At 70.9% G+C, this 110977-nt stretch carries 107 protein-coding genes and 4 tRNA genes (1 of these 111 cut by a window edge); 73 read left to right on the top strand and 38 right to left on the bottom strand.

Translation table 11 applies throughout. The annotated features are described in order from the left end of the window. The 15 genes from EDC29_RS08120 to folD all read right to left on the bottom strand — a co-directional run. Positions 1 to 329 carry the 5' portion of a hypothetical protein gene (locus tag EDC29_RS08120; protein ID WP_123141740.1) on the bottom strand. 55 nt of this gene lie to the left of the window's left edge, so the window shows 329 of its 384 coding nt (coding positions 1–329); the start codon lies at positions 327 to 329; its stop codon lies off the left edge, out of view. A gap of 43 nt (positions 330 to 372) precedes the next feature. Continuing rightward, a complete protein-coding gene (gene modD / locus EDC29_RS08115) occupies positions 373 to 1224 on the bottom strand; it encodes a ModD protein (RefSeq protein ID WP_132229347.1) in 852 nt (283 codons plus the stop codon). 2 nt (positions 1225 to 1226) lie between these two features. Next, positions 1227 to 2285: a sulfate/molybdate ABC transporter ATP-binding protein gene (locus tag EDC29_RS08110; RefSeq protein WP_123143293.1), complete on the bottom strand. Its 1059-nt coding sequence runs from the start codon at positions 2283 to 2285 to the stop codon at positions 1227 to 1229. Then, positions 2285 to 2950: a molybdate ABC transporter permease subunit gene (locus EDC29_RS08105; RefSeq protein ID WP_123141743.1), complete on the bottom strand. Its 666-nt coding sequence runs from the start codon at positions 2948 to 2950 to the stop codon at positions 2285 to 2287. The genes EDC29_RS08110 and EDC29_RS08105 overlap by 1 nt, the downstream gene beginning before the upstream one ends. A 19-nt stretch (positions 2951 to 2969) precedes the next feature. Beyond that, positions 2970 to 4289, bottom strand: a complete 1320-nt coding sequence (locus EDC29_RS08100; RefSeq protein WP_132229345.1) for a porin — start codon at positions 4287 to 4289, stop codon at positions 2970 to 2972. Positions 4290 to 4336: 47 nt separating this feature from the next. After that, the gene (gene modA, locus EDC29_RS08095) at positions 4337 to 5050 is read right to left on the bottom strand and encodes a molybdate ABC transporter substrate-binding protein (protein ID WP_132229343.1); all 714 of its coding nucleotides are present in this window, start codon (positions 5048 to 5050) and stop codon (positions 4337 to 4339) included. 24 nt (positions 5051 to 5074) lie between these two features. Then, on the bottom strand, positions 5075 to 7273 hold the full coding sequence (locus EDC29_RS08090; protein WP_132229341.1) for a TonB-dependent receptor: 2199 nt from the start codon (positions 7271 to 7273) through the stop codon (positions 5075 to 5077). A gap of 30 nt (positions 7274 to 7303) precedes the next feature. Further along, a complete protein-coding gene (locus EDC29_RS08085; RefSeq protein WP_207906548.1) occupies positions 7304 to 8125 on the bottom strand; it encodes a substrate-binding domain-containing protein in 822 nt (273 codons plus the stop codon). A gap of 17 nt (positions 8126 to 8142) precedes the next feature. Then, the gene (locus EDC29_RS08080; protein ID WP_132229339.1) at positions 8143 to 8973 is read right to left on the bottom strand and encodes an energy transducer TonB; all 831 of its coding nucleotides are present in this window, start codon (positions 8971 to 8973) and stop codon (positions 8143 to 8145) included. Beyond that, positions 8970 to 9362: an ExbD/TolR family protein gene (locus tag EDC29_RS08075; RefSeq protein ID WP_132229337.1), complete on the bottom strand. Its 393-nt coding sequence runs from the start codon at positions 9360 to 9362 to the stop codon at positions 8970 to 8972. Before EDC29_RS08075 ends, EDC29_RS08080 begins: the two co-directional genes overlap by 4 nt. Then, entirely contained in the window at positions 9362 to 10009 is a 648-nt protein-coding gene (locus tag EDC29_RS08070) for a MotA/TolQ/ExbB proton channel family protein (protein WP_123143382.1), read from the bottom strand. The genes EDC29_RS08075 and EDC29_RS08070 overlap by 1 nt, the downstream gene beginning before the upstream one ends. Positions 10010 to 10026: 17 nt before the next feature. Continuing rightward, positions 10027 to 10548 (bottom strand): molybdopterin-dependent oxidoreductase, encoded by a 522-nt coding sequence (locus tag EDC29_RS08065; protein WP_123141489.1) that lies wholly within the window; start codon positions 10546 to 10548, stop codon positions 10027 to 10029. A gap of 26 nt (positions 10549 to 10574) precedes the next feature. Then, complete coding sequence (locus tag EDC29_RS08060; protein WP_132229335.1) at positions 10575 to 12557, bottom strand: TonB-dependent receptor plug domain-containing protein; 1983 nt, start codon at positions 12555 to 12557, stop codon at positions 10575 to 10577. Positions 12558 to 12924: 367 nt separating this feature from the next. Next, on the bottom strand, positions 12925 to 13371 hold the full coding sequence (locus EDC29_RS08055; RefSeq protein ID WP_123143380.1) for a PGPGW domain-containing protein: 447 nt from the start codon (positions 13369 to 13371) through the stop codon (positions 12925 to 12927). A gap of 58 nt (positions 13372 to 13429) precedes the next feature. Next, entirely contained in the window at positions 13430 to 14287 is an 858-nt protein-coding gene (gene folD, locus EDC29_RS08050) for a bifunctional methylenetetrahydrofolate dehydrogenase/methenyltetrahydrofolate cyclohydrolase FolD (protein ID WP_132229333.1), read from the bottom strand. A gap of 164 nt (positions 14288 to 14451) precedes the next feature. Between folD and EDC29_RS08045 the strand changes: the two genes are divergently transcribed. The 4 genes from EDC29_RS08045 (at position 14452) to EDC29_RS08030 (ending at position 15003) form a co-directional block, all read left to right on the top strand. Further along, positions 14452 to 14528 (top strand) — tRNA-Pro (locus EDC29_RS08045). 60 nt (positions 14529 to 14588) lie between these two features. Then, positions 14589 to 14665: transfer RNA gene (locus EDC29_RS08040), tRNA-Arg, on the top strand. Positions 14666 to 14786: 121 nt separating this feature from the next. Continuing rightward, positions 14787 to 14862: transfer RNA gene (locus tag EDC29_RS08035), tRNA-His, on the top strand. A 65-nt stretch (positions 14863 to 14927) separates the two neighbouring features. Next, positions 14928 to 15003, top strand: a tRNA-Lys gene (locus EDC29_RS08030). A gap of 462 nt (positions 15004 to 15465) precedes the next feature. On the opposite strand, the gene EDC29_RS08025 is transcribed toward EDC29_RS08030, so the two are convergent. Both EDC29_RS08025 and EDC29_RS08020 read right to left on the bottom strand, forming a co-directional pair. Beyond that, the gene (locus EDC29_RS08025; protein ID WP_132229331.1) at positions 15466 to 15879 is read right to left on the bottom strand and encodes an FmdB family zinc ribbon protein; all 414 of its coding nucleotides are present in this window, start codon (positions 15877 to 15879) and stop codon (positions 15466 to 15468) included. Between the two features lie 133 nt (positions 15880 to 16012). Then, complete coding sequence (locus tag EDC29_RS08020; RefSeq protein WP_062276268.1) at positions 16013 to 16747, bottom strand: XRE family transcriptional regulator; 735 nt, start codon at positions 16745 to 16747, stop codon at positions 16013 to 16015. A 71-nt stretch (positions 16748 to 16818) separates the two neighbouring features. Between EDC29_RS08020 and EDC29_RS08015 the strand changes: the two genes are divergently transcribed. The 21 genes from EDC29_RS08015 (at position 16819) to EDC29_RS07920 (ending at position 30714) form a co-directional block, all read left to right on the top strand. Continuing rightward, entirely contained in the window at positions 16819 to 17100 is a 282-nt protein-coding gene (locus EDC29_RS08015) for a Cro/CI family transcriptional regulator (RefSeq protein WP_132229329.1), read from the top strand. Then, the gene (locus EDC29_RS08010) at positions 17097 to 18059 is read left to right on the top strand and encodes a hypothetical protein (RefSeq protein ID WP_132229327.1); all 963 of its coding nucleotides are present in this window, start codon (positions 17097 to 17099) and stop codon (positions 18057 to 18059) included. Before EDC29_RS08015 ends, EDC29_RS08010 begins: the two co-directional genes overlap by 4 nt. Next, on the top strand, positions 18049 to 18882 hold the full coding sequence (locus tag EDC29_RS08005) for a hypothetical protein (protein ID WP_132229325.1): 834 nt from the start codon (positions 18049 to 18051) through the stop codon (positions 18880 to 18882). The genes EDC29_RS08010 and EDC29_RS08005 overlap by 11 nt, the downstream gene beginning before the upstream one ends. A 20-nt stretch (positions 18883 to 18902) precedes the next feature. Further along, positions 18903 to 19214 (top strand): Mor transcription activator family protein, encoded by a 312-nt coding sequence (locus tag EDC29_RS08000; RefSeq protein ID WP_062276259.1) that lies wholly within the window; start codon positions 18903 to 18905, stop codon positions 19212 to 19214. 426 nt (positions 19215 to 19640) lie between these two features. Continuing rightward, entirely contained in the window at positions 19641 to 19853 is a 213-nt protein-coding gene (locus EDC29_RS07995; protein ID WP_132229323.1) for a hypothetical protein, read from the top strand. After that, positions 19853 to 20242 (top strand): M15 family metallopeptidase, encoded by a 390-nt coding sequence (locus EDC29_RS07990; protein ID WP_132229321.1) that lies wholly within the window; start codon positions 19853 to 19855, stop codon positions 20240 to 20242. The genes EDC29_RS07995 and EDC29_RS07990 overlap by 1 nt, the downstream gene beginning before the upstream one ends. After that, positions 20239 to 20580 carry a hypothetical protein gene (locus EDC29_RS07985; protein WP_132229319.1) on the top strand — a complete coding sequence of 114 codons (342 nt, stop codon included), beginning with the start codon at positions 20239 to 20241 and terminating at the stop codon, positions 20578 to 20580. Before EDC29_RS07990 ends, EDC29_RS07985 begins: the two co-directional genes overlap by 4 nt. Further along, complete coding sequence (locus EDC29_RS07980) at positions 20567 to 21055, top strand: terminase small subunit (RefSeq protein WP_132229317.1); 489 nt, start codon at positions 20567 to 20569, stop codon at positions 21053 to 21055. Before EDC29_RS07985 ends, EDC29_RS07980 begins: the two co-directional genes overlap by 14 nt. Next, positions 21052 to 22392 carry a phage terminase large subunit gene (terL, locus tag EDC29_RS07975; RefSeq protein WP_132229315.1) on the top strand — a complete coding sequence of 447 codons (1341 nt, stop codon included), beginning with the start codon at positions 21052 to 21054 and terminating at the stop codon, positions 22390 to 22392. Before EDC29_RS07980 ends, terL begins: the two co-directional genes overlap by 4 nt. Continuing rightward, positions 22392 to 23729: a phage portal protein family protein gene (locus tag EDC29_RS07970; RefSeq protein WP_132229313.1), complete on the top strand. Its 1338-nt coding sequence runs from the start codon at positions 22392 to 22394 to the stop codon at positions 23727 to 23729. Before terL ends, EDC29_RS07970 begins: the two co-directional genes overlap by 1 nt. A 424-nt stretch (positions 23730 to 24153) precedes the next feature. Beyond that, positions 24154 to 25128: a phage protease gene (locus EDC29_RS07965; protein ID WP_132229311.1), complete on the top strand. Its 975-nt coding sequence runs from the start codon at positions 24154 to 24156 to the stop codon at positions 25126 to 25128. Continuing rightward, positions 25125 to 25526, top strand: a complete 402-nt coding sequence (locus EDC29_RS07960) for a hypothetical protein (protein WP_132229309.1) — start codon at positions 25125 to 25127, stop codon at positions 25524 to 25526. The genes EDC29_RS07965 and EDC29_RS07960 overlap by 4 nt, the downstream gene beginning before the upstream one ends. 5 nt (positions 25527 to 25531) lie before the next feature. Beyond that, positions 25532 to 26452, top strand: a complete 921-nt coding sequence (locus EDC29_RS07955) for a Mu-like prophage major head subunit gpT family protein (protein WP_132229307.1) — start codon at positions 25532 to 25534, stop codon at positions 26450 to 26452. Positions 26453 to 26457: 5 nt separating this feature from the next. Then, entirely contained in the window at positions 26458 to 26679 is a 222-nt protein-coding gene (locus EDC29_RS17275; RefSeq protein WP_165913460.1) for a hypothetical protein, read from the top strand. Next, the gene (locus EDC29_RS17270) at positions 26679 to 27107 is read left to right on the top strand and encodes a DUF1320 domain-containing protein (protein WP_165913459.1); all 429 of its coding nucleotides are present in this window, start codon (positions 26679 to 26681) and stop codon (positions 27105 to 27107) included. Before EDC29_RS17275 ends, EDC29_RS17270 begins: the two co-directional genes overlap by 1 nt. After that, positions 27107 to 27538, top strand: coding sequence for a phage tail terminator protein (locus EDC29_RS07945; protein WP_132229303.1), 432 nt, complete (start codon positions 27107 to 27109; stop codon positions 27536 to 27538). Before EDC29_RS17270 ends, EDC29_RS07945 begins: the two co-directional genes overlap by 1 nt. Then, positions 27535 to 28443 (top strand): phage tail tube protein, encoded by a 909-nt coding sequence (locus tag EDC29_RS07940; RefSeq protein ID WP_132229301.1) that lies wholly within the window; start codon positions 27535 to 27537, stop codon positions 28441 to 28443. Before EDC29_RS07945 ends, EDC29_RS07940 begins: the two co-directional genes overlap by 4 nt. After that, positions 28443 to 28835, top strand: coding sequence for a hypothetical protein (locus EDC29_RS07935; protein ID WP_132229299.1), 393 nt, complete (start codon positions 28443 to 28445; stop codon positions 28833 to 28835). The genes EDC29_RS07940 and EDC29_RS07935 overlap by 1 nt, the downstream gene beginning before the upstream one ends. A 94-nt stretch (positions 28836 to 28929) precedes the next feature. Continuing rightward, positions 28930 to 29307: a DUF4124 domain-containing protein gene (locus tag EDC29_RS07930; RefSeq protein ID WP_190287982.1), complete on the top strand. Its 378-nt coding sequence runs from the start codon at positions 28930 to 28932 to the stop codon at positions 29305 to 29307. A 375-nt stretch (positions 29308 to 29682) separates the two neighbouring features. Beyond that, on the top strand, positions 29683 to 30276 hold the full coding sequence (locus EDC29_RS17470; RefSeq protein WP_243695638.1) for a superinfection immunity protein: 594 nt from the start codon (positions 29683 to 29685) through the stop codon (positions 30274 to 30276). Positions 30277 to 30279: 3 nt separating this feature from the next. Continuing rightward, positions 30280 to 30714, top strand: a complete 435-nt coding sequence (locus tag EDC29_RS07920; protein WP_132229295.1) for a zinc ribbon domain-containing protein — start codon at positions 30280 to 30282, stop codon at positions 30712 to 30714. Between the two features lie 55 nt (positions 30715 to 30769). On the opposite strand, the gene EDC29_RS07915 is transcribed toward EDC29_RS07920, so the two are convergent. Next, the gene (locus EDC29_RS07915; protein WP_123141496.1) at positions 30770 to 31330 is read right to left on the bottom strand and encodes a tetratricopeptide repeat protein; all 561 of its coding nucleotides are present in this window, start codon (positions 31328 to 31330) and stop codon (positions 30770 to 30772) included. Positions 31331 to 32362: 1032 nt separating this feature from the next. Between EDC29_RS07915 and EDC29_RS07905 the strand changes: the two genes are divergently transcribed. The 9 genes from EDC29_RS07905 (at position 32363) to EDC29_RS07865 (ending at position 44427) form a co-directional block, all read left to right on the top strand. After that, entirely contained in the window at positions 32363 to 32863 is a 501-nt protein-coding gene (locus EDC29_RS07905; RefSeq protein ID WP_132229293.1) for a pilin, read from the top strand. A gap of 281 nt (positions 32864 to 33144) precedes the next feature. Further along, a complete protein-coding gene (locus EDC29_RS07900; RefSeq protein WP_132229291.1) occupies positions 33145 to 36684 on the top strand; it encodes a tape measure protein in 3540 nt (1179 codons plus the stop codon). Positions 36685 to 36694: 10 nt separating this feature from the next. Then, positions 36695 to 40039 carry a hypothetical protein gene (locus EDC29_RS07895; protein ID WP_243695637.1) on the top strand — a complete coding sequence of 1115 codons (3345 nt, stop codon included), beginning with the start codon at positions 36695 to 36697 and terminating at the stop codon, positions 40037 to 40039. 7 nt (positions 40040 to 40046) lie between these two features. After that, positions 40047 to 40484, top strand: a complete 438-nt coding sequence (locus EDC29_RS07890) for a hypothetical protein (protein WP_132229289.1) — start codon at positions 40047 to 40049, stop codon at positions 40482 to 40484. A 2-nt stretch (positions 40485 to 40486) separates the two neighbouring features. Continuing rightward, positions 40487 to 41395, top strand: a complete 909-nt coding sequence (locus EDC29_RS07885) for a LamG-like jellyroll fold domain-containing protein (RefSeq protein WP_005225105.1) — start codon at positions 40487 to 40489, stop codon at positions 41393 to 41395. Further along, positions 41392 to 43470 (top strand): hypothetical protein, encoded by a 2079-nt coding sequence (locus tag EDC29_RS07880; protein ID WP_132229285.1) that lies wholly within the window; start codon positions 41392 to 41394, stop codon positions 43468 to 43470. Before EDC29_RS07885 ends, EDC29_RS07880 begins: the two co-directional genes overlap by 4 nt. Continuing rightward, positions 43467 to 43694, top strand: coding sequence for a hypothetical protein (locus tag EDC29_RS07875; RefSeq protein ID WP_132229283.1), 228 nt, complete (start codon positions 43467 to 43469; stop codon positions 43692 to 43694). The genes EDC29_RS07880 and EDC29_RS07875 overlap by 4 nt, the downstream gene beginning before the upstream one ends. Positions 43695 to 43822: 128 nt before the next feature. Further along, on the top strand, positions 43823 to 44077 hold the full coding sequence (locus EDC29_RS07870) for a type II toxin-antitoxin system HicA family toxin (RefSeq protein WP_132229281.1): 255 nt from the start codon (positions 43823 to 43825) through the stop codon (positions 44075 to 44077). Next, positions 44074 to 44427: a type II toxin-antitoxin system HicB family antitoxin gene (locus tag EDC29_RS07865; RefSeq protein WP_062273848.1), complete on the top strand. Its 354-nt coding sequence runs from the start codon at positions 44074 to 44076 to the stop codon at positions 44425 to 44427. Before EDC29_RS07870 ends, EDC29_RS07865 begins: the two co-directional genes overlap by 4 nt. 242 nt (positions 44428 to 44669) lie before the next feature. Here the strand turns inward: EDC29_RS07865 and EDC29_RS07860 are convergent, their stop codons facing one another. Continuing rightward, positions 44670 to 46553, bottom strand: coding sequence for a tetratricopeptide repeat protein (locus EDC29_RS07860; protein ID WP_132229279.1), 1884 nt, complete (start codon positions 46551 to 46553; stop codon positions 44670 to 44672). 377 nt (positions 46554 to 46930) lie between these two features. Between EDC29_RS07860 and EDC29_RS07855 the strand changes: the two genes are divergently transcribed. Beyond that, complete coding sequence (locus EDC29_RS07855) at positions 46931 to 47197, top strand: hypothetical protein (RefSeq protein WP_062273843.1); 267 nt, start codon at positions 46931 to 46933, stop codon at positions 47195 to 47197. A gap of 8 nt (positions 47198 to 47205) precedes the next feature. Here EDC29_RS07855 and EDC29_RS07850 read toward each other — a convergent pair whose 3' ends face one another. The 3 genes from EDC29_RS07850 to EDC29_RS07840 all read right to left on the bottom strand — a co-directional run bounded on the left by EDC29_RS07850 (position 47206) and on the right by EDC29_RS07840 (position 49446). Then, positions 47206 to 48048, bottom strand: coding sequence for a DUF3037 domain-containing protein (locus tag EDC29_RS07850; RefSeq protein WP_123141499.1), 843 nt, complete (start codon positions 48046 to 48048; stop codon positions 47206 to 47208). Beyond that, positions 48038 to 48766 carry a hypothetical protein gene (locus tag EDC29_RS07845; RefSeq protein ID WP_123141500.1) on the bottom strand — a complete coding sequence of 243 codons (729 nt, stop codon included), beginning with the start codon at positions 48764 to 48766 and terminating at the stop codon, positions 48038 to 48040. The genes EDC29_RS07850 and EDC29_RS07845 overlap by 11 nt, the downstream gene beginning before the upstream one ends. 452 nt (positions 48767 to 49218) lie before the next feature. Continuing rightward, a complete protein-coding gene (locus EDC29_RS07840) occupies positions 49219 to 49446 on the bottom strand; it encodes a hypothetical protein (protein ID WP_123141501.1) in 228 nt (75 codons plus the stop codon). Between the two features lie 348 nt (positions 49447 to 49794). On the opposite strand from EDC29_RS07840, the gene EDC29_RS07835 reads away from it, so the two are divergent. From EDC29_RS07835 to EDC29_RS07810, 6 genes are all read left to right on the top strand, one after another. Next, complete coding sequence (locus EDC29_RS07835; protein ID WP_223806096.1) at positions 49795 to 51063, top strand: efflux RND transporter periplasmic adaptor subunit; 1269 nt, start codon at positions 49795 to 49797, stop codon at positions 51061 to 51063. Between the two features lie 30 nt (positions 51064 to 51093). Beyond that, positions 51094 to 54234 carry an efflux RND transporter permease subunit gene (locus EDC29_RS07830; RefSeq protein WP_123142631.1) on the top strand — a complete coding sequence of 1047 codons (3141 nt, stop codon included), beginning with the start codon at positions 51094 to 51096 and terminating at the stop codon, positions 54232 to 54234. Between the two features lie 10 nt (positions 54235 to 54244). Next, positions 54245 to 54514, top strand: coding sequence for a hypothetical protein (locus tag EDC29_RS07825; protein WP_223806097.1), 270 nt, complete (start codon positions 54245 to 54247; stop codon positions 54512 to 54514). A gap of 39 nt (positions 54515 to 54553) precedes the next feature. Next, positions 54554 to 57322, top strand: coding sequence for an AMP-binding protein (locus EDC29_RS07820; protein ID WP_132229277.1), 2769 nt, complete (start codon positions 54554 to 54556; stop codon positions 57320 to 57322). Positions 57323 to 57345: 23 nt separating this feature from the next. Further along, positions 57346 to 58002 (top strand): class I SAM-dependent methyltransferase, encoded by a 657-nt coding sequence (locus tag EDC29_RS07815; RefSeq protein ID WP_132229275.1) that lies wholly within the window; start codon positions 57346 to 57348, stop codon positions 58000 to 58002. Positions 58003 to 58125: 123 nt separating this feature from the next. Continuing rightward, on the top strand, positions 58126 to 58455 hold the full coding sequence (locus EDC29_RS07810; RefSeq protein WP_123141507.1) for an SMR family transporter: 330 nt from the start codon (positions 58126 to 58128) through the stop codon (positions 58453 to 58455). Positions 58456 to 58461: 6 nt separating this feature from the next. Here EDC29_RS07810 and amrA read toward each other — a convergent pair whose 3' ends face one another. Both amrA and amrB read right to left on the bottom strand, forming a co-directional pair. Continuing rightward, entirely contained in the window at positions 58462 to 59076 is a 615-nt protein-coding gene (gene amrA / locus EDC29_RS07805; protein WP_338086187.1) for an AmmeMemoRadiSam system protein A, read from the bottom strand. Next, the gene (gene amrB, locus EDC29_RS07800; protein ID WP_123141509.1) at positions 59063 to 59845 is read right to left on the bottom strand and encodes an AmmeMemoRadiSam system protein B; all 783 of its coding nucleotides are present in this window, start codon (positions 59843 to 59845) and stop codon (positions 59063 to 59065) included. The genes amrA and amrB overlap by 14 nt, the downstream gene beginning before the upstream one ends. A 234-nt stretch (positions 59846 to 60079) precedes the next feature. On the opposite strand from amrB, the gene EDC29_RS07795 reads away from it, so the two are divergent. Both EDC29_RS07795 and EDC29_RS07790 read left to right on the top strand, forming a co-directional pair. Then, positions 60080 to 62032, top strand: coding sequence for a transglycosylase SLT domain-containing protein (locus EDC29_RS07795; RefSeq protein WP_243695636.1), 1953 nt, complete (start codon positions 60080 to 60082; stop codon positions 62030 to 62032). A 228-nt stretch (positions 62033 to 62260) separates the two neighbouring features. Then, positions 62261 to 62803 carry a hypothetical protein gene (locus EDC29_RS07790; protein ID WP_132229271.1) on the top strand — a complete coding sequence of 181 codons (543 nt, stop codon included), beginning with the start codon at positions 62261 to 62263 and terminating at the stop codon, positions 62801 to 62803. 7 nt (positions 62804 to 62810) lie between these two features. Here the strand turns inward: EDC29_RS07790 and EDC29_RS07785 are convergent, their stop codons facing one another. After that, a complete protein-coding gene (locus EDC29_RS07785; RefSeq protein WP_123141512.1) occupies positions 62811 to 63611 on the bottom strand; it encodes a sulfite exporter TauE/SafE family protein in 801 nt (266 codons plus the stop codon). A 58-nt stretch (positions 63612 to 63669) separates the two neighbouring features. After that, positions 63670 to 64827 (bottom strand): class I SAM-dependent methyltransferase, encoded by a 1158-nt coding sequence (locus tag EDC29_RS07780; RefSeq protein ID WP_123141513.1) that lies wholly within the window; start codon positions 64825 to 64827, stop codon positions 63670 to 63672. Positions 64828 to 64979: 152 nt separating this feature from the next. On the opposite strand from EDC29_RS07780, the gene EDC29_RS07775 reads away from it, so the two are divergent. The 3 genes from EDC29_RS07775 (at position 64980) to EDC29_RS07765 (ending at position 68494) form a co-directional block, all read left to right on the top strand. Beyond that, on the top strand, positions 64980 to 65480 hold the full coding sequence (locus EDC29_RS07775; RefSeq protein WP_123141514.1) for a C1orf50 family protein: 501 nt from the start codon (positions 64980 to 64982) through the stop codon (positions 65478 to 65480). A 34-nt stretch (positions 65481 to 65514) separates the two neighbouring features. Continuing rightward, positions 65515 to 66162, top strand: a complete 648-nt coding sequence (locus tag EDC29_RS07770; RefSeq protein WP_132229269.1) for an SOUL family heme-binding protein — start codon at positions 65515 to 65517, stop codon at positions 66160 to 66162. Positions 66163 to 66514: 352 nt separating this feature from the next. After that, positions 66515 to 68494: a methyl-accepting chemotaxis protein gene (locus EDC29_RS07765; protein WP_132229267.1), complete on the top strand. Its 1980-nt coding sequence runs from the start codon at positions 66515 to 66517 to the stop codon at positions 68492 to 68494. On the opposite strand, the gene EDC29_RS07760 is transcribed toward EDC29_RS07765, so the two are convergent. From EDC29_RS07760 to EDC29_RS07745, 4 genes are all read right to left on the bottom strand, one after another. Beyond that, positions 68472 to 69704: an NnrS family protein gene (locus tag EDC29_RS07760; protein WP_132229265.1), complete on the bottom strand. Its 1233-nt coding sequence runs from the start codon at positions 69702 to 69704 to the stop codon at positions 68472 to 68474. The two genes, EDC29_RS07765 and EDC29_RS07760, sit on opposite strands and share 23 nt — an antisense overlap. 198 nt (positions 69705 to 69902) lie before the next feature. Then, a complete protein-coding gene (locus EDC29_RS07755) occupies positions 69903 to 70955 on the bottom strand; it encodes a cytochrome-c peroxidase (RefSeq protein ID WP_132229263.1) in 1053 nt (350 codons plus the stop codon). Between the two features lie 129 nt (positions 70956 to 71084). After that, positions 71085 to 71570 carry a GNAT family N-acetyltransferase gene (locus EDC29_RS07750; RefSeq protein ID WP_132229261.1) on the bottom strand — a complete coding sequence of 162 codons (486 nt, stop codon included), beginning with the start codon at positions 71568 to 71570 and terminating at the stop codon, positions 71085 to 71087. A 41-nt stretch (positions 71571 to 71611) separates the two neighbouring features. After that, positions 71612 to 72571, bottom strand: a complete 960-nt coding sequence (locus EDC29_RS07745) for a DMT family transporter (protein WP_132229259.1) — start codon at positions 72569 to 72571, stop codon at positions 71612 to 71614. A gap of 144 nt (positions 72572 to 72715) precedes the next feature. Between EDC29_RS07745 and EDC29_RS07740 the strand changes: the two genes are divergently transcribed. The 3 genes from EDC29_RS07740 to EDC29_RS07730 are packed head-to-tail and all read left to right on the top strand — an operon-like array spanning position 72716 to position 75439. After that, entirely contained in the window at positions 72716 to 74221 is a 1506-nt protein-coding gene (locus EDC29_RS07740) for a DNA-3-methyladenine glycosylase 2 family protein (protein WP_132229257.1), read from the top strand. 45 nt (positions 74222 to 74266) lie between these two features. Beyond that, positions 74267 to 74749: a methylated-DNA--[protein]-cysteine S-methyltransferase gene (locus tag EDC29_RS07735; protein WP_132229255.1), complete on the top strand. Its 483-nt coding sequence runs from the start codon at positions 74267 to 74269 to the stop codon at positions 74747 to 74749. Positions 74750 to 74770: 21 nt separating this feature from the next. Beyond that, positions 74771 to 75439, top strand: a complete 669-nt coding sequence (locus EDC29_RS07730) for a haloacid dehalogenase type II (RefSeq protein WP_132229253.1) — start codon at positions 74771 to 74773, stop codon at positions 75437 to 75439. Positions 75440 to 75503: 64 nt separating this feature from the next. Here EDC29_RS07730 and EDC29_RS07725 read toward each other — a convergent pair whose 3' ends face one another. The 3 genes from EDC29_RS07725 to EDC29_RS07715 all read right to left on the bottom strand — a co-directional run bounded on the left by EDC29_RS07725 (position 75504) and on the right by EDC29_RS07715 (position 78752). Beyond that, entirely contained in the window at positions 75504 to 76448 is a 945-nt protein-coding gene (locus EDC29_RS07725; RefSeq protein WP_132229250.1) for an L-lactate dehydrogenase, read from the bottom strand. A 20-nt stretch (positions 76449 to 76468) separates the two neighbouring features. Continuing rightward, positions 76469 to 77866 (bottom strand): MFS transporter, encoded by a 1398-nt coding sequence (locus EDC29_RS07720; protein WP_132229248.1) that lies wholly within the window; start codon positions 77864 to 77866, stop codon positions 76469 to 76471. Positions 77867 to 77951: 85 nt separating this feature from the next. Continuing rightward, positions 77952 to 78752 carry a TIGR01458 family HAD-type hydrolase gene (locus EDC29_RS07715; RefSeq protein WP_123142648.1) on the bottom strand — a complete coding sequence of 267 codons (801 nt, stop codon included), beginning with the start codon at positions 78750 to 78752 and terminating at the stop codon, positions 77952 to 77954. 264 nt (positions 78753 to 79016) lie between these two features. Here EDC29_RS07715 and wecB point away from each other — a divergent pair, with 264 nt between their 5' ends. From wecB to EDC29_RS07685, 5 genes are all read left to right on the top strand, one after another. Further along, positions 79017 to 80117, top strand: coding sequence for a non-hydrolyzing UDP-N-acetylglucosamine 2-epimerase (gene wecB / locus EDC29_RS07710; protein ID WP_132229246.1), 1101 nt, complete (start codon positions 79017 to 79019; stop codon positions 80115 to 80117). 450 nt (positions 80118 to 80567) lie between these two features. Further along, positions 80568 to 82013: a Fe-S cluster assembly protein SufB gene (sufB, locus tag EDC29_RS07705; protein WP_123141681.1), complete on the top strand. Its 1446-nt coding sequence runs from the start codon at positions 80568 to 80570 to the stop codon at positions 82011 to 82013. A 79-nt stretch (positions 82014 to 82092) separates the two neighbouring features. Beyond that, positions 82093 to 82848, top strand: a complete 756-nt coding sequence (gene sufC, locus EDC29_RS07700; protein WP_123141680.1) for a Fe-S cluster assembly ATPase SufC — start codon at positions 82093 to 82095, stop codon at positions 82846 to 82848. Next, positions 82845 to 84140 (top strand): Fe-S cluster assembly protein SufD, encoded by a 1296-nt coding sequence (sufD, locus tag EDC29_RS07695; protein ID WP_132229244.1) that lies wholly within the window; start codon positions 82845 to 82847, stop codon positions 84138 to 84140. The genes sufC and sufD overlap by 4 nt, the downstream gene beginning before the upstream one ends. 66 nt (positions 84141 to 84206) lie before the next feature. Continuing rightward, the gene (locus EDC29_RS07685) at positions 84207 to 84644 is read left to right on the top strand and encodes an SUF system Fe-S cluster assembly protein (RefSeq protein WP_123141678.1); all 438 of its coding nucleotides are present in this window, start codon (positions 84207 to 84209) and stop codon (positions 84642 to 84644) included. 19 nt (positions 84645 to 84663) lie between these two features. Here the strand turns inward: EDC29_RS07685 and EDC29_RS07680 are convergent, their stop codons facing one another. The 3 genes from EDC29_RS07680 to EDC29_RS07670 are packed head-to-tail and all read right to left on the bottom strand — an operon-like array spanning position 84664 to position 87495. After that, a complete protein-coding gene (locus EDC29_RS07680) occupies positions 84664 to 85887 on the bottom strand; it encodes an alkaline phosphatase family protein (RefSeq protein ID WP_132229242.1) in 1224 nt (407 codons plus the stop codon). 57 nt (positions 85888 to 85944) lie between these two features. Next, complete coding sequence (locus EDC29_RS07675; RefSeq protein WP_123141686.1) at positions 85945 to 86757, bottom strand: undecaprenyl-diphosphate phosphatase; 813 nt, start codon at positions 86755 to 86757, stop codon at positions 85945 to 85947. A 42-nt stretch (positions 86758 to 86799) separates the two neighbouring features. After that, positions 86800 to 87495, bottom strand: a complete 696-nt coding sequence (locus EDC29_RS07670) for a 4'-phosphopantetheinyl transferase family protein (protein WP_132229240.1) — start codon at positions 87493 to 87495, stop codon at positions 86800 to 86802. Between the two features lie 131 nt (positions 87496 to 87626). On the opposite strand from EDC29_RS07670, the gene EDC29_RS07665 reads away from it, so the two are divergent. The 5 genes from EDC29_RS07665 (at position 87627) to cysN (ending at position 95037) form a co-directional block, all read left to right on the top strand. Next, positions 87627 to 90023 carry a Tex family protein gene (locus EDC29_RS07665; protein ID WP_132229238.1) on the top strand — a complete coding sequence of 799 codons (2397 nt, stop codon included), beginning with the start codon at positions 87627 to 87629 and terminating at the stop codon, positions 90021 to 90023. Between the two features lie 169 nt (positions 90024 to 90192). Next, positions 90193 to 91740 carry a mechanosensitive ion channel family protein gene (locus EDC29_RS07660; protein WP_132229236.1) on the top strand — a complete coding sequence of 516 codons (1548 nt, stop codon included), beginning with the start codon at positions 90193 to 90195 and terminating at the stop codon, positions 91738 to 91740. 30 nt (positions 91741 to 91770) lie between these two features. After that, positions 91771 to 92109, top strand: a complete 339-nt coding sequence (locus tag EDC29_RS07655; protein WP_132229234.1) for a hypothetical protein — start codon at positions 91771 to 91773, stop codon at positions 92107 to 92109. A gap of 118 nt (positions 92110 to 92227) precedes the next feature. Then, positions 92228 to 93130 carry a sulfate adenylyltransferase subunit CysD gene (gene cysD / locus EDC29_RS07650; protein ID WP_062273774.1) on the top strand — a complete coding sequence of 301 codons (903 nt, stop codon included), beginning with the start codon at positions 92228 to 92230 and terminating at the stop codon, positions 93128 to 93130. Continuing rightward, the gene (cysN, locus tag EDC29_RS07645; protein WP_123142654.1) at positions 93130 to 95037 is read left to right on the top strand and encodes a sulfate adenylyltransferase subunit CysN; all 1908 of its coding nucleotides are present in this window, start codon (positions 93130 to 93132) and stop codon (positions 95035 to 95037) included. The genes cysD and cysN overlap by 1 nt, the downstream gene beginning before the upstream one ends. 23 nt (positions 95038 to 95060) lie before the next feature. Here the strand turns inward: cysN and EDC29_RS07640 are convergent, their stop codons facing one another. Next, the gene (locus tag EDC29_RS07640) at positions 95061 to 95534 is read right to left on the bottom strand and encodes an EVE domain-containing protein (RefSeq protein ID WP_132229232.1); all 474 of its coding nucleotides are present in this window, start codon (positions 95532 to 95534) and stop codon (positions 95061 to 95063) included. Next, on the bottom strand, positions 95531 to 96535 hold the full coding sequence (gene rsgA / locus EDC29_RS07635; RefSeq protein ID WP_123141670.1) for a ribosome small subunit-dependent GTPase A: 1005 nt from the start codon (positions 96533 to 96535) through the stop codon (positions 95531 to 95533). Before rsgA ends, EDC29_RS07640 begins: the two co-directional genes overlap by 4 nt. Positions 96536 to 96732: 197 nt before the next feature. Between rsgA and orn the strand changes: the two genes are divergently transcribed. From orn to EDC29_RS07565, 14 genes are all read left to right on the top strand, one after another. Then, the gene (gene orn / locus EDC29_RS07630) at positions 96733 to 97281 is read left to right on the top strand and encodes an oligoribonuclease (protein WP_005224831.1); all 549 of its coding nucleotides are present in this window, start codon (positions 96733 to 96735) and stop codon (positions 97279 to 97281) included. Between the two features lie 158 nt (positions 97282 to 97439). Continuing rightward, positions 97440 to 98210, top strand: coding sequence for a glucose-1-phosphate cytidylyltransferase (gene rfbF / locus EDC29_RS07625; RefSeq protein ID WP_123141669.1), 771 nt, complete (start codon positions 97440 to 97442; stop codon positions 98208 to 98210). A 5-nt stretch (positions 98211 to 98215) separates the two neighbouring features. Continuing rightward, positions 98216 to 99280 carry a CDP-glucose 4,6-dehydratase gene (gene rfbG / locus EDC29_RS07620; protein WP_165913458.1) on the top strand — a complete coding sequence of 355 codons (1065 nt, stop codon included), beginning with the start codon at positions 98216 to 98218 and terminating at the stop codon, positions 99278 to 99280. Continuing rightward, positions 99277 to 99840: a dTDP-4-dehydrorhamnose 3,5-epimerase family protein gene (locus EDC29_RS07615; protein ID WP_132229230.1), complete on the top strand. Its 564-nt coding sequence runs from the start codon at positions 99277 to 99279 to the stop codon at positions 99838 to 99840. Before rfbG ends, EDC29_RS07615 begins: the two co-directional genes overlap by 4 nt. Then, entirely contained in the window at positions 99837 to 101066 is a 1230-nt protein-coding gene (locus EDC29_RS07610; RefSeq protein WP_132229228.1) for a class I SAM-dependent methyltransferase, read from the top strand. Before EDC29_RS07615 ends, EDC29_RS07610 begins: the two co-directional genes overlap by 4 nt. A gap of 49 nt (positions 101067 to 101115) precedes the next feature. Continuing rightward, on the top strand, positions 101116 to 101967 hold the full coding sequence (locus tag EDC29_RS07605) for an NAD-dependent epimerase/dehydratase family protein (RefSeq protein WP_132229227.1): 852 nt from the start codon (positions 101116 to 101118) through the stop codon (positions 101965 to 101967). 12 nt (positions 101968 to 101979) lie between these two features. Next, the gene (locus tag EDC29_RS07600) at positions 101980 to 103011 is read left to right on the top strand and encodes a radical SAM/SPASM domain-containing protein (RefSeq protein WP_132229225.1); all 1032 of its coding nucleotides are present in this window, start codon (positions 101980 to 101982) and stop codon (positions 103009 to 103011) included. Beyond that, the gene (locus EDC29_RS07595) at positions 103008 to 104273 is read left to right on the top strand and encodes a glycosyltransferase (RefSeq protein WP_132229223.1); all 1266 of its coding nucleotides are present in this window, start codon (positions 103008 to 103010) and stop codon (positions 104271 to 104273) included. The genes EDC29_RS07600 and EDC29_RS07595 overlap by 4 nt, the downstream gene beginning before the upstream one ends. Continuing rightward, positions 104270 to 105448: an FkbM family methyltransferase gene (locus tag EDC29_RS07590; RefSeq protein WP_132229221.1), complete on the top strand. Its 1179-nt coding sequence runs from the start codon at positions 104270 to 104272 to the stop codon at positions 105446 to 105448. Before EDC29_RS07595 ends, EDC29_RS07590 begins: the two co-directional genes overlap by 4 nt. Then, positions 105445 to 106485 (top strand): radical SAM/SPASM domain-containing protein, encoded by a 1041-nt coding sequence (locus tag EDC29_RS07585; RefSeq protein ID WP_132229219.1) that lies wholly within the window; start codon positions 105445 to 105447, stop codon positions 106483 to 106485. Before EDC29_RS07590 ends, EDC29_RS07585 begins: the two co-directional genes overlap by 4 nt. Further along, positions 106482 to 107684, top strand: coding sequence for a class I SAM-dependent methyltransferase (locus EDC29_RS07580; RefSeq protein ID WP_132229217.1), 1203 nt, complete (start codon positions 106482 to 106484; stop codon positions 107682 to 107684). Before EDC29_RS07585 ends, EDC29_RS07580 begins: the two co-directional genes overlap by 4 nt. Positions 107685 to 107726: 42 nt before the next feature. After that, the gene (locus EDC29_RS07575; protein ID WP_132229215.1) at positions 107727 to 108833 is read left to right on the top strand and encodes an FkbM family methyltransferase; all 1107 of its coding nucleotides are present in this window, start codon (positions 107727 to 107729) and stop codon (positions 108831 to 108833) included. A 10-nt stretch (positions 108834 to 108843) separates the two neighbouring features. Next, positions 108844 to 109638, top strand: a complete 795-nt coding sequence (locus tag EDC29_RS07570) for a cephalosporin hydroxylase family protein (protein WP_132229213.1) — start codon at positions 108844 to 108846, stop codon at positions 109636 to 109638. A 215-nt stretch (positions 109639 to 109853) separates the two neighbouring features. Next, positions 109854 to 110977, top strand: a 1124-nt coding sequence (locus tag EDC29_RS07565) for a tetratricopeptide repeat protein (protein ID WP_165913457.1), incomplete at its 3' end; no start/stop codon positions are given.

The following is a 110977-nucleotide window of genomic DNA, read 5'->3' as shown; positions in this document are numbered from 1 at the left end:
CCCTGGGGCGCGATCCGCCGCAGCGACAGCCAGCGCCCGTCGTCGAGCCGCCAGGCCAGGTGCGACTCGGCGTGGACCAGCGCGGCGTAGAAGGTCTCGCCGTCGTCCGAGCGCGGCTCGAAGCGGCGGTAGTCGCAGACGCAGAGACAGGGCGCGCCGGCGGCATCGTTGCCGATGATGCGCCGCGCCGTCACCTCGTACTCGCGATAGATCCGCAACCGGCGCGGCGCGATCAGGCGCGCGCGCCAGTGGTGCCCGAGCAGCGCCCGCCAGGGCGCGAGACAGGGGTGATCGGGGTGGTCGAGCTCGATGGTGGATGATGCCCGCATGGCGAGTCCTCCCGCTGGTGTTGAGCGATGCGCGCCCCGGGGGTCAGACCCCGCGCGCGAAGCGGACCTGAACGTCGCGCGGCGGCGCCAGATGCGGCGCGCTGGTCACCAGCAGCCGCGCCCCGGCGCGCGCATAGTCCTCGGCGTTGGCGGCGTTGACCCCGCCGGCGGCGGCGACCAGTGCCGTCGAGCCCGCGGCGGCGAGCGCGGCGACCGTCTCGGCGACCGCCGCGGGGCTGAACTTCTCCAGCTGGATGACATCGGCCGCGGCCCAGACGAGCGCCTCGGCGCCGTCCTCGACCTCGACCACCACCCGCTTCTCCGGGCAGCGGCGGCGCAGTCGCGCGATCGCCGCGGCGGGCTCCTCGTCGAGGAACAGACGGTGCTCGGCGAACACCAGCAGGGTCTCGGAGAGCCCGGTGCGATGCATCGCCGCGCCGGCGGCGCGCGCCGCCTTGACCGCCAGGCGGCGGGTGCCGGGGACGTTCTTGCGGGTGAGTGCGACCAGCGCCTCGGGGTGGCCGCGGCGCGCCGCTTGCTGGATCTCGGCGGCGCGGCTGGCCACCCCCGAGCACCACTCGACCAGGGTCTGCGCGCTCTTCCACGCGCGGTGCAGGATGCCTGCCTCGGCGCTGGCCTCGAGCAGCAGGGTCTCGGGCGCGGCCTGTTGACCGGAGGCGGCGTGGAGGGTGGCGCGCGCGCCGCACAGCTCGAACATCCGCGCCGCCTCCTCGATCCCGCACACCACCATGGGGTCGCGGGCGAACAGGCGGATCTGGCCGGGGCGGGCGTCGATCTCCAGCGCCTCGGTGGTGAGGTCGCCGTAGGGCACGTCCTCGGCGAGCAGCTGCTGCAGGCGGTGGTCGTCGAGCGCCAGGGGTTGGGGTCGGATCATGGTCAATACCTCGTGGATTGGATGGTTTTAGCCGTCCCCGCCGGGAGCGCGATGGCGCAGCCCGGGGGGACGTCGAGCAGGGTGCGCTCGCCGCGCGCCGGACAGGGCAGGGCGCGCGGCAGGTGGATGCGCAGCGCCGTGCGGTCGGGCAGGCGACAGCTCAGCGCGCGATAGGGGCCCATGTCGATCACCCGTGCGATCTCGACGGCGAGCCCGGCGCGGGCGCCGGGGCGCGGGCCGTCGGGCAGCAGCGCGACCACGCTGTCCTCGCGGCGGGGTGCGCGCGCCAACTCGACCCGGCCCCAGGGGCCGCAGGCCGCGCGCCCCTCCCAGCGCGTCACCGCCAGGGTGTTGGGCCAGCCGAGCACCCGCGCGACCTCGGCATCGCCCGGTGCGGCGAACACCGCCTCGGCCTCGTCGAGCCGGCGCAGCCGCCCGCCGATCATCACCCCGACCCGGTCGGCGCACTGGCGCGCGTCCTCCAGGTCGTGGCTGACCAGCAGGGCGCAGGTGGCGGTCTCGGCGATCAGCTCCTGCAACAGCAGCCGCAGCGACTGGCGCAGACTGGCGTCGAGCGCCGAGAAGGGCTCGTCGAGCAGCAGCAGCGCCGGCGCCGGGGCGAGCGCGCGCGCGAGGGCGACGCGCTGGCGCTGACCGCCGGAGAGCTGCCCGGGGCGTCGCTGCGCCAGCCCGCCGAGTCCGACCCGCTCGATCCAGCGCGTCACCCGCGCGGCGCGATCGGGCGCGCGCGCGAGCCCGTAGCCGATGTTCTCGGCGACGCTGAGGTGGGGGAACAGGGCGTGGTCCTGGAACATGAAGCCGAGGTCGCGCCGGCGCGGCGCCAGGTCGATGCCGGCGGCGCGCGCGTACCACAGCCGCTGGCGGTGACGGATGTGCCCGGCGCGCGGGCGCTCGAGCCCGGCGAGCAGCCGCAGCAGGGTGCTCTTGCCGCCGCCCGAGGGGCCGAGCAGCGCGGTGATCCCGGCGCCGGGCAGCGCCAGACGCAGGCGCAGGTCGAAGCCGGGGCGACGGAAGGCGAGATGGGCGGAGAGTTCGGTCATCACAGTCGTCCGAGTCGGCGCAGGAGCAGGAACAACACCAGCGAGATCCCCCCGAGCAGCAGCGAGAGCCGGGTGGCGCAGGTGAAGTCGCCGTCGAGCACATGGTTGTAGATCGCCAGCGACAGCGTCTCGGTCGAGCCGATGAGGTTGCCGCCGAGCATCAGGGTGATGCCGACCTCGCCGAAGGCGCGCCCGGCGCCGAGCGTCAGCCCCGCCGCGAGGCTCGGGCGCACCGCCGGGATCACCACCCGCCACAGCGTCTCCAGGCGCCCCTTGCCGAGGGTGTAGGAGGCCTCGACCAGCACCCGCGCGCTGCCCTCGATCGCCGACTGCACCGGCTTGACCACCAGCGGCAGCCCGGCGATGAAGGCGGCGAGCACCAGCGCCGGGAAGGAGAACACCAGCTCCCAGCCGAGCTGCGCGTGGAGCGGTGCGCCGAGCACGCCGTGGCGCCCGAACAGCATCAGCAGGAAGAAGCCGATGGCGATCGGCGGGAACACCAGCGGCAGCGACACCAGCGCATCGAGCAGCCAGCGCAGCGGGAACGACAGGCTGAGCAGATAGCCCAGCCCGACCCCGGCGACGAGCAACAGCGCCAGGGTCACCGCCACCACCCGCAGGCTCAGCAGCAGGGCGTCGGGCGAGCAGGCGAGCAGCGCGGACATCGATGATCCCCCGATCCCGTCAGTAGACGAACTGGAGCTGCAGCGCGAGCCGGTCGTCGAGCGCGGCGAGCAGCCGGTTGGCGTCGGCCCGCGCATCGAGCCCCGGGGCCTCGGCCTCGCGCCACTGATAGTTGGCCATCACCTGCCAGTGACGGTCGATGCGGTAGCGCAATCCCAGCGTCCAGGTGGTGAAGCGACGATGGTCGGCGGCCGACTCGGTGCCGCGGTCGTAACGGTCGTAGCGCAGATCGAGCCAGGTGCGCGGGGCCAGCCGCCAGCCGCCCTCGAGATACCAACCCTCGGCCTCGCCCTCGGGCAACAGGTTGCGCCCGGCGATGCGGGTGGCGGCGTTGTTCCAACTGCCGGGCACCGCGCCGCCGTCGCTGCCGGCGAGGATCATGCCGCGCCCGACGAGGTACTCGCCGCTCAGCCGCCAGCGCGCCGCCTGGTGGATGACCCCGGCGCCGGCGCGGGTGCGCAGGTGGCTGCCGGGGTCGGCGCCGTCGAGCTCGCGCCGTCCCTGCTGCCACCAGCCGAACAGCTTGGTGCCCTGGCGCGCGGCGCCGCGCCCGCCCTCGACGTGCTCGCTCGACCAGTAGAGATAGAGATCCTTGTGGCTGTCGTCGTCGAGTCGCGCGACGCCGTTGCCGTTGCCGAGCATCAGCGCGTAGCTGTGCGCCCAGGGCCCGCCGCCGGGGAGCACGCCGAAGAGCTGCGCGCCGATGTCGTGATAGAGCGAGCGCGGGCCGCGCGGCGTGTTGGCATCGAGCGGGTCGCTGCCGTCGTGGTCGAGAAAGGTCTCGTTGAGCAACTGATCGACCGCGGTCGAGACGGCGAAATAGGGCTGGCGCGGGGCCGGGCGCAGCGCCTCCTCGCTGCCCGGCGGCTTGAACTGGCCGAGACGCAGACGCAGCGCCGGGTCGATGCGATAGCTGAGGCTGGCGTCGATCAGCTGCAGTTCGTCGCCCTCGCGGGTCGCGCCGTTGTCGCCGGCCTCCACCGCGACCAGATAATCGAGCGGCGCGCCGCCCGGCACCCGCCCGCGCACGCCGAGGCGCAGCCGGTGCAACTGCCAGCGTTCGGCGGCGCGCTTGTCCGGCCCCAGGCGGTTGGCCGCCATCCCCTGGCCGGTCCAGCCGCCGACCGGGATCGGGGTGTCCTCGCCCCGTTGATAGGCGAGCTGGGCGAAGCCCCAGGGACGCAGCGCGCGCGTCCCCTGCTCGGGTTCGCTGCCCTGGAGAAGCAGCCAGTTGGCCGCCTGGGCGAGTCCGGGGGCGAGTCCGGGGGCAAGCAGCGCGGCGCCCAGCGCGAGCGCGCGCATCCTGGTCGAGTCGGTCATGGCAAAGATCCTTGGGGCGAGGCGCGCGCCCCGGTGGTGACCGGGCCTCACAGCCCGTATCCGGCGAGCAGGTCGCGGGCGGCGGGGGTGGCGACGAAGTCGAGGAAGCGCTCTGCCGCTGCTCCGGGGGCGCGGTGCGTGGGCACGCCGATGACGATCTCGAGCGGCGCGTAGTGGCTCGGGTCGATGGTCTCGACCACCAGCCGCTCGGGGTCGAGCGCGCGCGCCTCGGTGGCATTGATGAAGCCGGCCTCGACGCTGCCGGCGCGCAGGTGCGCGGCGACCTGGGGGACGGTGGCGAGCACGGTCAGGCGCTCGGCGAGCGGCTTGCGCAGCCCGTCGTGTTCGAGTGACTGGAGCGCGGCGCGGCCATAGATCGCCCGCGCCGGATCGGGCAGGGCGATGCGGCGGAAGGCCGGGTCGGTGAGCGGTCGACCGGCCAGCGCGGCGGTGCGCACCAGCACCAGCCGGCCGCGACCGAAGGGCTGGGTGCGGGCGAACAGCCCGCTCTCGGCGAGGAAGCGCCGCTCGCCGACGACCAGCGCCACGCGCGCGCTGGCGCGGGTCTGGGCGAGCACCTGGCGCATGTTGCCGAAGGCGGCCTCGACGCCGATGCCGCTGTCGCGCTCGAAGGCCTGGTAGAGCGCGAGCAGCGGGCGCTTGTAGCCGGCCCCGGCGGCGATCAGCAGACCGTCGTCGTCGGTGGCCGCGTGCGCCGGCAGGGCGCAGCAGAGCATCAGCAGGGCGATGAGCAGGGGCATGATGGAGTCTCCTTGTCCACGGGGTCAGAGTTGCATCGTCAGGGTGAGCGAGAGGGTGCGCGGCGCACCCGGGTAGTAGCCGATGGTGCCGGGCTGGGCGTCGTCGCGCCCGGCGTCGATGACGGCGACATAGCGGGTGTCGAAGAGGTTGTCGACGGCCAGCGAGAGGCTCATGGCGCGGTGGCGGTAGCCGAGGCCGAGATCGAACAGGGTGTGGGCGTCGACCGGCTCGGTATTGGCCGCGTCGCCGTAGCGTCGTCCGACGTGACGCACCACCGGGGTCAGGGTCCAGGGACCGTGGCGGTACTCCAGGGCGAGGCTGGCGAGCCACTCGGGGGCGTCCGGGACCTGGTTGCCCCGGGTGGCGAGCAGGCTGTCGGCGGCGGTGCGGATGTCGGTGTCGAGACGGCTGCGGTTCCACGACAGGCTGGCCACCAGGTTCCAGTGCGCGTCGGCGCGCCAGTGCGCCTCGAGCTCGGCGCCCTGGGTGTGGGCGCGCACCCCGCCCTGGAGATAGCTGAGATCGAGCGCCGGGTCGTAGGCCATCACCTGCTTGTCGCGCAGCCGGCCCCAGTAGAGCGTCGGCGCCAGGGTGAGGTTGCCGTGGCGCCAGCGCAGCCCGGCCTCGATGGTCTCGGCGCGCTCGAAGCGCAGCCGCTGCCACAGCGACTGGAGGTCGATCCCGGCGGCCTCGAACCGCTCGCGCGCGTTCATGTAGCCGCTGTAGAGCGGGCCGAGCCAGGGGTTGCCGATGGTGCGTCCGAGGGCGAGCCGGGCCTCCAGCCCCGGGGTGAGTTCACGGCTCAGACTGAGGCTCGGCAGCCAGGCCGCGAGGGTGACGGGCGCGGTGCCGAGCGCCGGGTCGACCGGCGGGTCGAGGTCGAGCGCCGCGCCGTGGTCGAGATCGGGCAGGGCGCTGGCGTCGTAACCGGTGATCGCCGGCAGGCGCAGGCGCAGATAGCGCGTCCCCAGGGTGTAGCGCCAGCCGCGCCGCTCGCCCTCGATCATGGCAAAGGGGCTCTCGTAGGCGCGCTCGCCCTGCTCGGCGAGGATGCCCCAGCGCGAGAAGCGCAGCGCGCCCTCGGCATCGACGGTGTAGAGGCGCTGGCTCAGCGGCGGCGGCATCGAGCTGAGGCGCTGGCTCCAGTGACCGAGGGTCAGGGTGGCAGCGTCGAGTTCGAGCTGCAGCTCGGCGACGGCGCCATACTGGCGCTGGTCGACCTCGACGCGAGTGATGCCGGTGCGCTTGCCGGTGAGCCGCTCGCCCCGGGTCTCCAGCCAGTAGGGGCGCAGTTGCAGGCGGGCGCGTGGTCCGAGCTGCCAGCTCAGGGTGGCGAGCAGGTTGTCCTCGGTGTAGTGCTGGGTGTTGTAGGCGTAATAGTTGGCGTCCTCGCGCGCCGAGCCGGTGAGCGTGGCGTGGTAGCCGAGCGTGCCGTAGCGCTCGAGGTCCTGGCTCTCGGCATGGGTCAGCGGGCGATAGGCGTCGCTGTGGAAGCGGTTGTGGGCGCCGTAGAGGCTGAGCGACAGGTCGGCGCCGAGCGGTTGCGCCCAGCCGAGGTTGAGGGTGTCGCGGCTCTGCCCGCCGGGGCCGCGCCACTGCTCGCCGGCGGCGCTGGAGGCGGAGAGGAACAGCCGGCTCGCGGCGGCGCCGATGGTGCCGCTGTCGAGCCGCGCGAACAGTCGGTGGAAGTCGTGATCGGCGCGTGCCACCCGCGCCATCACCCCCGGCTGCTGGCGCGGCGCGCGCAGCCCCAGCGCCAGGCTGCCGGCGAGGTTGCCGACCCCGAGGCCGACCCCGGCCGGTTGCGGGCCGCGCCACAGGGTGAGTCGTTCGAGGTTCTCCAGGTCGTAGAGGTTGCCGACGCCGCCGCGCCCGGCGCTGGTCGAGGAGGGGGTGCCCTCGATCGTCACCGCCAGCCCGGTGGCGGTGGAGGCGGCGATGGCGCGCAGTCGCAGCGTTTGTTGCTCGGTGCTGAGCGCGTTGGGGTCGGCCTCGGCGCGGTTGACCGAGGGGGTGAGGTCGAGCGCGCGGTAGGGATTGACCTGGGCGGCGCCGCCGCGCGCCTCCAGGGTGGCGCCGTCGAGCTCGGTGGTGGCGTAGTCGCCCGCGTCCGATGCGATCCGGGTCGCGCTGATCTCGATCGCGGGTAGCGGTTGGGCGGGCTCGGCGCCGGCGGCGAGCGGCCAGCACAGCGGGGCGAGGCAGCATCCGAGGGTTCGCATTCTTGGGGTCTCGTCCATGGTGTGCGCGCCTCAGTGGGGCGATGTCGGGTTGGGGTGGATCCAGGGGCCGTCGCGGTTGGCCGCGCGCAGCGCCGCCTGGCCCTCGGCGCCGAGCAGGTAGTCGGCGAGCCGGCGGGCGCGCGCGCGCCGCGCGTCATCGGCGGGGTGGGCCGGGCCGGGGAGGGCGAGGACGAAGTGCCGGCGCATCTGCGGATCGTCGTCGAGCAGCACGGCGAGCCCGGGGTGGGGGAGACGGCCGAAGGCCACCGGGATCTCGCCGGCGATCACATAGGCGCCGCGCGCGCCGGCGTCGATCAGCGCGCCGTGGCGCGTCTCGGCGCCGCTCGGGAGTTGCTGGCGCACCCCGGGGCGCAGTCCGCCGGCGCGCCACAGCCGCGCGGCGACGAGATAGCTGCCGGGGTCGCGGTAGCCGATCATCGGCGCGTCGGCGCGGGCGATGCGGCGCAGCGCCTCGATGCCGTCGGGCGCCTCGCGCACCCCCGCCGGATCGGCCTCGGGGCCGAGGATGACGTAGCGGTTGTGCGCCCAGGTGGTGAGCGGCGCGGCCAGCCCGCGCGCGACCAGGTCGAAGGCCGCCTCGCCGCCGTGGATCAGCAGCAGGTCGGCCTCGCCGCTGGCAAAGCGCGGCACCACCTGGTCCTTGGGTGCGGCGGCGACGGTGGCGATCGCCAGCCCGGTGGCCCGCTCGGCCCGTTCGGCCAGCGCCGGCCACACCCCGCACATCACCAGCCCGCCGACCACGGCGACCGGCACCGTCGGTGCGGGCGCGGCGTGCGTCTGGGTGGTGATCAGGGCGACCAGCAACAGGGTGAAGCGTGGCATGTGGTGCATCGGGATCTCCTCGCCTCTCAGTGGTTCAGGGTGAAGCGGACCGGGATGCGCACCCAGCTCGCCCGCGCGGCGCCGTCGACCCGCGCCGGGCGGAAGCGCCAGTGCGCGACCGTCTCGCGGGCGGCGCGGTCGAGGCTCTCGACCCCGGAGGAGTGGGCGAGGCGGATCTCCTCGGCGCGACCGTCGCGCCCGACCAGGACCTCAAGCGTCACCTCGCCGTGCTGGCCGAGCCTTCGCGCGCGCGCCGGGTAGGCCGGTCTGGGGGTGTGCAGATAGGCCACCGGCTGATCCGGGGTGGTCTGTGTCGCCCGGCCACCCGCGGCGCGCCCGGCGCCCGTCTCGCGCGCCGGCGCGGCGTCGCGCGTCGCCGGGGGCGCGGCGTGGCGTGGCCGTGACGGCGCGGGGGTCTCGGCGGGCGCCGATCGGGCGCTCGGGGTCGGCTCGGGCTTGGGTGGCGACGTCGGTCTCGGCGGCGATTTCGGTTCCGGTTCCGGCTCCGGCTTCGGCGTCGGTGCCGGGCGCGGCGTGGGTTGGGTGTCGGGTTGTGGTTGCGGCGCGGCGCGCGGCGCGGGGGCGGTGTTCGGTTCCGGTTCCGGTTCCGGTTCCGGCTCGGGCTCGGATTGCGGCTGCGGCGCCGCGGCCTGGGGCGGCTCGGGCCGCGCGTCCGCCGTCGGCGCGGGCGCGGCGGCGAGGCGCAGGCGTAGCGGGGTGTCCGCGGCGCGTTCGCCGCCCTCGGCCATCGGTACCCGCCCGGCGGCGAGCGCGAGCAGCGCGCCCTGGAGGACCAGGGCGAGGGTGCCGGCGAGCCACCAGGGCATCTCGGGCAAGCGCGGCGCGGGGGGAGTCATGCCCCGACCTCGCGGGTGGCCAGGGCGATGGCGGTGATCCCGGCGGCGCGACAGGCGTCCATCACCGCCACCAGGTCGGCGAGCGCGGCGGCGCCGGCGCCGGTGATGGTCACCTGGGTCCGCGGGCCCTTGTCGCGGAGCAGCGCGGTGAGCCGCTGGTGGTCGAGCGGCGCGCCGGCGACGCTGATCGCGCCGTTGCGGGCGAGCACGATCACCACGTCGGCGGGGTCGAGGCGGGTGGCGCTGGCGCTCGCCGGGAGCTGGCCGTCGAGCCCGCGCGCGGGGAGGGTCTCGAGGGTGGCGAGGATGAAGAAGGCGAGCAGGAAGAAGATGATGTCGATCATCGCCACCACCTCGATGCGCGCGCGCCGGCGGGGAGGATAGGCCATCAGCCCGCCCCCGCGCCGCACGCGGCGCCGGCGAAGCGGTTGACCAGCATCACCTTGATGACCTCGAGCTGGTGCCCGGCGCGGCGCGCGCGCTCGCCGAGGGCGTTGAAGGCGACCAGTCCGAGCACCGCGATCAGCAGCCCGGCGGCGGTGGCGACCAGCGCCTCGGCGACCCCGCCGGTGACCGCCTGGGCGCGCCCGCTGGCCTCGCCGCCGAGCGCGGCGAAGGCGTGGAACATGCCGACGATGGTGCCGAGCAGACCGAGCAGGGGGGCCAGGGTGACGGCGGTGTCGAGCACCCACAGGCGCCGATCGAGCTGTGGCTGGATGGCGAGGATGTGCTCGTCGAGCCGGGCGGCGAGGGCGCCGGCTGGCGCCGCCGTCTCCGGCGGCGTCAGCGCGCAGCGCAGCAGCGCGGCGTGGACGGCGTGGGGGCGGGCCTCGAGCAGCCCGGCGAGCCCGCCGCGATCGGCCGCGTCGAGCCCGGCGAGGGCGCGGGCGAGGCGCTCGCCGCGCCGATCGAGGCTGCGCAACGCCCAGCCGCGCTCCAGGCTCACCGCCAGGGTGAGGGTGAGCAGCAGCGCCAGCGGGTAGAGCAGGCCGCCGGTGTGCGCGGCGAGGCGCGCGAGGGTATCGAGCGATGGCATGGTGGGTCTCCGTCGCCTCAGCGCGCCAACTGGCGCACCTCGATGTGGTCGAGCCAGCGCACGTGGCGTGCGCCGGTCTGCTGGTCGGCGCTGGAGATCAGCGCGATGCGCCCCTCGGTGTCGTCGAGCGGTTGGCCGTCGTGTCGGAAGTACACCAGCACCTGCTCGCCGATCGGGGTGTTGAACAGCTCGCCCCAGGAGAACACCACCTGATAGCCGTCGCTGGCCCCGGCGGTGACGGCGAGGGTGCGCAGCCCGCGCGGGGTGTCGACCTTGGGGTGGGCGCGCGCGACCAGGTCGCGCAGCAGCACCCCCTCGAGGTGGTGCTTGTCGGCGATGTGCGCGCCGGTGTGGCAGATCACCGGCACCCGCTCGATGCGGTGCAGCGGCAGCTTGGCGAGGTCGGCGACGGTGAGCTGCTGTGGCTGCTCGACCGCGCCGTCGATCGCCAGACGGTGCGAGACGAATGGGTTGACGGCCTGCGCCGGGGCGGCGGCGAGGGCGAGCAGCAGGGCGATGAGACGGGGTGATGGGCGCATGGGGGAGTCCTCCGTGGGCGTTGGGGTCAGAATCGGTAGTTGGCCTCGACGAACCAGGTGCGCCCGGCGGCGGGGTAGCCGGCGCTCGGCGCGTAGTTGCTGTCGGCGAGGTTGCGCACCCCGGCGGCGAGCGTCACCGCGCTGGCGGGGTGCATGGCGAGCTTGAGGTCGAGGCTGGTGAAGGCGTCGAGGCGCTCGCTGTCGGAGCTCCAGCGCGCGCCTTCGTGACGCAGATAGAGCAGCGTCTCCCAGCGCTCGGCGGGGATGAAGCGGGCGTGGGCGGTGAGCTTGTGCGAGGGCACCCCGGTGAGGCGCTGGTCGGGGTCGCTGCGGTTGTCGCGGTCGATCAGGGTGAGGTGGGCGCCGAGCTGCCAGCGCGCGCCGAGGTCGGCGTTGGCGCCGAACTCCATCCCGAACACCTGGACCTCGCCGACGTTCTGCATCTGGTAGCGGTCGGGCTCGACGTCGTCGACGCGCTGGATCAGGTCGGTGATGCTGCTGGCGAACAGCGCCGCCTCGAGTTCGAGCCCCGGGCGCGGGCTGCCGCGATAGCCGAGTTCGTAGTTGAGGGCGTGCTCGGTGCGCAGGTCGGGGTTGGGGATGGCGGTGTCGAGGCGCAGCGAATAGCGGTCCTTGAGCGTAGGGAAGCGGCTCTTGCGCGCCACGGTGGCATAGAGCAGGTCGTCGCCGTCGGCGTCGAGCGACCAGAACAGCCCGGCCTGGGCGTCGGTGGCCGATTGCGCGTCGGGCAGCGCGACCGGGTCGCTGATCTTGTCGACGCGCAGCGGGCGCATGCGGTGGTGGGCGAGGCCGAGGGCGAGACGCAGCCGTGGGCCGAGGGTGATGCTGTCCTCGAGGCTGATCGAGTTCAGCGCGTCCTCGAAGGCCTCGGTGCGCTCGATGGTGTCGTCGGCGTGGTGGCGCTGGTGCTTGTGGTGCAGCGCCAGTTGCAATTGGTGGTGGTCGAGACGGGTGCTCTCGAGGGTGATGCTGCCGCCGAACACCCGGTCGTCGTAGATGCTGCGCCCGCTCGGGCCGAGGCTGCCGCGCCCGGAGGTCTTGCGGGTGGTGTAGCTGGCGTCGGTGTAGGCGTCGACGGCGTTGTCGTAGTCGTCGAGATAGAAGCGCAGGCGCAGTCGCTCGTGCTCGCCGAGCGCGGTGCGCGAGAGGAAGTAGACCCCCTCCTTGTCCCAATAGGGCCAGCGCCAGTAGCGCGCCGAGCGCGCGTCGGTCGACGGCGGTTGTCCCTTGGTGGCGTGCTGGCGGTAGTAGCTGATGGCGTACTCGTCGTCGCCCCGGGGTGTCCAGCCGAGCTTGAGCGAGAGGTGCGCGTCGCGCTGATCCGAGTTGTCGCGTCGTCCGCCGTCCTCGGTGGCGGTCGGCTGGAAGTCGTCGGAGAGCGGGAAGCCGTCGCTGTCGCGCCAACTCGCGCCGAACTGCAGGTACCACTGGCCCTGGTTGGTGCCGAGGTTGAGCGTGCCGGTACGGGTGTGGTCGGCGGCGAGACCGACGGAGAGATCGCCCTCGAGCGCCCGCTCGGGGCGGCGCGAGACCAGGTTGATGGCGCCGCCGAGGGTGTTGGCGCCATAGGCCATGGCGCTGAAGCCCTTGGCGACCTGGATTGCCGAGAGATCGGTGGTGGTGAAACGGCCGAGATCGAGATAGCCGTCATAGGGGACGGAGACCGGGATGCCGTCGATGAAGATCGGCACCTGACGGGCGTCGAAGCCGCGCAGGTCGAGGGTCTGCTCGTTGCGGCTGTTGGTGGTGACGCTCACCCCCGAGAGCAGGTCGAGGGCCTCGCCGAGGGTGTCGCGGTCGAAGCGGCGCAGGGTCTCGCTGGTCAGCACCGAGGCGACCTGGCCGCTGTCGAGCGCGCCGAGCGCCGGGGTCGGTGCGCTCACCGTGATGGTGCCCAGGGTGTAGACCTGCTCGGCGGGGGTGGCCTGGACGCCGAGGCCGAGGCCCAGCAGTCCGCCCAGGGAGAGGCGTTGCGTCCACGCGTTCACTGTCGTTCCTCCGGTCGGGGCGCCGGGGCGCCCGGGGATCAGGGCCGGGGAGGGTCGCTATATTCGTTGTTATATAACGCTAGACGTGGCCACCCCTCGGCTGCGGTCGTCGTGCGAGGGGCTTGAAGCAGGATCGGTGCCAACCATCGGGCATCGGCGGTCGATGAGGTGCTATCGCATTGTCTGGTAGGAGTTTTTGGGTGAGCGACAGGCGGCGTCGCGGCGCTCGACGAGGGAGCGTTATGTCGTTTTGTATACAACGCGCCGTACGCTGAGGGGCGTCGCGCGTGCGGCATGCCCCGGAATGGGGCGCGGATCGGGGGTGCCCGGACGGGAACGGGGACCGTGCCGGGCGGGGCGGGGCGGCTCAGCGCCCGGCGTGTTCGTCCGGGGCCGGTGGCAGCACCGGCGCCAGACCCCGGCTGCGGCGCAGCCAGTTGATCGCGCCGAGCAGCTGGGGGTTGGCCGCGAGCCGGCGCTCGAGCCGATACTTGCCGGGGAAGTCGAGGAGGATCAGCCCCATCAGCATGGTCAGCAACCCCTGGCCCGGCAGCACCAGCATCAGCAGGCCGCAGAGCAGCAGCAACGCGCCGCTGAGGTTCTTGACCAGGCGCAGCACGGCGTGGACCAGCGGGTGATGACGGCGCAGCCGGTCGGGGCGGTGCGCCGGGGCGGCGAAGTAATCGACCGGGATCAGCGCCACCAGGAAGGGCAGCGAGAGCAGCGAGAGCAGGAACACGGCGACGGACAGGCCGGCGACCCAGGCGCTCAGCGCCTGGTGGACCTCCACCCAGTGCAGTGCGGTTTCGATCATGGTGACAGGGATCCTGAACGGGCGCCGGACGCCGGGCGCGACGGCCCGGCGCGCGGCCTCAGCCGGCGGCGTGCAGCTCGGCGGCCTGGAGGGTGTTCTCGAGCAGGCTGGCGATGGTCATCGGACCGACCCCGCCGGGCACCGGGGTGATCCAGGCGGCGCGCTCGGCGCAACCGGCGAAGTCGACGTCGCCGACCAGCTTGCCCTCATCGGTGCGGTTGATGCCGACATCGATCACCGTCGCCCCCGCCTTGATCCACTCCCCCGGCACGAAGCCCGGCCGACCGACGGCGGCGACCACGATATCGGCCCCGCGCACCTTCTCGGCGAGGTCCTTGGTGCGGCTGTGACAGATGGTCACGGTGCAGCGCGCGGCGAGCAGCTCCAGGGCCATCGGCCGACCGACGATGTTCGACTGGCCGATCACCACCGCGTCGAGCCCGGCGAGCGACTGGCCGGTGCGCGCGAGCATGGTCATCACCCCCTTGGGCGTGCACGGACGCAGCAGCGGCATGCGCAGCACCAGGCGACCGACGTTATAGGGATGGAAGCCGTCGACGTCCTTGGTCGGCAGGATGCGCTCGGTCACCAGCGCCTCGTCGATCTGCTCGGGCAGCGGCAGCTGTACCAGGATGCCGTCGATGGTCGCATCGGCGTTGAGCCGGTCGATCAGCGCCAGCAACTCGTCCTGGGTGGTCGAGGCCGGCAGCTCGTGCAGCTCGGAGCGGAAGCCGACCTCGGTGCAGGCCTTGCGCTTGTTGCGGACATAGACCTGGGAGGCGGGGTTCTCGCCGACCAGCACCACCGCCAGGCCGGGGGCGCGCTGGCCGGCGGCGAGCAGGGCGTCGACCCGGGTCTTGATCTGCTGGCGGATGTCTGCGGCGATCGACTTGCCGTCGAGGAGTTGTGCGGTCATGGTCTTCCTAATGATACGGGGTCAATGGCGCATGATATCGTGCGCGACGGTGGCGATGGAATCCGTCGTCGGCGAATCGGACGATCATTGGTGCTTGACAGCGGGGAGGCGGCTGCGTAAATTAAGCGCTCTTCGATTTCGGGTCGAACTGATTCGATCGAAACCGGGGTATAGCGCAGTCTGGTAGCGCGCCTGCTTTGGGAGCAGGATGTCGGGGGTTCGAATCCCTCTACCCCGACCAAGGTCAGCCGCCAGGTCGCGAGCACGGACAGATGTCCTGCCCGCCGCTGCGCCGCCACGAGCGCCCGTAGCTCAGTCGGATAGAGCAACGGCCTTCTAAGCCGTGGGTCGCAGGTTCGAATCCTGCCGGGCGTGCCAATCGCAAGCCACGGCAACGAAGATCGGGCTTGGCGAAAAAAAGAGCTTGCATCTCTCCAAGGATTGGGTATAATGCACAGCTCATCGCATCGGCGATATCGACGAATGCGAAGTAGCTATGGTGGACGTAGCTCAGTTGGTAGAGCGCAGGATTGTGATTCCTGTGGTCGTGGGTTCGATCCCCATCGTCCACCCCAAATTAAAGAGTACGTAAGTTGACAAGGCAGCAAAAGTCCTTTAAGCTTAACGGCTCTAGAAAAACGGGCCGTTAGCTCAGCTGGTAGAGCAGTGGACTCTTAATCCATTGGTCCTAGGTTCGAATCCTAGACGGCCCACCAAATACGAGAAAGGCCCTCCGTTCGCGGAGGGCCTTTTTTATTGCCTGCGATTTCCAGTCGCCAGTCGCCAGTGGGCGTGCGCCGTTGGCGGTGGCGCGGGACCGCTGGGAGGGCGTGGGTGGCGATGGGTGCGGGTCGTGAACCGCAATGGCGCGAAGGGCGCGAAGAACACCGCCAGGCGTAGGCTGGGCAAAGCGCAGCGTGCCCAGCGGCCAGCGGCCAGCGGCCAGCGGCCAGCGGCCAGCGGCCAGGGCGATTGAACCGCAAAGCCGCGAAGCGCGCAAAGACATGGATGCGTGACGTCGGCATGGGGGCCATCGACGGCGGGTTGGCGCCGCCGCCAACGGTGCACGCCCGCTGGCGGCTGGCTGCTGGCGGCTTATTCCCCTTCGCGTCCTTCGCGCCTTCGTGGTTCAGTCTTTCCGGCTGTCGGCTTATCGCTCCCCAATCCCCCGGCGCACGCTAACCGGGTCGTCGCGCGAGGGTGTCGTGGAGGGCATGGCGGGTGGTGTCGAGGCGGCGTCCGAGGCGCGCGAGGTCCTGGTCGGTGAGGGTGTCGAGCGCGGGGGCGAGGGTGGCGAGCTGGTCGAGCAGGGTGGCGAGCGCGCGCTCGGCCCGGGCGCGACAGCCCGGGCAGCGTGTCCCCTCGCGCTGCCAGGGGAGGTACTCGAAGACCCGGTCGCAGTCGGTGCAGACGGCGGCGAGTACACCCGCGCCGAGGGCGTAGACGCGCAGCGTCGCCTCGTGCGTGTGCTCGACCTCGGTGGCGCGGGGGAAGCGCGCGCGCAGCGCGGCCTCGGTGGTGACGGTCTCGAGCAGGTCGCGGCGGTACTCGGCCTCGAGCGCGACCGGCGGGGCGGTGTGGGTATCGAGCATCGTCGGAGACTCCCTGACGGGCCGCGCGGGGCGGCGGATGGGAGCAAGTAAAGTTCGCTTTACTTTTGCGGTCAACAAGACTTGACGAGCGGCACGCGTCGACGTTGTCCGCGACGCCGCGCGTGCGCCAACCCTAGACCCCGCCGCCGCGCCACACCACCCGACCGATGACATGCACCTGGCCGTTCTGGTGCTCGGGCGGGATGATCTCGTCGGGATAGCGCCCGGCGTTGTCCGAGCGCAGGATCAGCGCCCCGTCGTAGCGTCGGAACAGCCGCTTGACCCGCAGTTCCTGACCGTAGCGGAGGGCGTAGACCCGCCCCTCGCGCACCCGGTCGCACTCGATGTCGGTATCGACCAGCAGCACGTCGCCGTCGCGGATCCCCGGCTCCATGCTGTCGCCCTTGGCGTAGACCACCACGGCGTTGCCGGGGCGCACCCCGGTCTGGCGCGCCCAGTCGGAGGTGAACGCGAGCGGCGGCGCCTCCTCCTCCTCGAACACCAGGTTGCCGTTGCCCGCCGAGAGGGCGACGCGTCGGCGCGGGATCAGCACGTACTGGCCCTCGGGCAGGTCGGCCGGATCGTCCCACACCACGATCGGGTGGACCAGCCCGGCGCAGCCGCCCGCCGTCGCCGGCTCGGCGCCCTCGCCGAGCAGCATCGGCCCCTCGCCGTGGAGCAGCCAGCGCGGGTTGACGCCGCGGCTGGCCTGGAGCGCGAGCAGCGCCTCCCAGTGGGGCTCGGTGAGCGCGCGCTCCCACTGCGAGACGGCCTGTTTCGAGACCCCGGCGAGCTGGCCGAGGGCGTGTTGGGTCAGGTTCAGCCGGTGGCGCAGGGCCTTGACCCGGTCGGCGATGGTCTGGTGCATGGCGTCAAGCTTACTTGACGAAAGGTCAACCTTTGTTGACTTTTTGTGTAAAGCGCTCTTTACTTCGCCCCATGATCACCAAGACAGCCCTCATCGCGGCGCTCGGCTCGCCGGCGGCGGTGGCCGCCGAGGCCGGCTGCAGCAGACAGGCGGTGGCGCAGTGGGGCGAGGTGGTGCCGCTGCGCAGCGCGGTGCGCATCGCCGCGCGCGGGCGCTGGTCGCTGCACCAGCTACGCCCCGACCTGTTCCCCGCCGCCACCCCGCCAGCGATCGCCAGGGAGGCGTCGATGACCCCGCAACCGACCAGACCCCGCCCCCATCACCCGCCGGCGCCCGCCCGGGGGCGGCGATGAGGGACTACGGCCGCATCCACACCCGCTTCTGGGAGCAACCCGAGATCACCGCGCTGAGCGTCGAGGCACGGCTGCTCGCCGTCTACCTGCTCAGCAGCCCGCACTCCAATCTGCTCGGCTGCTACCGCCTGCCCAACGGCTATGTCGCCGACGATCTGCGTCTCGACGACGCAGCGCTCGAGCGCGCCTTTGCCGAACTCGAGGGGCTGGGGTTGGTGCACCGCTGCGCCGTCACCGGCTGGCTGCTGCTGCCGAACTATCTCAAGTACAACCCGATCGACAACGGCAACCAGGCCAAGGCCGCGCTCAAGCTCATCGCCAAGGTGCCGCCGACGGCCACGCTGCTCGCGGCGCTGCGCGCGGCCATCCGCGCCCACGCCGGGCGTTATGCCGACACCCTGCTCGGCGCCGCGCGGCTTGCCACCGAGACGGCCGACGGGACGGGGCTCGACAAGGGTTCGGCAAAGGGTTCGGCAAAGGGTTCGGCAAAGGGTTCGGCAAAGGGTTCGGCAAAGGGTTCGGCAAAGGGTTCGGCAAAGGGTTCGCCCGACCCCCGCGCCAACCAGGAACAGGAGCAGCAACAGGACCAGCAACCGGAGCCGGAGCGGTCGCGCGCGGCGCGCCCGAACGCGCGCGGCGCGCGCCTGACCCTCACCCGGCTGCCGGCGGCGTGGCGCGCCTTCGCCGAGCAGACCCGCCCGGACCTCGACCCCGAGCACACCTGGGCGCAGTTTCGCGACTACTGGGTGGCCAAGCCGGGGCGCGAGGGGGTCAAGGCCGACTGGCTGGCGACCTGGCGCAACTGGGTGCGGCGCGAGGCGCCGCCCGGGAGCGCCAGGCGCGGTGGCAACGGCGGCGCGGCGCTCGCCGCGCGCAACCGCGCGGCGGTGGAGACCTGGCTGGGCGCGGCCGAGCCCGGCGGCGCGGTGATCGATGGGGCCTGTCACCATGAGGGCTGAGGAGCGCGGCGCCTTCGGCGAGCTGCTGATGGGGCTGCTCGAACTCTATGGCCGCTCGCTCACCCCGGCGGCCGCCGCGCTGTGGTGGGCGGCCTTCGAGGATCACCCGCTCGGCGCGGTGCGCGCGGCCTTCTCGCGTTATACCCAGGACCCCGAGCAGGGGCGCTACCCGCCGAGCCCGGCGGCGGTGCTCGGCTGTCTCGCGCGCGCTCCAGAGACGGTGCGCCCCGATGCCGACGAGGCCTGGGCGGTGGCGCTCGAGGCGCTCGACGAGCGGCGCACGGTGTGCACCAACGACGAGATCGAAGAGGCGATGACGGCCGCCCGGGTGGTCGCCGCCGGTGGCGACCGGATCGGCGCGCGGTTGGCCTTCCGGGCCGCCTACGAGCGCGTGGTGCGCTCGCGCCGCCAGGCCGGGCGCGCGCCCTGTTGGCGGCTCTCGCTCGGCTGGGACCGCGACGAGCGCGCCCGCGTCGCCGAGCAGGCGGTGCAGCGCGGCCTGCTCGAGCGCGCGCGCGTCGCTGTCCACCTGCCGCCGCCCGCGCCGCGCGGCGCGGCCGCCGCCGTCGCCGGGCTGCTCAGCGGTCGCGCCGAGGCCGCCACCGCGTGCGCCGACGACGCCGAGACCCGACAACGCCTGGCGACGCTGCGCGCGGCGATCGTCGCGGCCGGGCGCGCACCACCCCAGCCCGCACCGCGCGCCGAGCAGATCGCCGCGCGCCGCCGTGCGGCGCTCGCCGGGCTGGACCGATTGATGACGGGCGCGGGGCGAGGCGAGGGCAACCACGCGCCCCGACCCGCGCCGGAGGAGACACGAGGATGACACGACAGGGGGTACATTGGATGGAACTGGCCGATACCTTGGAAGGGCTGGCGCTACAGACCCTGGCGCCGCTGCTCGAGCGCGAGCAGGCGCTGCTCGCCGCCGAGCAGATCGCCATCGGGTTGCTCGAGCGCTACCGGGGCGCGCAGCTCTACGTCCACTCCGAGGCGGCGATCGCGCGCCGTCGCCGCGACCGCATGATCGTCGAACAACACGACGGCACCGTCGCCAGCGCCCGCGCTCTGGCCGCCTGCTACGACATCCACGAGATGCACGTCTACCGCATCATCGCCCGCGCCCAGGGCCGCGAACGCGCCGATCGGCGGCGGTAGCCGGGGGGCAGCGGCCAGCCGTCAGCCGCCAGTGGGTGTGTGCTGTTGGCGGTGGCGCGGGACCGCTGGGTGGGCGCGGGCGACGATGGGGGTGGGGTCGTGAACCGCAATGGCGCGAAGGGCGCGAAGAACACCGCCAAGCGTAGGCTGGGCAAAGCGCAGCGTGCCCAGCGATCAGCCGCCAGTTGCCAGCGGTCAGCCGCCAGTGGGCGCGATCACCCGACGGCGGTGCGGACCTGCGCCGTCTGTGGCCTCACGCCGACATCGCACATCATGCACTTCGCGTCCTTCGCGGCTTTGCGGTTCAAGCCTGGCGACTGACGGCTGGCGACTGGAAGCTGGACGCCCGCTAACCCGTCTCCACTGACCCCGACGGGGTGGGGCGACGATGCTGGGGGCATGTGAACAGACGCGTGGAGCCCGAGGATGGATCAACCGACCCCCGCCAAGCCGTGGTGGCGCTCGCGCGCCGTGATCGGCGCCCTGGTGGTGGTGCTCGCCCAGGTGGCGAGCGCCGCCGGGATCACGCTCGACAGCGCGGCGCTCACCGACGCCCTGGTCGAACTCATCAGCCTGGTCGGTGCTGGCGTGGCGATCTGGGGGCGGGTGCGCGCACGCGTGCCGCTGCGGCTGCGCTGATGGCCAGCGGATTCCGCTTCTCCAAGCGCTCCGAGCGCGCCCTCGCCGGTGTCCATGACGAACTGGTGCGGGTGGCGCGCCGCGCGCTCGAGCTGACCGAGGTCGACTTCGTCGTCACCGAGGGGCGACGCACCGAGGCGCGGCAGCGCGCGTTGGTCGCCGCCGGGGCCTCGCGCACCCTGCGCTCGCGTCACCTCAGCGGGCACGCGCTCGATGTCGCCGCCTGGGTCGATGGCGGCGTGCGCTGGGACTGGCCGCTCTATCCGCGCATCGCCGCCGCCTTCAAGGCCGCTGCCGTCGAGTTGGGGGTGGCGATCCGCTGGGGCGGCGACTGGCCGCGATTTCGCGACGGCCCGCACTTCGAGCTGGATCGGGCGGTGTATCCGTGACCGCATCGCTGGCGCACCAACTCGGCGAGCTGCGGTTGCGCGTCGAGCGCCTCGAGGCCGAGGCGCGCGAGCTGCGTGACGCGCTGACCGCGCTCGCTCAGGAGCACGCCATCACCCGCGAGTCGGTACGGATCTTCACCGAGCTGGTCGACGACGTGCGCGCCGAGCTCGGCGCCGCACGGGGCGATGTCCATCAGGTCCAGCTCGCGCTGCAACGGCACATGACCGACGAGGCGCGCGACCGCCGTCGCCAGCTCGTCGGCTCGATGACGGCGACCATCAGTACCCTCGGCACCCTCGCCGTGCTGCTGTGGAGCGTGGGCCGTGGCGGCGGCTGAGGGCGGCGCGCCGGGCGGACGGCGCGGGCGCTTCGTGCGCGAGTACCTGCGCGATCTCGACCCCGAGGCCGCCGCGCGGCGCGCCGGATATGCGCCGGCGCGCGCCGCGGCCACCGCCCGGCGACTGTTGCGCGACCCCGCGCTCGGCGCGGCGCTCCGCGCCGCCTGGGGCGCGCGCGCCGGGGTGAGCGCCGAGGCGGTGGTGCGCGAGCTGGCGCTGATCGCCTTCGCCGATCTCGTCGAGTTCGTCGACTGGGACGCCGATGGGGTGCGGGTGCGCGACAGCCGCGCGCTCGACGCCGCGCGCCGGCGCGCCATCGTCGAGGTGCGCCAGGGGCCGCAGGGGGTGCAGCTCAAGCTCGCCTCCAAGCAGGCCGCGCTCGACGCCCTCGGGCGCCATCTCGGGCTCCACGACACCCCGCCGCCCGAGACCACCCTGGTGATCGCCAACCCCCGCGCCGAGCCCGACGCATGACCCGCCTCGTCCTCCCGCCCTTCACCCCGCACCCTCGACAGCGCGAGATCCTCGCCGCCCACCGGGGGCGTACCGTCGCCTGCATGGGGCGGCGCTTCGGCAAGACGCACCTGATGCAGGATGTCATCCTCAACCAACCCGGCGGCGCCCTGGCCGGGGCGCGCGGCGACGGGCGGCGCGGCCTGCCGACCGCCTGGTATGCGCCCAACGATGCCTATTTCAGCGAGGTCTTCCAGTCGATCGCCCGCACCTATGCGCCGGTCGTGCGCAAGGCGACCTCGCAGCCGCGCCCGGTGATCGAGTTCGTCAACGGTGGCCGGGTCGACTTCTGGACCCTGGAGACGCCGATGAAGTGCGGCCGGGGGCGTCACTATGCGCGGGTGGTGATCGACGAGGCGGCCCACGCCCGTCATCTCCAGGAGGCCTGGGAGAAGACCATCGAGTTCACCCTTGCCGATCTCGACGGTGACGCCTGGTTCATCTCCACACCGAACGGGCTGAACTACTTCCACACCCTGCATCAGCGCGGCGCCGACCCCGGCGATCCGGCCTGGGTCAGCCACAACGCGCCGAGCTTCGACAACCCCCACTTGCCGCCCGGTTGGATGGAGGCCAAGCGCGAGGAGATGCCCGCGCTGGTCTACGCCCAGGAGGTGCTCGCCGAGTTCGTCACCTTCGGCGCCGGGCTGGTCCGGCCCGAGCACCTGCGCGAGGGCGCGGCCCCAGTGGGCCTGCCGGTGGTGCTCGGGGTGGATCTCGCGATCAGCGAGCGCGAGGGCGCCGACTACACGGTGATCGTCGCGATGAGCCGCGACCCCGAGACCGGGCTGATCCATCTGCGCGAGGCCGAGCGCTTCCGCGCCGGATTCCATGCCGTGGTCGAGCGCATCCGCACCGCCGCGGCGCGTTGGCGGCCGGTGCTGATCGCCGTCGAGCAGGTGCAGTATCAGGCGGCGGTGGTACAGGAGCTGGCCCGCCACAGCGCGCTGCCGGTGCGCGGCGTGCGCCCGGATCGCGACAAGGTGACCCGCTTCCTGCCGCTGCTCAGCCGCTACGAGCAAGGGCTGGTGCGCCACGACCCGAGCGGCGTGCCGGCGTGGCTGCGCGAGGAGCTGCTCGCCTTCCCCGAGAGCGCGCACGACGACGGCGTCGATGCCGCCGCGCTGGCCTATCAGGCGCTGGCCGAGGGCATCACCGAATATCGCTATCTGCCGGTGCGCCCCGAGGCGCCGGGGGCTGGCGATCATCTGCGTTCGCGCCGAGAGGGCGACACCCTTGAGCGACGCGTCAACACCGGACGGCTCGGCCTCGGCGGCCGCCGTGGAGGGATCATCTGATGGCCGAACCGACCATCCTCGGCGCCGACGGCGCGCCGCTGCGCCGCACCCCGGCGCGCCGGGCGCTGTCGCGACCGCACGCCACCCCGACCACCACCGGCGTGCGCCGCCTGTGGGACGCCGCGAGCATCGCCTCCGGCCTCACCCCGGAGCGCCTCGCGCGGGTGCTGCGCCAGGTCGATGAGGGCGAGGCCGACGCCTACCTGCGTCTGGCGCTGGAGATGGAGCAGCGCGATGCCCACTACCGCTCGGTGCTCGGCACCCGTAAGCGCGCTGTCACCCGGTTGCCGGTCACCGTCGAGGCGGCCAGCGATGCCGCGACCGACGTCGCGCTCGCCGACGAGATCCGCGCCCTGGTGCGCGTCCCGGGCTTTCGCGCCATGCTCGCCCATCTGCTCGACGGGCTCGGCAAGGGCTTTGCCGCGGTCGAGCTGCGCTGGGACACCAGCCGCACCCCCTGGGTGCCGCGCGATCACCGCGATCCGGCCAGCGGCGATCTGGTGCGCGGGTATGAGTGGATCGACCCGCGCTGGTTTCGCTACGACCGCCACGACGGGCGCACCCTGCGGCTGCGCGACGACACCGCGCCGCTCGACGGTCTGCCGCTGCCGCCCTATCGCTATCTCATCCACGAGCCCGAGCTGATGAGCGGCCCGGCGCTCGGGCGCGGTCTGGCGCGGGTGGCGGCGGTGGCCTACATGGCGAAGGCCTACACCCTCAAGGACTGGCTGGCCTTCGCCGAGGTCTACGGCATGCCGATCCGGATCGGCAAGTGGGGGCCCTCGGCCACCGAGGAGGACATCGCCACCCTGGTCGGCGCGGTGGCCAACCTCGGCAGCGATGCCGCCGCGGCAATCCCCGACAGCATGCAGATCGAGCTGATCGGCGCTACGGCTGGCCTGTCTGGCGGCAACATCGTATTCGAGCGCCTCGCTGAGTGGGCGGACAAGCAGATCAGCAAGGCCGTGCTCGGCCAGACCGCGAGCGCCGACGGCACCCCCGGCGCGCTCGGCGGCCAGCAGGCACAGGACGAGGTCCGCGACGACATCCGCGACGCCGACGCCGAGGAGCTGGCCGACACCCTCAACCGCGATCTGGTCGGCGCCTATCTCGCGCTCAACCACGGCCCGATCGACCCCGAGGCCGCGCCCGCGATCGTCATCCGCGCCAAGGAGCCGGAGGACATCCGCGCCCTCTCCGAGGCCCTCGCCGCACTGGTCCCGCTCGGGCTGCGTGTCGAGGCGAGCGTGGTGCGCGATCGCCTGGGGCTGCCGGAGCCGGCGACGGGCGAGGGCGTCGAGCTGCTCGGGCGGGGTGGGGCGGCGACGCGAGACTGAACTGAGCCGCCAGCGATCACACCAGCCGCCAGCTACCAGCCGCCAGTGGGTGCGGGACCGTCAGGGTTGCGTGGGCGGCGGGCGGTGGCTGGTGGTGAACCGCAAAGCCGCGAAGCACGCGAACTGAATGATGCGTGATGTCGGCGTGAGACCACGGACGGCGCGGGTTCGCACCGCCGTCGGGTGATCGCGCCCACTGGCGACTGGAAGCTGACGTCTGGCGGCTTATCCCCCTTCGCGTCCTTCGCGCCTTCGTGGTTCAACCCCGTCCCCCGTCCCCCGTCCCCCGTCACCGCCCACGCCCTCCGATCGGTCCCGCGCACCCGCGCCCACTGGCGACTGGCGACTGGCGACTGGAAGCTGGCGCCTGGCCGACTCACCCGTCTCAACTGACCGCGGCCGCCGTCGCGGCGATCCTGACGGCATGGAATCGCACCCTTTCACGTCGTCCCCCGCATGCGCCCAGGCGCTGGCGCCGAGCGCCGGCGGCGCGCCGCCCGAGTGGCTGCTGCTGGTACCCGCCGGAGAGATCGCGGGGCGCGACGGGCGCGCCTATCGCAACGATCGCCCGGAGGCGGTGGTTGCCGCCTTCGAGCCCGAAGCTGAGATTCCGCTCGACTGGGAGCACGCCACCCATCTGCGCGCGCCGCGCGGCGAGCAGGCCCCGGCGGCGGGCTGGATCAGCGCGCTGGCGCTGTGCGACGGCGCGGTGTGGGGGCGTGTCGCCTGGACCGCCGCCGGCGCCGAGGCGGTGCGCGCGCGCGCCTACCGCTACTACAGCCCGGCCTATCGGCTCGACGCCGAGGGGCGCGTCACCCGGCTGCTCTCCGTCGGCCTGACCAACCAACCCAACCTCCGCCTACCCGCGCTCAACCAGCGCACCCGACCCGAGGACCCCGCCATGGATGAGACCATCCGTCAGGCCCTCGACCTGCCCGAGGGCGCCACGCCCGCGCAGGCCGTAACGGCCATCGAGGCACTCCGCACCCGCCTCGACCACGCCCGGACCGAGGCGGCGACGCCCGATCTGGCGCGCTTCGCCCCGCGCGCCGATCTCGACGCCGCGCTCAATCGCGCCCAGGCCGCCGAGCAGGCGCTGGCCGAGGGCCGTCGCGCCGAGCTGGCGCGCGAGATCGATGCGCTGATCGCCGAGGGGCTCAACCGCGCCCGCATCACCCCGGCCACCGTCGACTATCACCGCGCCCAGGCGGCCACCGCCGGGGGCCTCGAACGGCTGCGCGCCTATCTCGACACCGCTCCCGCGCTGGTCGGCACCGCTCCCGGCGCGGGCGGCGCGCCGCCCGCGACACCGCCTGGCCTGGACGCCGCGCAGCGGCGCATCGCCGCCGCCTTCGGGCTCGGCGCCGAGGACCTCGAGCGCTGGGGAGGTGCGGCATGAGCGCGCTGACCGCCGATCGCGACACCCCGCGCCGCGACGGCCGTGACTACGGCTTCCCGGTGGCCGCTGGGGTCGTCTGTCACGCCGGGGCCATCGCTTGTCTCGACGCCAGCGGTCACGCCACGCCGGGGGCGAGCGCCACCGGGCTGACCGCCGTCGGGCGCTTCGTCGAGCACGTCGCCGGCGGCGCCGAGCCCGGCGCGGTGAGCGTGCTGGTCGAGACCGGCGTCTTCCGCTACGTCGCCGCCGAGGCGATCGACCGCACCGCCATCGGCGCCGATGGCTACATCGTCGACGATCAGACGGTGGCGCTGAGCGATGGCGGCGGCACGCGCAGTCGCGCCGGGCGCATCGTCGACGTCGAGCCGCTCGGCGTCTGGATCAGGATCGGAGTCTGACCACCATGCTCATCAACCAGACCAATGTCGAGGAGGTCTTCCGCAACGTGCGGGCGACCTTCAACCGCGCGCTCGCCGCCGCCGAGACCCGTCACCAGCACTTCGCCACCGTGCTCGACACCGATCAGATCGTCGAGAAGATGGACTGGGTCGGGTCGCTGCCGAACTGGCGCAAGTGGGTCGGCGACAAGGTGCTCAACGCCATGGCCGCGCACACCTACAGCCTGACCTGCGAGGAGTACGAGTCGAGCATCGCGGTGAAGCGTCGCGACCTGGAGGCCGACCGGCTCGGCATCTATCGCATCCAGGCCACCAGCCAGGGGGAGCTTGCGGCCTACTTCCCCGACGAGCGCGTCGCCGACGCGATCAATGACGCGTTCACCGCGACCTGCTGGGACGGCAAGCCCTTCTTCGCCACCGACCACCCCACCGAGCACAAGGACGGCACCCCGGCGACTTACTCGAACATGGGCGCCACGCCGCTCAGCGCCGCCACCCAGGCCGCCGCCATCGCCTCGCTCGGCGCCGGGCTGCAGGCGCTGCGCGGGATGAAGAACGACCGCGGCCGCCCGGTGCGTATCCGCGACATTCGCCTGCTGGTGCCGACGGCGCTGGCCGATGTCGCCAACGTGCTCGCCACCAACGACCGCCTCGAGGACGGCAAGCCCAACCCCTACAAGGGCGTGGTGCAGGTCGAGGTGTGGGAGGAGCTGACGAGCGACACCGCCTGGTTCCTGATGGGCGAGGCCGGCGGGCTGCGCCCGATCGTGCTGGTGCAGCGCAAGCGCCCGACCACCGCCGAGGTCACCGACCCGAACGACTCGCACGTGGTGCGCAGCGGTGAGTTCATCTTCTCGATCGAGGCTGATGCGGTTGCCGGCTACACCCTGCCGCAGCTCGCCTGGGGCTCGACCGGGGAGGGCTGATCGGCATGACGACCGCCGCGACACCACGCCGCCGCGCCGCCGCGCCCGCCGCCTCGGGGACCGCCTGCCGCATCGAGTCGGCGCGCCCCGGGCTCTACTGCTGCGGGGTCAGTCACCCGGCGCGGGTCATGCGCTACCCGGACGGCTTCTTCAGCGCCGCGCAGTTGGCCACGCTCGCCGCTCACCCCGAACTGCGGGTCGAGCGGCTGGGCGGGGAGGGGCGCTGATGTACGCCGACCTCGACGCCCTGCGCGCGCGCCACGACCGCCCCGCGCACCCGGAGCTGACCGAGCTGACCGCCGGGGCGGGGGCCGACGCGCCGGACCTCGATCGACTGCGCCAAGCGCTCGCCGCCGCCAGTGGGCAAATGGATCTCTATCTCGGGGTGCGCCATCGCCTGCCGCTCGCCGGGCTGAGCGACACCGAGCGCGAGGAGCTGGCGCGCATCGCCTGCGACATCGCCCGTTATCGCCTGTGGTCGGACGACGCCCCGGAGACGGTGTGCGTGCGTTACGCCGAGGCGATCGGGGTGCTCGAACAGGCCGCCGCCGGGCGGCTGCGGCTCGGCCGGGGGGCACCCGTGCCGCGCCTCGGCGCGCGGCTCGACAGCGCCCCCCGGCGGCTGACCCGGCGCGCCCTCGACGGGCTGTGCTGATGGGCTTTCTCGCCGTCGGCCCGGAGATCCTCGACCGCCTGGAGCAGGTGCTCGGCGATACCGCGCGGGTGCGTGATCGCGCCTCGCCGCAAGACGTGCGCGACCTGCCGGGGGGCGGGGCCGGCGTGGTGGTCGTCTACGACGGCGGCCGGGTGTGCGAGTCACGCCCCGATGGTCGGGCGGTGCGACTGGAGCAGCGTTGGCGCGTCGTGGTCGGCGCGCGCAACGTCGCCCGCCCGCGCTCCGGCGCACCGGCACGGGCCGAGGCCGGGGCGCTGGTCGATCGCGTGCTCGCCGCCCTGCTCGGCTGGCGTCCGCCCTCGGCCGCCCGGCCACTCACCCTGGTCGAGTTGCCCGAACCCGCGCACCAGGCCGGGTTGCAGCGCATCCCCCTGACCTTCACCACCGACATCCTACGGAGTGCCCCATGAGCACCACCACCCAGAGCTATCGACCCACCCTCAACGCCGGCCAGGTCTATCTGCGCCCGGCCGGCAGCGACGCCCCGCTCAAGGCTATCGGCAACGTCTCGGCGCTCGATCTGGAGATCAGCGAGGAGGAGAAGACCCTCACCGACTACACCCAGCCCGGCGGCGGGCAGTGGGCCTCGGTCTCGCGCATCACCGCCGTCAGCGCCAAGATGACCCTCCACGACCTCGACCCCGACAACCTCGCCCGCGCCGTCTACGGCACCACCAACGCCGTCACCGGAGCGAGCGTCAGCGGCGAGGCCCACCGCGCCCACCCCGGCGGGCTGATCCGGCTCGCCCACCCGGGGCCGAGCGCGGTGGTGCTGCGCAGCGCCGCAGCGCCCTGGAGCGGCGAGACCGCGATCGCCCTCGGCGCCTACGTCGAGGCCGGCGGCGCGCTCTTCGCGGCCACCACCGCGGGCACCACCGGGGTCGGCGAGCCGAGCTGGCCGGGCGGGGAGGGCGAGACGGTGAGCGATGGCAGCGTCACCTGGACCCATCGCGGCGCCTTCGCCGCGGTGGCGGGCACCGACTACGAGGTCCGCCCCGAGGGGGTGCTGATCCTCGACGGTGCGATCCCCGCCGGTTGTCCGCTGCTGATCGACTACAGCCACGACGGCTACGACGCCGTCGAGGCGCTGACCGGCGGCGGCGCGGTCTACGAGCTGTCCTTCGGCGGTCTCAACGAGGCCAACTCCAACAGCCCGGTGGTGCTCGACATCTTCCGTCTCAAGATCGGCGCGGCGACCAACCTCTCGATGCTCGGTGCCGAGTTCGCCGCGCTCGAGGTCATCGGCAAGGTGCTGCTCGACCCGACCAAGACCGGCGCGGGCCGCTCCAGGTACTTCCGCGTGCAGATGGTCTGATGCGCCTCACCCGGCTCGACAGCGGTGCCTGGGTCGACCTCCCGGACGATCTCTACTGGGAGGACGAGCACGCCCGCACCGGCGTGCGCCAGAGCATCACCCCCAGCCTCGGCGGCGCGGCCCTGGTGCAGGTCGCCACCCTGCAGTATCGCGCCCTCACCCTCCGCCCCTGGGCCGAGGACGCCGCCTGGATCGACCGCGACCGGCTCGACACCCTCAGCGCCTGGGCCGCGCTCCCCGAGCTGGCGATGACCCTCGAACGCCACGGCCACAGCCACCAGGTCGGCTGGCGCTACGATAGTGACGGACGCGCCATCCTTGCCGAGCCTGTGCTCTATGCCGCGGATCAGACGCCCTATTGGCGGATGACCTTGATGCTGCTGGTGGTGTAGATCCACACGCCTCTCAGGTCAATCGCAAGGGAGGTGAATCATGCACGGGACAGCAATGACCTTGACCGTCGTCGCCACGCTCTGGTGAGCGGCGGTGTGGGCGGGCGTCTACACGTGCACGGACCCCGACACCGGGGCGGTGACGTTTTCGCAGGTGCCATGTGCTGGCGAGTCCGAGCGCGTCAAGGTCTGGGCCGCTTCGGCCCGCGACACGTCTCGCCCGAGCATGGAGGCGCTTGCCGAGCACTGCGTCAAAGAGGCCCGTTTCAAGGATCCTGCGAGCGCCGAAATCGTCGAGATCGGTGATATGGGCTCAAAGATCATCACCTATGCCAATCGCGAGATCGTTGCGCAACGGCTGCCGATCAAGGTGAACGCGCGCAACGGCTACGGTGGATACGGCGGTGCGACCTGGTACGACTGCTACCTCAGTCGCGCAAGCAATCAGGTGTTCATGGTCGTCGCGCGGTAGCGGCCGCTGCGGCACGATCGTCTGATCGTGCCGCGCAACGGCCTTGCCGTTTGTACGAAAGGCCAGTGTCTGCAGGGTTTGCCGCTGCAAGGCGCGCAACGACCGGGAACACCGCTCGGCGATCCACTACCAGGCGTCTGCTGGACACCCAATGCCGTCTCGGCATCCACCCTCTTTGCTGCTCGGCGCGGGCGTGCCGCGACACGCTCGGGCGTCGATCCGGCGGCGCTGCGGCGACGGACGCGCCCGCCCCGCATGGAACCGTGCGCTATATATTGCCGAGTGGAGGCCTGGCCTGGCCGATGACCGTGCTGTGCGCGTGGCCGGGCGGGTCTCTCGGGTGGCACAACCGATGATTTGCAAAGGAGCGCGGGCATGGGCGATACACTCGACGATAGCGAATGGCGGCGTTGCCGCGCGTGCCAGTGTCAGACGATGGTCGCGAGAGACGCGTCGACCTGGGTCTGTCGCAACTGTGGGGCGGAGAACGGCGGGCATCCGGGCCACCGCCCCCAGACGGCCCGTTCCGGGCAGAGCCCTCGTCGCGTGCGGCACAGCGCGGCACGCGTGCGGACGAGGCGCGACGGGGGGCGTCGCGCCAGGGGCGGCGGGGGCGGTACGCTGTCCGTCGGCAAGGTCTTTGGCATGGCCGTCCGAGGGGTGCTGATCCTCCTGGTCGGTCTGCTCGTCGTCACGCTGATCGGGCTGACGGCCGTGGAATCCGTCTCCTGGGCCGCGCTGCTCAACCTGGGCGTCATGGTGTTCGCGCTCGTCCTGTACTTCCTCCCCGCTCTGGTCGCGCAAGAGCGACGTCACACCAAGGCCGTGGCCATCTTCGTGCTCGATCTGTTCCTCGGCTGGACCTTCCTCGGTTGGGTCGGGGCGCTGGTCTGGGCCTTCACCGAGGACAATCGCGATCGGGCGACCGAAGCCGGGGTGAGCGATCCGGCCTCGACGGCGAGGGGCTGAACAATGGCACTGCTGATGCTGTGGGTCCTGTTCCCGGTCTTCAGCGGCGTGATCGCGAGTGCCCGCGGGCGGGACGTGTTGGGCTGGGGGTTGGTCGGGCTGCTGTTCGGGCCCTTCGGTCTGGTCGTCGGGTTGTTGCCGTCGCTCGCGCCCCGGCCCGGGCGGGGCGCGCTCGCGCCAAGGTCGATCGCCTGCAGCCAGTGCCGTGAGCCGATCGCCTTCGACGCCAGGCGCTGCAAGCACTGCGGCACGCGCTATCCCTACCTCCAGGAACCGGCCCGCTCACAGGTCGCGCTGATCGCCGATCGCTATGCGGCGTCGCGCGCGCCGGCGGCGATCGCCGAGGAGATGAACCGAAAGGGCATGCACCCCGCCGATCGGCGCGCGCGCTGGGCGCCGGCGGACATCGAGGCCATCATCGAGCATCACGTGCGCTGAGCCGCGACCCGGTGCGGCGTCAGCCGGCGGCCTGACTTCGGTCCGCGCGAGAGACCTACCCGGCGGTCGCCTGCAGCGCCTCGAGCAGCACCCGTCGCTCGGCGGCGTCGAGCAGCTGTTCGAGTGCGCCCAGGTCCTCGCGCGCACGCGCCTGCAGCCCGCTCGGGCTGCCCAACTCCGCAGTCAGCGCCTGCGCCAGCGCCGAGCCGCGCGCCGCCGCGCGCCCCAGCCAGGCGCTGCCCGCCGCCTCGTCGCGCGTGCCGCCCTCGCCGAGCACCAGATCGCGCCCCAGCCAACACATCGCATCGGCGTGTCCGGCGCGCGCGGCCTGCTGGAACCAGTCGCGCGCCTGGGGCGGGCGCGCGCGTTCGAGCAGCCACACGCCGAACTCGTACTGCGCGCCGGGGTCGCCCTGGTCGGCGGCGAGCGCCAGCGTCCGCTCCGGCTCGGTGAGCCTGGTGCCGGTCAGCGTCAGCAGCGCGCTCAACTCCACCCGGGTCTTGCCATCGTCACCGTCACGGATCGCCGTCAGCCGTCTCTCCTGGATGTAGCGCTGCAGCGTGCGTCGGCTCAGTCCGGTGACGGCGCTCGCGGTGTTCAGACAGATCGATGGCATCTCCAGTGTTCTCCCGGTTGCTCGACGCTGGCCCGTCCGTGGTCGTGGTCCTAAAGGTTGGGGTTGGCGCGACACCGCCCAACGCGTCGCCGACCATCGCGCCGGCGAGTGGTCACTGTTTGATTGGCAAGGTTGGGTTGTTTGCGTGTGGTGGTCGGCACTCCCTGCCCGAGCCATCGCTCGCTGCGACGCCTCCTCGTCCCCCCGACCGGATTGAACCGCAAAGCGTCAAGGCGCGCAAAGGCGCGAGGGCGAGGATGAGACCCCTTCGGCGATCAGTTGCCAGGGGGGAGAACCGCAACGCCGCGAAGGACGCGAAGAGACAAGGCGGAAAAGCCGCCCGTCGCCAGCTGTCAGCTGCCGGTCGCCGGTCGCCGGTCGCCGGTCGCCGGTCGCCGGTCGCCGGTCGCCGGTCGCCGGTCGCCGGTCGCCGGTCGCCAGGGGATTGGACCGCAAGGTCGCGCAGCATGCCAAGAGGCGAGGAGAGCAGCCGTCAGCGGTCAGCCTCCCCGCAGCGGACGGTTGCGACCAGCTGTGGCGCGGGAGCCAGTCAACCGGTCTCCTCACGGGTGGCTGGCGACTGATCGCCGGGCACGCCGCGCTTTGCCCGGCCGACGCTTGGCGGTGTGCTTCGCGTCCTTCGTGCCTTCGTGGTTCGACCCTGTCCCCCGTCACCGCCCACGCCCTCCGATCGGTCCCGCGCCACCGCCCCCGACCCGCGCCCACTGGCGGCTGATGGCTGGCGACTGGCGACTGGCGACTGGTGGCTGGTGACGCGACTGTCACCCCCTTGGCATGTCAGTCTGTGGACTGTCACCCCTGCTGGCCGGACGCGGGCCTGTGGATTGTCGCGGGTGTTCGGGTGACAGCCACTGCCGCGCTCATCCCCTGATCGCAAAAACAAAGGCTTGCACAGACCTCGCATGGTTGGCCCGAAACTTGATAACAGGGGCACCAGGACCGGCACCGCCATGTCGGCCCCGTCTCCCGACGAGACAGGCTCAGTTCATCCCAAAACCGGAGAACCACTCCATGAAGAAGCAACTACAGGCCGGCTTCACCCTGATCGAACTCATGATCGTGGTGGCCATCATCGGCATCCTGGCAGCGATCGCGCTGCCGGCGTATCAGGACTATATGGCCAAGGCCAAGATGTCCGAGGTCATTCTGGCGGCGAGTCAGTGTCGAACCACGGTTGCTGAAGTCTATCAATCAGGAACGGCAGCAACAGCACCTGCGGCAAATGCGTGGGGTTGTGAGTCATCTTCTGGCACCCAGTATGTCGCTTCAGTCGCGACAGATGCGAATGGTGTCATCACTGTAACAGTCGCCGATAACAGTATTGATGCGGCGTTGAATGGCACTACAATCGTCCTCACTCCAACTACTGCTGCCGGTGTTCCTGCGACAACCGCTGATATGCCGACGCAGCTTTATGGATTTGAGTGTGCTGGCGCTACCGGTAGTGGTACTGTTCCAGCGAAATACTTGCCTGGCTCTTGCCGTTCGACGATTGGCGCTGGTGGCGGTTGATGTCTGGTTTTTTGCGGGTAATTGGCTCAGATTAGCCCCTTTGTCCGCTGTTGTTTAAACCGCCCTGATGGGCGGTTTTTTCTTTCCGACGTCAGCGCTCATCAAGGGTAAAGCTCGCATTCTTGGAATGCTTCAAAATAAACTGCGTTCGGTGAAGATTGGATGAATGAGCCTGCTCGATGTAGACGCTACAGCCAGATAGCCTCACCGCTTGACATCACGTCCACGACCACTAACCCGTCTCGACTGACCCCCACCTCACCACCAGCCATCCTACCGGCATGGCTGATCTCTCCGATCTCGAACTGAAGGTCCGCATCGCTGTCGACGCCAGTGCCGTCGAGTCGGTGTTCGGTCAGCTCGGTGCGTCGCTCGATGGTTGGGCCATCAGCGCCCAGCAGGCCGGGCGGCGCGCGGGCGCGGGGTTCGGGGTCTATACCGATGCCATCGAGCGTGCCCGCGCGGCCTCCGCCCAGCTGGTCGAGGAGGGCGCCGACGCTGCCGGGGCGCTCGGCGCGACCGACAAGGGGGCCGGGGGCGCCTCGCTCGCGCTCGGCAAGCTGGGCACTGTGATGAAGGCGCTGCAGGTCGTCGAGCTGGCGCAGCAGTTCGTCGCCCTCAATGCCGAGTTCGAGACCACCCAGCGGGCCCTGGCCCAGGTGCTCGGCGGTCAACAGGCCGCCGCCGAGGCGATGGCCGCTACCGCGGTGTTGGCCGATCGACTCGGCCAATCGAGTGCGACCCTCTCCCAGCAATACGCGCGCTTCGCCTCGGCGACCCAGGACACCGCGCTCGCCGGTCAGGCCAGTGCTGATGTGTTCACCGCCGTGGTCAGTGCCATGGGGACGCTCGGCAAGTCCAGCGCCGAGACCGAGCAGGCCCTGACGGCGGTTGCGCGGATCGCCGACGCCGGTACGGTCAGCGCGGCGCAGATGCGTGATCAGCTCGGTGGCGCGCTGCCCGGTGCGATGCGCGCGCTGAGCGAGGCCAGCGGCCTCACCACCGATGAGCTGGAGGCCCTGCTGGAGAGCGGCGAGCTGCTCGCTGCCGACGTGTTGCCACTGCTCGCCAAGGGCCTCAACGAGACCTTCGACCTCGATCAGGCCGAGCAGGTCGACACCCTTGGTGCGAGCGTGGCGCGCCTGCAGAACGCGCTCTCTCGAACCTTCACCGAGGTCGGGCAGAACGGTCTGTCCGATGTGTTCACCGCCGTCATCGATCGTGCGGCCGATGGGGTCGAGGGGTTGACGGCGGGCACCGTCACGTTGGGGAAGAACATCGGTGCCACGGCGGCATGGATCACCGGCGTGCTGCCCTCGTGGGAGGAATACACCGCCGCCATCGCGGAGAACAACGCCGAGGGGCAGGCGTATCTCGATCGACAGGTCGCGCTCGAAGCCGCCAGTGCGGCCTCGACGACGACACTTCAGCAGCTCGCCACCGCTGCGCTCGAAGGCGCGTCCGCACACGCCGAGGCGGCGAAGCGTGCGGCAGAGAACAGCACAGTCGTCGCGTCCCAGGGCGAGGCCGCGCTGAATGCCGCCGCGGCCAACCTCCAGCTCGCGCGCTTGAGCGGCGATGCCGAGCAGGCGATGCGGGCGCAGGCCGAGGTCGCGCGCGTCAGCGCCGAGACGAGCGAGCGGCTCGCCGAGGCGCGCGCCGCAGAGACCGCGGTGACGACCGGTCACATCGCCAAGATCCGCTCGGCGATCGCCGAGCTCGAACGCCTCAAGACCGTCGAGGGTGCCGAGACCGAACAGATCGAGCAGCAGATCGCGGTACGACAGGGCCAGATCGCCGCGCTGCAGGAGACGGCGAAGAACCAGCAGGCAACAGCGCAAGAGGCGCAGCTGCTCGCCGTGCAGGAACGTGCCACGGCGGACGCCGCACGCCTTGCCGCCGACACCTATGGCGACCAGTCCGCGAAGCTCGCCGAGCTTGCCGCCGAGCATGAACGCCTGCGCGCCGCGCTCGAGGCCAGTGCCGAGGCGCAGCGGGCCGGGGCCGAGGCGCAGGCGCAACTTGCCGACGCCGAGGCGCGCGCCCGGGTCGCGGCCGAGGCCTACGCCCAGGCGCAGGCGCAAAGCGCGGACAACACCGGCGAGCTGTCGGCCGCAGCCAAGGCCGCTCAGGGCGATGTCCTCGATCTCAAGGACAAGATCGAGGCCGGCAATGTCGCCGCCGAGCAAGATGCCGAACTCAAGCAAGCGATCGCCGAGAATACCGCGCGGCTGGCCGACGCCACCTCGGATCTGGTCGCGGCCAAGGCGCGCGAACTCGAAGCCGCCGAGCGTGCGACCGAGGCGGCACGGGCCGAATCGGATGCGCGCGTCACCCACCTGAAGAATCTCGCCAAGGAGGCCGAGGCGCGCGGCGACACCGCCGAGGCTGCGCGCCTGAACGAAGAAGCGGCGCGTGCCGAGATCGACGGGATTCGGGCGCTCATCGCCGCGCGCGAGGCCGAGCTTGGCGCCCAGCAGGCGCTCCTTGCCGCCAAGCAGCAAGAGATCGCGGTGGACGGTGAAGTCACCGAGGAAGAGCAGCAACAGCTCGATGCCCAACGCGCGGCCATCGAGGCCACCGAGTCCGAGATCCAGACGCTGCAAGAAGCCGTGCGCCACAAGCGAGCACTGGCCGAGGCAAATCGCGCCGCCGCAAGCTCCGCCGAAGCGGCCGCCGAGGAGACCACCGATGCCGCCGAGGCGACGGAGGCGTTGGACGCATCAGCGCAGCAATCGGGCGCGAGCGTGCGCGATCTCGAACAGATTCTGCGCGCCGCCGGGGTCTCGGCCGAGGCGCTGGCAGACCATGCCAGTGGCGCCGCCGAGGCCTTCCAGGAGGCATGGAACGCCTTCGATATCACTGATGCGATCGGCACGAACCGCTATGTCGATCTGCTCAGTGCCCGCGAAGAGGCGGCCGTCCGCGCCGCCAAGGCCCAGATCGGCTACAACAAGGCGCTTGCCGAGCAGGGCGCCACCTTCGCCGCGCTCAATGACCAGCTCGATGCCGGTGAGATCGGCCTCGATGCGTTCGCCGATGGCCTCGAGCGCCTGATCAACACCAACCAGCGCCTCGGCGAGGAGGAGCTGGAGCCGTTGCGCGCGGCGCTCGACGATGCGCGGCGCAAGATGGCCGACTTCACCGAGTCAGCCCAAGCCGGGCTGCGCGACCTGCAGGCCGAGTGGGCCGAGCTCAACGGCCAGCAACTCCAGGCGCTGCTCCTCGAGCAGGAGGCGCAACGCCTGGAGATCGAGATGGCGCTCGCCGAGGCCAAGCGCGACGGCAACACCGAGGCGATCCGCGCGCTCGAGGACCAGCTCGAGGTGCTCGAGCAGATCCAGGCCGTCGAGCGCGAGCGCGCCGCCGAGGCCGAGGCCCAGGCCGCGATCGAGGCGGCGGAGGCCGAGGCCGAGGAGGCCGCGCGCCGCGCCGCGCTGAGCGATGCCGATCGCGCCTATGAGGACAGCATCGCCACGCTCGAGGCGCGGCTGCTCGAGGCGGTGCGCGCCCAGGACCAGGCGCTCGAGGACGCCCTGGCCGCGCAGATCGCCGCCGAGCGACAGCGCCACGAGGAGACCCTGGCCAACCTCGAGGCCGAGTCCGCGGCACGCACCAGCACCGATGCGGCGAGCACCGCTGGCACGACCTCGGGCGCCACGGGGAGCACGGGCACGGCGAGCGCGAGCCGCGCGATCGACGTGCGTCTGAGCGTCAACGGCGCATCCGGCGGCACCGTCAGCGTCGCCGACACGGCCAGCGCCGACACCCTCGAGTCCTTCCTCGCGTCACTCGAAACCGCCGCCGCCGTGGCGGCCTGAGACCCTACCGATGCCCATCCAAGAAGAGAACATCGTCTTCGTCGAGAGTCAGGTGATGGACGACGTCCCCGAGGGCGGCGGCGCCGCCACCGGGCGCGCCGTCGACGGCGTGCTCAACAACGTCTTCGAGGACATCTCCGATCTCGACCGCGCCTACGGCCGCTTCAACCTGAGGAAGCTCGCGCTGGCGGTGCGCAGCCTCGACACCAGCCTCTACGGCGGCGCCAAGCTCGCCCTCACCGCGCTGCCGCGCGACCCCGCCGTCGGCTACACCCTGTTTCGCACCGCCGACCCCTTCGACACCCGCGCCCAGGCCGCCGACCGCGTCCAGGCCTATCTCTACAAGGGGCCGATGTGGCCGGGCGTGCTCTACGACGACCACATCGCCGGGATGCGCGCCATCCGCATCATCCAGCGCGTCGACACCACGCTGCCGCCGATCGGCAAGACCCTGGTGCTGATCCATCACGAGGGCGCGGCCGATGCCGTCGAGCAATACGTGCGGGTGACCGATGTCGAGACCGTCGAGACCACCCTCACCGACGCCAACGGCGACTACACCCGCTGGGTCGTCACCCTGACCCTCAAGGACGCGCTGCGCCACGACTTCGCCGGCCACACCCCGCGCCGCGACGACCTCTACGACTACGACCAGGGCGCGCGGCTGCGCGACACCACGGTGGCCGACGCCGCGCGCTACAGCGGCGCCCAGCCGCTGGCCGAGCCCGCCCAATCGGGGGATCTGCGGGTGCGCGCGGCGAGCCTCTACAGCCAGCTCGTCCCGGCCAGCCAGACCGAGACGCCGCTGGTCAACCAGGTCATGGCTGACCAGCTCGTCACCGAGATCGATGCCGGGGGCGGACACCGGGTCGAGGTCTCCCAGGCCCCGCACACCCGAGCGCTCGCCGTCACCCCCGAGAACCGCCGCCTGAACTGGGTCGAGACCCTCTCCCCGGTACCACAACGGGGGGCGCTCAACATCGCCTATATGGCCCAGGGGCACTGGTACGAGTTGACCGATGACGGCACGGGCATCATTCGCGGATCGGACAGCACGTTCGGCTCCGGGACCATCGATGCCACCACCGGGGTGAGTGCGGTCACGCTCGGCGCACTGCCAGACGCGGGCTCGCAGATCCTGTACACCTGGGCGAGCCCTGTTCACTACAGGATTCGCGCCGGGGCGACGCAGGATACCGACGCGCGCGGCGCGCGGCTCGATTTCGCGCTGGAGCAGGTCCCCTATATCCCGGGTTCACTGGTCGTGACCTTCACGCGCGGCGGGAGCCCGCTCACCGCCACCGAGGACGGCCACGGGACGATCAGCGGCGCCGGGGTCAGCGGCGTGCTCAACCTGACCAGCGGGGCGGGCTCGCTGTGGTTCACCCAGCTCCCGGATCGGGAGACCAGCATCCGCTTCGACCATGCCTACGCCGACCCCGACGACCCGGAGCAGCCCGCGGAACGACGCGTCGAGGCCGCGCTGGGGGCAAACTACACGCTCGACTTTGGCGGCTCCGTCGCCCCCGAGGGCGTGAGTATCGCAGCCTATTACAGCTACCCTGTTAGCGCCGCAGTGACGATCAATGACGACGGGGAGGGGGGGCTCGTCGTCGCCACCGGGCAAGCGGTGGGCGATCCCGCAGAGCCCGTAACTGGCCTGCCGGTGGGGACGATCGACTACGCGGCGGGTCTGGCGACGCTCAACATCCCGATCGAGGTCAATTACCAGCACTGGGCGCCAGCGGTGCTCAATCCTGACGGGAGCATCGCTAGGGCAGGCTACTGGTATACGTGGAGGCAGTCTGCCCTCCCTTCCCCGACGAACGAGGTCCTGGGTGTAGCCGCCACCGGCGCACCCTCGTCCGACCTCGTCGCTGACCCCATCGTGCTCGACCTCCTCGACGGGGGGCTGGATCTCGACCTGACGCATCTCCACACCAGCCGGATCGTACCCGGCTCGGTTCGCCTGTCGCTGGGCGGCATGCGCTACGAGGATCGCGGCACGGGGGTGCTCTACGACGGCGACGGTCTTCGGCTCGGCACGCTCGACTACGACACCGGCATCGCCTCGCTGACCTGGTGGTCGGATGGGGCCAACGCACCGCCCACGGTGACCGCCTGTCTGACACGCTATGGCTTCTGGGTCGCGACCGAGGCCAGCTTCCGCACCCGGATCGCCCCGCTCAAGCCCGAGGCCCTGAGCATCACGGTCACGGCCGAGGACGGGGCGCGGCTCACGGCGAGCGCCGATGCCGATGGCAACCTCGTGGGCGATGCCGTCTCGGGGTCAGTCAACTACGAGTTCGGTACGGCGGCGATGGCGTTCGGGGCGATGGCGGATGACCCGGAGCATCCCGGGTCGCAGGTCTGGGTGCCTCGACGGGTCGACCCCACCACCCTGCGCTACAACGCCGTCGCCTACAGCTACCTGCCGCTGGACGCCGACATCCTCGGCATCGACGGTACCCGGCTGCCCGCCGATGGCCGGGTGCCGATCTACCGCCCCGGCGATCTGGTGATGATCCTCCACGCCGCTGAGACCGCCCTCAGCCCCAGCGCCGGGGTGGCCACCGCGATCGGTCGCACCCGGCTCGCCTGGGTGCGGGTGACCGACGCCACGGGCGCGGTGATCGAAGGCGATCGCTACCAGCTCGACCGCGCCTCCGGGCAGATCATGTTCCCCGACCTCGACGGCCTCACCCTGCCGCTCACCGTGCGCCACACCGTCGGCGACCTGCGCCAGGTCACCGATGCCCAGATCAGCGGCTGGCTCGCGCTCTCGCGCCCGCTCACCCACGACTACCCGGCCGGGGAGACCATCGTCGCCGGCTGCCTGATCATCGGCGATCGCCGCGCCCGGGTCTCGGCGACCTGGGATCAGGCGAGCTGGAGCGGGGCGTGGGCCGACGCCCCCAGCGGCAGCGCCGCTACCGCCACCCTCAACCTGATCGACCACCCCATCCAGGTCACCAACGAGGGCTGCGACACCGACCGCTGGGTGCTGCGCTGCGCCAACGCGGCCAGCGACCAATGGGAGCTGATCAGCGAGAACCGCGGGCTCGTCTGGCAGGGCGTCTACGCCCCCGGCGGCGAAGACATCGCGCCGATCAACCCGCGCACCCGGATCGACCTCGGCGGCGGCGCCTACAGCACCGGCGCCCCCTACATGACCATCCCCGCCGCGGCCAACGGCGGCGGCTGGAGCACCGGCAACGTGGTGCGCATCGATACCGTCGGTGCCATCGCCGAGTTCTGGGTCGCGCGCTCGATCCAGCAATCCGACGAGCCCGCCGACCCCGCCGCCGCCGATGGCTGCGAGATCCATGCGCTCGGCAACATCGACCGACCCTGAGGACATCATGGAGCTATCGCCCAGCCATCTCGCAACCCGCGAGGCCGCCTGCCGGCTCCCGGCCCTGCACGCCTCGCTCGCGCTGCTCGTCGAGTCTTCGCAACGCGCCACCCTCGGGCTCTATGGCGACCCGCCGCCGGCCAGCCCGGGAGACCCGCCCGCCGAGCCGCCGGTGGTCGTCCTGACCTTGACCGCCGCCGCCGGCCAAGTCGACGAAGGTGCCCATTGGATCGTCCTTGATGTCCCGCTCGAGGGGCAGATCGACGGCGCAGACCTCGCCGTCGGAACCTCCGTCACCTGGGCGCGGATCACCGATGGGGCAGGGCAATGGTGGGCCGATGCCACGGTTTCGGACGAGGCCGGTGCCGGCGAGATCCGGTTGATCGACACGCTGCTCTACAACGGCGCCTTCTGCCGACTGACCAGCGCGATCCTGGAGGGCTGAGCATGGCGATCGATCCGATGTGGCGCGACGTGGTCTTGCTGCTGCCGTGTTGGGGTGGCGATGGCGCCCAGCAGTTGGTCGACTACTCCGGGGCGAGGTTACCGGTGTCCCTGCGCGGTGGCGCGATGGTCTCGGTCGATGGCGCGCGCTCCGAGGCCGGCGCGCTCTATCTCGATGGCAGTGGTGCCTATGTGACGATCAACGACTTGTCGAGGCGTCTGGCGGGGGTGCCTGCCTTCACCATCGAGGGCTGGTTCTTCCGTGCCTCGGACAATGCCGGTCAGGACGTGCTGTTCGGCTTCCACTCCTCGCTGGGTGCCAATCGCGCGGTGTTCGATGCGAGCAAGTACTTCGGCGACGAGGCCGCCGCGACGACGTCATATCCCTCCGCGATGCCGATCGGCGTCTGGTTCCACTTCGCCGTGGTCCGTCGTCCCTCGGCCTGGCAGGTCTATCTCGATGGCACGCGGATCCTCGACCTGGCGGCCGCACCCAACACCCTTGAGGTGACCGATCGCTTCTCCGTCGGCCAGGAGTGGGACGGGGCCTCGCCGAGTGACTTCTGGCACGGCTATGTCGAGGACCTGCGCGTCACCCTGGGCGTGCGTTACGAGGCGGGCTTCGAGCCGCCGGGGCGGCTGTTGACGCTGACCGACGGCGGATATCGCGCCGAGGCCTATAGCGAGGCGAGCGAGCCGATCAACGGCAGCGCGCGTCGTGGCGACGGCACCCCGGCCGACTCGGTGCTGGTTCGCGACTGGATCAGCCATGAGCCGGTCGCCATCGCCACCCCGGATGCCGCCGGCGATTGGTCGGTGCGTCTGGTGCCGGGGCAGTACGACATCACCTATCTCGCCACCGGGTGCGCCCCGGTCTGTCACGGTCCCTATACCGTTCCCGCATCGGGTTGACGGGGGCGGTCGTGGTCTATGCGCCGCCCGCCCCCGGCCAACTGGTCACCCTGTTCGCGGGGTATGAGCCACCGGCGCTCGATGACCGGGTGTGGCTGTGCGCCGATGGGGACGTGGTGCGCGCCACGCTACGGGCCGTGGTGCCGGCGTCGGCACGTCCGAGGTTGGAGATGGTCGCGCGCGGCGCCCGGGATCGCTCCTGGCTGCGCGTGTTACTGCCGGCGTCGGCGCTGAGTCTGCGGCTGCGAGCGCGCGAGCGCTCGATCCCGATCCGGGTCACCGCCACGCTATCGTCCTCTGCGCCGAGTCTCGGGCTTGCCGTCCGGGTCGCTACGGTCCAGCGGGCGCGTCTCGCCAGTGTACTGCCGTCGCCGGCGGGTTCGTTCGGGCTCGGCGGTCGCGCCACATTGGCGCGGGATCAGGCCCTCCCCGCCGCCACCGGACCCAGCGCCGAGGCCCCGGCGCGTGACCAGCGCGCCACCGCCCGCGGTTGGCGGCTCATCGGCACCGAGATGCGCGCGACCCGCCACGCGGCAGCGCTCGGCCACCGGCAGGCGCGGGCGCGTCCGGGGCCGGCGCTCGGGCTGCGCCACAGCGAGACCCGACGGCTGCGCCGGGTCGCCCAGGTCCCGCATGCCGAGGCGCGCCCGATCCGCGCCGCGCGCACCGCGCCCCATGCCGAGACCCGGCGGCTGCGGCGGGCGACCCGGGCACCGCACACCGAGGCCGCCCCGGTCCAGGCCGCGGCTAGGGCAGGGCACCGCGATCGAGAGCGCACCCGCGACCGGCTGCGGCTTGATCAGCAGGACGCGCGCCCGATCAGCGTCCACCTCGATGTCGGGCACCACGCTGCGTGGCGCGTCGAGACCCCGCTCGGCACCCCACACACCGAAGCGATGTGGCCGCTTCCCGGGCGCTGGACGCCGTGCTACATGCCGGCGGTGCTGCTACGCACCCGGGTGTCCTGTAGCGCGACCCCGTCGCTCGGCACTGATGTCGAGCTACCCGGCTGCTGCGACGGGCGACCACGCCCGCCCTGGGTGCCCGAGCCGCCGACCGCGACCCGCATCGTCCCCATCCGGAGGCTCTATCTCGTGAGAAACACCGCCACCCTGACCCTGCTCGACGGCACCGAGATCCCCGCCGAGTCGCTGCGCCTCGCGCTCGAGGCCGACGCCTGGGCGTGGAGCTGGTCGGCGCGGGTGCCTGGCGCGGCGCTCGCGCGGCTCCGGGCCGAGCCCGAGGCCGTCGAGCTGATCGCCACCGTCAACGCCCACCCGATCCGGCTGCGTCTCGACAGTATCGCCCGCTCGCGAGCCTTCGGCAGCAATTGGCTCGACCTCGGCGGCCGTGGTCGCGCCGCCGTGCTCGGTGCGCCAAACGCCGCGCCGCGCGCGCGCACCAACGCCGAGTCGCGCAGCGCCCGCCAACTGCTCGACGCGGCACTCACCGACAACGGCGTGCCGATCGGCTGGACGCTCGACTGGCAACTGGAGGACTGGACCGTCCCGGCCGGCGCCTGGAGCCACACCGGCACCTTCATCGAGGCCGCCGCGCGCATCGCCGAGGCCGGCGGCGGCTATGTCCAGGGCCACGACACCGAGCCGGTGCTGCGCCTGCTGCCCTGGTATCCGCGCCCGCCCTGGGCCTGGGCCGAGACCACCCCCGACATCGCGCTGCCCGAGGACGCCTGTCACACCGAGCGCATCGAGTGGATCGCGCGCCCGGACTACGACGCGGTGTGGATCACCGGCGGCGAGGGCGGTCGGCGCGATCGCGTGCGCCGCGCCGGGCGCGCCGGCGACACCCAGGCCCCGACCTGCGTCGATGCGCTCGCCACCGATGTCGTCATGACCCGCCAGCGCGGCCTGCGCCTGCTCGCCGACACCGGCCGCCAGGCCCACATCACCCTGCGCGCCCCGGTCCACCCCGAGACCGGCATCATCCACCCCGGCCAGCTCATCCGCTACACCGAGGGCGGCACCACCCGCCTCGGGCTCTCGCGCGCGGTCGAACTCGACTGCCGCCTGCCCGAGGTGTGGCAATCCATCCGCATCGAGAGCCACCCGACATGAACACCTGGAACGCCTACCGCCGTCTCCTCCAGCTCCTCCCTGAGCCGCCCACCGACGTCGGCACCATCACCGCCACCAGCAGCGACGGCTGCACCGTCACCCTGCTCAGCGGCGAGCAGGCCCAGGTACGGGGAAGGGGGAGCATCGGCGATCCGGTCTACATCCGAGACGGGGTGATCCAGGGACCGGCGCCGGTGTTGCAGACGGTGGAGATTGAGGTGTAGGGCGGGGCGGCGTGTTGCTCTGGCGGTGCCGACCGACCGGCTCGGGGTTGGTCTACCAGCGAGGCTGGGCCTTTTCTTGATTGCAGTTTTTGATTGCGTTTCGGTGTTGCTAGATCTAGATTGCTTGCATGAACAGCAAGCACCGCAAGACGCTTCAAGCGATCTTCACGAAGCCGACTACGCGCTCGCTGGAGTGGGCTCGCGTCGAGGCGCTATTGATCGCGGTCGGGTGTCGCGTGGTCGAGGGGCGTGGCTCGCGCGTGCGCTTCGTCTGCGGTGATGCCATCGCCACCTTCCATCGCCCGCACCCGGAGAAGGACGCCAAGCCCTATCAGGTCGAGGAGGCGCGCGCCTTTCTCGAACAGCTCGGAGTGACGCCATGAACAGCATGCATTACAAGGGTTACACCGCCAGAATCGACTTCGACGAGCGCGACGACTGCTTCGTCGGGCGGTTGCTCGGGCTGCGCGATCGCGTCAGCTTCCACGCCGCGAGCGTCGCCGACCTGCGCGCGGCCTTCGAGGAGGCCGTTGAGGATTATCTGGAGACCTGTGCCAGCATCGGCAAGACACCCGAGAAACCCGCGAGCGGGCGGCTGATGCTGCGCGTTCCGCCCGAGGTGCACAGCGCCGCCCTGATCGCCGCCCAGGCCGCCGGGCAGAGCCTCAACCAGTGGGCGACACAGGTATTGCGGGTGGCGGCGGCACGGACGGACGGCCCCCCGCAGCCCTGACCGGCTGGGGCGCGGTTGCGCCCTTGCCGGTGTCGGGCGCGCTTCGGTGCCGGTCCCGCCCGCTCGGTGCGGAGGGCATCGGCGCGGCCTGCGCGGGCGTAAGGCGTCGCGCGGCCCCGGTCGACCTCGACCGGCGCGGCGCGACCCGGCCGGGGGGGCAGACGCGATGGCGTGGGGGAGATCAAGCCATCGCGCCGTTTCGGCGATGATCGAGGGTTGTCCCCGGCACGGTCCAGAACACCTCAGCGCGTCTCGCTGGGGGCGGCGGAGACCTGCTGTCGGCGCTGTTCGCGCAGCCCGTCGAGCAGTGCTTGAGCCTTCTCGACTTGGGCGCGGGCACCGATCTCCTGGAACAGTGTCAGGCACTGCTGGAACATCGCCTCGGCCCGGTCGAGGTCGCCCCGGACTCGGTAGACGATGCCCAGGTTGCCGTACTGGCTGGCCATGCCCTCCTTGCGCCCGAGTGCTTCGTCGATGGCGAGGGCTTTCTTGTACATTGCCTCGGCTTGATCGAGGTCGCCCCGGGAGTGGTAGATGGAGCCCAGGTTGCCGTAGTCGCTGGCCATGCCCGCCTTGCGCCCGAGTGCTTCGTTGATGTCGAGGGTCTTCTTGAACATCGCCTCGGCTTGGTCGAGGTCGCCTCGGACTTGGTAGGCGATGCCCAGGTTGCCGTACTGGTTGGCCATGCCTGCCTTGCGCCCGAGTGCTTCTTCGATCGCGAGAGACTTCTTGTGCATCGCTTCGGCCTGATCGAGGTCGCCCCGGGTTTGGTAGACGAGGCCCAGGTTGCCGTACTGGCTGGCCATGCCCGCCTTGCGCCCGAGTGCTTCGTTGATGTCGAGGGCCTTCTTGTGCATCGCCTCGGCCTGATCGAGGTCGCCCCGGATTTGGTAGACGATGCCCAGGTTGCCGTAGTGCTTGGCCATGCCCGCCTTGCGCCCGAGTTCTCTGTCGATTTCGAGTCCCTTCTTATGCATCGCCTCGGCCTGATCGAGGTCGCCTCGGATTCGGTAGATGAGGCCCAGGTTGCCGTACTGGTTGGCCATGCCCTCCTTGTGTCCGAGAACTTCGTAGATGTCGAGGGCTTTCTTGTGCGTCACCTCGGCCTGACCGAGGTCGCCCCGGGTTTGGTAGACGATGCCCAGGTTGCCGTAGTCGCTGGCCATGCCCGCCTTGCGCCCGAGTGCTTCTTCGAGCGCGAGAGACTTCTTGTACATCGCCTCGGCCTGATCGAGGTCGCCCCGGGTTTGGTAGACGATGCCCAGGTTGCCGTAGGCCGCCGCCAATGCGACCTGGTCATTCGCTTGCCGGGCGAGTGACTCGACTTGCTGATAGGCGGCCTCGGCGTCATCGAGTTCGCCGATACGGTGGAGCAGATGACCGAGCTGGTTCCAGCTCGCCATGTCGGTCGGGTCGAGTGCGGTGGCGCGGCGGTAGGCGGCGAGTGCCTGCTGGGTGTCGTCGAGGAAGGCGATGGCGCCGAGGTGGCGGTAGGCGGCCGCGGCCACCTTGGCCTCGTGTTGTCGGGCGTGTTCGTGGCGCTCGGCGATCTCGCGCAGTTGCGCCTTGGCCGCGCCGGTCTCGCCTTCGGCGAGTTGGGCGAGTGCCTGTTCGAGCTGGGGCGGGGCGTCTGGGGCCTTGGCACGTTCGGCCAGAGCGCCGACGGCCTCGCGGGCCTGTTCCCGCCAACTGTCTCTCTCCGCGCGGAGGTCGTCGATCGTTTGCCGGTGGTCGGCTTCCCGTTGCGCGTAGCGGATCTCTAGTTGCGCGACGATGGCCTCGACGTCGGGGGCTGGCGTCGATTCTGCCTCGTGTATCTTCCAGACGAAGCCGAACACGACCACTAGGATCAAGAGGAAGAAGCCGTAGACCCAGGGGCGTCGTTCCGCCCTGACGAAATGCAGCGCCAGCCCGAGCACGAGTAGCGGCAGCGCAATGGTGAAGCCGTATTGCATGACGCGGTGGAGGAGTGCGCCACCGATTGGGATGGATAGCTGCGGGATGATGCCGCTGTCGAGCAGGGTATTGACCGACCAGAAGAACAGCAGCAGGCCGAACCCGACCAGCACCAGTGGGTGTTTGAGCAGCGGGGCGATGTCCCGAAATCCCTTGAGCAGGGCATCCATGACGTAACGGCTCCTGGTGGACTGACACGCAAGGATCTCAGCTTGCACCAGCCGGGGTAAAGCACCGGGCACCGCGATCCGCCATCCAAGGGGCGTCCCCTCATGCTCGGCCCGGACCGGCAGGCGGGCCTTCGGTGTCTTCGCATGGCCACTCAACCCATCCTACGATCTCACTCCCCCTTCGTGCCCTTTGGGTCTTTGCGGTTCAAATCATCTGCCAGCGATCAGCCGCCTGCCGCTTGGTCGCTGACGGCTGATCGCTGGAAGCCGATTGCATCCCCCTCCGGCGCCAGCGGTTAGAATGCCCCGCTCGGGTGTCGTTCGATGCCCATCGACGGTGGCGCACGGGACGGCGCGGTTGCTAACGAGGTAGAGGTATGAATGAGCTTTTCACCCGGCACGAGCTGGCCTGCATCCTGTTGCGGGTGCCGGAGACCGGGGATCTGTCGCTCGATCGCTTGATCGCGCAGTCGCGCGCGCTGGACCATCGCTCGCCGATGGAGATGGCGGTGGCGCTGGAGCAGTCGGTGCGGCGCGAGGGTGCGGTGCAGCAGGCGCGGCGCAAGGCGGCGATCGACGACGAGCTGGCCCATCTGCTGCGCGAGCAGCAGCGGGCGCGGGCCGAGGTCGGCGGGGCGGACTAGCGCCGCGCTCAGTAGGGCGGGGCCTTGATCTGGCCGGCGGCGTAGGCGATGCGGTCGAAGTAGGCGGCGCGCTCGTCGGCGTCGGCGTAGTTGTAGAGCTGCTGGGCGTAGTCCGAGAGCAGGTCGATGCTCGGCTGCACCGCCTCGAGGATCTCGTCGGTGGCCGCCTGGTAGACGACCAGCGGCACGGTCTCGCCCTTGAGCTTGCGCGCGGCGGCGTCGAGGGTCAGCGCCTTGAGCGCCGAGGCCTTGAACTTGGCCCCGCGCAGGGTGCTCGGCGAGCCGCTGAAGTCGATCGTCTCGGTGACGATCCAGCGCTCCTTGCGCAGCGCGAAGTCGACATAGAGGTTGCCGTGGCCCTCGATCGGGTACTTGGGCACCACCATGCCGCGGTCGATGTCGTCCTCCTGCTTGGCGAGCAGCTGCAGCACCTCGAACTGCTGGCGGATGACGGTCTCGAGCCGGGTGACGGGCTCGACGCGCTTGTGCTTGAGCGGCGGCTTGACCAGGTCGGAGAGGATCGACTGCACCTGCTGCTCGTAGTCCTGGCCCTGTTCGAGATGGAACTCGCCGAGCGCCGAGAGACGGATGCTGCCGAGGTTGGCGAGCACCTGGTGCTGCTGCTCGGGGCGCTCGATGCCCTCGATCAGGGCAGAGAAGTAGGGCGGGTAGTCGCGCAGCATCTGCTCGTCGAACCTGGGGTCGAGCGCGCGCACCTTGTGCAGCGAGGGCAGCAGGCGCACGTCGAGTCCCGCGGGGCGGAACACCACCACGCCGATGTTGACGGTCTCGCCGCGGCGGGTGTCGGGGACGACGCGGATGACGGCGTACTTGAGACGTTCAGAAGGCATGATCGATCACCGTGGCGACCTGCTCGAGCCGGGCGATGCGCTGGTTGCGCCACCAGTCGTCGAGCTTGACCGCGATGCCGTGCGGCAGCCAGTGCGGCGGCAGGTCGCGACAGCAGCGTTCGAGGGTATCGTTGGGGAGTGAGTAGAGCCGGCCGGTGACGCGCAGCGCGGCGTCGCGATCGAAGCCGTGCAGGCGCATCAGCGCGTGCGCCACCACCAGGGTGTTGCAGGTCGGCGAGAGCATCGGTACCGGCCAGCCGGCCATCAGCAGGGCGCGGCTGAAGTCGGTGGCGACCACCGCGGCGACGCTGTGGTTGGGGTCGCGCCGCACCAGGAAGTTGCCGAGATGGCGGTTCTGGTTGCCGACGAAGAGGTCGAAGGCGAGGATCGCCGAGAGCACCTGGCTCGACACCCCGCCCTTGGTCATCAGCAACACCCGCGCCTCCTGGGTGGCGAGGGTGCCGCCCTCCCAGGGCGAGGCGAAGGCCATGGTGCCGTCGGGCAGTTGCGCGATCTCGCCGCCGAGCACCGGCAGGTCGCAGGCCAGCGCCAGGCGGGTGCAGATCAGCTCGGTGGCGGGGAGCAGCGCGGCGTCGCTGCTGCGCTTGATGGCGTAGGTCAGGCCGTCGATGCCGACGCCGATCGCGCGCAGGTCGTTCTCGCCCAGATCGACGGGGTCGAGACGCACGATTTCCAAGGGCCACAGGCGTCCCTGCATGAGGGGGCTCACTCCTTGCGGGCCAGGGGGTCCGCAATCTGGTTCAGTAGTTCGAGATCGGCCGCGCCCGACCGCCCGCCGTCGAGCACCGTCGCACTGCGCACGGACGCGGCGCGCGCCCGGTGGTGCCTGGGCGGCGCGTCGGCGGTGGACGACGACGGGGAGGGCGGCGTGGTCGCTGCGGGGCCTGCCGGCTCTTCGCCGCTCGGCAGTGATGCGCCACCTAAGGGCTAGCGCCCGGGCGGTGTCGGCACGGGCCGCGAGGTCATCTGCCGCGATGTGCCGCCGCGTGCGACCGGCTCGCGCCGGGTCGGCGACTGCGCGCAGCGCCGCTGGCCAAGCCGGTTGCGCCAACGCATCCGTACAAGCCTACAACCGAAGTTGTCGGACGGCAAACACCGCCGCGCCGGGGCGCCGCCGCCGGGTGTCCGCGGTCGGTCTCGACGTCGCGCTCAGTCGAGCGCCTGGGCGGCCTTGAGATGGCTCTCGCAGCCCTCGCGCTTGAGCGCGTCGGTGCCGGCCTTGTCGACACAGCGTTGATACTCATCGATCAGTCGCAGGCGTTCCTTGGCGACGGTCTCCTGCGCCTTGTAGGCGCGTTTCTGGGCCCGCGCGGCGCCACCGCAGGCAGTGGTCGAGAGCGCGAACAGGGCGACGAGCAGCAGGGTCAGCAGGCGCATGGTCTCGGTGGTCTGGGCAGGTTGGATTTTGGGTCGCGTCAGTCTAGCAAAACCGCCCCGATCTTGTGGGTTGCATGGGGCGAGTGGTTAGCGCTCTCGGCGCTGCCGAGACGGGCTGAGCGCGTTCGTCCGAGCCCGGCGCATGCCGTCATGAGGCTAAGCGGTTGTTTTCATAAGGGCGCGATGTGCGATCGCGTCATGCGCGAAAATAAGGTTATTGCGTTGCTGCGGTGGCGGGCTAACCTTGTCCCCAGTGAGTGTGCGACTTCCCCGGTCCGGTCTGGCTCGGTCGGTTGCACCCGGCGCCTTGCCCGGCGCCCCCATGCCACCTCGCGCGGAGGATGTTCCATGGTTTCGATGCCGCGCGGCGCCGTGCCGCTCCGGTCTGCCCGTCGCTCGGGGGCGGTGTTGTCGTTGTGTTCGCTGCTGATCCTTGGCTGTGTCCCCGGCGGTGATGCGCCGCCCGCCGCCGAGCCGCCCTCGGTCGGGGTGATCGCCGTCACCGAGGAGCGGGTCAATCCCTATTTCGAGTTCGTCGGCAAGACCCGCGCGGCCGATACCGTGGCGCTGCGCGCGCGGGTGACCGGCTTCCTGCTCGAGCGCGCCTTCCAGGAGGGCGGCCAGGTCGAGACCGATGATCTGCTCTTTCGCATCGAGCCCGAGCAGTATCAGGCGAGTCTTGCCCAGGCCGAGGCGCAACTGAGTGCCGCCGAGGCCTCGCTCAACCGCGCCCAGGTCGATCTCGCGCGCTATCAGGAGCTGGCCAAGGCCAAGAACGTCAGCCAGCAGAAGGTCGACGAGGCCCAAGCCGAGGTGTTGGTGCAGGAGGCGGCGGTCGAGACCGCCCAGGCCGACATCCAGAAGGCCCAGCTCAACGTCGACTACACCGAGATCCGCGCGCCGATCGCCGGGCGCATCGACCTGGCCGCCTTCGATGTCGGCAACCTGGTCGAACCCGCCTCCGGGGTGCTGGCCACCATCAACCGCATGGACCCGATCAAGGTCGCCTTCTCGATCGCCGAGACCTGGTACCTGGAGCTGGCGCAGGCCGGGGCGCGGGCACGTCAGGGACAGGACCCGGATGAGCTGGCCGCCCCCGGCAAGCAGCATTTCGTGCCGCAGATCCGCCTGCCCGACGGCTCGCTCTATCCCCACGACGGCTGGTTCGACTTCTTCGACAACAAGGTCGACGAGACCACCGGCACGGTGCTGATCCGCGCCCAGTTCCCCAACCCCGACCAGCTGCTGCTGCCCGGGCAGTTCGTCACCGTGGTGATCGAACGGCGCGAGGCGGTCTCGGCGGTGGTGGTGCCGCAGGCGGCGCTGCTCACCGACCAGGGCGGCAGTTATGTGCTGGTGGTCGGCGACGACGACAAGGTCGAGCGCCGCCGGGTCAAGACCGGGCAGCGCTTCGGTACCCGTCAGGTGATCGAGGAGGGGCTCGAGTCCGGCGAGCGCATCGTGCTCTACGGCATCCAGAAGGTGCGCCCGGGTATCCAGGTGCGCCCGGAGACCACCACGCCGCCCGGCGACCCGCTCGCCGCGACCGGGCCGGGTTCGAGCGGCGAGAACGGTGGCGGCGATGGCGACGACGCCGCGCCCGCCGCGCGCGACTGAGCCCATGGGCGAACCGACCGGAGCATTGCGATGACGCTGTCCAAGTTCTTCATCAACCGGCCGAAGTTCGCCTTCGTCATCTCCATCGTGATCTCGCTGGCCGGGGTGCTGGCGCTGCTCGGGCTGCCGGTGGCGCAGTTCCCCGAGATCACCCCGCCGACGGTGAGCGTCAGCACCCAGTACGCCGGGGCCAGCGCCGAGGTCGTCGAGGAGACGGTTGCCGCCCCCATCGAGCAGGAGGTCAACGGCATCGAGGGCATGATCTACATGTCCTCGAAGTCCGACAACGACGGGCGCTACAGCCTCACCGTCACCTTCGAGATCGGCACCGACGCCGACATGGCTCAGGTCAAGGTGCAGAACCGCGTCGCCCAGGCCGAGCCCAAGCTGCCCGAGGAGGTGCGCCGCCAGGGGGTGAAGACCGAGAAGCAGTCGACCAACATGCTGCTGATCGTCAACCTCTACTCGCCCGATCTGAGCCTCGACGCGCTCTATCTCAACAACTACGCCACCATCAACATCAAGGACGCGCTCGGGCGCGTCAACGGGGTCGGCAAGGCCGAGATCCTTGGGGTGATGGATTACGGCATGCGCTTCTGGCTCAAGCCCGATCGCATGACCGCGCTGGGGGTGAGCGTCGCCGATCTCCAGAACGCGGTGGCGACACAGAACGTGCAGGTGCCGGCCGGTCAGATCGGCGCGCCGCCGGCGCCGGTCGATCAGCAGTTCCAGTACACGGTGACCACCAAGGGGCGGCTGACCGAGCCCGAGGAGTTCGCCGACATCATCATCCGCATGAATCCCGACGGCTCGGCGATCCGCGTCGGCGACGTCGCCCGGGTGGAGCTCGGCGCCCAGGCCTATTCCGCCTCGGGGCGGCTCGACGGGCGCCCCTCGGTGGTGCTCGCCGTCTACCAGACCCCGGACGCCAACGCCCTGGCCACCGCCGCGGCGGTGCGCGCGCAGCTTGCCGAACTCGCCGAGCGCTTCCCCGATGGCATGGAGCAGGCCATCCTCTACGACACCACCAACTTCATCTCGGCCTCGATCGACGAGGTCAAGGTGACGCTCTATCAGGCCGTCGGCCTGGTGGTGCTGGTGGTGTTCCTGTTCCTCGGCGACTGGCGCACCACGCTGATCCCCGGCATCGCCATCCCGGTGTCGCTGATCGGTACCTTCGCGGTGCTCGCGGTGCTCGGCTTCACCCTCAACACCATCGTGCTGTTCGCGCTGATCCTGGCCATCGGCATCGTCGTCGATGATGCCATCATCGTGGTCGAGAACGTGCAGCGGCTGATGGCCGAGGAGGGGCTCGACCAGAAGGCGGCGACGGCCAAGGCGATGGATCAGGTCGGCGGCGCGGTGATCGCCACCACCCTGGTGCTGCTCGCGGTGTTCGTGCCGGTCGGCTTCATGCCCGGGATCACCGGCCAGCTCTACCAGCAGTTCGCGGTGACCATCGCGGTGGCGGTGTCGATCTCCTCGATCAACGCCCTGACCCTGAGCCCGGCGCTGTGCTCGGTGCTGCTGCGCCCGGGGCGCAAGCCGCTGCGCTGGCTCAACTGGTTCGAGCGGCTGTTCGGCCGGCTCACCGCGGGCTATACCGCCGCGGTGAAGATGACGGTGCGCCGCGCCGCGCTGATCTCGTTGCTCTATGTCGGGCTGATCGCCGCCACCGGCTGGCTGTTCACCCACCTGCCCAGCGGCTTCCTGCCCGAAGAGGATCAGGGCTACTTCTTCATCGAGGTGCAGCTCCCCGACGCCGCCTCGCTCACCCGTACCGAGACCGTGCTCGGGCGTGTCGAGCAGCAACTGCTGGAGATCCCCGGGGTGACCAACGTCATCTCGGTGTCCGGCTACTCGATGCTCAACGGCGCCTTCGGTTCCAACAGCGCACTGGTGATCCCGGTGCTCGCGCCCTGGGACGAGCGCCAGGACACCGGGCTGCGCCTGCCGGCGATCGTCGCCGCCGCCCAGGGCGTGGCCGCGCGCACCATCGACGCCAACGTCATCCCCTTCGTGCCGCCGGCGATCCCCGGCCTTGGCAACTCCGGCGGCTTCTCCTTCGTGCTCCAGGACTACAGCGGCGGCGACCTGCAGGCGTTCGCCGCGGCGATGCGCGGCTTCATCGTCGCAGCCAACAGCCAGCCCGAGATCGGCAGCGCCTTCAGTACCTTCCGCGCCGACGTGCCGATGCTCTTCCTCCAGGTCAATCGCGACAAGGTCGAGACCCTGCAGGTGCCGCTCAACGAGCTGTTCGCCACCCTCCAGGCCCAGCTCGGCTCGGTCTACATCAACGACTTCAACAAGTTCGGCCGCACCTGGCGGGTGATGGCCCAGGCCGAAGGGGAGTTCCGCGACACCCCGAGCGACATCCTCCGTCTGTTCGTGCGCAGCAGCGACGGCGAGATGGTGCCGGTGGCCACCCTGGCCGAGGTCGAGACCATCACCGGGCCGCAGATCATGGCCCGCTACAACCTCTTCCGCTCGGCCGATATCTCCGGCGCGGCCGCCCCCGGCTACAGCTCGGGGCAGGCGATCGCGGCGATGGAGCGCACCGCCGACGAGACCCTGCCGAGCGGCTTCGGCTACGAGTGGACGAGCATGTCCTACCAGGAGATCGAGGCCGCCGGGCAGGCGCCGCTGATCTTCGGTCTGGCGCTGCTGTTCGTCTATCTCTTCCTCGTCGCCCAGTACGAGAGCTGGTCGATCCCGCTGGCGGTGCTGCTGGCGGTGCCGGTGGCGGTGTTCGGCGCCCTCGCCACGGTCGGCGCCGCCGGGCTCGACGTCAACCTCTACACCCAGATCGGGCTGGTGATGCTGATCGGGCTGGCGGCGAAGAACGCCATCCTCATCGTCGAGTTCGCCAAGGAGCAGCGCGAGGTCGAGGGGCTGTCGATCTACGATGCCGCGGTCAAGGCCGCGCGGCTGCGCTTTCGCGCGGTGATGATGACCGCGCTCTCCTTCCTCCTCGGCATCCTCCCGCTGGTGTTCGCCTCGGGGGCCGGGGCCGGCTCGCGGGTGGCGCTGGGCACGGCGGTGTTCGGCGGCATGCTCGCCGCCACCGTGGTCGGTATCCTGCTGATCCCGGTGACCTATTTCGTCATGCAGTCCCTGCGCGAGTGGCTCAAGGGCGCCGGTTGGCGCCGCCGCGCCGATGCCACCCGATAGCCCCACGGCGATGCGCGCGCTGATCGCGCGCATCCGCCGCGAGCTGCCGCTCGACGACCCCGCAGCCCGGGTCTGTCACGGCGCCTGCGCCGGTGGCTGCGCGCCCAAGCTGCTGGAGTTCATCGAGCAACAGCTCGACGACTGGGAGTGGCGCCTGGCCGCCGGTGCCCGCCCGGGGCTTGCCGAGCTCTCGGCGCTCGCGCGCAGCGCCCGCCGGGTGCACGCGGTGCTGGTGCGCGAGGGACTGCTGGCGGCGCCCGCCGAGCCCATCCACGACTGATGCCGGGCGCCGCGCGCGGCGCCAGGAGCGAAAAGCCTCATGTCCGACCCCGCCGACCCGCTGCTGGCGCTGGTGCGCGCCTTCGCCCGCGATTCGCGCCTGGCCATCGCCCCCGAGACCATCGGGCCCGACACCCGGCTCGAGACCGACCTCGGGCTCGACAGCCTCAGCCGCGCCGAGCTCAACGCCCGCATCGAGCAGGGACTCGGGATCGAGCTGCCCGAGCGCGCGCTGCTCGCCGCCACCGTCGCCGAACTGCAGGCGCTGGCGCGCGCGCGCGGCGCGGTGGGGCCGGGGCCGACCCTGCGCTTGGTGCCCGACCCCGACGCCCACGCCGGCACCCCGGCGGAGGCCGAAACCCTGCTCGAGGTGCTCGACTGGCACTGCGCGCGTCAGGGCGAGCGGGTGCACATCCACTGGTACGACGCCGAGGACCGCGTCCACCCGATCCGCTATCGCGAGCTTGCCGAGGGCGCGGCACGGGTGGCCAACCGGCTGCGCGGCGCCGGGGTGCGTCCTGGTGAGACGGTGGCGCTGATGCTGCCGAGCGGGCCGGATTACTTCTTCAGCTTCTTCGGCGTGCTGCGCGCCGGTGCCGTGCCGGTGCCGATCTACCCGCCGGCGCGTCCCCAGCTCATCGAGGATCATCTGCGCCGGCATGCCCGCATCCTCGCCAACGCCGGCTGCGTGGCGATGCTCACCGAGGGCGCGGCGGCGCGGGTCGCGGCGGTGCTGCGGCTGCAGCTGCCGGCGCTCGGCGCGGTGCTCACCCTCGACGGACTCGAGCGCGAGCCGAGCGTGATCGAGGCGCCGGCGGCGACGGCCGACGACCTCGCCTTCCTGCAATACACCTCGGGCAGCACCGGCGCGCCCAAGGGGGTGATGCTCAGCCACGCCGAGCTGCTCGCCAACATCCGCGCCATGGGTGAGGCGGTGGCGATCACCCCCGAGGACCGCTTCGTCAGCTGGCTGCCGCTCTATCACGACATGGGGCTGATCGGCGCCTGGCTCGGCAGCCTCTATTTCGCCATCCCGCTGGTCTCGCTCTCGCCGCTGGCCTTTCTCGCCCGGCCCCGGCGCTGGCTGCAGGCGATCGCCGATCATCGCGCCACCCTCTCGGCGGCGCCCAACTTCGCCTACGAGCTCTGTCTCAGTCGCATCGGCGAGCAGCAGCTCGCCGGGCTCGACCTCGGCAGCTGGCGCCGCGCCTTCAACGGCGCCGAGCCGGTGAGCGCCGAGACCCTGGAGCGCTTCGCCGCGCGCTTCGCCCGCTGCGGGCTGCGCACCGAGACGCTCGCCCCGGTCTATGGGCTGGCCGAGGCGGCGGTGGGGCTGTGCTTCCCGCCGCCGACCCGGGGGCCGAGGATCGACTGCATCGATCGCGAGCGCCTCGCCGAGAGCGGCTATGCGCTGCGCGTCGACTGTGACGACCCCGGCGCGCAGCGCGTGGTCGGCTGCGGTCGGCCGCTGCCGGGGTATCGGCTGCGGGTGGTCGACGCTCGGCGCGTGCCCTTGCCCGAGCGTCACGAGGGGCTGGTGCAGTTCCAGGGGCCCTCGGCGACCCGGGGCTATTACCGCAACCCCGAGGCGAGCGCCGAGCTGATTCATGACGGCTGGCACGAGACCGGCGATCGCGGCTATCTCGCCGACGGCGAGATCCATCTCACCGGCCGGGTCAAGGATCTGATCATCCGCGGCGGGCGCAACCTCTACCCCTACGAGCTGGAGCAGGCCATCGGCGCCCTGCGCGGGGTGCGCCAGGGCTGCGTGGTGGCCTTCGCCGCGCGCGATTCGGGGCAGGGCAGCGAGCGCCTGGTGGTGGTCGCCGAGACCAAGGAGCGCGACCCCGGGCGGCGCGCGCTGCTGCGCCAGCGCATCCTCGCGCGCGCCGGCGAGGTGCTCGGCGCGCCGCCGGACGAGATCGTGCTCGCGCCGCCGCGAGCGGTGCTCAAGACCTCCAGCGGCAAGCTGCGGCGCGGCGACACCCGCGCGCGCTATCTCGCCGGGCGCATCCAGACGACGCCGGCCTCGCCCTGGTGGCAGCTCGCGCGGGTCACCCTCGCCGGGCTGCGGGTGCGCATGCTGGCCGACCTCGGCACGCTGCCGCAGCGGCTCTACGCCGTCCATGTCTGGCTGATGCTGGCGCTGATCGCGCCGCCGTGCTGGCTGGCGGTGGCGCTGCTGCCGGGGCGGGGGCTGCGCTGGGCGGTGGCGCGGCGTGCCGCCGGGTTGCTGCGCCGGCTCGTCGGCGTGCGCCTGGAGGTCGCGGGGCGCGAGCGGCTGCCCCCGCCGGGCGCGCCCTGGGTGCTGGTGGCCAACCACCAGAGCTATGTCGATGCCCTGGTGCTGGCCGAGGCGATCGGCCGTCCGTTGTGCTTCGTCGCCAAACGCGAGCTGGGACGCAACCGGCTCGCCGCCTACTTCCTGCGGCGGCTCGACTGCGTGCTGGTCGATCGCTTCGATGTCCGCGCCGGCGGCGCGGCGCTCGCCGAGCTGCACGCGCGGCTCGCCGCCGGGTGTCCGCTGGCGCTCTTTCCCGAGGCGACCTTCCGCGTCCGCCCCGGCCTGCTGCCCTTCCGCATGGGCGCCTTCGCGCTGGCCGCCGAGACGGCGGCGCCGCTGGTGCCGGTGGCGCTCGACGGCACCCGCGAGCTGCTCGCCGGCGCCCGCCTTTTCTCACCGCGGCGCGGGCGGGTGAGGGTGTATATTGGGCCGCCGCTGGTCCCCGCGGGCGCCGGTTGGGGCGCCGCGGTGGCGTTGCGCGAGCAGGCGCGACAGTGGATCGAGACGCGGGTGGCGGGCGGTTGAACGACTTCGAGCGTGGAGGGGTGATGCAGAGAGATACCGACCGACGGATGCTCGAGCAGATCGAACAGCAGGCCGATCTCGCGACTGCGCGGGTACTGGAGATCGGTTGCGGCAGTGGCCGGGTCAGCGCGCGCCTGGCCGCGCGTGCCGGTGCGCTGGTGGCGCTCGATCCGGTACAGTCGGCGCTGCATGCGGCGCGCGCGCGCCTGCCCGCTCAGGCGCTGGTGGCGGCGAGCGGCGAGCGCCTGCCGTTCGCCCCGGCGCGCTTCGATCTGGTGGTCTTCACCCTGTCGCTGCACCATCATCGCGATCCCGCGCGGGCGCTCGCCGAGGCGTCGCGGGTGCTGGCCCCGGGCGGGCGGGTGCTGGTGATCGAGCCCGACGAGAGCGGGCGGCTCGAGCGGGTGTTCGCCCAACTCGTCGACGAGGGTGCCGAGGTCGCCGCGGCGCAGCGCGCGGTGGCGCGCTGTCCGTTGCGCCTCGCCTACGACGCCGGGTTCAGTGGCTGCTGGCGCTTCGAGGATCGCAGCGAGCTGATCGGCTCGGTGTTCGATCATTATGCGCTGCCCGAGGACCCGACGGCGGTGGCGCGCATCGATGCGCTGCTCGGCCCCGATGGCACCGCGCGCCCGATCCTGCTCGAAGACCGCATGCGGCTGCAGACGCTGCTGCCGGGCTGAGCGCGCGCTCGCACGGGCATGCTCTCCGGGGTCCTCGACCGGACCCCGATCCATTGAACCGATTGCTCGACCGGGCCGCCGCACGGCGGGGCCGGCGCGGCACTGTGATTCTTGAGTCTACGTATGGGTTATGTGTATCTCGGGCTGGCGATCATCGCCGAGGTGATCGCGACCTCGGCGCTGAAGTTCTCCGACGGCTTCACCCGGCTGGTGCCGAGTCTGGTGGTGGTGATCGGCTATGCCGCCGCCTTCTACTGTCTGGCGCTGGTGCTGCGTACCATCCCCATCGGTGTCGCCTATGCGATCTGGGCGGGGATGGGGATCGTGCTGATCGCGGTGATCGGCGCCCTGGTGTTCGGTCAGGTCCCGGACTGGCCGGCGATCCTCGGCATGGGGCTGATCCTCGCCGGGGTACTGGTGATCAACCTGTTCTCGCGCACCGCCGGGCACTGAGACGGGCTAGGACGGTGGGGCCGGGGTCTCGCGCAGTGCTGCGACGGTGGCACCGAAGTGCTCGGTGGTGTAGCGCTCCAGACGCAGCTCGGGCGGCCAGTCATCGGCGCCGAGCCCGGCCTTGAGACGCAGCGCGGCGAGGAAGGCGGCGGGCTCGGGCAGTTGCGCCCAGACCGCGGGCAGGAAGGTCGCGCGGCGCCGTCCCGCGCGCAGCACCACGCCGTCGACACCGGGGCGCAGCGCGGCGCGGCACCCGGCCTCGTCGGTGCAGTCGATCGCGACCGGCGGGGAGAGCACCGAGATCTCCAGGTGCAGCCCGTCCAGCTCGGCGCCGTCCAGCGGCGCGAAGCGCGGGTCGGCGAAGGCGGCGGCGTGGGCGTTGGCGGCGACATCACGCACCAGCGCCCGTCGCGGTTCGAGGCTGCCGACACAGCCGCGCAGCGCACCGGCGTGCTCGAGGGTGACGAAGCAGGCGCCCTCGGCGCGCAGCGGCGGCGGGTAGCGCGCGGGGTCGGGGTCGAGCCGCGCGCCGCCCGCGAGCCCGTGGTCGATGGCCTGCAGCGCCACGCGCAGCAGCAGGGCGCGGGCCGCGGCGTCGAGTGCGCGTTCAGTGGAAGGCATAGGCGCCATAGCCGACGACCTGTTGCGGGGTCCCCGAGACCGCGCCCGAGTCGCCGAGCGCCAGGGTGTGCGCGGCCAGCCCGTGGCGTCGGGCGAGCGCCAGCAGGCCGCGCAGCGGATAGCAGCCGCAGGCGTGATCCGGGGTGATGGCCGCGGCGTCGAGCCGCTCGATCGCCGTCGAGGTGGCGCGATCGAGTGCCTGGGCCTCGGCGCGCAGCTGGTAGTGGCTGAGATCGGAGCTGACCACGATCAGCGTCTCCGCGCCGCCCCACAGCGCCTCGAGCAGGGCGACGAGTTCGGCCGTCGGGGTCTCGCCGACGACCAGCGGGACCAGCGAGAAGTCATCGAGCGCGCGCTGCAGGAAGGGCAGCTGGACCTCCAGGCTGTGCTCCTCGGCATGCGCGGCCTCGAGGGTGTGCACCCAGTCGAAGGCCAGCGCCTGGGCGATGGCGACCTGATCGAGCACGACCTCACCGAGCGGGGTGGCGAAGGCCGTCGCCGCGCTGGTGGCGATGCCGCGCACCGCCACCCGGTGCGCCGGGCCGAGCAGCACCACCCGGCGGATGCGCGCGCGCGCCTCGCCGAGCGCCGCATAGGCGTGTCCGGCGATCGCGCCGCTGTAGCGATAGCCGGCGTGGGGGACGACGATCGCCTTGGGCGTCGGGCCGGTGGCGGCGACGGCGAGATAGCCGTCGATCTCGGCGCCGAGCGCCTCGGGGCTGGCCGGGTAGAAGCGCCCGGCAACGGCGGGTGGTCGAGTCTGTGGCATGTCGGTTTCTCCCGATCGGGACCCATCGACGCTGCTGGTCGGGCTTGGTTATGCTAGCGACTCCGGGCGCCGTCGCCCGGGACCATGCCCGTTGACTGATGCGCTGGCGCGGGAGTCCGTTACCGTGCGAATCGATCGTGATGCGCGACCGCATCCCCTGTTCCATTATCGTCGTTGTCGGCGAGAGGGCAACGCCCGCGCCGTCGCGCCCTCCCGGATGCGCGGGTGAGCGTGGTGGCGCCGTTTGCCCGTCGCTGGCCTCGTCGTCTCTGGCGCGCGCCCTTGCTGGTGCTGATGCTGGCGGTGGGCGCGGCGCAGGCGCGTGGTCTCGACACGCTCCAGGCACGCGCCGATTTCCTCGCCGCCGAGCGCGCGCTCGAGCAGGGCGATGGCGAGACCTTCGCCCGGCTCGAACGGGCGTTGCGCGACTATCCGCTCCATCCCTATCTGCGCTTCGCCGAGCTCACCGCCGACCTCGACAACACGCCGGACGCGGCCATCGAGCGTTTCCTCGCCGTCGAGCCCGAGAGCCAGCTCGCCTGGCGGTTGCGCCGCGCCTATCTCGAACGCCTCGCCGCGGCCGGGCGCTGGGCCGATTACCGCAGGCTCTATCGGCCCGAGGAGGATGTCGAGCGGCGCTGTCTCTATCTGCGCGCGCTGATCGAGACCGGCGCGAGCGCGCGCGCACTCGCCGAGGTCGAGCCGCTGTGGCGCAGCGGGCGTTCTCAGCCGGATGCCTGCGACCCGGTGTTCGATGCCTGGCGCGCCGCCGGGGGACTGACCCCGGAGCGGGTGTGGGCGCGCATCCGGCTCGCGCTCGAGGCCGGCCAGGACGGACTCGCGCGTCATCTCGGCGCCGATCTGCCGGCGCGCGAGCGCCCCTGGCTCGAACGCTGGCTGGCGCTGCGCGCCGCCCCCGAGCGGCTGCCTGACACCGGCGCCGCGCTGCCCCCGCAGCCGCTGCGCGCGGTGATCCTCGCCGACGTGCTGACACGGCTTGCCGCGCGCGATGCCGAGCGCGCGCGTACTGCCTTCGCGCGGTGGCGCGCGGCGCTCGACCTCGACGCCGAGGCCGCCGACCGGGTCCGCGCCGCGCTCGGCGAGGCGCTGGTGGAGCGCGGCGATGCCGCCGGCGGGTTCGCCCTGTGGGACGGGCTGCACGCCCTGCCCGAGACGCTCGATGCGCAGGAGCGACGGCTGCGCGCGGCGCTCGCGCGAGGCGAGTGGGACTGGGTGGCGCGCTGGGTCGAGCGCATGCCCGAGGGCGAGGTCAAGACCGATCGCTGGCTCTACTGGCAGGCCCGCGCCGAGGCCGAGCTGGGGCACCCGGAGGCGGCGCGGGCGCTGTTCGCGCGCGCCGCCCGCGCGCGCAGCCTGTGGGGTTTCATGGCCGCCGACCGACTCGACCTGCCCTATCGCATGCACCACCGGGTGACCCCGGCCGAGCCCGCGCGCATCGCCCGCCTCACCGCGCTGGCGCCGGTGCGGCGGATGCGCGAACTCGACGCCCTCGGGCGCGACACCGAGATGCGCCGCGAGTGGCGCGCGCTGACCCGCGACCTCGACCGCGCCGACCTGCTCGCCGCGGCCTATGTCGCCGATGTCTTCGGCTGGCACGATCAGGCGATCCGCACCCTGGCGCGCACCGATTACTGGGACGATCTGGCGCTGCGCTTCCCGCTCGCCCATCGCGCCGAGGTCGAGGCCGCCGCGCGCGCCCAGGGGCTCGCCCCGGCGTGGGTGTTCGCGGTGATCCGCCAGGAGAGCGTGTTCGCGCGCACGCTCGCCTCGCACGCCGGCGCCGTCGGGCTGATGCAGCTGTTGCCGAGCACCGCGCGCGACATGGCCGAAGCGCTCGGCACGCCGCTCGAGTCGCGCTGGGCGCTGCTCGACCCGGGGCGCAACATCGGTCTCGGCAGCGCCTATCTGGCGCGGATGCAGGGGCGTTTCGAGCATGTCGCCCTGGCCACCGCCGCCTACAACGCCGGCCCCGCGCGGGTCGCGCGGTGGCGCCCGACGCGCGCGCTCGCCACCGACCGCTGGATCGCCACCATCCCCTTCGTCGAGACCCGCGGCTATGTCGAGCGGGTGCTCACCTACCGCGCCATCTACGCCGCCCGACTCGACAGCGACCGCCCCCGGGTCCGCGACTGGCTGGCGCCCCGGGTCGCACCGGCGGGGGAGTGAGGCGGGGCGTCAGCGACCAGCCGCCAGCCGTCAGCCGTCAGCTACCAGCGGGCGCTCTTCCCCCACCGTCGCCGCAAGACATCGGCCTCTGCCGTCGTCAGTGCGCCAACCCTCCCCACTGGCGGCTGACGGCTGGTGGCTGACGGCTGGTGGCTGGACAGCCCGCCGCGCCGGTCCCGTCTGCTACACTAGCGCGCCTTCCGTGGTCACCGTTGTCGTTCCCTGTCCATGTCCATGCTGTCCCTCCGTCGTTCCTCGTGGGTCTGCGCGCTGTGCGCGTCGTTGGCCGTCGCGCCGCTGGCGCTGGCCTCGGGGGGGATCTCGCGCGAGGCGATGGCCGATGCCATGGCGCAGATGATGGAGGCGATGGGGTTGTTCGCGCCGCAGCGCGGCGGCTGGTCGGGGCAGGCCGGGGTGCCGGGCTGGCCCTCGGCCTTCGATACCTTGGGGATGCCCGGCGCCGGAGGCATGGAGCGGTTTGCGCGCTCGCTCGGGGAGGCGGCCGGGGTGACCTCGCTCGATGGCGAGTGGGAGGGCAGCGACGGCAGTCTGTTGATCGTGCAGGGCGATCGTTACCGGCTCTACTCGGCCCACGGCGGCTATATCGACGGCGAGCTGCGCATCGCCGAGCGCTGGCTGGAGCTGACCAACCCGCGCGCCCAGTTCGATCATCGCTTCGAGTTCGCGCTCGACCGTGGCCGGCTGGCGCTGCGCGACGCCAGCGGCCAGATCTTTCTCTACCGTCGTCTGGTGCTCGGCGCCGAGCGCTGAGCGGGACTCAGCCGCCGAGCGCGAGCCGGGTGGCGATCAACAGCAGCAGCGCGCCGAACAGCCGCTTGAGCAGCGCCACCGGCAGCGTGTGGGCGAGCCGCGCACCGAGCGGGGCGCTGGGGATGCTCGCCAGCAGGATGGCGAGCACCGCCGGCCAGTAGACGAAGCCGGTGCTGCCGACCGGCAGGCCCTCGCGTCCCCAGCCCACCACCACGAAGCCGATCATCCCGGCGATGGCGATCGGCAGTCCGCAGGCGGCCGAGGTGCCGACGGCCTGGCGCATCTCCACCCCGTGGGCGCCGAGAAAGGGCACGGTGAGGGTGCCGCCGCCGATCCCGACCAGCGCCGAGAGCCCGCCGATGCCGCCGCCGGCGCCGAGCATGCCGCGCCAGCCCGGCAGCGGGCGATCGCCCGCCGGGGCGCGTGCGCGCAGCACCATGCGCAGCCCCATCACCGCGAGGAAGACGGCGAACAGCCGCCGCAGCCAGACCTCGGGCAGCACCCCGGCGAGCGCCGCGCCGATCCAGGCGCCGAGCACGATCCCCGGGGCCAGACGCGCGACCAGCTCCCAGCGCACCCCGCCGCGACCGTGGTGGGCGAGGGTGGAGGCGATCCCGGTGCCGATGATGGTCGCCAGCGAGGTGCCGACGGCCAGGTGCGCAAGCCAGGGGCCGCCGAGGTCGAACAGCGGGAAGAGCAGCATCAGCGCGGGGACGATCACCGCCCCGCCGCCGACCCCGAAGAGCCCGGCGAGCAGGCCGGAGCAGAGACCGAGGGCGATCAGCGCGATGACTTCGACGAGCGGCATGGTGCGGGTCCTGTGACGGCGACAAAGCCGCCATCATAGCCCGCCGTGGCCGCACCGGTCAGAGTCGATCGCCGAGATCGCGCTCGCCGAAGCCGCGCCACGGACCGTCGAGTCCGCGCGTCAGCCCGATCACCTTGAAGCGCTCGCCCATGGCGTCGGGCAGCAATAATTGCTTGGCCTGCTGGGCGAGATCGAGCGGGTCGGGGGCGGCGGCGAGCAGGGTGTCGATGCCGCAACCGATGAGAAAATGCGCCTGGGTGGTGAACCCGGCCAGCCCGAAGCCGGCGCGCGTCGCGGCCTCGGCCACGGCGCTGAAGTCGACATGGGCGGTGATGTCCTGCAGCCCGGGGTGACGGTAGGGGTCGTCATGGGCGCGATGGCGGTGGTGACACATCAGCGTGCCCATGTCGCGCTCGGGGTGGTAGTAGAGCGGACGCGGATAGCCGTAGTCGGCGAGCAGCACCAGGGCGTGTTCGAGTGCGCCGTCGAGCGCGGCGAACCAGGGACCGAGCCGGAGGTTGATCTCGGAGCCGTAGCCGGGGGCGCGGGCCAGCCCCGCCGCCTGCAGCGCCTCGACCGCCTCGACCAGCCCCGGCGAGCGCGCCGCGGCCTGGACCTCGCGGAACTGCCCGTCCTCGCCGGTGACGAAGACCTCGAGCACCTCGCCCGCGGCGCCGATGGCGAAGCGGTGCACCGGCATGGCATCGAGCACCTCGTTGCCGATGACCACCCCGTTGAACCCCTCGGGCAGCCGCTCGAGCCAGTGACAGCGCGCGGCCAGCGGCGCGGGCAGGGTGGCGAGGCGCTCGCGCTGGGCGGCCTGCAGGTCGGGGCTGGGCTCGAGGATGAGATAGCGTTCGGGCAGCCGGTCGAGCGCGGCGAGTTGTGTGATGACCTGGGCGGCGAGCGCGCCGCTGCCGGCGCCGAACTCCAGCACGTCGCCGCCGCCGAGCCGCGCCAGCGCCTCGGCGCACTGCGCGGCAAGGCACTGGCCGAACAGCGGCGAGTACTCGGGGGCGGTGATGAAGTCGCCGCCGCGGCCGAACTTGGGCGCGCCGGCGACATAGTAGCCGAGCCCGGGGGCGTAGAGCGCCAGCTCCATGAAGCGGTCGAAGGGCAGCAGGGCGTCGGCGCTGGCGGCGATCTCCGCGTCGATGCGCGCGCTGAGCGCGGTGCTGATGCGTTGGGCGTGGCGGGTCTCTTCAGGGGCGTGCATGGTATGGCCGGCTCGAAGCGATGGGGCTGGATTGGTGGGTAGAATACCCGGCATCGACCCTCGATGTGCACCACCGGGCCTCGGATGTGGCTGGAGTTCTTCGTCCGCCAGCGCCATCTGTTGCCGGTGAGATCAGTGATTCAGGAGATTGCATGAGCGACGACCACAAGCCGGTGCTGCACACCGGAGACGAGCGCAGCGCCCCCTATCCGGTCAGCCGGCTGGCCCCGGCCTTCGATACCCGCGAGCTCACCGCCGAGGTCGAGCGGGCCGAGGCGATGCTCGGTGCCCGCACCGGGGCCAAGCTGCGCGTCATTGCCGATCAGATCAAGCTGCTCCAGCAGGAGGCGCGCAAGGTGCTGGCCGACGCCCAGGTCGAGCAGGCGCTCAACCAGGCCCAGTGCGCCTTCAAGCGTATCCCCGGCAAGACCTATCACCTCTATCGTCGCGCCGATGGTCGCACCTTCTTCTCGATGCTCTCGCCGGAGGACTGGGGCGGCGCGGTGCCGCACGCGTTCGTCGGCTCCTACCGGCTCGAGACCGACTATTCCTGGACCCCCGCCGAGCAGCTCGGTGCGGACGACGACACCGGCGAGCTGGTCAGCCAGTTGTTGCGCATCGGCGGGCTGGGTCCCGAGTCCGGCGAGCGTTGAATCCCCCCTGTTTCCGACCCCGGAGGTTTGATCAATGAAGTTCGTGCTGATCCTGATCGGCGCCATGGCCGTGCTCGGCGTGGTCGCCATGGCGGTGTTCGTGTTCGTGGTGCAGAACGTCGAGACCCCGGATTACCGGGTGGTCGAGCGCGACGAGACGATCGAGATCCGTGACTACCCGGCGCTGATCGTCGCCGAGGTGCGCCGCGACGGCGACCGGCGCGCGGCGCTGAGCGCGGGTTTCGGGCCGCTGGCCGGCTATATCTTCGCCAAGGAGCGCGAGGGCGAGTCGGTGTCGATGACCGCCCCGGTGACCCAGACGCCCGCCGACGAGCCGATCGCGATGACGGTTCCGGTCACCCAGACCCCGACCGACGCGGCGGGTCAGTGGGCGGTGCGCTTCATCATGCCGGCGCGCTACGACCTCGACAGCCTGCCGGCACCGGCGGGCGAGACGGTGCGGCTGCGCGCGCTGGAGCCGCGTCGCGTGGCCGCGATCCGCTTCTCCGGACGCGCCACCGATGCGTTGATCGCCGAGCAGGAGTCGAGGCTGCGCGCCTGGCTCGAGACGCGCGGCCTCGCCGTCGCCGGCGCGCCGACCTATGCCTACTACAACGACCCCCTCACCCCGGGTTTCCTGCGTCGCAACGAGGTCATGCTGGAGCTGGCCGCGACCGACTAGGCCCGACTGACCTCGCCCGCGCTGTCCGTGCGGCGCCGTCCGCACGGACAGACGCGCGATGGATTGACTTTTCGTGTCCTTTTCGTGTGGTTCGCCGCGCCGCCCAGGCGCGGGGCCGAGACCGTCGTCCCGCCTTTGCCCCCCCCCTTGATCAATGATCGGGAGGGCGAAGGTCAGTCGTCCGCCGCCGTCCGGCACGACCTTGTGACTGCGAGCATCCGTACACAGATAGGTCTCACCGAGTCGCGTGCCAGGCCCCTCCCGCCGATGATGAATTGGCCGCCGTCTCCGCCTCCGGGGGCACTGGTGTGGCGCGCGCGCCTGCCTCATCAGTCAAGGGATGAATCGCTCCATGTTCAAGCATCTGAGCCTGAAGGTCGCGCTCGCCGTCATCCTCGCCATCGCGCTGTTGTCGTTGCTGTCGCTCTCCGGGCTGGTGATCTCGCGTCAGTTCGATCAGGTGGCGCAGGCCCGGCACAACCGTCATCTCGTCGACGTCGCCTATGCGGTGGAGGCGGTCGCCCATAACCTCGCCGTCGAGCGTGGACTCTCGGCCGGCTATATCGGCTCGGGCGACGCCGCGCTGCACCAGAAGATCCTCGCCCAGCGCGAGCGTGCCGACGCGGCGCTCGCCCGGGTCGAGGCGCTGATCGACCCCGCGCGGCTCGGCTACGGCGATCTGGTCGATGGCCTGCGCCGGCTGGTGGAGCTTGCCGCCGGGCGCTCGCGTATCCGCACCCAGGTCGACGCGCGCAGCGGCGCCGAGGCCTTCGGCTTCTACTCCGATATCAACGCCAACGCCCTCGATCTCTTCGTCAAGTGCATCGGTCATATCGGTGACGATCTGGCCCGTCGCCAGCTGTTGATGTCCTGGCACCTCGCCTGGGTCAAGGAGAAGCTCGGCCAGCTCCGCGGCAAGGTCAACGGCGTGCTCTCGGCCGGCGAGATCACCCCGGCCGCGCAGCAGGCGCTGCGCTTCTATGTCGCCGATCTGCGCCGCGCGGTGGGGCAGTTCAGCACGGAGACCGCCCCTGGGTTGCAGCGCCAGTTCAACGTCGTGGTGAACTCGGAGACCGCGCGGATGATGGATCGGGTGCAGAATCGCCTGCTCGCCGAGTCGGGCACGCTCACCGGCGAGTACCCGTCACCCGCCGACTGGTTTGCTGCGGCAACGCGCTATATCGGCGAGGTCAAGGCGCTGATGGACGCGGTCAGGACAGGCATCCTCGCCGCCATGGAGCAGCGCCAGTCGCGGGCGCAGCTGACCGTGGCGGTCTCCTTCGTCGTCTTCGGGGTGCTGCTGGCGCTGGTCGCGCTGGTCTCGGTGGCGGTGGCGCGCAAGCTCACCGGCAAGATCGATCGTGTCAGACAGGCGCTCGATCGCATCACCTCGACCGGCGATCTGTCGCTGCGTCTGGCCGACGACTCGCGCGACGAGCTGGGGCTGATCCTGCGCGCGGTCGATCGCATGGTGGCCAACCTGCGCGAGGTGGTCGAGCAGCTGGTGGTCAGCGACCGTTCCACCAGCGCGAGCATCCACAAGGTCGAGAGCGTCTCCGACCAGGTGGTGGCCCAGGTGGCCAGTGCCGATGGCGCGGTGCATGGCATCTCCGGGGTGACGCAGTCGCTCAATGAGACCTCCGGGCGGATCACCGAGGCCGCCGAGGGCGCGCTCGACAGCACGGTGCGGTTCACCGAGCTGTCGCGGGAGGCGCGAGAGATGACCCAGGGCACCCAGCAGGCGATCGAGGCGCTGGCGGGGATGAACGAGCGCGCCTTCGGTTCGACGGCGAGCCTCAACGACAAGAGCCAGTCGATCGCGCGGATTCTCGACAGCGTCAACGCCATCTCCGAGCAGACCAACCTGCTCGCGCTCAACGCCGCGATCGAGGCCGCGCGCGCCGGCGAGAGCGGGCGCGGTTTCGCGGTGGTCGCCGACGAGGTGCGGCAACTGGCCATCCGCAGCCAGACCGCCACCGGTGAAATCGGCGGGGTGCTCGCCGCGATCAGGAGCGAGGCCGAGGCGCTGCGCCAGATCATGGAAGAGATCCGCGACACCAGCCAGCGCACCTCGGAGCGCAGCGCGCGCTCGCTCGGCAACATCGACAACCTTCATGCCCAGATCGAGGGCATCCGCGAGCAGATCGAGCTGGTCGCCGAGGCCGCGCAGCGTCAGCACGCCGCCGCCGAGGAGATCGCCGCCGAGGTCGCGACGGTCAAGGGCGAGTCGGGCGAGATCGCCAGCGCCATGGCCGATCTGCGCTCGCTGATCGCCGATCTGGAGTCCTCTCACGGCGCGATGACGCGGATCATGCAGAAGTTCCGGGTGTGAGGGGTGCGCGCGCGCCGGCCGATGGCTGCCTCGGGGCGTCCTTCGCGCCGGCGCGACAGCCGATGAGACCATCGGCCCGCGGTCTGACCAGCATCGGCGCGTAGACCCACAGAAAGAGCGCGAAGGCGCCGATCCAGCACGCGCCGCCGACGACCAGCCAGAGCCTGTAGCCCTCCGGCAGTACCACCGGCCCCAGCCCGCGCGCGAGCGCCGCGAGGTTGATCAGCGCGAAGGCGACGCGCGTCGTCCGCCCGGCGCGCATCGGCCGACCACTGTGCCCGAGCGTGACCCGCGCCATCATCCCCAGCGTCACCACCCCGATCGCGCCGACGGTCAGCGCGTGCAGCGCGCCGCGCGGGGCGAGTGCGCCGAGCGCCGAGAGTCCGTCGAGCACCAGCCCCAGCGCCAGCCACAGCAGCCCGACATAGAGCACCGCGAGCATCGGCGTGCGCCAGAGGCGTCGGTCGTGCCAGCCGGCGAGACGCACCAGCAGCGCGCCGCCGAGGGCGATGGCCAGGGCACCTGCGAGCACGCCGAGCGGCGCGATCAGGTCGGTCAGCGCCAGGGCGAGGCCGAGCGCCGGGAGCGCGCGCTCGAGCGCGGGCCAGGTGCGCGGTCGCGCCCCGGCGAGCCCGCGCTCGATGAAGAAGGGCATCACCCGCGCGGAGATCAGCACCAGCAGGATCACCACCAGATCGAGCATCAGCCGGTGACCGCGCGTCTCGCCCCCGGCGAGCCAGCCCAGCGCGCCGAGGTGCGCCATCGCCCCGGCCAGGGACATCGCCGCGAGCAGCGCCATGAAGGCACGGTTGGCGCGGTTGGGCCCGTGCCACAGCGCGTCGCGCAGCGCCACAGCGAGCGCCGGCAGGAAGGCCAGATCGAGCGCGGCGGCGAGCAGCGGCGGCCCGCCCAGCCAGGGCGCGACCCGTCCGGCGAGCCAGAGCGCGAGCAGCGCGGCGAGCGTGGTCCCGGTGGGGGTGGCGACCCCGGTCCAGTTGCGCGCGGCGGTGAGCAGGAAGCCGGCCATCACCGCAGCGAAATAGCCGAAGAGCATCTCGTGGGCGTGCCAGCCGACCCCGCTGAGGTGGTGCGGCCAGGGCCAGTACCCGTGGAGCATCGCCAGCCAGAGCACGATGTCGGCGATCGCCGCGAGGGTGGCGGCGAGGAAGAAGGGGCGGAAGCCCTGTCCGAGGACGGCGGGTGTGGGCATGGGGGATCTCGATCGCTGGATGAGCCGCCGCGCGGCGGCGGTTGTCGGCTGGGCGCGGCGCGGGACCGCAGGCAGCGTCGATCAGGCTAGCGAGGACGGCGCGGCGGCGGCCTTGATGCGGGTCAAATCGGCTGCCAGCCGGGCGGGGTGGGTCGGCGCGCGCCCCTCGCGGCGGAGGGGCGCGGCGCTGGGTGGTACTCAGGGCTGGGGCTTGGGCGTGGTCTCGGTCTCGGCCGGCAGGATCGGATAGGTGATCGTGGGGACCTCGCCGGTCAGGGCCTCGAGGAAGGCGGCGATCTTGGTCGCCTCGCCCTCGCCGATCTCGCTGCCGAGCTGCGCCGTGCCCATCACCGCGACGGCCTGTTTCAGGTCCCAGATCGCGCCGGAGTGGAAGTAGGGCGCGGTGAGCGCGATGTTGCGCAGCGGCGCGGCGCGGAAGACGTATTCATCGGTCGCCGAACGGGTGACCTCGAAGCGTCCCTTGTCCGTCGGCGGCAGGATGTCGGCCCCCGGGCGCTTGAGCAGACCGAACGGGAAGTAGCCCTGACCGCCGAGGTTGACGCCGCCGTGACAGGCGGTGCAGCCGCGGTTGATGAAGAGCGCCAGCCCCTCCTTCTGCTCGGCGCTCAGCGCGTCGTCCTCGCCGCGCATGAAGCGGTCGAAGGGGGCGTTGGGCGTCACCAGCGTGGTCTCGAACGCCTCGATCGCCTTGGCGGTGTTGTCGAAGGTGACCGGCTCGGGCGCGTCCGGGAAGGCGGCGGCGAAGTGCTCGACGTACTCGGGCATGCTCTGCAGTGTGGCGACCACCTGTGCGGGTTCGTTGGCCATCTCGACGGCGGCCTGGATCGGTCCCTTGGCCTGGGCCTTGAGGTCGGCGGCGCGTCCGTCCCAGAACTGCGCGACGTTGAAGATGGCGTTGAACACCGTCGGTGCGTTGCGCGGCCCGCGCTGCCAGCCGTGACCGACCGAGGTCGGCAGGTTGTCGTCGCCGCCCATCCCCAGGTTGTGACAGGTGTTGCAGCTGATCAGCCCGCTCGCCGAGAGCCGCGGATCGAAGAACAGCAGCTTGCCCAGCGCGACCTTCTCCGGCGTCACCGGGTTGTCCACCGGATCCTCGATGACCTCGGGGATGGGCTGCAACCTCGCCGTCTGCGCCTTGACGCGCAGCGCCTGATCGTCGGCCGCGACCAGCGTCGGCGCGCTCAGCGACAGGGTGAGTGCAACGGCAAGCATCTTCATCTGGCTCATCATGGCTGGATTCCTGCTCCTGAATTGGCGGGCGATGGACGCGCGTGCCGGTTCAATGGGTATGGAATGCAGGGGCACGCCCCTGAACCTTAGCAGATGCGTCCGGCCTCGCCGCCCGGGCTCGGTCCGGTTTCAGCCGAGCGTCTTGGTCATGGCGACACAGGGGAGTCGCACGCCGCCCGGTAGTCGATGGTGGCCGGGGCCGACGTCGAGATAGCCGCGCGCGGCGTAGAAGCCCCGTGCGTTCAGCGTCGCACGGGTCGTCAGGGTGAGGATGCCGGCCGCCCCGGCGCGCTGCTCCATCGCCTCGAGCAGTGCCGTGCCGACCCCCTTGCCGACGGCCTCGGGGTGGACGTAGAGGGCACTGATCTCCGCCGCCTCGGGATCGAGGATCGCCAGCCCGACCGCTCCGTGTCCGGGCTGCTCGGCGACCAGCACCAGTTTTTCCGCCAGCGCTTGATCATAGACGGACGGGGTGAGCAGGGCGGTCCAGGCGCGCAGCGCCTCGGCCTCGTAGTGCCCGGCGCACAGACCCTGGATGGATGCGATGTGCAGCCTTGCGAGGTCCTCGCGGTCGCTGGCCGCTGCCTGTCTGATGGGTGTCGCGAGCGCCTTCATGGCTGTCGTCCTCGGTGTGGTCCGGCTGATCGGGTGCGTCCCTATCGTATCGCTCGCCCGCCGTCAGGGCGCGACGACGGTCGCAGGCGACGGACGAGCCGCGCGAGCGCGTCGCCGCCGAGCTGGAGAGAGCCGATGGCGCCGATGATCAGTACCAGACCGAGACCCTGGAGCGGCAGCAGACGTTCGTCGAGGATCGCCCAGGCGGCGACCAGGGTGATCACCGGGCCGCTCAGCGCGATCAGGCTGGCGCGCGCCGCGCCGGTGTGGCGGATGCCCTCGAAGAGCAGCAGGAAGGGGAGCACGGTGGCGACCACCACCATCAGCGCCACCCAGCCGAGGCCCTCGGCCGGGATGGTGAAGTCCGCGGGCGCGGCGCCGAACAGCGCATAGCCGCAGAACACCAGGAAGGTGCTGGTGTTGGTGAGCGCGGTGCAGCGCGCCGAGCCGATGCGTCGGGCGGTGTCCTGGACCCACACCAGGAAGCAGGCATAGCTCGCCGCCGAGGCGAACCCACAGGCGATGCCGATCCACCCGGCCGGGCCGAGATCGCCGGCGAGGCCCCGGGGCGCGAACAGCAGCGCCAGTCCGGTGTAGCAGACCACGAACACCGCCAGCTCGCGCCGGGTGGGCCAGCGCCGCGCGCGCCAGGCGACGAGCAGTTGCACCATCAGCGGATAGGTGAACAGCAGCATCCGCGAGGGGCCCGCGCCGAGTCGGTCGATGGCGATGAAGTCGGCCACCGTCGCCAGGGTGAAGAGCAGGCCGATGAGCAAGCCGTCGCGCCAATCGCGCCCGGTGAGCGGCGCGGCGGCGCGGCTGAGCGTGCGCGCGGCGATCCAGTAGAGCGGCATGGCCAGGGCGATGCGCAGCATCAGCATCCCGCCGAGGGTGATCCCGCTGGTCAGCGCGAGCTTGGCGAAGACGCCCTTGAAGGCGAAGCCGGCGTTGGCGAGCAGCACCATGAGGAAGGCGCCGTGGGTGGGGGAGTGGTGCTTCATCGTTGCGGGCTACCGAGGTGGTTGTCGTGTCGCGCCGTCGGGGGCGCTGAGGGCGAGAGCGACTTCCGAAAATCGCTTGTTCGTCGTCGCCGCCCGGTCGGAGAATTCTCGCCGAGCACCCGCACATCCGCGCTCGGAGCGAACATGACCTCGACCATTGCACCCGATGATCTCGCACTCTACCGCAGCGCGCGGTTGCGCCGGGATGCCGATTTCGACGGTCGCTTCTACTTCGGGGTCAGGACCACCGGCGTCTTCTGTCGCCCCTCCTGTCCCGCGCCGCGGGCGCTGGAGGAGAACGTGGCCTATTTCGCGACCCTGTTCGAGGCCGTCGAGCAGGGCTTCCGGCCCTGTCTGCGCTGCCGCCCGGACATGCGTTCGTGGACGCGCCACGCCCACGTCGAGGGCGGACAGCTCGTCGCCATGGCGCTGGACCTGATCCAGCGCGGCTATCTGCACCACCACGGCGTCGACGACCTGGCCGCCGAGCTGCTGCTCTCGGCCCGCCAGCTCCGTGCCCTGTTCGTGCGTTTCCTCGGCGTCCCGCCGGTCAAGGTCGGGGCCTTGCAGAAGGCGGTGCTGGCCAAGGGGCTGCTGCTCGACTCGACCTTTCCGATCACCGACATCGCCTTCGCCTCGGGGTTCGGCTCGGTGCGGCAGTTCAACGAGGTGTTCAGGAAGGTCTTCGGTCAGACACCAGGAGCATTGCGCGAGATGAGACGCCATCAGGGGCTCGAGGACAGCTGTCTGTCCTATGCCCTCGACTACGACCCCGGGTTCGACTTCGGTCGTGTCCTCGATTTCCTCCGCCGCCGCGCCATCCGCGGCGTCGAGGTCGTCACCGCGACACAGTACGCGCGCACCTTCCGCGTCGCCCTGCTCGGACGCGCGGAGATCGCCGAGGGCTATTTCGTGGTCACCGACGACCCGGCGCGCTCGGCGCTGGCGCTGCGCATCCACTCCGCGCACATCGCCTGCGCGATGGAGATCGCCGCGCGGGTCAGGCAGATGTTCGATCTCGAGACCCGTTTCGCCGAGATCCAGGCGCGCTTCGCCGCCGACGACCTGCTGCGCCCGGGACTGGAGGACGGCGCCGTGCCCCGGCTGTCGGTCGCCTTCGATCCGTTCGAGTTCGCGGTGCGGGCGATCCTCGGGCAGCAGGTCTCGGTGCGCTTCGCCGGGGAGCTGGCGGCGCGGTTGGCGGCGTGCGCCGCGCAGCCGACCCCGGCGGACTATCCCGAGGGATTCGACTGGTTCTTCCCCGATCGCGCCCGACTGGCGGGGTTGGATCTCTCCACGATCGGGCTCGCCAGGGCGCGTCAGGCCGCCGTCCACGCGCTCTGTCGGGCGCTGGAGGAAGGGGTGTTCTCGCTCTCGCCCCACCAGCCGGCCGAGTCCTTCAAGCGCGACATCCTGTCGGTCAAGGGCATCGGCGAGTGGACCGCCGACTATGTGGCGATGCGCGGTCTGGGGCTGGTCGACAGCTTCCCGGTCACCGATCTGGGGATCGTCAAGGCACTGACCCGCGAGCGCCCGATGACACGCGCCGAGGCGCTGCGTCACGCCGAGCGCTGGCGGCCCTACCGGGCCTATGCCGCGCTCTGCCTGTGGAACACCAACGCGGTGCGTGCCGCGCCCGCCGAGCCTTGACCCGGCGCCGCGCACGCGCGCGCCCGCTCACCCTGGAGCCGAACCATGGACTACACCCGATTCGACACCCGGCTCTGCGCCGTCGTCCTCGTCGCCGACGCGCGCGGGCTGACACAGCTGCATCTCGACAGCGGCGAGCGCGGCGCGCGCGCGTTCAGCATCGAGCCCGACTGGCATCATCGCCCCGAGCGCTTCGCCGTCGCCCGGGCCGAGGTGAGGGCCTATCTCGACGGTGACAGGACGGCGTTCACGGTGCCCATCCACCCCACCGGCACGGACTTCCAGCGCCGGGTCTGGGCCCGGCTCGGCGAGATCCCCTACGGCACGCTGAACACCTATGGCGAGATCGCCCGTGCGATCGGGCGGACGGGCGCGGCCCGCGCGGTGGGCGCGGCCATCGGCCGCAACCCGATCCCGTTGATCATCCCCTGTCACCGGGTGATCGGCGCCGACGGCGGGCTTGCCGGTTTCGCCCACGGGCTGCGCACCAAGCAGGCGTTGATCGACCTCGAGGCCGGCGCGCGCTGAACCACACCACAGGAGACGACCATGACCCAGACCCTCGCCTTCGACGTCTACGGCACCCTGATCGACACCCACGGGCTGATCCCGGCGCTGACCCCGCTGGTGGGCGAGGCCGCCCCGGCCTTCTCTCGAGACTGGCGTGCCCGCCAGCTCGAATACGCCTTCCGGCGCGGGCTGATGCGGCGATACGACACCTTCGAGCGCTGCACCCGCGACGCCCTGGAGCAGACCTGTCGGGCCTACCGGATCGCCCCCGACGCGGTGCGGCTCGATGCCCTGATCGAGGGCTACCGGCGGCTGCCGGCCTTCGCCGACGTCGCCCCCGGGCTGGCCGCGCTGGCGCGCGCCGGACACCGGCTCTACGCCTTCTCCAACGGCACCGCCGAGGCGGTCGAGACGCTGCTCGATCATGCCGGGATCAGGGACCGGTTCAGCGGTGTGGTCAGTGTCGAGGCGGTGCGCACGTTCAAGCCCGATCCGGCCGTCTACGCCCACTTCCTCGCCACCACCGGGGCGCGGCCCGAGCACGCCTGGCTGGTCTCGAGCAACCCCTTCGACGTCATCGGCGCCCGCGCGACGGGCATGCGCGCGGCCTGGGTCCGGCGCGACCCCGAGCAGCCCTTCGACCCCTGGGGCGACGAGCCTGATCGGGTGGTGGCCGATCTGGGCGAGTTGCCGGAGGTATTCGGGTGAGCCCTGGAACGCCTGCCTCTCGGCCTCGCGACTGGGCGCGCGTTGGCGGAGGACTGGAGCGGCCTCACCCCAGCCCCAGCCCATCAATGAACCCCCGCAGCACCCCCGCCGAATGCGCCAGCGCCGCCCGTTCCTCGTCGTCGAGCGGGAGCGGCAGGGGCGCGCCGGCGCCCTCGATGCCGACCCGCACCGGGATGCTCAGACAGATGTCGTGGAGGCCGTAGGCGCCGTCGAGCCGGGTGGTGACCGGGAGCACGCTGCCCTGGTCCTCCTGGATGGTGCGCACCAGGTGGGCGATGACCAGGCCGATGGCCCAGTTGGTGTAGCCCTTGCGCTCGATGATTGAGCCGGCGGCGCCGCGCACCTTGGCGAGCAGAGCGTCGCGGCAGGAGCGGTCGCAGCGCTTGCCGAGGATGTCGTGACCGCGGATCGGGGTGCCGCCGATGTTGGCCTGGCTCCACACCGCGAACTCGGAATCGCCGTGTTCGCCGAGGATCAGCGCGTGGACCGAGCGGGGGTCGACCTGGAAGTGCTCGGCGAGCAGGGTGCGCAGCCGGGTGGTGTCGAGCATGGTGCCGGTGCCGATGACGCGGTGACGCGGACGGCTGGAGAGCTGCTCCATGGCGTAGGTGAGCAGGTCGACCGGGTTGGAGGCGATCAGCAGCAGCGCCTCCGGGGCGTGGCGGTCGAGCTGCTCGGCGATCTCGCGGAACACCGCGACATTGCGTTGCAGCAGCTCCAGTCGGCTCTCGCCGGGGCGCTGGGCGACCCCGGCGGTGACGATGACGATCTGCGCCCGCGCCAGATCGGCATAGTCGCCGGCGCGCACCCGGCGCCGTCCGACATAGCCCTGGGCGTGCATCAGGTCCATCGCCTCGCCCTCGGCGCGCGCCTGGTCGCGGTCGACCAGGATCAGCTCGTTGGCGATGCGTTGCTGGAACAGCGAGAAGGCGGCGGCCATGCCGACCTGGCCGGTGCCGACGATGCCGATGGTGTGAGGGTGAAGCATGATGGTCTCTCCGGTGTGGGTCAGGCCGGGCGCGCGTCGGGCCAGACCGGGTGATGGGTGTCGATGACGAAGTCGTGGGCGTGGCGCAGCGCCCGGTGGTGGTGCCGGTGGCGGTGCGGCTCCGGCCCCTCCCAGCCCGCGTGCGGGTGGTCGTGGTGGCTGTCGTGGGTATGGAGGTGGTCGTGGTCGAGCGCCCGGTGGTGGTGTTCGAGCACCGCGCGATCGTCGCGCGGCCACAGCCGGGCGGCGAGCACGGTGCAGGCGAGCGCGGCCAGTCCCAGCAGGAGCGCGGTGGCGGGCGTGCCGAGCGCGGCGCCGAGCGCGCCGGCAAGCAGATAGAACACCAGCCAGCAGGCGTGCGAGAGCGAGAAGTGCGCCGAGAAGTAGGCGGCGCGATCACCGGCGGCGGCCGAGCGGTTGATCACCCGACCGGCGGGGGTCTGCACCAGTGAGAGACCTGCGCCGACCAGCACCCAGATGGCGAGCAGCCCGCCGAGGCCGGGGCCGCTGGCGACGAGCAGCAGCCCGGCGCCGAGCAGCGCCGCGCCGCCGAGCATCAACCGCCGCTCACTGATGTGCTCGAGCAGTCGCGGCACCGCCAGCGCGGTGAGCATCGAGCCGGCGCCGGTCGCGCCCAGGGCGATGGCCACCATCGACTCGCTGGCACCGAGGGTGTCGCGCACATAGACCACGGTGTTGACGATCACCATGGCGCTGGCACCGGCCACCGCGAGATAGAGCGCGAGCAGTCCGCGCAGCCGTGGGGTGGCGAGATAGGCGCGCACGCCGAAGAGGATCTCGGCGCCGAGCGTGCCGGTGCGCTCCGGCGCTCTGGCCGCGGGCAGCAGGGTGCGCGCGACCAGCACCGCCGAGACGAGGAAGGCGAGGGCGTTGAGCGCGAACAGCCCGTCGTCGCTGATCAACAGCAGCGCCGCACCGGCGAGCAGCGGGCTGAGCAGCGCCTCGAGATCGTAGGCCAGACGCGAGAGCGCCAGGGCGCGGGTGTACTCGGCCTCGTCGGGGAGCAGGTCGGCGATGGTCGCGGAGAACACCGGCTTGAAGCCCGCGGCGCAGAGGTTGAGCAGGAAGATCAGCGCGAGCACTTGCCACAACGCGTCGACCCAGGGCAGGGCGAGCAGCACCGCGGCGCGGATCAGGTCCATGGTCACCAGGAAGGGGCGGCGCGGCAGGCGGTGCGCCAGCCCCCCGAACACCGGGGCGAAGAAGACATAGGCGACCATCTTCAACGCCAGCGCGGCGCCGAGGATGACCGCGGCCTGGGCGCCGCCGAGGGCGAAGGCGAGCAGGCTGAGCGCCACCGTGCTCATCCCGGTGCCGACCAGGGCGATCACCTGGGCGGTGAACAGCCGACGGAAGCGCGGGTTGGCCAGGACCTGTGGCGATGGAGCCGGTTTCATGGGGTCTGACTCGATGATCTGACGATGGGGCCGGAGCCCGCTGTTACCCCGACCATCGCACAAAATCGTCCCCGGGCAAACCGCTTCAGTCGCCGCCGCTCCACCAGCGCGGCAGCTCGGCGATGGAGTCGAGCACCGCCTCGGGGCGGATGTCGCTCGTCGCCAGCTCGTCGGCGCGGAACTTGCCGGTGCGCACCAGCAGGCCGCGCATCCCGGCGGCCTGGGCGCCGCCGACGTCGCCGCGCAGGTCGTCGCCGATCATCCAGGTGGTCGCGGGGCTGGCGCCGAGCGCCGCGAGGGCGCGTTCGAAGAAGGCCGCGGCGGGCTTGCCGAAGACCTGGGGCTCGCGCCCGCTGGCATGCGCCAGCGCCATCACGAAGGGCGCGGTGTCGAGGCGCAGCCCGTCCTCGGCGCGCCAGTAGCGGGTCATGCCGAGGGCGAGCAGGGGCGGGGCGTCGGGCTGCATGAGGAAGCGGAAGGCGCGGTTGAGGGTGGCGAAGTCCCACCCGGCGCCGAGATCGCCGACGACCACGGCGCCGGCGCGGTCGTGCTCGGGGTCGCGGGCGAGGGCGAGCCCGTCGAGGTCGGCCAGGGTGGCGTCGGGGACGAAGGCCGCGACCGGGCCGTCGACCTGCTCGCGCAGCCAGTCGGCGGCGGCCACCAGCGGGGTGAGGATGTGCGTCTCCTCGACCGTGATGCCGTGACCGGCGAGGCGCGCGACAAGCTGCGCGCGCGGGCGCGAGCTGGCGTTGGTGACGAAGCGGTGGGCCACCGCGTTGGCGCGCAGCCAGTCGAGGGTCTCGGCGGCGCCGGCGATGGCCTGCTCGCCCTGGTAGAGCACGCCGTCCATGTCGATCAGCAGGGCGGTGGATGGGTCTGGGCGCATGGCTCGCTCCTGTCACGGTCGGGGGCCGGGTGTGGATGACGATTCGGTTATCCACAGTTGCTGTGGTTCCATCTGTGGATAACCTGTGCGCGACGCGCTTAAGTGTCCGCCGATGTTGAAGTCTTTTTGGAGTGGACAAGCTTTGCCCGGTAGCGCGTGGCGAGAGGCGCGGGCGGCGGCGGGTGACGGGCCGCGAGCGGCGCGTTAGGCTCTGCGCGCGCGGCCCGTACTGTCGCGCCTCATCGCCAACGAGGGACCGGATCCATGCCCCTGATCGACATCATCGCCGGTGCACGCCCGAACTTCATGAAGATCGCGCCCATCATCCGCGCCCTGGAGCAGCGGCGCGCGGACGGCGGCGGGCTCGAGTATCGTCTGGTGCACACCGGACAGCATTACGACCGGCGGATGTCGGGCGACTTCTTCGAACAACTCGGGATCCCCGCGCCGGATATCAATCTCGAGGTCGGCTCCGGTACCCAGGCCGAGCAGACCGCGGCGATCATGACCCGCTACGAGCGGTTGCTGCTCGAGCACCCCGCCGCGCTCTGTCTGGTGGTGGGGGACGTGACCTCGACCATGGCCTGCGCCATCGCCGCGCAGAAGCTCGGGGTGCGGGTGGCGCACGTCGAGGGCGGCATCCGCTCCGGCGACTGGGGGATGCCCGAGGAGATCAACCGCATGGTGACCGATGCGATCACCAACTGGTTCTTCACCACCAGCGCGCACGCCAACGCCAATCTGCGCGCCGCCGGGGTGGGCGAGGAGCGGATCTTCTTCGTCGGCAACACCATGATCGACACCCTGCTGGCCAATCTCGACCGGCTGCGTCCGCCGCCGTGTTGGGACGACCTGGGGCTGAGGCCGGGCGAGTATTTCGTGCTCACCCTGCACCGCCCGGCCAATGTCGACGCCGACGGCGCCTTCGCGCGCCTGCTCCGCGCGGTGGCCGAGCACACCCGCGGGCAGCCGGTGGTCTTCCCGGTGCATCCGCGCACCGCGCGCACCCTGGAGCGGCTCGACGCGGTGCCCGAGACCCTGCACCTGATCGAGCCCCAGCCCTATCTGGAGTTCAACCATCTGGTGCGTCACGCCCGCGCGGTGATCACCGACTCCGGCGGCATCACCGAGGAGACCACGGTGCTCGGGGTGCCCTGCCTGACCCTGCGCGACACCACCGAGCGCCCGGAGACGGTGGAGATCGGCACCAACCTGCTCGTCGGCACCGATCCCGAGCGTCTCGGCCCGGCGCTGGCGCGACTGTTCGATGGTCGCTGGCCGCGCGGCGAGATTCCCGAGCGCTGGGACGGGCGCGCCGGCGAGCGCATCGTCGCCCACCTGGAGCGGCTGCTCGGCACCGACTGACCCTCGTCGCCGGCGCTGGCCCGTCGCTTGCTTCGGAGAACAGCGCGAACGCACCGTGCGCGCTGCGGTGCGCTCGGGGGAGGCGTCCTTGCCCACGGATCGGGCGGAGCCTGGTCGATGCCGGTGCATGGCGGACGAGACAGGCCGGTGCGCGTCGCTGTATGGTTGGGTCCCCGACCCGGTTCGAGCGCCCCCGCCGGGGAAGCCGCTGCCACGTGAACGCCTCGCATTTGCAAGTTCGATGTGAAAGCAGCCGTCGAGTTGGAATATAATCGCCGTTTATCTGCAATATCCGGTGGACATCACCGCACGCGGGCCGATGTCCGGCACCGTCCAGCCCCCCGAGGTCGACGAGACGAACTGCCGCGTTGCGCGGGGTGTTGATTCGTGCCCTTGGCGGCGTATATTAATAACTGAGCAAATTACTGAGAATAAGCGGAGCCTGGAGCGATGACCTCAACCCCAGCCGTCGAAGACATCGTCGGATCCGAGTACGAGCACGGTTTCACCACCGAGATCGAGTCCGATACCCTGCCGCCGGGGCTGGACGAGGACGTGGTGCGCGCGATCTCGGCACGCAAGGGCGAGCCCGAGTTCATGACCGAGTGGCGGCTCAAGGCCTATCGCCACTGGCTGACCATGACGCCGCCGAACTGGGCCGATGTCGATCATCCGCCGATCGACTTCCAGGCGATCTCCTACTACTCCGCGCCCAAGCGCCCCGAGGACGGCCCCAAGAGCCTCGACGAGGTCGATCCCGCGCTGCTCGAGACCTACGAGAAGCTCGGCATCCCCATCGAGGAGCAGAAGGCGCTCGCCGGGGTGGCGGTCGATGCGGTGTTCGACAGCGTTTCGGTGGCCACCACCTTCCGCGAGACCCTGGCCGAGGCCGGAGTGATCTTCTGCTCGATCTCCGAGGCGGTGCACGCCTACCCCGAGCTGGTCAAGCAGTACCTCGGCTCGGTGGTGCCGCACACCGACAACTACTTCGCCTGTCTCAACGCGGCGGTGTTCAGCGACGGCACCTTCGTCTACATCCCCGAGGGGGTGCGCTGCCCGATGGAGCTGAGCACCTACTTCCGCATCAACGCCCGCAACACCGGGCAGTTCGAGCGCACCCTGATCGTCGCCGAGGCGGGCAGCTACGTCAGCTATCTGGAGGGCTGTACCGCACCGCAGCGCGACGAGAACCAGCTCCACGCCGCCGTCGTCGAGCTGATCGCGCTCGATGACGCCGAGATCAAGTACTCGACGGTGCAGAACTGGTATCCGGGCGACGCCCAGGGACGCGGCGGTATCTACAACTTCGTCACCAAGCGCGGCGACTGCCGCGGCGCGCGCTCGAAGATCTCCTGGACCCAGGTCGAGACCGGTTCGGCGATCACCTGGAAGTATCCGAGCTGCCTGCTGCGCGGCGAGGACGCGGTCGGCGAGTTCTACTCGGTGGCGGTGACCAAGGGTCGCCAGCAGGCCGACACCGGCACCAAGATGATCCACATCGGTCCCAACACCCGCTCGACCATCGTCTCCAAGGGCATCTCGGCGGGCGAGGGGCGCCAGACCTATCGCGGGCTGGTGCGGATCGGTCAGCGCGCGGCCAACGCGCGCAACCACACCCAGTGCGACTCGCTGCTGATCGGCGATCGTTGCACCGCCAACACCGTGCCCTACATCGAGGTCAAACACCCCTCGGCGAACATGGAGCACGAGGCGACCACCTCCAAGATCAGCGACGACCAGCTCTTCTACTGCCGCGCCCGCGGGCTCAGCGAGGAGGATGCGGTGTCGATGATCGTCAACGGGTTCTGCAAGGAAGTCTTCAACGAGCTCCCGATGGAGTTCGCGGTCGAGGCGCAGAAGCTGCTCAGCATCAGCCTGGAAGGTGCGGTCGGCTAGCGCCGCGCGGGCTCGGCGAAACAACACGCAAGATTCGGACAGGGAACCCGCGCGGGTTCCGGACGATTGGGAGAGGACGATGCTATCTGTCACTGGCCTGCGGGCCAACGTCGGCGACAAAGAGATCCTGCGCGGGCTGGACCTGCGCATCGGCCCCGGCGAGGTGCACGCCATCATGGGCCCCAACGGCTCGGGCAAGAGCACGCTCGCGCATGTGCTCTCGGGCCGCGAGGGCTATGCCGTCACCGGCGGCACGGCGAGCTTCGAGGGGCGCGACCTGCTCGCGCTCGAGCCCGAGGAGCGCGCCCAGCTCGGGCTGTTTCTCGCCTTCCAGTACCCGGTCGAGCTGCCGGGGGTGAACAACACCTACTTCCTCAAGTCCGCGCTCAACAGCATCCGCAAGGCGCGCGGCGAGGACGAGCTCGATGCGGTCTCCTTCATGCGCCTGATCAAGGAGAAGCTGAAGGTGCTGCACCTCGACGACTCGCTGCTCAAGCGCGCGGTCAACGCCGGCTTCTCCGGCGGCGAGAAGAAGCGCAACGAGATCTTCCAGATGGCGCTGCTCGAGCCCAAGCTGGCGATCCTCGACGAGACCGACTCCGGACTCGACATCGACGCCCTGCGGGTGGTCTCGGAGGGCGTCAACGCGCTGCGCAGCCCCGAGCGATCGATGATCGTGGTCACCCACTACCAGCGTCTGCTCGACTACATCGAGCCCGATTTCGTCCACGTCCTCTACAAGGGCCGGATCATCCGCTCCGGCGGCAAGGAGCTGGCGCTCGAACTCGAGCAGCACGGCTACGGCTGGATCACCGACGAGGGCGCGGCGGCATGAGTGGCGAGCTGGCGACCTGGCTCGGGGCCGCCACCCCGAACGGCAGCCCGGCGTGGCTCGAGGCCTGGCGCACGAGTGCGCGCGAGCGGGCGACGGCGCTCGGTGTCCCGGGGAGCAAGCAGGAGGCCTGGCGCTACACCAACCCGCGCCGACTGTTCGAGCAGGCGTTCGACGAGGGCGCGGCGGTGCTCGCCGCCGAGGCGCTGGCGCCGCTGCTGGTCGAGGGCCTCGAGGCCGATCGGGTGGTGCTGGTCAATGGCCGGTATGCCCCCGAGCACGGCCGTCTCGGCGCGCTCCCCGAGGGCGTGCGGATCGACTCGCTGGCGCGCTTGCTCGCCGAGGATCCGGAGGCGGTGCGCCCCCATCTCGGTGCGCTCGCCGACGATCCCGCCGCGCTCTTCCCGGCACTCAACGCCGCCGGCGGCGCCGACGGGCTGGTGGTGCTGCTTGCGCCCGGCGCGCGGCTCGAGCGCCCGCTCGAACTGCTCCACGTCACCACCGGCGAGCGCCCGACGCTGGCCCAGCCGCGCCACCTGATCGTGCTCGGCGAGGGCGCCGAGGCACGGCTCGTCGAGCGCTATGTCGGGGCCGAGCCGAGCATCGCGCACGCCACCAACGCCGTGCTCGAGATCGACCTCGCGGCCGAGGCGCGGCTCGATCATGAGCGCATCCAGCACGACTCGGCCGAGTCGTTCCATCTCAGCACGCTCTATCTGCACCAGCAGGCGCGCAGCCGCTATCAGGGGCTCAACATCGGTCTCGGCGGGCGCTGGGCGCGCACCGACATCAACACCCGTTTCGCCGGGCCGGGGGCCGAGTGCGTGCTCCACGGGCTCTATCTCTCGGGCGACGGTCAGCTCATCGACTATCACCTCGATGTCGACCACGCGGTGCCCGACTGCACCAGCGTCGAGCTGTTCAAGGGCATCCTCTACGGTCAGGGACGCGCGGTGTTCGACGGTCGGGTGTTCGTCGCCCAGGACGCCCAGCGCACCGACGCGGCGATGTCCAACCGCAATCTGATGCTCTCCGAGCGCGCCGAGATCGACACCAAGCCGCAGCTCGAGATCAACGCCGACGACGTCAAGTGCAGCCACGGCACCACGGTCGGTCAGATCGACCCGCAGATGCTGTTCTATCTGCGCGCCCGCGGCATCCCCGAGGCCAGCGCCCGGCGCATGCTCTGTCTCGGTTTCGCCGAGGAGATCATCGGGCGGCTCGGCGACGAGGCGCTGCGCGCCGAGATCGCGGCCCTGGTCGGCGACCGGCTCGAGGCCGCGCCCCTGGACTGAGCGGTGTCGGCGCCCGCGCGGGCGCCGGCCCGTCGGCATCATCTGCAGTCGAAGAGGTTCGCATCCATGAACAGACTGGCCCGCCTCGCCGGATTCGGCAAACGCGAGCAGGACCACGAGGACGAGGTGGCGGCGCTCGCCGCCGACGCCGGGCGTGACGCCACCGAGGTCGAGGACGCACCGCCGGCGGTCGTCGACGCCGAGGCCCTGCGCGAGTCGATCGTCACCGCCCTGCGCGGCGTCCACGACCCGGAGATCCCGGTCAACATCTATGACCTCGGCCTGATCTACACCATCGACATCGCCGCCGACGGCGCGGTGGCCGTGGAGATGACCCTCACCGCCCCCGGTTGTCCGGTCGCCGGGATGATGCCCTTGATGGTCAAACAGGCGGTGGCGCGGGTCGAGGGCGTCGGCGAGGTCGATGTCGCGCTGGTGTGGGATCCGCCCTGGACCCAGGAGCGGATGAGCGACGAGGCCCGGCTCCAGCTCGGGCTGATGTGATCCCGCCCGCGCCCGGCGCTCAGTCCGGGCGCAGCAGCGCCAGCGGCACCTCCAGCTCGGCGCGACTCAGCCCGCCGTGCACCCCGACCACCGGGTGGGGGCGCTCGTTCGGCAGGCGATCGACGACGATCGCGTTGTCGCGCGCGAGCAGACAGTAGTCGCCGATCCGCTCGGCCAGTCGCGGGTTGCGCTCGCCGCTGCCGAACATCCCCAGCTCGATCAGCCGGTTGCTCGGCACCACCTCCACCCGCTCGGCCAGATGCGCCTCGCAGTAGTCGAGGAACTGACGCTCGCGCCCCGGGCGCAGATAGCAGAAGGCCGCGCGCGGCTCGCCGCACAGCGGCAGCGCCAGACACTCGGCCAGCTCCGGGTGGTCGTCGAGATCGACCCGGGTCTCGGGGGTGCTGTCGACCTGGCCGTGGTCGGCGCACACCAGCACCTGGGTGTCGGTCCCCGTGATCTGTTCGAGAAAGCGCGCGAGCGCGGCCTCGATCTGCGCCAGATGACCGACCGCCGCCGCGCTCTCGATACCCTGCTGGTGACCGATGGTGTCGAGCCTCGGCCAGTAGAGATAGAGATAGCGCGGGGCGGTGTCGTGACGGCGCCGACCGGGACGCCAGGGGGCGGCGCGGATCACCCGCGCGGCCTGGCCGAACATGTCGTCGAGCCCCTGGAAGCCGAGCCGTTCGGCCTGCCCGCTGTGGGCGCGGTTGAAGTCGGAGTCGATGATGAACTGCGGCGCGATCACGCTCGAACGGGTGGCGATGCGGTCGAACACCGGGCGGGTGCCGAACAGCCGCGCCGGGTCGATCCCGGCGCGCGCGTAGGAGACACCGCCGTAGCGCGGGGTGCCGGGCAGCACCGCCATCACGCAGCCGAGTTCGCGCAGATAGGTGTGCCAGCCGGTCAGCCCGTGACGCAGCGGCGCGTCGCCGGTGAGATAGGTGGTGATGGCCGCGGCGGTGGTCGCCGGGAACACCGTGCTCAGGGTAGCGATGCGATGACGCGCGAGCAGCCCCTCGGGGGCGTGGCGCCGCAGCCAGTCGGCGCCCAGCCCGTCGATCACCAGCAGCACCAGGTTGCGGGTGTCGGCCAGTCGCGCCGGGGGCAGGGCGGTGAGCGTCGGCGTCTCCGGCTGGCCGCCGCGCGCGGCGATCAGCGTGCTCATCAGGTTGACGATGCCGCCGCCGGCGTAGTCGGGACGGTGATTCTCGAGCAGCGAGCGGGGCTCGGGTCGGGTCATGCCTTCTCCTCGGGGCGGTTGGCGCGTGGTCACCGGATGGCGGCCCGCTCCCCGACGCTACCACACCAGCAACAGGATGAGCCCGCCGAGCGCCACGCGGTAGAGCACGAAGGGCAGCATGCTGACGCGCTCGATGAAGCGCAGGAACAGATGGATGGTGAGATAGGCAAAGAGCATCGACCACACCGCGCCGAGCGCCAACCCCATCCAGTCGACCGCAGCGCCCTGTCCGGCCAGCTCGATACCCTCGACCGTGCCCGCCATGAGGATGGTGGGGATCGCCAGCAGGAAGGAGAAGCGCGAGGCGGCGCGCCGGGTCAGCCCGAGCAGCAGCCCGGCGGTGATGGTGATGCCCGAGCGCGAGGTGCCGGGGATGATCGCCAGCGCCTGCATCACCCCCACCACCAGCGCCCCGCGCCAGCCCAGGCTGTACTCGTCGCGCCGCCGCGCGCCGCGCCAGTCGCTCCACCACAGCAGCAGGCCGAAGCCGATGCTGGTGGCGGCGATCACCGTGGCGATCAGCGTCGGGTCGTCGCGGAGGAACTCCAGCACCAGCTTGAGCGGCAGCCCGAGCACCACCACCGGCACGGTGGCGAGCACGATCATCCAGCCGAGCCGGGCGTCGGGATCATCGAACCGACGGTGACGCAGCGAGCCGAGCACGGCGACCGTCATGCGCGCGATCTCGCGGCGGAAGTAGAGGGTCACGGCGCCGAGGGTGCCGAGGTGCAGAGCGACGTCGAAGGCCAGCTCCTGCAGCTCGAAGCCGAACAGCAGCGGGGTGAGGATCAGGTGCCCGGAGCTGGAGATGGGGAGAAATTCGGTGATGCCCTGGACCAGGGCGAGGAGGATGATCTCTAGGGTGTCCACCAAGGGTAACTCCTGGATACGGGGGCGGCAGTATACTGCCGATCAGTCATCGACGAGCGCCAGCGCGCGCCAGCGCGCGCGCGGCGGCAAGGTCGGGCTGGCCAGCGCGGCGATGTAGCCGGGGGCGGGGCGGCAGTGGGCGATGCGCGGCAGTGGGCTTGCCGCCGCGCGCGGGCGCATCAGCCCGCGCCCGTCGCACTTGGCATCGGCCTCGAGCGCGGTCCAGGCGCGACAGAAGGGCACCAGCCGCGCCTCCTCGGGGTGGGCGAGCACCGCCGCGCAGGTGGCGGGGTCGAACATCCGCCGCGCCACCGCCGCGAGCCGCGCGCGCGGGCGGATCCACTCGCAGTCGACGCCGAGCTCGGCCCGTGGCCCGCTGCCGCGGCGCACCCCGAGCAGCGCCAGCTCGCCGCTGGTGGTGAGATTGAAGGCGAGCGCCGCCTGCCTCGCGTCGAGATAGGGCTTGCCGTTGGCGCCCTTGACCAGTTGCGGCGGCTCGCCCAGATAGCGCCCGAGCACCCGTCTCAGCCCGGCCTGGGCGCGAACGGCGCGGGCGTGCTGGGCCGGGTCGCGGATGCGCGCGAGCCGCGCCAGCTGCGCCGTCTCGAGCACGGCGCGCGCCGTCTCGAGCGCCTGGCCGTGGTGCTCGCCGGTATCGATCCGCCACAGATGGATCTCGTCGTCGCCGAGTGCGGGCGCGGTGCTCGCCGGTTGCCAGTGGAGGTCTTCGTCGGTCATCGTTCGGGTCCTGTCGCGCGGCGCCGGGAGATCGCCGCCGCTGTGCTCGGGTATGATGCCACGGGCGCGACGCCGGCGTGGTCGTGACGCCGCGCCCGGTTTTCCCTTTTCGCAACGATGAACGAGAGTCAATGATCAGCATCACCGAGACCATCAGCCAGGAACTCGCGGTCCGACCGGAGCAGGTGGAGGCGGCCGTGCGGCTGCTCGACGAGGGCGCCACCGTGCCCTTCATCGCGCGCTATCGCAAGGAGGTCACCGGCGGTCTCGATGACGTCCAGCTGCGTCATCTGCAGGAGCGGCTGGTCTATCTGCGCGAGCTCGACGAGCGCCGCGTCACCGTGCTCAAGAGCATCGAGGAGCAGGGCAAGCTCACCGCCGAGCTGCACGCCGAGATCGTCGCGGCCGAGACCAAGCAGCGGCTCGAGGACCTCTATCTGCCGCACAAGCCGAAGCGTCGCACCAAGGCGCAGATCGCCCGCGAGGCCGGGCTCGAGCCGCTGGCCGAGGCGCTGCTCGCCGATCCCACCCAGGTGCCCGAGCAGTGCGCCGCGGCCTATGTCGAGGCCGAGCGCGGGGTGGCCGATGCCGAGGCCGCACTCGAGGGCGCGCGCCAGATCCTCATGGAGCGCTTCGCCGAGGACGCCGAACTCGCCGGCGAGCTGCGCGACCGGTTGTGGGAGCAGGGCATCCTGGTCTCGCGGGTGCTCGAGGGCAAGGAGCAGGAGGGCAACAAGTTCGCCGACTACTTCGACTATCGCGAGGCGATCGCCAAGATCCCCTCGCACCGCGCCCTGGCGCTGTTTCGCGGTCGCAACCAGGGGGTGCTCGCGCTGGAGCTGCTGTCGGGTCCCGGCGAGGACCCCGACGCCCCCTGCCGCGCGCGCATCGCCGCGCGCTTCGGCATCGCCCAGCAGGGCCGCGCCGCCGACGACTGGCTGGTCGAGACGGTGCGCAAGTGCTGGCGCGTCAAGCTCCTCACCCGGCTCGACCTGGAGCTCAAGGGGCGGCTGCTGGAGGCCGCCGAGGGCGAGGCGATCCGCGTCTTCGGTCTCAACCTCAAGGCGCTGCTGTTGGCCGCGCCGGCCGGGCGGCTGCCGACCCTCGGGCTCGACCCGGGGCTGCGCACCGGGGTCAAGGTGGCGGTGGTCGACGCCACCGGGCGGGTGGTCGACACCGACACCATCTATCCGCACGCGCCGCGCAAGCAGTGGGACGACGCCATCGCCCGGCTCGCCGAGCTGGCGCGACAGAACGCGGTCAAGCTGGTGAGCATCGGCAACGGTACCGCCTCGCGCGAGACCGACCGGCTGGTGCGCGAGCTGATCGAGCGTCACCCCGAGCTGGGGCTGCGCTCGCTGGTGGTCAGCGAGGCCGGCGCCTCGGTCTACTCGGCCTCGGAGTTCGCCTCCAAGGAGCTGCCGCTCCTCGACGTCTCGCTGCGCGGCGCGGTGTCGATCGCGCGGCGGCTGCAGGACCCGCTCGCCGAGCTGGTCAAGATCGAGCCCAAGGCGATCGGCGTCGGCCAGTACCAGCACGATGTCAACCAGGGGCAGCTCGCGCGCACCCTGGACGCGGTGGTGGAGGACTGCGTCAACGCCGTCGGCGTCGATCTCAACACCGCCTCGGTGCCGCTGCTCGCCCAGGTCTCGGGGCTCAACCGCGGGCTGGCCGAGAACATCGTCCAGTTCCGCGAGGACCACGGCGCCTTCGCCAATCGCAAGGCGCTGATGGCGGTGTCGCGCTTCGGCGACAAGACCTTCCAGCAGAGCGCCGGCTTCCTCCGGGTGCCCGACGGCGACGAGCCGCTCGATGCCTCGGCGGTGCATCCCGAGGCCTATCCGGTGGTGCGGCGCATCGTCGCGCACACCGGCAAGGAGATCGGCGCGCTGATCGGCGATACCGCGACGCTGCGCGCGCTCGACCCGGCCGCGTTCACCGACGAACGTTTCGGTCTGCCGACGGTGCGCGACATCCTCGCCGAGCTGGAGAAGCCCGGTCGCGACCCCCGCCCGGAGTTCAAGACCGCGCAGTTCAAGGACGGCGTCGAGACCCTGGCCGATCTCAAGCCGGGGATGGTGCTCGAGGGCACGGTGACCAATGTCACCAACTTCGGCGCCTTCGTCGACATCGGCGTGCACCAGGACGGTCTGGTGCACATCTCGGCGCTCGCCGATCGCTTCGTCAAGGACCCGCATGCGGTGGTCAAGTCGGGCGATCTGGTCAAGGTCAAGGTGCTCGAGGTCGATCTCGAGCGCAAGCGCATCGCCCTCACCCGGCGCCTCGGCGACGAGGATGGCACCAAGGGCGGGGCGAGCGGGCGCGGCAAGGCGCCGGCGCGTGCCGCGGGCGAGGCGGCCAGGTCGGGCCAGCGCCCGGCCCGGCCCAAGGCCAAGTCGGACAAGCCGCGTCAGGGCGGAGAGCGCCGCCAGGGGGGCGGCGAGCGGCGTCAGCGCGGCGCCGGGCAGGGCGCTGCCGCGCTCGGCGGCGCCATGGCCGAGGCCTTCGCCAAGGCGCGCAAGGGCTGAACGGCCCAGGCGAGCGCCCGCTCCGGGGCGCTCGCGACGGCGCCGCCCTCGGGCGGCGGCGCCGTGCGCATGCACGATCCCGCCGGTCGGATGCGCCGTCGGTTGCCGGGCTCGCCCGGCGGCGGGCGGACCGACCCGAGCCCACGCAAGATCCAGGCTGACCCACGACATGACCGCACTGTTCGACTCCCTGGCGCAGGACAACTGGCACCTCTTCCTCGGCGTGCTGCTCGCCTTCCTGGTGATCCGCTTCGTCACCTGGCGGGTCGACAACCGCCCGGTGGCCAGCCGCTTCCCCGCGCTGGTGGCGCTGCTCGACCTGCTGGTGCTGCCGGGGATGGTGATCGTCGCCGGTACCCTGCTGAGGCTCGGCGCGGCGGTGCTCGAGGTGCCCGACGTCGATGCCGGCATCCGCTCGCTGACCCTGCTGGTAGCACATCTGGCCGCCGGCTGGGCGGTGGCGCGGCTGATCGAGGTGGTGCTGCTGGTGCGCGCCGACGACGATCTCTCCGAGCGCGTCCCCAAGCTGGTGGTCGGTCTGATCTATGTGGCGATGATGCTCTTCGGGCTGGCGATCTATCTGTGGCAGCGCGGCTATTCCTTCACCGGCATCTGGGTCTCGACCGGCGTTGCCGCGGCGGTGCTCGGTCTGGCGCTGCAGAAGACCCTGGGCGACCTGTTCTCGGGCATCGCCCTCGGCGTCGAGCGGCCCTTCCGGCTCGGCGACTGGGTCGAGCTCAACAACGGCATCGTCGGTCAGGTGATCGATCTCAACTGGCGCTCGACCCGGCTGCGCGGCTGGGACAACTCCACCCACATCATCCCCAACTCGCAGATGGCCGGGCAGCCGATCAAGAACCTGCACGACGACCAGCACCTCTACGCCCCCTGGTACTTCGTCAAGCTGCCCGCCGAGATCGATCCGCGCTTCGCCACCGCGCTGATGCTCGAGGCGGCGATGCGCTGCGAGAGCGTGCTCAAGTTCCCCTATCCGGTGGTGCGCCTGAGCGAGGCCACCACGGTGCCCTACGTCTACATGGTCTGGGTGCATCTGAAGAACTATCCGGCGATGTTCCGCGCCCGCGAGGAGCTGTTTCGCGAGATCCATCGCAGCCTCCAGGACGCGGGCATCGAGATGGCCCCGGAGGTGCGCGAGATGCGCACCCGTCGCGCCCATGTCAGTCACGCCGAGCCGCCGAGCATCCTGCTCGCGCTCAAGGGGCTGGATGTGAGTGGCCTGCTCACCGCCGACGAACTCGAGGAGGTCGCCGCGCGCGGGGTCTACTGTCACTACGACAGCGGTCACGTGATCCTCGCCGACGGCGCCCAGAGCGATGCCTTCTACGTCGTCGCCGGTGGTCTGGTGGAGGCGGTGGTCACCCTCCCGGACCGCAGCCGCAAGGTCACCGAGACGCTGGGGCCGGGCAAGCACTTCGGCATCACCTCGATGTTGACCAACGATCCCTCCTTCCTCGAATTCACCGCCAAGAGCGATGTCAGTCTGATCCGTGTCGATCTCGACTGCGTGCGTCGTATCGTCGCCGCGCGCCCGGAGCTGGCCGAGCGCCTCGCCGGGGTGGTCAAGGCGCGTCTCGACACCGCCGAGGCGGCGCGTACCGCCAGTCGCCAGCCGGTGCGTCGGTTGAGCCTGCGCGATATCAGCCGCCGGATCGAAACCGTGATGGTCCGCCCCAATCGCTTCTACCGGGGGCGCTGAGCCCCGTCACCCAAGAGAGGAGCACCGGCGATGGAGCACCGACCCCATATCCGTACCGCGATTCCCAAGCGTCGCTACCGCCTCGACGGCTGCGAGGCGACCCTGCTCGGCGAGATCGACAGCGCCGATCCGCGTCCCTATCGCTTCATCCTCGCCTTCGTCCCCGCCGGGCAGGGCGAGCCGAGCCTCTATGTCTGCGCCGAGCGCGGTGGTGAGGGCGACCGGCTGCGGGTGGTCAGCGCGCTGCTCGACGAGGTGATGGCCGAGGGGCTGGCCTGGGACGGCCCGGACGCCTTCGCCGAGCAGGCGCTGACGCTCGGGCGCCAGGTGCTCGGGCTGCGCGGCGGCGCGGCGCAGCGGCTGCTCTAGCGGTGCCTTGCGGGATTTGAAATCGGTCACGGTTTTCTCCAGTTCACACCGAACCGTTACCATTGGGCCCTGTGTGCGCCGTCGGCGCTCACGATCCGTGCACGAGATCAGGGAAGCCATGTCATATCAGACGCATCTGCAACGCCTCGAAGCCGAGAGCATCCATATCATGCGCGAGGTCGCGGCCCAGTTCCGCAACCCGGTGATGCTCTACTCCATCGGGAAGGACAGCAGCGTGATGCTGCACCTGGCCCTCAAGGCCTTCTATCCCTCCAAGCCGCCGTTTCCGCTGCTGCATGTCGACACCACCTGGAAGTTCCGCGAGATGGTCGCCTTCCGCGACCGGCGTGCCGCCGAACTCGGGCTCGATCTGCTGGTGCACATCAACCAGGAGGGGGTGGCGCAGGGCATCGGCCCCTTCACCCACGGCTCGGCGGTGCACACCGACGTGATGAAGACCCAGTCGCTCAAGCAGGCGCTCGATCTCTACGGCTTCGATGCCGCCTTCGGCGGCGCGCGGCGCGACGAGGAGAAGAGCCGGGCCAAGGAGCGGGTGTTCTCCTTCCGTACCCGCAGCCACCGCTGGGACCCCAAGAACCAGCGCCCGGAGCTGTGGAACCTCTACAACGGCCGCATCAACAAGGGCGAAAGCATCCGCGTCTTCCCGCTGTCGAACTGGACCGAGCTCGACATCTGGCAGTACATCTATCAGGAGGAGATCCCGGTGGTGCCGCTCTATTTCGCCGCGCCGCGCCCGGTGGTCGAGCGCGACGGCGCCCTGATCATGGTCGACGATGAGCGCATGCCGCTGGCCCCGGGCGAGAGGCCCGAGGCGCGCATGGTGCGCTTTCGTACTCTCGGCTGCTACCCGCTCACCGGCGCGGTGGAGAGCAGCGCGCAGACGCTCCCCGAGATCATCCGCGAGATGCTGCTGGCGCGCACCAGCGAGCGACAGGGCCGGGTCATCGACCAGGACGCCGGCGCCTCCATGGAAGCCAAGAAGCAGGAGGGCTACTTCTGATGACCCAGACACCGGAACACGCCGGCGCCACCGCCGAGGTCGAGGCCTATCTGCGCGCCCAGGAAGACAAGACGCTGCTGCGCTTCATCACCTGCGGCTCGGTCGACGACGGCAAGTCGACCCTGCTCGGACGGCTGCTCTACGACTGCCAGCTGTTGTTCGAGGACCAGCTCGCCAGCCTCGAGAACGACTCGGCGCGCTTCGGCACCACCGGCAGCGGCAACCTCGATCTGGCGCTGCTCGTCGACGGTCTGGCCGCCGAGCGCGAGCAGGGCATCACCATCGATGTCGCCTACCGCTTCTTCACCACCGATCGGCGCAAGTTCATCGTCGCCGACACCCCCGGGCACGAGCAGTACACCCGCAACATGGCCACCGGCGCCTCCACCGCCGAGGCCGCGGTGCTGCTCGCCGACGCGCGCAAGGGGGTGCTCACCCAGACCCGGCGCCACAGCTATATCGTCTCGCTGCTCGGCATCCGCCATCTGGTGCTGGCGGTCAACAAGATGGATCTGGTCGACTGGGACCGCGAGACCTTCGAGCGCATCAGCGCCGATTATCGCGCCTTCGCCGCGCGGCTCGGGATCGATGCGGTCACCTGCATCCCGGTCTCGGCGCTCACCGGCGACAATGTCACCGCCGCCTCCGAACGCATGCCCTGGTACGACGGGCCGACCCTGCTCGGTTATCTGGAAGGGGTCGATGTCGAGCGCGACCTGCGCGCCGGGCCCTTCCGCATGCCGGTACAGTGGGTCAACCGGCCGAACCTCGACTTCCGCGGCTTCAGCGGCACCGTCGCCGGCGGCGAGGTGCGCGTCGGCGAGCCGTTGGTGGTGCTGCCGGCGGGCAAGCGCTCGACGCTCGCGCGCATCGTCACCATGGACGGGGAGCGCGAGCGGGCCGGTGCCGGCGAGGCGGTGACCCTGGTGCTCGACGACGAGATCGACGTCTCGCGCGGCGACCTGATCGCCGGCGCCGAGGCGCGCCCCGAGGTCGCCGACCAGTTCGCCGCCCACCTGGTGTGGATGGACGAGCAGCCGCTGCTGCCCGGTCGGCCCTATCTGCTGCGCACCGCCACCGCCGCGCTCAACGCCCAGGTCACCGAGATCAAGCACAAGGTCAACGTCAACACCCTGGAGCAGACCGCGGCCAAGCACCTCGCGCTCAACGATGTCGCGGTGTGCAACCTCGCGCTCGATCGCGCGGTGCCCTTCGACCCCTATGTCGACAACCGCGAGACCGGCGCCTTCGTCCTCGTCGATCGCATCAGCAACGCCACCGTCGGTTGCGGCATGATCGACTTCGCGCTGCGCCGCGCGGCCAACATCCACCACCATGCGATGGAGATCGACAAGAGCGCGCGCGCCGCGGCCAAGGGACAGAAGCCCTGCGTGCTCTGGTTCACCGGGCTGTCGGGCGCGGGCAAGTCGACGGTGGCCGATCTCGTCGAGCAGCGCCTCCACGCCATGGGCCGTCACACCATGACGCTCGACGGCGACAACGTCCGTCACGGGCTCAACCGCGATCTCGGCTTCACCGCCGAGGACCGGGTGGAGAACATCCGTCGGGTGGCCGAGGTGGCGCGGCTGATGGTCGAGGCCGGGCTGATCGTCTGTGTCAGCTTCATCTCGCCGTTTCGCAGCGAGCGGCGGCTGGCGCGCGAGCGACTCGATGACGGCGAGTTCCTGGAGGTCTTCGTCGATGCCGATCTCGACACCTGCGAGGCGCGCGACCCCAAGGGCCTCTACAAGAAGGCGCGCGCCGGCGAGATCCCCAACTTCACCGGGATCGGCAGCCCCTACGAGCCGCCCGAGGCCCCGGAGCTGCGCCTCGATGCCAACGGCTCCGACCCCGAGACCCTGGCCGAGCAGGTCGTCGAGCTGCTCGCCGCGCGCGGGGTGATCTGAGCCGCCGCCCCCGGCGCCCGGGCTCAGGGCGCCGGGCGGTGTTCGAGCGCGAGGATGAAGTCGAACTGCGCCGGGCTCAACGGCATCACCGAGAGGCGGTTGCCGCGGTGCACCAGCGCCAGCCCGGCGAGTGCGCCCTCGGCGTGGGTCTTGAGTTCGGCCAGCGTGATCGGGCGGGCGAGATGACGGCGATAGCGTACGTCGACCAGATACCAGCGCGGTTTCGCCGGGTCGCCCTTGGGGTCGTGATGGGGCGAGGCGGGATCGAAGGCGGTAGGGTCGGGGCGCGGGCTGCTGGCGACCTCGGCCAGTCCGACGATCGCCGGGCGGGCACAGTTGGAGTGATAGAAGAACACCGGATCGCCGACGGCGGTGCGATCGCGCAGCAGGTTGCGCGCCTGATAGTTGCGTACCCCGTCCCAGGGCTCGACCCCGCGCGCGGCCAGGTCGTCGATGCCGAAGACCCCGGGCTCGGACTTGAACAGCCAGTGGGTCATGCGCTCACCCCCCGCGCCAGATGATGGAAGTTGTCCAGCCGCGCGGCTGCGATCTCGCCGCGCTCGACCGCGGCGCGGATGGCGCAGCCCGGCTCCTGATCGTGACGACAGTTGGCGAAGCGACAGCCGCCGAGGTGCGGGCGGAACTCGCGAAAGCCCCACTGCAGCTCGGCCAGACCGATGGCGCCGAGGCGGAAGCTGCGCACCCCGGGCGAGTCGATCAGCACGCCGCCGCCGGGCAGGCGGTAGCAGCTCGCCGCCGAGGTGGTGTGACGCCCCAGCCCGGTGGCCGCCGAGAGGCGCCCGACCTGGATGTCGCGATCGGGCAGCAGCGCCTTGACCAGCGAGGACTTGCCCACCCCGGACTGACCGACGAGGATGCTGGTCTGGTCGCGCAGCGCCTCGACCAGCGGGGCCAGCGTTTCGGGCTGCTCCAGGCTGATCCACAGGGTGCGGTAGCCGATCGCGCAATAATGGGCATAGCGCTGCTCGAAGGCCGCGCGCGCCGGGGCGTCGAGCAGGTCCATCTTGGTGGCCACCAGCATCGGCTCGACGCCGATGCCCTCGGCGGCGACCAGGTACTGGTCGACCAGATAGCCGCTCGGTTCGGGCTCGGGGGCGATCAGTACCGCCAGTCGGGTGAGGTTGGCCGCGATCGGCTTGTCGCGACCACTGTAGTCGGGGCGGCTGAGCACCGTCTGGCGCTCGAGGATGGCACTGACCAGCCCACGACCGGGCTCGCCGCGCTGCCACACCACCCGATCGCCGCACACCGGGTGGCCGAGGTGCTGGCGCGCGACACAGAGGTGCAGCTCGCCCGCATGGTCCTCGACCACCAGGCTCGCGCCGTGGCGCACCACCACCAGCCCCTCCTCGGGCGGGATCTCGGCCTCGCAGTCGGCGAGCGCCTGCTCGGGACGGTTGGCAAGGCGCTCGCGGCGCCGTTCCTGGATCGCGCGGATGCGCTCGATCTGTCGCTTCGACAGCCGCCGCCGGGTCATCGGGCGACCCGACGCGGCTGGCGCGGGGTGGGGCGGGGAGGCTGCGGGTGGTCGGTGTGCATGCTCGGGCTCCTGGCTGGGGTGGGGCTATTCTAGGGAAAGCGCCGGCGCTCCGCACGATGCCGCTCCTTGCAGTACACTGCGGCTTGATTCCGTCACCCGGCCTTGCGACAGGCCCCATTGCTCAAGGAACGCTCATGACCAAGAGCCCGCAGAACCTGATCTGGATCGACCTGGAGATGACCGGACTCGACCCCGACACCGATCGCATCCTCGAGATCGCCACCATCGTCACCGACACCCAGCTCAAGGTGCTGGCCGAGGGGCCGGTGATCGCGATCCACCAGTCCGAGGCGCAGCTCGCCGGCATGGATGAATGGAATCGCGAACACCACGGCGCCTCCGGGCTGATCGAGCGGGTGCGGCTGAGCGCACAGGACGAGGCCGCCGCCGAGCGCGCCACCCTCGAGTTCCTCGCCGACCTGGTGCCGGCCGGTGCCTCGCCGCTGTGCGGCAACAGCATCTGTCAGGACCGTCGCTTCCTCGCCCGCTGGATGCCCCGGCTCGAGGGGTTCTGTCACTATCGCAATCTCGATGTCAGCACCCTCAAGATCCTCGCCCAGCGCTGGGCCCCGGAGGTCGCCGCCGGGGTGCGCAAGGCCTCGCGCCATCTCGCCCTCGATGACATTCGCGAGTCGATCGAGGAGCTGCGCTATTACCGCGAGCAACTGCTGCGGCTGGAGTGATGTATCGCGCGCGCGATGCTGTGCGATCCCCGTCGTGCTGGTTATCATGGGGGCCAGATAGAGGCGGGCGTCCGAGGCGATCGCTCATCTCGTCGCCGGTCGTGCCGTTATTCGCAGCATGCGTCGGTTGCGGTCGACACCCTGATTGAGGAGCACTGATGAAGGCGGTCATTCTGGCAGGCGGTTTCGGGACGCGGATCTCGGAGGAGTCGCACCTGCGCCCCAAGCCGATGATCGAGATCGGCGGCATGCCGATCATCTGGCACATCATGAAGCACTACTCCGTTCACGGCATCAACGACTTCGTGATCTGCTGCGGCTACAAGGGCTATGTCATCAAGGAGTACTTCGCCAACTACTTCCTGCACATGTCCGACGTCACCTTCGACATCGCCAACAACCGCATGGAGGTCCACGAGCGCAAGGCCGAGCCCTGGCGCGTGACCCTGGTCGACACCGGGCTGCACACCCAGACCGGCGGCCGACTCAAGCGCGTGGCCGACTATCTCGACGCCGAGGCGCCCTTCTGCTTCACCTATGGCGACGGCCTGAGCGATGTCGACATCGGCGCGCTGGTCGCCTTCCATCGCGACCACGGCCATCTCGCCACGGTCACCGCGGTGCAGGCCCCCGGGCGCTATGGCGCGATCAAGCGCGAGGGCGCGCGGGTGGCCGCCTTCACCGAGAAGCCGCGCGGCGACGGCGGGCTGATCAACGGCGGCTTCTTCGTGCTCTCGCCGGCCTGTCTGGAGTTGATCGCCGGTGACGAGACCGGCTGGGAGGGCGAGCCGCTGGCGCGGCTCAGCGCCATGGGCGAGCTGATGGCCTTCGAGCACCAGGGCTTCTGGCGGCCGATGGACACGCTGCGCGACCGCACCCAGCTCGAGGCGCTGTGGCGCTCCGGGGCGGCGCCCTGGAAGACCTGGTGACGACGATGGAACAGCAGTTCTGGAGAGAACGGCGGGTATTCATCACCGGCCACACCGGATTCAAGGGCGGCTGGCTCGCGCTCTGGCTGGCACGGCTTGGCGCCCGGGTGCACGGCTATGCGCTGGCGCCGCCGACCACGCCGAGCCTGTACCGGGCGGCGCGGGTCGGCGAGCGCCTCGCCGGCGAGCACATCGCCGACCTGCGCGATCGCGCCGCGCTCGCCGCCGCCTTCGATGCCGCCGCGCCCGAGGTGGTGTTCCATCTCGCCGCCCAGCCGCTGGTGCGCGCGGCCTATCGCGACCCGGTCGAGACCTACGCGGTCAACCTGATGGGCACCGTCGACCTGCTCGAGACCGTGCGCCAGCACCCCGGGGTGCGCGCCGTGGTGGTGGTGACCAGCGACAAGTGCTACGAGAACCACGACTGGGTCTGGCCCTATCGCGAGGACGACGCCCTCGGCGGTCACGACCCCTATTCGAGCAGCAAGGCCTGCGCCGAGCTGGTCAGCGCGAGCTATCGTCGCGCCTTCCTCGAGGAGGCCGGGACGGCGCTCGCCACCGTGCGTGCGGGCAACGTCATCGGTGGCGGCGACTGGGCCGCCGAGCGGCTGGTCCCCGACGTGTTGCGCGCGATCGACGCCGGCGAGCCGGTGGTGCTGCGCGCGCCCGGGGCGATCCGGCCCTGGCAGCACGTGCTCGAACCGCTCGCCGGTTATCTCGATCTCGCCGAGCGGCTGTGCGCGGACGATGGCGAGTACATCGGCGCCTGGAACTTCGGTCCCGAGGCCGCGGACGCGCGCCCGGTGCGCTGGCTGGTCGAGTGGCTGTGTGCCGCCGTGCCGGGGGCGCAGTGGCGGCTCGATGACAGTCCTCAGCCGCGCGAGGCATCGGTGCTGCGACTCGACAGCAGCAAGGCGCGCGCCGCGCTCGGTTGGCGTCCGCGCTGGCCGCTGGAGCAGGCGCTGGCGCGCACCCTCGACTGGCACCGCGCCTGGCGCGCCGGGGAGGACATGCAGGTGCGCACCCTGGCGCAGATCGCCGACTACATGGCCACGGAGCCACCGCGATGAGCGCGCGCCTGGTGCGTCACCCGACCGCGATCGCCGGGGTCGAGGTGATCGCGCGGACGCCGCTCGCCGATGCGCGCGGCGTCTTCGAGCGGCTCTATTGCGCGATGGATCTGGCAGCGCTCGGCGGCGGGCGTCCGATCGTCCAGATCAACCGCTCGCTGACGCGTGCGCGCGGCACGGTGCGCGGGCTCCACTACCAGCGCCCGCCGCACGCCGAGACCAAGTTCGTCACCTGTCTGCGCGGCGCGGTCTGGGACCTGGCGCTCGATCTGCGCGCCGGCTCGCCGACCTTCCTGCAGTGGCACGCCGAGCGGCTGGAGGCCGAGCGCCCGACCACGCTGGTGATCCCCGAGGGTTGCGCCCACGGCTTCCAGACGCTGACGGACGACTGCGAGCTGCTCTATCTGCACACCGCGCCCCATGTCCCCGAGGCCGAGGGCGGGGTGCGCGTCGACGACCCGCGTCTGGCCATCCCCTGGCCGCTGCCGCTCGGCGAGCGCTCGGCGCGCGATCGCGCCTTGGCGTTGCTCGACGACGAGTTTCGGGGGATTGCGCCGTGAACTGCCGTCACTGCGGCGCGCCGCTGCGCCTGCCCTTCGTCGACCTCGGCAGCGCGCCGCCCTCCAACGCCTATCTGAGCGCCGCGGCGCTGCACCGCCCCGAGTCCTGGTACCCGCTGCGGGTGCTGGTGTGCGAGCGCTGCTGGTTGGTGCAGACCGAGGACTTCGCCCGCCCCGAGACCCTGTTCGACGCCGACTACGCCTATTTCAGCAGCGTCTCGACGAGTTGGGTGGCCCATGCCGAGCGCTATGTCGCGACCATGGTCGAGCGTCTCGGGCTCGACGGCGACTCGCGGGTGGTGGAGCTGGCGGCCAACGACGGCTATCTGCTCCAGCACCTGCAGGCGCGCGCCATCCCCTGTCTGGGGGTCGAGCCGACCGCGGCGGTCGCCGCCGCGGCGCGCGAGCGCGGGCTGGAGATCGTCGAGGCCTTCTTCGACCGCGCGCTCGCCGCGCGGCTGCTCGCCGAGGGCTGGGGTGCGGATCTGGTGGTCGCCAACAACGTCCTCGCCCATGTCCCGGCGATCAACGATTTCGTCGCCGGCATCGCCCTGCTGCTGCGCCCGGACGGGGTGGCGACCTTCGAGTTCCCGCACCTGCTGCGGCTGATCGCGGGCAACCAGTTCGATACCCTCTATCACGAGCACTACTCCTATCTGTCGCTGGGCGCGGTGGGGCGGGTGTGCGCGGCCAACGGCCTGGCGGTGTTCGATGTCGAGACCCTGCCGACCCACGGCGGCAGCCTGCGGGTGTTCGCCCAGCGTGCCGACCACGGCGCGCGTCCGACCACGCCCCGGGTGGCGGCGCTGCGCGCCGAGGAGCTGGCCGCCGGGCTGGAGCGGGCGGCGACCTACCAGGGGCTGCAGGCGCGCGCCGAGCGGTTGCGTCTCGAGCTGCTCGACTATCTCATCCGGGCGCGGCGCCAGGGGCTCCAGGTGGTCGGCTACGGCGCCGCGGCCAAGGGCAACACCCTGCTCAACTTCGCCGGGGTGCGGCCCGATCTGCTGCACTATGTGGTCGACCGCAGCCCCGGCAAGCTGGGGCGCCATCTCCCCGGCAGCCGCATCCCCATCGTCGCCGAGTCGCGTCTGCGTGAGACCCGCCCCGACCGGGTGCTGCTGCTGCCCTGGAACCTGCGCGATGAACTCACCGCGCAGCTCGGCTATGTCCGCGAGTGGGGCGCGCGCTTCGTCGTCGCGGTGCCCGGGATCGAGGAGTACGCTTGAGTTATTTCCGGCTCTTTCACTCAAGTTTTCACCAGGGATGTCGTTATCCATGACCGAGGTCGCGTTGACCGGGGCGAGCGGTTTCCTCGGCAGGCATCTCGCCGTGGCGCTCGCGCAGCGCTGCCACGCGCTGGTGTGCAGCGCCCGTGGCGAGCGGTCCTGGAGCGGGCCGGGGCGCTTCGTGCCACTCGATGTCCGGCGCCCGCCCGCCGCTGCCTTCGCGCGGCTCGGGCGGCCCCGGGTGCTGATCCATCTGGCCTGGGGCGGCCTGCCCAACTATGGCGACCCCGGCCATTACGAGCGCGAGCTGCCGGCGCACTACCGCTTCCTCGAGGGGCTGATGGACGCCGGGCTGGAGCGGTTGGTGGTGGCTGGCACCTGTCTCGAGTACGGTCGGCGCGGCGGCGCCTGCGACGAGACCCTGTGCCCGGACCCGGATACCCCCTACGGCTTCGCCAAGGACGCGTTGCGCCGGGGGTTGGAGTTCGCCGCCGCGCGTCACGGCACCCAGCTGTTGTGGACACGGTTGTTCTATCTCTGGGGCGAGGGGCAGGCGGCCGGGTCGCTCTATCCCCAGCTGCTCGCTGCCGCGCGGCGTGGCGAGCGGCGCTTCCCGATGTCGGGCGGGGAACAGTTGCGCGACTATCTGCCGGTGACCGAGGCCGCCGAGCGACTGGTCCGGCTGGCGTTGGAAACCGAGGCGAGCGGGATCGTCAACCTCTGCTCGGGACGACCGGTTTCGGTGCGCGCCCTGGTCGAGCGCTGGATCGCCGAGCACGGGCTGGAGATCGAGCCCGCGCTCGGCGCGCTGCCCTATGCGGCGCACGAGGCGATGGCCTTCTGGGGCGACAGCACGCGACTGCGACAACTGCTGGAGCTGGATCCAACCGATGATGATTGAGAGGGCGAGCCGATGAAGGCCAAGATCAAACCCCGGATCAACCTCGACGAGCGCACCGCGCTGCAGGATGTGATCCCGCTCGACACCCCCTTCGTGGTGTTCGTCGACCCGGCCAGCGCCTGTAACTTCCGCTGTCCCTTCTGTCCGACCGGTGATCGCGCGCTGATCCGCGAGACCGGACGCTTCCAGGGGGTGATGAGCTTCGAGCTGTATCGCAAGCTGATCGACGACCTCGCCGAATTCCCGCGCCCGATCAAGGTGCTGCGTCTCTACAAGGATGGTGAGCCGCTGCTCAACAAGCGTCTCGCCGAGATGGTCGCCTACGCCAAGGCGAGCGACCGGGTCGACTACATCGACACCACCACCAACGCCTCGCTGATGACCCCCGAGCGCATCGGTCCGGTGATCGAGGCCGGACTCGACAAGATCAACATCTCGATCGACGGCATGAACAATGCTCAGTACCGTCGCTTCACCGGCTTCGACATGGACTTCGACACGCTGGTCGAGCGGGTGCGTTGGCTCCATCGCAACAAGGGCGCGTGCGAGATCGTGGTGAAGATCCCCTCGGAGTTGCTCGATGGGATCGAGCCGCAGGTCTTCTACGACACCTTCGGCGATCACTGCGACCGTATCTTCATCGAGAACTTCGCCCCCTGCTGGCCGGAGTTCGACGTCGAGGCGCGGACCGGCTTCAGCATCACCCAGGGCATCTACCAGCAGCCGCTGCAGGACACCGATACCTGCCCCTACATCTTCTACGCCTTCTCGATCAACGCCGACGGGTTGGCCAGCGCTTGCTTCCTCGACTGGGGGCGTAAGCTGGTGGTGGGGGATGCGCGGCGCGAGTCGCTGCGCGCGATCTGGAACGGCGAGCGGCTCAACGCGCTGCGCCTCCAGCACCTCGAGGGACGGCGGCGCGAGCATCCGGTGTGCGGTAGCTGTGGTCAGCTCACCCATTGCCTGCCGGACAATATCGATCCCTACCGCGCGGAGTTGCTCGAACGGCTGCGCGCGCATCTGGCCGCCGCCGACCCGTCATGAGGGTCCTGCACCTCAGCGCACATCTCGGCGGTGGGGTGGGGCGGGCTCTCGCCTGTCTGACCGCGCCCACCCCCGGGGTCGAGCACGAGGTCCTCTGTCTGGAGGCGCCGCGCAAGCCGCGCGCGCTCGATCGGGTGCGCGCACACGGGGTGCGGGTGGACTGCACGCCGAGCCATGCCGAGCTGCGCGCCCGCATCGATGCCGCTGACCTGGTGCAGCTCGAGTGGTGGAACCACCCGGCGCTGTTCGCCGCGCTCTGTCCCGCACCGCTGCCGCCGCTGCGCCTGCTGGTCTGGTCGCACGTCTCCGGGCTGCACGCCCCACGCATCCCGCTCGGGCTGCTGCGCGCGGCCGGGCGCACGGTGTTCACCTCGGCCTGTTCCTTCGACATCGCCGAGATCGCCAGCCTCTCGGGCGAGGAGCGGGTGCGTCTCGGGGTGTGCTCGAGCGCCGCCGGGGTCGAGGACCTGCCGGCGCCGCGCATCGATGCCGAGGCGCCGCTGCGCGCGGCCTATCTCGGCAGCCTCAACCCGAGCAAGCTGCACCCCGAGTTCGTTGAGCTGATGGCGGCGGTGGCGCTGCCCGGTTTCCGCGTCCACCTGTTCGGCGACCCCGAGGCCGGCGCGCCGCTGCTGGCACGCGCCCGCGCGCTGGGACGGCCCGAGCTGCTGGTGCTCGAGGGCTTCACCGAGGACGTGCCCGGCGCCTTGGCCGACTTCAACACCTTGATCTACCCGCTCCACCCCGAGCACTACGGCACCGCCGAGAACGCCCTGGTCGAAGCCATGGCCCTGGGGCTCACGCCGGTGGTGATCGATCACCCCGCCGAGCGCGTCCTGGTCGAGCACGGCGTCACCGGGCTGGTGGCCGCCGACGGTGCGGCGCTGGTCGCCGCGATCGATGAGCTGGCGGCCGATCCGGCGCGTCGTGCCGCGCTCGGTCAGGCCGCCAGCGTGGCGGCGCGCACACGCTTTACCGGGGCGCGGATGCGTGAGTGCATGCGCGAGTACTATGCCTTGCTGATGGCCGAGCCGCGGCGCGAGATCGACTTCGCCGCGCGCTTCGGTCGTGCCCCGGCGCACTGGTTCATGGCTTGCCAGCCGCCCGGCGCGCCCTTTCTCGCCGACGGCACGATCCGCCCCGGTCCGCTCGCCCCGGCGCTGTTCGAGCCGACCAAGGGCAGCCTGTTGCACTTCCGCGATTATTTCCCCGACGACTCGCTGCTGGCCCGCTGGGCCGGTGCGCTGGAGACGCGGCGATGAGGGTGCCGGATCGTGCCCGGGCGGAGGCGCTGCTCGATGAGCTCTGCGCGCGCCCGCCGGTGGGCGAGCCGCGCACGGTCGATCGGCCCTTGTTGCTCTATGGTGCCGGCAACCTCGGGCGGATGGCGCGCGCGTATTTCGCCACCCTGGGTATCCCGCTGCTCGGGGTGGTCGATGTCGCCGCCGCGCGGCATCGCGCCGATCCTGTCTGGCGGGGTGTCGCGCTGTTCGCGCCGGACGAGGTCTCGCCCGAGCAGCGTGCCACTTCGCTGCTCGCCGTCTGTATCGCCACCCATCCCTATGCGCCGCTCGCCGAGCGGTTGTGCGCCGAGGGTTGGGCCGATTGCGTGCCCTTCTACGACATCACCGAGGCCTATCGCGACCGTCATCCGCTCGGCAACGGCTGGTTTGCCACTGATCTGACCGAACGCGATCGCGTGGGAATGCGGCGGGTGCTCACGCGTTGGGCCGACGATCGTTCGCGCGCCCATCATCTGCAGTTCATCGCTTGGCATCGACGGCGCGAGGAATGGGTCTTCGACGACGCCCCGGTGACGGTCGACGATCGCTATTTTATCCCCGAGGTGTGCGAGCGGCTCGGTCCCGGCGAGCGCCTGGTCGACCTCGGCGCCCATCACGGCGAGGTCTGCGAGCGTCTGCTCGCGCTCCTCGGGGGCAAGGTCGAGCGGATCGACGCGGTCGAGCCCGATCCCGATCACCTGGTCCGGCTCGATGTCTGGCGCGCGGCGCTCCCCACGGCGCTGCGCGCGCGGGTGCGGCTGATCGATGCGGTGCTCGGCGCGCACCCCGGCCCGACGCGGTTTCGCGCCGGACTCGGTTATGCTTCGCAACGCGCCCCCGGCGGCGCTGCGCGCGAGCAGACCACGCTCGATCGGTTGGGGCTCGCGCCGAGCCTGCTCAAGCTCCATCTCGAGGGCGCCGAGCTAGAGGTGCTCGAGGGCGGGCTCGAGACCCTGCGCCGGCACCGTCCGATCATTGCCGCGACCTGCTATCACAACGCCCTCGGGCTGTGGCGCATGACCGACTGGCTGGCCACCCGGCTCGATGACTACCGACTGCTGTTCCGGCTCCACGCCTGGTGCGGGACCGGGGCGGTGATCTATGCACTGCCGCGCGAGCGTGACGTGGCCAAACAGGATCGGAGCACACCATGAAAGCCAAGCTCGCCTCCAAGCTCGATCGCGCCCAGCGTGTCGCCTTGCAGGAGGTCATTCCGCTGGCGACCCCCTTTCTGCTCTATGCCGATCCGTCGAGCGCTTGTAATTTCCGCTGCAATTTTTGCCCGACCGGGCACCGTGACCTGACGCGCGATCCCGAGGCCTATAGGCGCAGCATCATGCCCTTGGCGGTGTTCGAGAAACTGGTCGCGGATCTCGCCGACTTTCCCGAGCCGATTCGGGCGCTACGGTTGAACAAGATCGGCGAGCCGCTGCTCAACAAGTCGCTGCCACGGATGATTCGGTTGGCCAAAGATAGTGGTCGGGTTGCACATGTCGACCTTGCCACCAATGCCGCGCTGCTGACTCCTGCGCGAGGGGAGGCCCTCGTCGAGGCTGGCCTCGATCGTATCAATATTTCGCTCGAGGGCATGAGCGCGGCACAATATCGAACTCACGCCAAGGTCGAGATCGACTTCGACGGGCTGGTCAAGCAGATCGCCTGGTTCTATCGCCATCGTGGCGACTGCGAGGTAACCATCAAGATTCCCGGCGACTATCTGAGTGCTGAGGATCAGCAGCGCTTCTTCGACACTTTCGGGGATCATTGTGACCGGATCTTCGTCGAGGGCTTGGCGCCGATCTGGCCCGGTTTCGATTTGGAGTCACGCGCGGGGGTGGCGCTCAACCGTGAGCGCGGTCAGTACCAGCAGCAGCTCGAGTCCAAGGATGTCTGCGCCTATATCTTCTACGCTATGGCGATCAATGCCGACGGTACGGTCAGCGCCTGCTGTCCGGATTGGGGGCAGCAGCAGCTGATCGGCGACCTGCGCACTCAGTCGCTACGCGAGATCTGGAATGCCGAGTCACTGCGTGCGCTGCGCCTTCAGCACCTCTCGGGTCGCCGCTGCGACAATTCGACCTGCCGCGACTGTGGTCATCTGCAGTATGCCCAGATCGATAATATCGACCCCTATCGCGACCAGCTGCTTGAGCGTCTCAGTTTGCCCGAAAAGGTGGAGAGCGGAGCATGAGTGAGCGCTGCTGTCCTGCCTGTCGTGCCGATACCGTGGCACTCGCTGATTGGCCCTTCGGAGGTCTTGGCGAGTCGGTATTTAACTATGTCGCCGCTTTTCGCCATTGTACGCAATGTGGGTTGGTGTATGTCGCCAATATCGATGATGCGCGGCTGGCGCGCTTTTATCACGAAGAGTGTGCCTATCACACCAGCGCCCACTTTGCGGTCGATCGCCCGGAGAATATCGCCAAGGCGCGACGCTACCTCGATTTCATCGCCAAGCTCAGGCCGGGATTTACCGAAGTCACTGATATCGGCTGTGGACGCGGCGGCTTTCTGCGTCTGGCGAGACGCTCGCATCCTGGCGTACGGGTCCTGGGCATCGATATCGCGCCTGGTGATCCTGAGGCCCGCGCCGAGGCGGTGATGTTTGCCGCCGCCACTTCAGCTGTGCTGCCGTTGGCCAACGACTCACAGTCTCTGCTGACTTGCTTCCATGTGCTCGAACATCTGCGCGTGCTTGATTCGACCCTAGAGGAGCTGGCGAGGGTGTTGCAGCCAGGTGGGCTGTTGGTGATCGAGGTGCCTGATGCCGAGCGCTATGCTGAAACACCGATTGGCCCCGCCTATTGGCTGGCGATCCGTGAGCATGTGCAGCATATCACTCCCTGCGCGTTAACGCTTGCGCTGGCGCGCCACGGATTGCATGTCGAACATCTTGAGCGTGGGGTATTGCCGACTCCGGAGTTTCGTTATGCCTCGCTGCTGCTTGCCGCGCGCAAAGCCGAAGCCGGTGAGGATGCAGTGAAACCGGGACGATGTGTCGGATGTGTCGATTACCTACAGGCATCGGCGCGTGCGCTGGAGTGCCAGGCTGAGTGGGTTGCTGCTTTGCGCGCGCGCCATGGTGGGCTGACCTTTTGGGGGTGCTCGGCCGAGCTGCTGAGTCTGCTGCCACGGCTCGATACTGATGTCGACCGTCTCTGCGATGCCAACCCATTGAAACAACGTCAGGGTTACCGGGGGCGCGTGGTTTATGCGCCAGAGTTGCTCGCTCCGCGTGGGGCGCTGGTGATTGCGCCTTATCTCTATGCCGTCGAGATCCGGCGTGCCGCCGTCGCCCTGGGCTGGCGACCGGAGCAGATCTTCGAGCTGGGGGCGGTAGATACACCCATGATGGATGTCGCCACCCCGGCTAGTATCGAGTGCGAATAGTCCCCCCCTGATTGACTACTGCTTGATGAGGAGCAAAACCCGATGCGCTGGGACAACGAGGCCGTCGATCGGCATATCGAGACGCTGTCGCCCCTGGTGAGCGAGATCGATGCCGCGATTGCCGAGCATGGTGTGGCACTCTATGGCGCTGGTTTCCTCGGTGCCTGGGCGTGCAACCATCTGCGAGATCAGGGGGTGGAGGTGCGCCTGTTCGTCGATCGCGATCCGGAAAAGATCGGGCGCCGCCTGCGCGGTGTGCCGATTATCGCCCCCGCCGACCCGATGCTGGATGATGTCGGCGCAGTGCTGATTACTGCCCGTCACGCGGTTTCCGCCGTGAGCAAGGGGCTTGCCTCGCGTGGTTTGCCGTTGTGCGCCTTCGATGGCTACTTCGTCTGCAGGCACCGTGAGCGGCTGCTACGGGTGCGTGACGAATATCTTGACGATGCGCGCTCAGTCGAGGTCTTCAATGCCCTAATGATCGCCATGCTTACGGGGTCGCGTGAGAGTTGTCTGGCGGTGATGGAGAAGGATATGTACTTCGCGTTGCCCGAGTTCAGTGGCAACTTCGAAGATACCTTTGTCGATGCCGGGGCCTTTGTCGGCGACACCATCGAGCGTTTTATCTGGGAAAACCTTGGTACCTTTGGGCGCATCTATGCCTTCGAGCCGGGGGAGCGTCAGTTCGCTGCGCTCGAGAAACGGGCCGTGCGCCTAGCCGAGGAGTGGGCCTTCGAGCCGGCTTCCCTGGAGCTGGTGCGTGCCGGGCTGGGCGCGTCATCGCAGACCATGAGCTGCTCATTCGTTGCCGACGCGCCGCTGCGTCATGGTCTGGTCGCCGATGACGACCAGGCCGTGCTCGATGACCAAGCGCCACGCGCCGAGGTCATTAGCCTCGATGCGTTTCTCGATGGCCGTCCGGCAACCTTCATCAAGGCCGATGTCGAGGGCATGGAGCTGGCGCTGCTCGAGGGCGCGCGCGAGACCATCCGGCGGCATCGCCCCAAGCTCGCGCTCTGTGTCTACCACTATCCGAGCGATCTCTTCACCATCCCCGAGGCGGTCCGCGCACTGGTGCCGGATTATCGTTTAAGGCTGCGCCAGCACGCCCCGCTGTTCGGCGATTTCGTTCTCTACTGCAATCCCTGAGCATTGATCCATGACCATGCATCCACTCGATCAGTTCAAGCAGGAGATCCGTGAGCGGGTCGCCGAGTATCCGCGCAACGAGGCGCTGCAACGGGCATCGCGCAGCTTCTTCGAGGAGATCGGGGTCGGTCGCGCCAATTATGTTTACAACTTTTTCTGGCTCGGTGTGCCGATCATCCAGATTCCCCAGGATCTACAGGCAATGCAGGAGATCATCTGGGAGGTCAAACCGGATCTGATCATCGAGACGGGGATTGCCTGGGGAGGCACTCTGGTGCACAGCGCCTCGTTGCTCGCCATCCTTGAGGCCTGTGAGGAGATCGAGCGTGGCCATGTGATTGGTATCGACGTCGATATCCGTGCCCATAACCGGCTTTCGCTCGAGAAACATCCGCTGAGTAAAAAGCTCACTCTGATCGAAGGCTCCAGCATCGATTCGGCGGTGATCGATCAGGTGCATATGCTCGCGCGTGACTATCGACGCCCGCTGGTCTGTCTCGATAGCAACCATACACATGATCATGTCCTCGCCGAGCTCGAAGCCTATGCGCCGCTGGTTGCGCCCGGCAGTTACTGCCTGGTTGGCGATACCGTGATCGAGGACGCCCCCGGGGCGATGTCTAGTGAACGTCCTTGGGGTAAGGGGAACAATCCAAAGACCGCCGCGCGCGAATATCTTCGCCGACTGCACGAGGAGGGGCGGAGTGCCGCCGATGGTGCGCCACTGGCCTTCGAGGCTGATACCCTGATCGAACGCAAGCTGGTGTTGACCGGGTCTCCTGAAGGTTATTTGCGCCGCTGTTAAATCGTGTGGGAAGGGGAGATCAAGCAATGAGCAGGGAGCTGCTCGAGCAGGCGAGGGCGAATCGGGACGCTGGCCGACGCGAGGTGGCCGAGGCGCTTTATCGTGCATTGCTGGCGATCGAGCCGGGCCATGTCGAAGCCAACGCTGAGCTTCATGAGCTTGTTCCGCTTAGGAGTGAGACTCAGGTTCCAAGGGCTGCTCGTGCTGCACTCGCGGTGCGGATTGAGTCTGGCGACCTGGCCGGCGCCGAGGCCGAGGCTCGGACGCTAGTCGCGTGCTATGCCGATGATGCCTTTGCTTGGAAGGCGCTCGGTACCATCCTCGGGCGTCGGCAGGGCCATGCCGAGGCGTGCACGGCCCTCGAGCGGGCGCTCGTACTCGACGGAGACGACCCCGAGATCCATAACAGCATCGCCACCTCGCTCGCCCGGCTCGGTCGGATCGAGGAGGCGCTTGCACACTATCGGCGCGCCCTGGCGATTGCTCCGCACTATGCCGACGCCCACTACAACCTCGGGCTGGTGTTGCACGAGCAAGGGCGCTTCGATGAGGCGCTGGAGCGTTACGTGCGCGCACATGCGCTTGCTCCCGAACTCCCCCAGGTCTGTAACAATGCCGGTAACGTTTGTCGTGCCCTGGGGCGCTTGCAGCAGGCCATGGACTGGTTCGCCAGGGCCTTGGTGCAGCAACCCCACAACGCCGACATCCACAGCAATCTCGCCAGCGCCCAGCTCGATGCGCGTCTGTTCGAGTCCGCGCTGGCGAGTCTCGACCGTGCCCTCGCGCTCGACCCCGCCCATGCCGAGGCGCTCAACAATCGGGGCAATGTGCTCGTCGCGCTCGGTCGGATCGAGGAGGCACAGCAGAGCTATGTCGCCGCGACCCGCGTGCGCCCGGACTATGCCGGGGCCTATTGCAATCTGGGCAATGTCCTCGACCTGGCGCGCAAGCCGCAGCAGGCGATCGACTGTTATCGACGCGCACTCGTGCTCGCGCCCGATCTGGCCGAGGCCAGCCTCAATCTGGGCAACGTGTTGCGTGATCTCGATCGGATCAGCGAGGCCCGTGCCTGTTACGAGCGCGCGCTCGCCATCCGTCCCGACTACCCCGAGGCGCTGAACAACCTCGGTTGTCTGATCCAGGACCTGGGTGAGATCGACGCGTCGCTCGCCGCGCGCGAGCGTGCGCTGGCGCTGTCCCCCGACTTCTTCGCTGCCGACAGCAGCCGTCTCTTCACCCTCAACTACCATCCGGATCTTCCGGCCGAGTCGATCTACGCGGCCTATCGCGACTACAACCGTCGTCACGGCGAACCGGCGCGAGTGCACTGGCGCGCCCA

The sequence above is a fragment of the Marichromatium gracile genome, assembly GCF_004343155.1.
Lineage (GTDB): Bacteria > Pseudomonadota > Gammaproteobacteria > Chromatiales > Chromatiaceae > Marichromatium > Marichromatium gracile.
This window is presented reverse-complemented; position numbering and strand designations above follow the sequence as displayed.

Excerpts from the sequence above, each read along its gene's own strand:
- EDC29_RS07580 (WP_132229217.1), top strand. The coding sequence starts at position 106,482 with ATGAGTGAGCGCTGCTGTCCTGCCTGTCGTGCCGATACCGTGGCACTC.
- EDC29_RS07890 (WP_132229289.1), top strand. The coding sequence starts at position 40,047 with ATGGAGCTATCGCCCAGCCATCTCGCAACCCGCGAGGCCGCCTGCCGG.
- EDC29_RS07840 (WP_123141501.1), bottom strand. The coding sequence starts at position 49,446 with ATGCGCCTGCTGACCCTGCTGCTCGTCGCCCTGTTCGCGCTCTCGACC.
- EDC29_RS08110 (WP_123143293.1), bottom strand. The coding sequence starts at position 2,285 with ATGACCGAACTCTCCGCCCATCTCGCCTTCCGTCGCCCCGGCTTCGAC.
- EDC29_RS07740 (WP_132229257.1), top strand. The coding sequence starts at position 72,716 with ATGACCTCGACCATTGCACCCGATGATCTCGCACTCTACCGCAGCGCG.
- EDC29_RS07720 (WP_132229248.1), bottom strand. The coding sequence starts at position 77,866 with ATGAAACCGGCTCCATCGCCACAGGTCCTGGCCAACCCGCGCTTCCGT.
- EDC29_RS07970 (WP_132229313.1), top strand. The coding sequence starts at position 22,392 with ATGGCCGAACCGACCATCCTCGGCGCCGACGGCGCGCCGCTGCGCCGC.
- EDC29_RS07655 (WP_132229234.1), top strand. The coding sequence starts at position 91,771 with ATGGAGCACCGACCCCATATCCGTACCGCGATTCCCAAGCGTCGCTAC.
- EDC29_RS07935 (WP_132229299.1), top strand. The coding sequence starts at position 28,443 with ATGCGCCTCACCCGGCTCGACAGCGGTGCCTGGGTCGACCTCCCGGAC.
- EDC29_RS07585 (WP_132229219.1), top strand. The coding sequence starts at position 105,445 with ATGAAAGCCAAGCTCGCCTCCAAGCTCGATCGCGCCCAGCGTGTCGCC.
- EDC29_RS08000 (WP_062276259.1), top strand. The coding sequence starts at position 18,903 with ATGGAACTGGCCGATACCTTGGAAGGGCTGGCGCTACAGACCCTGGCG.
- EDC29_RS07955 (WP_132229307.1), top strand. The coding sequence starts at position 25,532 with ATGCTCATCAACCAGACCAATGTCGAGGAGGTCTTCCGCAACGTGCGG.
- EDC29_RS07875 (WP_132229283.1), top strand. The coding sequence starts at position 43,467 with ATGAACACCTGGAACGCCTACCGCCGTCTCCTCCAGCTCCTCCCTGAG.
- EDC29_RS08100 (WP_132229345.1), bottom strand. The coding sequence starts at position 4,289 with ATGACCGACTCGACCAGGATGCGCGCGCTCGCGCTGGGCGCCGCGCTG.
- EDC29_RS07945 (WP_132229303.1), top strand. The coding sequence starts at position 27,107 with ATGGGCTTTCTCGCCGTCGGCCCGGAGATCCTCGACCGCCTGGAGCAG.
- sufD (WP_132229244.1), top strand. The coding sequence starts at position 82,845 with ATGAGTGGCGAGCTGGCGACCTGGCTCGGGGCCGCCACCCCGAACGGC.
- EDC29_RS17470 (WP_243695638.1), top strand. The coding sequence starts at position 29,683 with ATGGGCGATACACTCGACGATAGCGAATGGCGGCGTTGCCGCGCGTGC.
- EDC29_RS07640 (WP_132229232.1), bottom strand. The coding sequence starts at position 95,534 with ATGACCCACTGGCTGTTCAAGTCCGAGCCCGGGGTCTTCGGCATCGAC.
- EDC29_RS07960 (WP_132229309.1), top strand. The coding sequence starts at position 25,125 with ATGAGCGCGCTGACCGCCGATCGCGACACCCCGCGCCGCGACGGCCGT.
- EDC29_RS07680 (WP_132229242.1), bottom strand. The coding sequence starts at position 85,887 with ATGACCCGACCCGAGCCCCGCTCGCTGCTCGAGAATCACCGTCCCGAC.
- EDC29_RS07615 (WP_132229230.1), top strand. The coding sequence starts at position 99,277 with ATGAGCGCGCGCCTGGTGCGTCACCCGACCGCGATCGCCGGGGTCGAG.
- EDC29_RS07685 (WP_123141678.1), top strand. The coding sequence starts at position 84,207 with ATGAACAGACTGGCCCGCCTCGCCGGATTCGGCAAACGCGAGCAGGAC.
- EDC29_RS07790 (WP_132229271.1), top strand. The coding sequence starts at position 62,261 with ATGTCCATGCTGTCCCTCCGTCGTTCCTCGTGGGTCTGCGCGCTGTGC.
- EDC29_RS07745 (WP_132229259.1), bottom strand. The coding sequence starts at position 72,571 with ATGAAGCACCACTCCCCCACCCACGGCGCCTTCCTCATGGTGCTGCTC.
- EDC29_RS07830 (WP_123142631.1), top strand. The coding sequence starts at position 51,094 with ATGACGCTGTCCAAGTTCTTCATCAACCGGCCGAAGTTCGCCTTCGTC.
- amrB (WP_123141509.1), bottom strand. The coding sequence starts at position 59,845 with ATGCCACAGACTCGACCACCCGCCGTTGCCGGGCGCTTCTACCCGGCC.
- EDC29_RS07715 (WP_123142648.1), bottom strand. The coding sequence starts at position 78,752 with ATGCGCCCAGACCCATCCACCGCCCTGCTGATCGACATGGACGGCGTG.
- EDC29_RS07860 (WP_132229279.1), bottom strand. The coding sequence starts at position 46,553 with ATGGATGCCCTGCTCAAGGGATTTCGGGACATCGCCCCGCTGCTCAAA.
- EDC29_RS17275 (WP_165913460.1), top strand. The coding sequence starts at position 26,458 with ATGACGACCGCCGCGACACCACGCCGCCGCGCCGCCGCGCCCGCCGCC.
- cysD (WP_062273774.1), top strand. The coding sequence starts at position 92,228 with ATGTCATATCAGACGCATCTGCAACGCCTCGAAGCCGAGAGCATCCAT.
- EDC29_RS07725 (WP_132229250.1), bottom strand. The coding sequence starts at position 76,448 with ATGCTTCACCCTCACACCATCGGCATCGTCGGCACCGGCCAGGTCGGC.
- modA (WP_132229343.1), bottom strand. The coding sequence starts at position 5,050 with ATGCCCCTGCTCATCGCCCTGCTGATGCTCTGCTGCGCCCTGCCGGCG.
- EDC29_RS07730 (WP_132229253.1), top strand. The coding sequence starts at position 74,771 with ATGACCCAGACCCTCGCCTTCGACGTCTACGGCACCCTGATCGACACC.
- rfbF (WP_123141669.1), top strand. The coding sequence starts at position 97,440 with ATGAAGGCGGTCATTCTGGCAGGCGGTTTCGGGACGCGGATCTCGGAG.
- EDC29_RS07990 (WP_132229321.1), top strand. The coding sequence starts at position 19,853 with ATGGCCAGCGGATTCCGCTTCTCCAAGCGCTCCGAGCGCGCCCTCGCC.
- EDC29_RS08065 (WP_123141489.1), bottom strand. The coding sequence starts at position 10,548 with ATGCGCCCATCACCCCGTCTCATCGCCCTGCTGCTCGCCCTCGCCGCC.
- EDC29_RS07940 (WP_132229301.1), top strand. The coding sequence starts at position 27,535 with ATGAGCACCACCACCCAGAGCTATCGACCCACCCTCAACGCCGGCCAG.
- EDC29_RS07845 (WP_123141500.1), bottom strand. The coding sequence starts at position 48,766 with ATGCAGGGACGCCTGTGGCCCTTGGAAATCGTGCGTCTCGACCCCGTC.
- EDC29_RS07600 (WP_132229225.1), top strand. The coding sequence starts at position 101,980 with ATGAAGGCCAAGATCAAACCCCGGATCAACCTCGACGAGCGCACCGCG.
- EDC29_RS07670 (WP_132229240.1), bottom strand. The coding sequence starts at position 87,495 with ATGACCGACGAAGACCTCCACTGGCAACCGGCGAGCACCGCGCCCGCA.
- EDC29_RS07865 (WP_062273848.1), top strand. The coding sequence starts at position 44,074 with ATGAACAGCATGCATTACAAGGGTTACACCGCCAGAATCGACTTCGAC.
- EDC29_RS07915 (WP_123141496.1), bottom strand. The coding sequence starts at position 31,330 with ATGCCATCGATCTGTCTGAACACCGCGAGCGCCGTCACCGGACTGAGC.
- rfbG (WP_165913458.1), top strand. The coding sequence starts at position 98,216 with ATGGAACAGCAGTTCTGGAGAGAACGGCGGGTATTCATCACCGGCCAC.
- sufB (WP_123141681.1), top strand. The coding sequence starts at position 80,568 with ATGACCTCAACCCCAGCCGTCGAAGACATCGTCGGATCCGAGTACGAG.
- EDC29_RS08015 (WP_132229329.1), top strand. The coding sequence starts at position 16,819 with ATGATCACCAAGACAGCCCTCATCGCGGCGCTCGGCTCGCCGGCGGCG.
- EDC29_RS07815 (WP_132229275.1), top strand. The coding sequence starts at position 57,346 with ATGCAGAGAGATACCGACCGACGGATGCTCGAGCAGATCGAACAGCAG.
- EDC29_RS07765 (WP_132229267.1), top strand. The coding sequence starts at position 66,515 with ATGTTCAAGCATCTGAGCCTGAAGGTCGCGCTCGCCGTCATCCTCGCC.
- EDC29_RS17270 (WP_165913459.1), top strand. The coding sequence starts at position 26,679 with ATGTACGCCGACCTCGACGCCCTGCGCGCGCGCCACGACCGCCCCGCG.
- EDC29_RS08090 (WP_132229341.1), bottom strand. The coding sequence starts at position 7,273 with ATGCGAACCCTCGGATGCTGCCTCGCCCCGCTGTGCTGGCCGCTCGCC.
- EDC29_RS08070 (WP_123143382.1), bottom strand. The coding sequence starts at position 10,009 with ATGCCATCGCTCGATACCCTCGCGCGCCTCGCCGCGCACACCGGCGGC.
- amrA (WP_338086187.1), bottom strand. The coding sequence starts at position 59,076 with ATGCCTTCCACTGAACGCGCACTCGACGCCGCGGCCCGCGCCCTGCTG.
- EDC29_RS07780 (WP_123141513.1), bottom strand. The coding sequence starts at position 64,827 with ATGCACGCCCCTGAAGAGACCCGCCACGCCCAACGCATCAGCACCGCG.
- modD (WP_132229347.1), bottom strand. The coding sequence starts at position 1,224 with ATGATCCGACCCCAACCCCTGGCGCTCGACGACCACCGCCTGCAGCAG.
- EDC29_RS08105 (WP_123141743.1), bottom strand. The coding sequence starts at position 2,950 with ATGTCCGCGCTGCTCGCCTGCTCGCCCGACGCCCTGCTGCTGAGCCTG.
- EDC29_RS08085 (WP_207906548.1), bottom strand. The coding sequence starts at position 8,125 with ATGCACCACATGCCACGCTTCACCCTGTTGCTGGTCGCCCTGATCACC.
- EDC29_RS07885 (WP_005225105.1), top strand. The coding sequence starts at position 40,487 with ATGGCGATCGATCCGATGTGGCGCGACGTGGTCTTGCTGCTGCCGTGT.
- EDC29_RS07850 (WP_123141499.1), bottom strand. The coding sequence starts at position 48,048 with ATGCCTTCTGAACGTCTCAAGTACGCCGTCATCCGCGTCGTCCCCGAC.
- EDC29_RS07660 (WP_132229236.1), top strand. The coding sequence starts at position 90,193 with ATGACCGCACTGTTCGACTCCCTGGCGCAGGACAACTGGCACCTCTTC.
- folD (WP_132229333.1), bottom strand. The coding sequence starts at position 14,287 with ATGACCGCACAACTCCTCGACGGCAAGTCGATCGCCGCAGACATCCGC.
- cysN (WP_123142654.1), top strand. The coding sequence starts at position 93,130 with ATGACCCAGACACCGGAACACGCCGGCGCCACCGCCGAGGTCGAGGCC.
- EDC29_RS07895 (WP_243695637.1), top strand. The coding sequence starts at position 36,695 with ATGCCCATCCAAGAAGAGAACATCGTCTTCGTCGAGAGTCAGGTGATG.
- sufC (WP_123141680.1), top strand. The coding sequence starts at position 82,093 with ATGCTATCTGTCACTGGCCTGCGGGCCAACGTCGGCGACAAAGAGATC.
- EDC29_RS07810 (WP_123141507.1), top strand. The coding sequence starts at position 58,126 with ATGGGTTATGTGTATCTCGGGCTGGCGATCATCGCCGAGGTGATCGCG.
- EDC29_RS07870 (WP_132229281.1), top strand. The coding sequence starts at position 43,823 with ATGAACAGCAAGCACCGCAAGACGCTTCAAGCGATCTTCACGAAGCCG.
- EDC29_RS07570 (WP_132229213.1), top strand. The coding sequence starts at position 108,844 with ATGACCATGCATCCACTCGATCAGTTCAAGCAGGAGATCCGTGAGCGG.
- EDC29_RS07965 (WP_132229311.1), top strand. The coding sequence starts at position 24,154 with ATGGAATCGCACCCTTTCACGTCGTCCCCCGCATGCGCCCAGGCGCTG.
- EDC29_RS07920 (WP_132229295.1), top strand. The coding sequence starts at position 30,280 with ATGGCACTGCTGATGCTGTGGGTCCTGTTCCCGGTCTTCAGCGGCGTG.
- wecB (WP_132229246.1), top strand. The coding sequence starts at position 79,017 with ATGCCCCTGATCGACATCATCGCCGGTGCACGCCCGAACTTCATGAAG.
- EDC29_RS07775 (WP_123141514.1), top strand. The coding sequence starts at position 64,980 with ATGAGCGACGACCACAAGCCGGTGCTGCACACCGGAGACGAGCGCAGC.
- rsgA (WP_123141670.1), bottom strand. The coding sequence starts at position 96,535 with ATGACCCGGCGGCGGCTGTCGAAGCGACAGATCGAGCGCATCCGCGCG.
- EDC29_RS08010 (WP_132229327.1), top strand. The coding sequence starts at position 17,097 with ATGAGGGACTACGGCCGCATCCACACCCGCTTCTGGGAGCAACCCGAG.
- EDC29_RS07595 (WP_132229223.1), top strand. The coding sequence starts at position 103,008 with ATGAGGGTCCTGCACCTCAGCGCACATCTCGGCGGTGGGGTGGGGCGG.
- EDC29_RS07905 (WP_132229293.1), top strand. The coding sequence starts at position 32,363 with ATGAAGAAGCAACTACAGGCCGGCTTCACCCTGATCGAACTCATGATC.
- EDC29_RS08080 (WP_132229339.1), bottom strand. The coding sequence starts at position 8,973 with ATGACTCCCCCCGCGCCGCGCTTGCCCGAGATGCCCTGGTGGCTCGCC.
- EDC29_RS07735 (WP_132229255.1), top strand. The coding sequence starts at position 74,267 with ATGGACTACACCCGATTCGACACCCGGCTCTGCGCCGTCGTCCTCGTC.
- EDC29_RS07665 (WP_132229238.1), top strand. The coding sequence starts at position 87,627 with ATGATCAGCATCACCGAGACCATCAGCCAGGAACTCGCGGTCCGACCG.
- EDC29_RS07770 (WP_132229269.1), top strand. The coding sequence starts at position 65,515 with ATGAAGTTCGTGCTGATCCTGATCGGCGCCATGGCCGTGCTCGGCGTG.
- EDC29_RS08005 (WP_132229325.1), top strand. The coding sequence starts at position 18,049 with ATGAGGGCTGAGGAGCGCGGCGCCTTCGGCGAGCTGCTGATGGGGCTG.
- EDC29_RS07855 (WP_062273843.1), top strand. The coding sequence starts at position 46,931 with ATGAATGAGCTTTTCACCCGGCACGAGCTGGCCTGCATCCTGTTGCGG.
- EDC29_RS08055 (WP_123143380.1), bottom strand. The coding sequence starts at position 13,371 with ATGATCGAAACCGCACTGCACTGGGTGGAGGTCCACCAGGCGCTGAGC.
- EDC29_RS07590 (WP_132229221.1), top strand. The coding sequence starts at position 104,270 with ATGAGGGTGCCGGATCGTGCCCGGGCGGAGGCGCTGCTCGATGAGCTC.
- terL (WP_132229315.1), top strand. The coding sequence starts at position 21,052 with ATGACCCGCCTCGTCCTCCCGCCCTTCACCCCGCACCCTCGACAGCGC.
- EDC29_RS07825 (WP_223806097.1), top strand. The coding sequence starts at position 54,245 with ATGCGCGCGCTGATCGCGCGCATCCGCCGCGAGCTGCCGCTCGACGAC.
- EDC29_RS08025 (WP_132229331.1), bottom strand. The coding sequence starts at position 15,879 with ATGCTCGATACCCACACCGCCCCGCCGGTCGCGCTCGAGGCCGAGTAC.
- EDC29_RS07900 (WP_132229291.1), top strand. The coding sequence starts at position 33,145 with ATGGCTGATCTCTCCGATCTCGAACTGAAGGTCCGCATCGCTGTCGAC.
- EDC29_RS07820 (WP_132229277.1), top strand. The coding sequence starts at position 54,554 with ATGTCCGACCCCGCCGACCCGCTGCTGGCGCTGGTGCGCGCCTTCGCC.
- EDC29_RS08075 (WP_132229337.1), bottom strand. The coding sequence starts at position 9,362 with ATGGCCTATCCTCCCCGCCGGCGCGCGCGCATCGAGGTGGTGGCGATG.
- EDC29_RS07605 (WP_132229227.1), top strand. The coding sequence starts at position 101,116 with ATGACCGAGGTCGCGTTGACCGGGGCGAGCGGTTTCCTCGGCAGGCAT.
- EDC29_RS07785 (WP_123141512.1), bottom strand. The coding sequence starts at position 63,611 with ATGCCGCTCGTCGAAGTCATCGCGCTGATCGCCCTCGGTCTCTGCTCC.
- EDC29_RS07760 (WP_132229265.1), bottom strand. The coding sequence starts at position 69,704 with ATGCCCACACCCGCCGTCCTCGGACAGGGCTTCCGCCCCTTCTTCCTC.
- EDC29_RS08020 (WP_062276268.1), bottom strand. The coding sequence starts at position 16,747 with ATGCACCAGACCATCGCCGACCGGGTCAAGGCCCTGCGCCACCGGCTG.
- orn (WP_005224831.1), top strand. The coding sequence starts at position 96,733 with ATGACCAAGAGCCCGCAGAACCTGATCTGGATCGACCTGGAGATGACC.
- EDC29_RS07835 (WP_223806096.1), top strand. The coding sequence starts at position 49,795 with ATGGTTTCGATGCCGCGCGGCGCCGTGCCGCTCCGGTCTGCCCGTCGC.
- EDC29_RS07750 (WP_132229261.1), bottom strand. The coding sequence starts at position 71,570 with ATGAAGGCGCTCGCGACACCCATCAGACAGGCAGCGGCCAGCGACCGC.
- EDC29_RS07575 (WP_132229215.1), top strand. The coding sequence starts at position 107,727 with ATGCGCTGGGACAACGAGGCCGTCGATCGGCATATCGAGACGCTGTCG.
- EDC29_RS07755 (WP_132229263.1), bottom strand. The coding sequence starts at position 70,955 with ATGATGAGCCAGATGAAGATGCTTGCCGTTGCACTCACCCTGTCGCTG.
- EDC29_RS07995 (WP_132229323.1), top strand. The coding sequence starts at position 19,641 with ATGGATCAACCGACCCCCGCCAAGCCGTGGTGGCGCTCGCGCGCCGTG.